Here is an 86,579-nt window from a genome sequence, read left to right as displayed (position 1 = left end):
TTTTCATATTCTTGTTCCTTGTGTGAAGGTGTTTTGATTAGTTAACAACCAATGTAGACAAAAAAGAAACCGGTTTCTGTAACCGGTTACATTGCTGCGCATGAGTTCACAGAAATAGTGAGATGGGAATAGATTAGTGTTGTGTAGGTCAAGTTTTGCACAGTCTTTGTCCGTGCGACTCAGACGTATTATTTGTGTGCTGCAGGGGATGTCGTGTTTGAAGTACTATCAATGTCGTCAGTTACTGAGGTATCGAATGACTGGCGACATAGAGAAGGTGAGGAGGATTAAATACGTTGGGTAGATTGACGAATCAGTAATTCGCCTTGGACGACCTCGGGTTTCGGGGCAATACCGGTTTCAATCAAATGTTTCGCAACGTCCATTGCGCGTTTCGTAATCGCTTTAATCGGAATGTTAACAGTGGTCAATGGCGGTGAAACAAAGGCTGAACAAGGGTCGTTATCAATACTGACCACAGAGACCTCTTGCGGCACACGAATCCCTTGCTCATTGAGTGCTTTAATGCAACCAATGGCGATATCATCGGCCGCGGCAACGATGGCACTGCCAAAAGGTTGTTGACGCAGAAACTGCTTGGTGGCTTGGTAGCCTTCTTCAAAGCCAAAGTCTGATTCACAATAGTCGCCAATGATGCCCTTCATTTGATTGGCGGCGATCAGGTCATCGAAGCCCTGACGACGAAGACGAGACGTGGGAGTAGTGGCTTTTGGACCGATATAGGTTAGGTGTTGATGACCCAATTCAATTAAATGCTGGGCAGCAAGTTCGACAGCGTTACCTTGGTCGAAGGTAATGGAAAATCCGGCTTCTGCAGGCAGAGACCGACCAACATTAATAATTGGTATCGAGATTAATTGGCTTAGCTCAATCACCTGTTCACATGAGAGTTTGCGGCTATAAAGAATGATGAGTGAGCACTTTTTTTCAACCAGAGAGTAAACCGCTTTAAGTTCATCTTCGGCATTGTTGTGGCCATCAGCAAATAAGAGCTGTTTACCCATTTGCTCTGCGCTGACCGATGCTTGCTTCAAAAGGCTACCAAAATAGCCACCGGTAAAGTCAGAAATAACCAAACCAATACTATTGCTGCTTTGGCTTGCCAGTGCTTGAGCGACAGAGCTTGGTCGATAATTAAGCTCTTTCATGACCGCTTTAACTTTATCTTGGGTGCTTTGTCGTACTTGACCGGTGCCATTAATCACTCGTGATACCGTCGCTTTTGAAACCCCAGCGATTCGGCACACATCGTTTATTGTTGCCATTGATACCTCTAAAATGACGTTTATTGTCGATTAATACCATAAAAATACGATTTTTGAATAGTGATATACCCAAGCGCCTTGGGTTTAGCGAACGTTCAGAGAGTCAGGTCACACAAATGTAAGCTATGTAAGTATGGCTGAGGTGTGACTTAGAAAAGGATAGAATAAGCGCATCAATTACAGCAGCAGAAAAATTATGACCTTTCCCATTAATCAGCATCAAAACTATCACGCGCATTTCTACTTTGATCAATCAAGCAGTGACTATGCGGCCAAAATCCGTGAAGAGATCCATCAAACGTTAGGTTTGTTTGTCGGTCGTTTCAACCAACGTTTAGTTGGCCCACATACTCAGTGGAGTTTTGAGATTGATTTCGACCGAGAGCAGTTTGATAAGGTGATTGATTGGCTGGATAACGCACGTCAAGGTCACTCAGTTTTGGTGCATGCCGTTACCGAAGATGATTATCGTGATCACACCGAATATGTCTATTGGCTTGGTGAACCGATAGCATTGGATTTAACGCTTTTTAGTGTTGATTAGAAGTACGGTCTACCCCATTTTGATAGGTGACATCGATTAAAATAATAGATTTAAGCAAATATCCTGATTGGCGTTAGAGGGGTAATCTAGCCATATCGAAACGAAACAATTGAAACGAAACAGCGCAATATCGCGATTTATGCGCACGATTCATTACTCAGTTTAATAGGAATTGCATTATGTCTAATCAAGTTAATCTTATCGGCTTAAATCACGAACAATCTGTACAGATCTCTCAGCAACTCAATCAATTGTTGGCTCATTATCAAGTGTTGTATATGAACACCCGTGGCTATCACTGGAATATCAAAGGGCAGCAGTTCTTTGAACTGCATGTGAAATTCGAAGAAATTTACACTGATCTGCAAACAAAGATCGATGAACTTGCCGAGCGCATTCTAACTTTGGGTGAAACACCAAATCATAGCTTTACGCGTTACCTTGAATTAAGTGAGCTAAAAGAGCATGTGAATGCCAGTAATGGTCAGGAGTGTGTTCAAGGTCTGGTTAACGGTTTTAGTTTATTACTCCTTAAACAGCGTGAAATTCTTACCTTTGCTGGTGAAGCACAAGATGAAGGTACTGCGGCCTTGATGGGGGATTATATTCGTGAGCAAGAAAAGCTAATGTGGATGCTCAATGCTTACTTACAATAATGGATGGTGGTTAAACGATTGAACACCAAATCACTAGTAATAAAGGGAGCTTTAGCTCCCTTTATGTTTTTAATCCGATGAAGGATACGTCACTAAATGTTAGGCAGGGCAACGCTGCTCGACAAAACGGTGAGTAAATTCATTGGCCGAAATCGGTTTAGAAAACAGATAGCCTTGAAAATCATCACACTCTTCTTTATGCAATAATACTCGTTGCTCTTCATACTCAACGCCTTCGGCAATCACTTTTTTACCCATGTTATGACCAAGCTGGATAATGGTTCTGACTAACATGTGGTCGTTATGCTCGTTAACACAGTCATCAACAAACGATTTATCGATTTTCAATACATCAATCGGCAAGTGTTTCAGATAATTGAGCGATGAATAGGCGACACCAAAATCATCAATCGCGATAGTCACCCCTTCATTTTGCAAACGACGGCAGATCTTAGTCACGCGCTCAGTATCTTTCATTAAGGTGGTTTCGGTAATTTCGATTTGCAATAAGTTCGGAGCTAAGCCTGTTTGACGCAGTATATGGCGGATATAAGGGAAAAGGTCGTCATGGGCAAACTGAACCGTTGAAACGTTGACGGAAACGGTAATTGGTGTGCCGGCATCTGCCCATTGTTTTGCTTGCTGACAAGCGGTTCGAATCACCCAGCGGCCAATCGCAATAATTTGCTTGGTTTGTTCGGCAATGGAAATGAATTCAAATGGGCTTATTGTGCCTAAGTTAGGGTGCTCCCAACGAATCAGCGCTTCTGCGCCAGTCACGCACTGTGTTTCGACACACACCTTAGGTTGATAGACCAAAGCAAATTGAGCCAATTTGATAGCTTGTTCTAGCTCCGCTTCAATTTGATGGCTACGAATGGTCTCGTCTAATAACGACTCATCATACCAACGTACGCGGTTTTTACCGGTTGTTTTCGCTTTGAGTGTTGCGACATCGACATTTTTCAGCCAAATATCATGGTTGTTCGCCGCTTTTTTCAGTGAGGATACCCCAACAGAAAAGGTCACTTGATATGAGCCACGATCGAGCTCAAATTGAAACTGCTCGGAACGCATCAACTCGCGAACCATACCGCTGACTTGATGTTCGATATCGGCTCGTTCGCAGAGAAGAATGACAAATTCATCGCCTTCTAAACGGAACAATTGTGCCCGATCTATTACGATATATTTGAGTTTTTCAGCGATGGATTTTAAAAGATTATCTGCCTGATGTTGGCCAAAAGAGTCGTTAACATCTTTAAAGTTGTCGACATCGATCTTTAATAATACAAAATCACGATTATGGATACTGGTATCAGCGTAAGCGTTTACATATTCATAAAATGCTCGCCTATTGGGTAATTGGGTTAAAAAGTCACTTAAGCTTTCTTTGCGATAGACTTTGAGTTGTTCATCAAATTTGCGCTTGTAATAGGTCATTATGGTGGCAAAGACGGTGATCAGTAACAGTTCGATAGCGTCTTCTATTAGCTCAGGCAGTAATTCGGCTGGGGTAGTAAAAAAATAGTGGGCGACAAGCGATACTACGATTAATACGGGCCAAATGGTGGCAGGAAAGAGCACCAAATAACACAAAGGTAATAATAGGAAAGCTTCTTCAATAGCGTCGAGTTCAAGAGGTTCAATTAAGCCTCCGACAAGAATATGAATGAAGGAGAGAAAAGCTAATAACTTTCGGCGTCTTAGAGATTTTGTCACTAAGGCGGAGATCATGCCGATCGGAAATAACACATATGACCAACCGACGGTGCCATGCTCCATGATCAATGTGTATGAAATCAGGCTGATCGCAATAATATAACCAATACGAATCAGAATCTTGATGTCTACTCTTTCGACTATTCGTTGCGCGATGTTATTCATTTAGCATCTCGGTAACTTGTTAACTTAACAAGCTATCCTTTGGGCTCTCAAACTACTTATAAATGTGTCAGAAGACACTATCATGGCTTGATTAAGAATTTATCGCTTTATGCAATTTTAAAAATGTTATTCGAGCTGATTCACATCCGATTATTGACCTCGCGCACGGAATTTTGTGCTTAGGCTAATTACTCTAGGGGTGACACTTAACGCAAACATTAGAGGCTGGTAAACCACAGTGAGTTAATTGACCCTAAAAAGAACTGTGTGTTTATACAGTAATTTTGTTGACATTCTCGTTACGAAAGCTATGCTGTATATAAATACAGTAACTGGAGGTGAGGTATGTTGTGGGAAACTCTCGAACGCGTAAACCGTGCACGCCAACAGGCGATGACCGACTCTGCGTATTTACAATCCGCTAAAGCACATCAAAAGGCGCTACAAGCGCAATCCTATTCTAGTCCTAATTCAACACCTAAGAGCGGCGTGAAATCGCCGAAGAAATTAGCTGACATTTATCAACAAGTCGATTTTGGTTCTAATCCATCAGGGCGTGAGCACTGAGCTGTTCTATTCACTAGAGCTCAATGAGTCCCGCTCTATTTACCATTCATCTAGGTTGAACCCTTTGTTACGAAAAGCCCCAGCACGATGGCTGGGGCTTTTGTTAGTTTGCTTTTAGACGTTGGTTAGACTACCGAATCAGGGTTTCGCAAGTGGCCTGCGTTTTACTAATGTCTCGATAATGATGAACAATAATCCCGCCCAGATAAGGCTAAAGCTTACCAATTTCACTTCATCGAATACTTCACCGAAGAGGAATACGGCCAAAACAAATTGTAAACTCGGTTCAATATATTGCATCAAAGCCACGTTAGACATCGATGTTAATCGAATCGCCATGGAATAGAAAATCAAAGGCAGTAATGTTATTGGTGCCGAGCCGATATAAAGCAGTAGTGTTTGCCATCCTGACTCTAACGAGACCGTTCCTACGGTGGCTTGTTTGATGATCAAATAGCCCAGCGCAAAGGGGGTAAGCAGCAGCACTTCAACAAAAAGACAGGTTGCCCAGTCGTAATTGATTTTCTTTTTAAACCAACCATAAAGAGTAAAAAAGATGGCCATGGTTAGTGCGATATAAGGGACTTGTCCATATTGCATTACTTGATAACTGAGGCCAGCAGTCGCAAGAACTAGAGCGACTTTTTTACCGGCACTAATTTGTTCTTTGAGAACAAATACGCCTAAAGCTGCCATAGTGAGCGGGCTAATAAAAAAGCCTAAACTGGCGTCGATGACGCGATCGTTGGTCATTGCCCATGTAAAAGCAGTCCAAGAGATACACATCAGCGCACTAGCGATAAATGCGCGAGATAGTGAGGCTCTATCAGCGAAAATCGCTTTCAAGTCAATCCGTTTACGCTGGGTAAAGATGATCATCAGTGCGGCAAAAGGCACTGATGCCATTAAGCGAAAGGCGAGTAGTTCATCCATCGCGGCATTAGGTAGGAACTGATAGTAAAGCGGTAGTAAACCCCATAGCGCAAATGAGAGTGCAGCCATGCCATTACCGAAGCGAGAATCGTTCATATTGGTTGATGAGTGTGTAGAACAGGCGGCAATTTTATGCCTAATTAATCCGAAGTAAAGCAATAGATTTTTCTACCGACAGAAGAAACCTTTTATGAATAAAAACAGTTGGATAGAAAATAAATGTAGCTCAAATAATTACTAGGTGTAGAATGATTTATTCAAAAATGAACGCTAAAGTTTTGTTTTCTATAGCCGATGGTTATAATTAGGCAACCCATAAGTAGCAAAGTCGCTCTCGCGATGAATAAACGCAAAGGATCGATGTTATGAACGATGAAGTGCAAAAGCGCAGGTACTATCGATTACGATACCCTAGCCGAGCTATGCCGGTTGTTCGTATACAAGATGAATTATTTCATGTTAGTGAAGTGTCGGAAAAGGGGATTCGTGTGATCATGAATAACCTCACCACTTTATACAAAGGGCTTTCTCTAACGGGAACGCTGAGTTTGAGTGTGGATTGCAAAGTGCCGATAGAAGGCGCAATTTTGCGTTTCGATAAAAACGAAGTGATTATTCAGCTTTATAAAGGTCCATCGTTTAAACATATGGTTGAGCAGCAGCGTCATATTCGCAATAAGTACCCAGCTTATTTTGCTCGTCTACGGGCTAATGCCGCATAGTATACTAATCATTATCCTCTAACATTTTCATTTCACCACATTACACATTACGACTGAGCAGTAGTGTGCCTCCGGGCATTGACAACACGCACTCATCGAGCCAAACTTTTCTCGCTTCTCGCTTCTCGCTTCTCGCTTCTCGCTTCTCGCTTCTCGCTTCTCGCTTCTCGCTTCTCGCTTCTCGCTTCTCGCTTCTCGCTTCTCGCTTCTTTTTTGTCTCCAGAAACGGTGAAACCCCAGAGGTGGTAAGTCTCTGGGGTTTCGAATTTTTAGAATTGTCGGATGGTAAGGCCGATATTCTTATATGCAAAAGGTTGGCTTTTAATCCAACTAATTCCTCGGTAAAGGAAATTAGATACGGATGAAGTCCATGTGCTCAACTTTTGGCTTGAAAGCGTGACGTTGAACGTCTTGAGGCTTAACTTTAACTTCAGCGCCATCGATCACTAGAACGATACCTTCGTAGAACTCAGGCTTGTCCATTTGGTTAACGATGTCGTTGTGGTTAAGAACGATTGATACTGGAGCTTCAGAACCACCGTAAACGATAGCAGGGAATTTACCAGCGTGACGTAGGCGGCGGCTCGCACCTTTACCTAGTTCAGTACGTACTACTGCTTCAAATTTCATAGTATTACTCTCGTAAAATTAATATAGATTTCACAACACGATGCGACCTCGTGTCGTGGTATACGCTGCGGGAAACCAAATGGTAACTCTAACAGCGAGCGCGGATACTAGCACTCTATCCTAATTTGAGCAATACCTTTGGCGTCTGTGTGGTGAGATTCTAAGCGTTAAAAAAGGCTTTTGGGTGAATTGGTTAGTTAACCGACAATCAACGGTGTTGCTTCATTTGTTGTTGATTTTAAATAGCCGAACAACATCAGGTTTATATGAACGCTATCTGAACGAATATGTCACGATAGGTTAAGCATGACAATTGTAATCTAGCTCCAAACTACGTGACTGATTTAGGAGCAAGTTATGAGCCCAGTAAGCATTGTTGTAATTACATTGAATGAAGAAAAACGCATTGGCCGTTTATTAGAAGATCTTAGTCAACAAACACACCAACAGTTTGAAGTTATCGTCGTCGATTCAAACAGTGATGATAATACGATTGAGGTCGCGCAAGCATACCAAAGTGCGTTGCCAGCTTTAACAGTCCATAAAATGGAACAACGAGGCGTGAGTTTAGGCCGCAATACCGGAGCCAGTTTAGCTCAACATGAGCGTTTGCTGTTTCTCGATGCCGATGTTCGTCTTAGCCCTACCTTTTTAACTTGCGCGCTTGAGCAGTTAGAGCATAAACAGCTCGAAGTTGCCGGCGTTTATATGGGCGCTCAATCATTACCTCTGATCCATAAACTTGGTTATGGCCTGTTTAACCTAGGCTTATTTGTGACTCAATTTACTTTTCCGACTGCAGTGGGGGCGTGTATTTTTTCCACCAAACTGGTACACCAGCGTATTGGTGGTTTTGATGAACACATTACTCTTTGCGAAGATTGTGACTATGTGAAACGTGCGAGTAAAACTTGGCGCTTTCGTTTTTTAAATCTGACGTTTGGTTTTGATCCGCGTCGCCTTGATCAAGATGGCATCTTTAAAATGGGGGCCACTTACCTAAAAGCGAATGTACGCCGCTTCTTTTTTGGTGAGATGCGTAACAACGAGATGGAATATAAATTCGGCCACTATAACCAATCGCATCAATAAGAAGGCGGTACGTTAGAGGATGTTGTTGACAGGAGAGACTCTATTTATCGGCGCATTGCTTGATGCGCTGATTGGCCCCAATTTGTTTGTTCCCGGCGAGCCATTTTTGCTCGCTGCAGGGTATCAATTGCAGCAAGGTGTGTGGAGCGGGCTTATTGCGGTATTCGTAGGCGCAATACTAGGCGATCATATTAGCTATTTTATTGGTCGTTATTTAGGGGGGGGCGCTCAAAGAAAGCTGATTACGTGGCAGCCAAAAACGCGTCGACCTATCGCCCGTTGCCGCCGGTTAATGCATCAGAAAGGCAATTATGTATTAATGTTCGCTCGTTTACTTGGTCCAATTGCTTGGGTCGTCCCTTTTATGGCCGGTAGTAACAAAATTTCATGGCGACGTTTTGCCGCGTTTGATCTCGTTGGTGTTCTTTTGGGGATAGGGCAGTTTGTCATGTGGGGTTATCTTTTGGCCATTGGCGTTGATCAATTCCCTCTTTTAACCCAAGCTCAGGCCGTATTGATTGAACATCAATATTTGCTCCTCATCTTGATTTGTTGCATTGTTTTTGTCTATTTTGGGCGTAAGTTACGGTGGCGATTTCTCTTCGCTAAATCAACGCTATTTGTCTGTTTACTGATGTTATTGGCAAATTACAGCCACTTTTTCTGGTTTGCTGATGATTTTCAAAAGCAGTCGAGAGATGAAAGCTATAAGCAGGTTGTGGTGGATGCCAATCAATTGCTGTTCAAAGCCTACCCGGGTAAATCCGGCGTATTTGATGCTCAGGCGATCAACGTTGTCTATATTGGTGAAACCCCCCGTAGCTTGATGAAGACGTTGGGTTGGATAGAAAATCAAACTTTTTCACGTAATGACATCGAATTTAAAGACTACTTACGTTTGCTACGTGCCAAAACACCACCTGTATCTGATTTGTTTTGGCACGGGTCACCGCAAGAAATGGCTTTTCAATTGCCGGGGGACTTGATGCATCGTAGTCATATTCGTTGGTGGCAAGTAGGGATTGATGGCTCCACGGAAAAACCGATGTGGGCTGGAGCATTAAGTTATGATAATGGATTACAATTCACACCGTATTCAGGCATTTTTACGGTCTTGCACAGTATTGATCCCAATGTGGATATCGAGCGTGATCGTTTAGCGGCACAAATAGCTCGATTATTGCCTCACCATCTCACCTTATTACAACCGCTATCAAAGCCGCGTCGACAAGATGATGAGCATGATTATTCTACTGACGGTCGAATTTTGATGATTCAAGAACAGAGCTTGCTTGCCATCCAATCTCATCGCTCTTGAAATCAAGTGAGTTGATGTTAGTTTATGTCGGCTATACGTGGGTTGCTATGGTCTAATTGTATTGGGACCTAAAATCGGAAGGGGTCATGTTTTTCACGGTTTTAAACTGACGATTAAAATTAGACAGATTATTAAAGCCGCTCAGTTCCGCAATAACAGCCACTGAGAGTTCTGAGTTGAGCAGCATTTCACATGCCTTACCTATGCGAAATCGTTTGAGATGATCAGAAAAACTCTCGACAAAATGTCGCTCAAACAGTCGATAGGCTGAGCTCTCACTTATGTGCAGGGAACGGCACAAATCACTGATCTTAATGGGATCTGCGTAGCGCTGTTCAATGAAGTTTTTTGCCGCTTCAACTCGCTTACTTGATTCTTCATCGCTATTTCTAACGTGTAAACCATAGGGATTAACAGAGAGTTGACTGGCGTTGACATCATCAGCAAGCAAACTGAGCGATTGCAATACGCGCAGCAGCTGATGATGTGGTTCATAGCTTTCAAGATCATTGAGGGTATGAAAAATTTTCTCGGTGGTCTCGTCACTAAATATCACCCCATGATCTGCTCTATGGAGAAATTTCTTAATGGATTTAAGTTCAGGCATGCTTTCAACCAACGACTCAATCCATTGATGACGAAACCACAAAATCATCGAATAGTGGCCTTGGCCTTTATCATCATGAATGGTGCCAGAGACCATATGCGGCAAGCCCGGACCAAACAAAAATAAGCTATTACGTCGGATGGTCGTCACGCTGTCACCAGCAAAGCAAGTGCCTTGAAAGACATGGTTAGGATCGCGATAAAGCACCAACTCATACTCAGAATGGTAGTGCCAGGGGCAAGAGAACTGCTCAGTCTTTTTCTTACAATGATATTCTTTGAATTGCCAGTTGAACTGATTGTTATTTAATACATTTTCTATTGTTGGTTTCATCGCATGATTCCTTTCTGTGCTGATGACTAGATTACTTGGCTAGGTAAAATCAGTCAAAAAAAAACCTATAAATGAAGGAAAAGTATTATTAGTCGGCGGCAAGTTATTAATTGATTTGTTCTATTTTGAGTAGACTGAGGGCATTGAGTTAGGTCTGGCCAGACAACAATTAAAACAGGTTAGGAGTGGTGTATGTTCAAGGAAAAAACAGCCTTGATTTTTTTGATTATGACTTTTGTTTCGGGACTATGTGGTTCATTTTTTTACCCGTTATCGAGTTTATTTATTATAGAAGCATTGGGCGCGAGTCCTGCGATGCTAAGCGCGTATATGATTTTGTCGATATGCTCCGCTGTTGTGGTGTCTCAGTTTATGGCGGTCAAGTCAGATAAAGGTTGGAATCGTAAAACCGTATTGTTGGTGGCATTGAGCTGTTACTTAATCACGGTATTAGCGTTCAGTGTTATCCGCAATTACTACTTAGCTGTCGGTATTGCAGTGATATTTGGTAGTTTAAGTGGTTCGATTTTTGGCCAATTATTTGCCCTTGGGCGTGAATATGCCGACGAACATATTGAAGACAGTACGACGTTTTTGGCGGTGATGCGTGCGGGTATTGCCATTGCCTGGGTGGTTGGGCCGCCCATTGCCTTTATCTTAAAAGCCGCTTTTGGTTTTAGTGCTTCATTTGCTGCGGCTGCTGTCGCGACACTATTGAGCATTATTCTGGCATTTATGTATTTGCCAAGCAGCGTCATGAAAGTAAAGAAAGTCGTCGAAGAGAGCAAAGGGCCCTTTAGCCGTACCGTAATTTTATTCTCGATAGCCTTAGTTTTTATGTTTAGTGCCAATAACTTATATGTCACCACTATGCCGCTTTATTTGACGCAAGAGCTAAAGGTAAATGCCAGTTGGGTGGGTTATATGTTTGGCTTTGCTGCGCTGTGTGAAATTCCAATCATGCTTAAAGTCGGAAGAATGGCCGCCAAGTTTGGCACAATGAAACTATTGGCATTGTCTTTAGTCAGCGGTTGCTTGTTCTTTGTTGCGATGTTGAATGTGACCGAGTTTTGGCAATTACTTTCGATTCAGTTATTGAACGGTGTCTTTATCGGTGTCACGGCAACTCTGGGCATGGTCGCTATTCAAGATATGATGCACGATCGACTAGGGACGGCGTCTACCTTGTTCTCTAACCTAATGCAAGTGAGCATGTTGTTTGCTAGTTTATCTGTCGGTTTTGTCGGTGAACTGTACAGCTACTACTGGGCGTTTTATATCTGTCTTACTTCCGCTCTGTGTTCGTTGCTACTGCTGAGTTATTTCGTCTTAAACGAAGCGCGAGCAGATAAGTTGAAGCTAGCGCAACAAGCTAGCTAATCCTGGCATGACTTGAATCGGTAAAGGATGAAAAACAAAGGCTTGCCATTATTGTGGCAAGCCTTTTTTTGTTATTGGCGTTGTGTGATTAGACACACCCTCAATGGGCGCGAGACCAGAGTCTAATGGCTCAGCTTCATGGTTAACATCGCTTTTACACCACCCATAGCACTATGAGTGAGTGAGAGGTTACCCCGATAGCTGTGAACCATTTCACTGACGATATTCAGCCCCAGCCCTGTTCCTGGTGTGGTTTCATCTAAGCGAACTCCCCGTTTTACGACATGTTCGAGTTGATCGTCAGGAATACCCGGGCCATCATCTTCCACAATGATGCAGACATTTTCTTTGTCGATCATACTGGCGTGAACACGAATAATTGAATTTGCCCACTTATAACCATTTTCGAGCAAATTACCCACCATTTCATCCAGATCCGTCGGATCAACGGAGACCTCGAGTGCGTCATCAATCTCATTGATCAGCGTGATCTCACGGGCGGCATAGACTTTATCAAAGGCCATTGAAATCGCATCGATTCGCTCGGCCGGTGAGGCTTTAACTGACAAGATGTTTTTTGCGCCCGCCATGCGAGCGCGGCCAAGATGGTAATCAATCTGGGTTTGTATTTGATCAACAGGTGGTTGCAACTTGGCTTTTAACTCTGGTTCACAGTGCTGCACTTCGTTTTTGAGTATTGATAGAGGCGTTTTTAGTGCGTGAGAAAGATTGCCGGCATGGTGGCGAGCACGTTCTAACAATTCTTGATAGTGGAATAACAAGGCATTCAAATCGTACACCAATGGCGAGATATCTTTGGGATAATCACCACTTAGGCTGGTTTTGTAACCACTGCGCAATTCGCTGAGTTCTTTATGCATTTTGGTCAATGGGCTTAAAGACCAAGCGATCTGAATTAAGATCACCGCTAACACGCCAAGATAGAGGAGGGCGAGAATCACCCAAAGCTCACCCATCAACTTTTGTACCGTATCTTCGATTGGCTGTTCATCGACACCGACTAAAATGGTAATTGGGCCATCGTATTCAGGGAAATAGAGATTAGAGTGAACAAAAATGAGTTTTTCACCGCGAGCACCGAGCGCTTCGGTTTGTTTATCCTTTAACTCGATATTTCGATCCCACAGCGAGCGCGAACGCAGTTCATTGTCTGCAGTAGACGCGTACCAATAGAGACCACTATAAGGTTGAGAGAAGCGCGGATCGGAGAGTTGTGCTGAGAGGGTTAGTTTACCCGCTTTGTCGACCTCTAAATTGCCCGAGATCTCATCCATATACAGAGAAAGCTGAGATTTGGTGTCGGTAACCATGTAGTTGAACACTTGCGAAGGAACCGTCACACCAGCGGCAATGATCATCGCGGTAAGCCAAACAACCGCCGCCAATACAAGGCGGCTTTTGAGACTAAGGCGTTTAATAAACGGTAGCTTATTAATCCGCATTCAACTGGTACCCTAAACCGCGCACGGTTTTGATGACATTCGGAGCGATTTTTTTGCGGATACGACCAATGAATACTTCGATGGTGTTGGAGTCGCGGTCGAAATCTTGCTTGTAAATATGCTCAACTAATTCGGTTCGTGAAATGACTTTTTCAGCGTTATGCATAAAGTAGGCAACCACTTTATATTCCAACGCAGTTAAGCTTACTGCTGAGCCTTGCCACATCACTTTTGATGTTCGGGTATCAAGGCTTAGGTTACCCACTTGCATAACTGGTGATGCGTTACCTGAAGCTCGGCGCAGTTGAGCACGAATACGTGCGGTTAACTCAACCATTTCAAATGGCTTGGTTAGGTAGTCATCAGCACCAGCATTTAAGCCTTCTACACGTTGTGTCAGGGTATCACGCGCACTCAAAATGACCACTGGCGTATTGATATTCTCGTCGCGAATACCTTTTAATACCGTTAAACCATCAATTTTTGGTAAACCTAAATCAAGCACTATCACATCCCACTGTTCAGAAGTGGCACGGTAGAGTGCATCGATGCCATCGGTCGACAGCTCTGGCACCCAGCCCGTTTGTTCTAATGCTTCAATAATCTGTTCGCCAAGACGAGGTTCATCTTCCACTACTAATATTTTCATTATTTTATTCTTCTGTATTTTTGAGGGCTTTCTTCAAATGTCGACCACTGATTTCGATCATGTCTAACGTTTGCGCGTTGTACTCAACCTTGATGATATTATTGTTGTAATTGATCTTGAGTTCATAAATCCAAATATCATCATCTTCCTCTAACTCAACCTTAATAATGCGGCCACGCAGGTCTCGTTCGACCGCAGCATACATTTCAGAGAAAGGGCGGATATAGCCTTTTTGCACCGCTTCGTAGACTTCGTCTTGGTCTTCTTCAAATTCAATCTTTGCGCCTGGCTTTTCGACGTCACGTACCAGTGCATGGCCATCATTATGTTTGTCGCCGTGATTACTGTCACCACTGTGCCAAGCGGCATAGCTGGGGAGCGAGAGCAGGCTACATCCTGTCACAGTGATTAAGCCGACAATGAGCTTTTTAAACATAGCGTTACCTTTGCGCAAATTCTTGTGGGTATGATAAATAATGCAACATGAACACAAAGTGAATCACCAAGATCCACCGCGTGCAGCCTTTCCACTGTCAGTATTAACCGTCAGTGAGTTCATCGGCAAAGATTTTATCGCGCATTTTCCAAAAACGTCCCACTTTACGTGCGATCACGAACTGTGGCGGGCGGAAACGGTGCTGATTGGCGATGACTTTGCTCGGTGATGATTCGGTAAAGGGGCGATGTTTATCCGCGAGGTGAGGGCGAACAAACTGCGCTAAAAATGTCTGTTTCTGCTTCGGCGTATTAAGCGACCAAAATTCGTGTACCGCAGCTTGGTTTTCACCACGGTATGTCACTTTGAGTTGGTTCCTACCTTTGTCATCTTTAAATAGATTAAAGTCCATTTCCAGGCATTCGTATACTAAGGCATCTTTTAGGTTCAGCGCCTCTTTAAGCTTTTTATCTGGGTCAACTAAGGTGGCATCACACTCGTGGCAAATGCGTGCAGCGATATCATTGTCTGCGCCACATTCGCCGCAATATTTGGCGCGGAAGCGGTACCCGCAATGCTCACGCTCTCCAGTGTCGTCGTCTTCAAAATAGCCTTGGCAACGGCGGCCAAAATGCTCAATTAAAAAGCCGTTGTTATCCAACTTGCCCCAAAAGTTGTTATTAAAACCACAGGCAGGGCAGGGAATGGTGATGATTTCACTGTCGGAATCTGGTTTAGGATTGCCCACCTCAGGCTGATACAAATCGTAGCTGTTACCGGCGTAGTCAAGCACCAAGCATTCCGTTTTTCCCGGTGACAAACGCAAACCTCGGCCAACAATTTGTTGATACAAACTAACAGATTCGGTCGGGCGTAAGATAGCAATCAGATCAACATGCGGCGCATCAAAGCCAGTGGTTAATACCGACACGTTGACTAAGAATTTTATCTCACGCTGCTTAAAGCGTTGAATAATCGCATCGCGCTCTGGCGTGGGGGTGTCACCAATCACAATCGCGGTTTGTTCTTGTGGCAATAAACCGAAGATTTCTTGTGCGTGACGCACCGTTGCAGCGAAGATCATGATGCCTTGTTTATCTGCGGAGAACTGTATGATTTGTTGGACGATCTGCGGTGTGGCACGCTTAGCTTGGTCAATAACCATGTCCATTTCCGCTTCTTTATAGCGCCCTGTGCTAGCGGGTTTTAACTGCGAAAAGTCATAACTTAAAACGGGCGCATCCATCATTTTCGCGGGCGTGAGGAATTCTTCATCCAGCAAGTAACGAATGGGCAACTCGAAAATGCAATCACGGAAGAAGCGGGGTTCTTCACTGCGTACTTGACCACGAGTGTGATATTGATAGATCCAGCCGACGCCTAAGCGGTACGGTGTCGCCGTTAAACCAAGCACTTTCATCCCGGGATTTAGCTCTTGCAGATGAGAGATCACTTTTTGGTAACTGGAGGTTTTTTCTTCCGGTACTCGGTGACATTCATCAATCACCAACAGTGAAAACTGGTCTTTAAATTCATCCAGATTACGCACCACGGATTGTACCGATGCAAAAACCACTTGTTGATCGGTCTCTTTACGGCCTAAACCGGCGGAGAACACTGCGCCTTTGAGATCGTAACCTTCGTATTTGGCATGGTTTTGTTCAACCAGTTCTTTTACATGTGCCATCACCAATACGCGGCCTTTGGCAAGGCGCGCCAGCTCGGCAATGACTAAGCTTTTACCCGCTCCGGTTGGCAGCACAATGACGGCTGGAGTGGTGTGTTTACGAAAGTAATGGATGACCGCTTTTACTGAGTCGGCTTGATAGGGGCGCAGGGTGTACATAAATTATGTGAAATAGCTCAACTATTTGTCTTAGGCGCACTATAATAGCGCAGCTAACAGAGATGAGGTATCTATGGCTCAAAATAAAGTGCAGCAAGAAAAAGCACGTTTAGACAAATTTTTATGCGACACGTTGGACGTGACTCGCCGTGAAGCGACGATTCTAGTGAAACGTGGCGAAGTAACGATTGATGGTGAGATTTGTAAGATCACATCAGTAAAAGTGACCAATGAGAACGTGGTTATGTGGCAAGATCGCGAGCTTAAAATGCGCGGTCCTCGCTATATCATGCTATTCAAGCCGGATGGCTTTGTATGTTCACATGACGAAGGCGCTCATCCAACGGCACTGGCTTTGATCGACGACATTAAAAAAGAAGATTTGCATTTTGCTGGTCGTTTGGATGTGGATACCACAGGTTTAGTTTTGGTGACGGATGATGGCCAATGGTCTCACCGCATTACCGCACCGAAGCACAAATGTGAAAAAACCTACCGTGTCCTACTTGCTGACGCGATTGGCGATGATTATGCAGAAAAACTGGCGCAAGGCATTGAGCTTCGTAATGAGAAAGGCCTAACGGCACCAGCGAAACTTGAGATTGTTGACGCGGCAAACAATGAAGTGTTGCTGACCATCACTGAAGGTAAATACCACCAAGTGAAGCGTATGTTTGCAGCATTAGGTAACAAGGTTGATGAACTGCACCGCGAACGTATTGGCAGCATCGTACTAGATGAGAATCTAGAACCGGGTGAATACCGCGATTTAACCCAACAAGAAATTGATTCTATTTGGAAATAATTCGCCGTTTAGCAGTCGAAAAAAAATGGATTGCGCTTCCTAGTGAGAAATAATACTCATATTAGGAAATTATTTATTTCCTATTGAGAAGTAGTCTTTTGCGCTATTTTCAACGACGATAGACCAGATACCCTAAGGATAGGTTTGTCTCAAACTCTGTTTGGTTGCAGCAAGGAGCGCTGCAGCGCAATCGCAACCGACTAGGAGACGTATGTCTGCCACTGCTTCACAATCCAATGCCCCACAAATCAATTTTCTTCTCTTTCTTGTCTTGGGTGCCATTGGCGCGTTAACACCGCTCGCTATTGATATGTATTTGCCAGCAATGCCGACTATTGCCCGCGATTTGGGCGTTGGGGCTGGCGAAGTCCAGATTACTCTAACAGCCTATACTGCAGGATTTGCAATAGGACAATTGTTCCATGGTCCGCTCGCCGACAGCTTTGGTCGTCGACCAGTTTTGATCCTTGGGGTGTTATTGTTTGGTATCGCTTCTGTGGTCAGTGCGACCACCAATGGTATTGATGCCTTAACTTGGGTACGTACCGCGCAAGGTTTTGCGGGCGCAGCGGCAGCGGTAGTCATTCAAGCCGTTGTACGGGACATGTTCGATCGCGAAGATTTCGCCCGTGCGATGTCTTTTGTGACCTTGGTGATCACCATTGCGCCACTCATTGCACCAATGATTGGTGGTTATTTAGCGATCTGGTTTGGCTGGCGTTCAATTTTTTGGGTATTAGCAGCCTTTGCGGCCATCGTAATCGTGTTAGTGCTGTGGAAAATTCCTGAAACATTACCTACTGAGAATCGTCAGCCTTTACGAATTGCGACCACGCTACGTAACTACGTGCGGTTGTGCCGCAACCCTGTTGCAATGGGTTTAGTGCTCTCGGGGGCTTTTTCCTTTGCTGGCATGTTCGCCTTTTTAACGGGTGGCGCGTTCGTCTATATTGATATTTATGGTGTGAGGCCCGATCAGTTCGGTTACCTATTTGGCTTAAACATTGTTGCTATGATTATTATGACCAGCATCAATGGCCGTTTAGTGAAAAAAGTGGGTTCTCATGCGATGTTGCGCTTTGGTCTTTGGGTTCAATTGTTTGCCGGTATTGGTTTGTTTGCCGCGTGGATGATGGATCTTGGCTTATGGGGCATTGTGGTGTTTGTTGTGCTTTTTATTGGCACAATATCGACCATCGGTAGTAATGCGATGGGCTTGCTATTGAGTGGTTACCCAACGATGGCAGGTACTGCTTCTTCATTAGCGGGTACGCTGCGTTTTGGTATTGGTTCTATCATTGGTGGTATTGTTGCGGCATTACCGAATGGCGTAGCTTGGCCGATGATAGTCGTAATGACGGCATGTTCACTGTTATCTGCCGCATTTTATTGGTTATACGGAAGAAAGGCTTAATGGCTGAATATACAGTTGAAATTCAAAAGTTGGTTAATGCAGCGTTGGAAGAAATCCATGCTGAGCATCAAGCAAAGAGATTGGTAAATGCACCGGTAGCAAATAACAATTTCTTAATTCGCTGGGTGACAAAATCATTAAAAGCCCAACGATTTCATCGCTGCGTAGTGAGTGATCTGACTCGCTGGCAAAAAGAAGGTCGCACGAAAGGTAATGCTTCAAATCTGATGGCTACCTTTGAGCGTATCTCAGGCTTTTATGCAGAGTTCTTTCCTGAAGGCGAAGAGCCAAAAGCGGTCAAAGATAGCCAAATTAATGAGTTTCTCGACTTTATGGAAGAGAATGACTGGGAAGTATCCACTTCTGAGCCGCTAGTTGGCGTGGGAAAAGTACAGATCTTTATCGAAGGTCAAAACTCATTCGCTCTTTGTACCGAGCAATGCGATAGCTGTTTCGATGGGGAATTGATGGTAAAACCAATGAACTGGTTTGTTCGTGGCAATCATGCAAAATTCATCGAATTAGCGGCGAATGCCGGCTTTATGCTGCACAAAGTGACCGATTATAAATCGAACGTGAAGTATCACGGCGAGTACATTGTTTTCCCAAATAACTTGGGCACTCAATTGGCTGAAATTCCAAACAGCTTTGTTGTCAGCAAATAAGCTTACTCAAGTAAGTTTAAGTGTGTTCAAGGGCTTCCCAAGGGAAGCTCTTTTTGTATCCTTTTTGGGTAAAAACGCGACAAATTGCCATTAGGTGTTGTCATGACCAAAGTAGATCTGTTCATAGTTGTCGAGCCAGAGTTCATGCTTTACCATCACTTTTGAAAACATCCTGCTTTGTAAGTAGTGATTTAACCATGTTCGTAATTTTGGGTAGGGGCTTTGTCTAAACCATTGCTTATCTATGCGGGCAAATTTGCGTAAAAAGGGGAGTAATGCAAGATCCATTAAGCTTTCTTGTTCTGCATACATGAATGTATGCCGAGTCAATCTTTCTTCGAGTACTTGTAAATACACTTCACACGCCTGACGGCATTCAATAACGTTCTCTTCATGGTAGCGTTTCGCGCAACTATAAGCATTAAAAGCAGGGATAAAGTCGTGCTCGAAATGGGTAATCAAACTCAACATTATGGGCAGGGCATCGGCCTCATCAGTGCGCAGTAAATTATCTTCATCGCGTTGAGACAACGCCCACAGCATCACTTCTAAGCTCTCTTCAATCACCATCACGGAACGATGTTTATTTTCAGTTGCAACCACTAAAACTGGCACGCTGCCTTTGGCTGAGGCCATTAACATCGCTTGCGGTTTGTTGTCGAGCTTGATGGCTCGAATCAATACCGACTGATTCGCTCTGAAAATAGCCATACGTGCCCGCATCGCGTAGGGACAGTTTTGCAGAGAGTAGAGAATAGGTATTGTCATTTTTGGGACCGTTCCATCGAGACTATTCAATTTTTAGCTTAACGTTTTTATCAGTGTTTAACAGCTATTTGAATTAATTGCTCGACACCTGTTGTTAATAAAAAGATGAAATCGATTTGATTTTTTCTAGAAAACTAGATGCGTATTAAACGCCTATGAAAAATTAGACTTTCTCACTAAGTGATAAAAGGGGTTTACGTCATTTTTATCCATCTATCGTCGTTAACGCTATATATCACGTGGATGTGTAATTTAATTTACCAAATGTTACATATTTCAAGCTAAATCAAATTCTTGAATTATGCTAATTTCGCCGCGATCGAAGTGAGGGGAGTCAAATGACTGATAAACCTAGTCTATAGAGACTCTTCATCGCAGTAGAGATATGACTACATAAATATAATAAATATAACGAGTTTACATGAGTGCCTAGTAAGGGCATTTCCATTTGTTCTTTTACCAAGCGTATTAGAACCTCATATACAGGACAAAATATGAACGTTACCAATGAATCGTGGTTAGCTGCGTTAAATACAGGATTGAATACCGCAGTAGGGGCCATAAACGGTGTGCTTTGGGGCCAAGTATTGGTTTATTTGCTGGTGGCTGTCGGTGTTTATTTCACCGTTCGTCTGGGTTTTATTCAAATTCGTCAATTTAAACACGCGACTCAAATCTTAAAAAGCGGGCGTGAAGTCGATAATGGGCTTAGCTCTTACCAAGTGTTTTGTACCTCGATGGCGGCACGTGTCGGTACCGGGAATATGGCGGGTGTTGCCGTTGCACTAACCGTTGGTGGCCCGGGTGCGATTTTCTGGATGTGGTTGATTGCTTTATTCGGTATGGCAACCGCTTTTATTGAGTCAACCTTGGCTCAGATTTACAAAGTAAAAGATGTCGATGGCCAATACCGTGGTGGCCCTGCGTACTATATGGAAAAAGGCTTGGGCCAACGTTGGATGGGCTCGTTGTTTTCCATTTTCCTCATCATCGCTTTTGGTTTGGTGTTTAACGCAGTACAGGCGAACACGATTACCGATGCATTGAGCCACTCTTTTGGATTCAATGAGGTGATTACGGGCGTTGTGATTGTGACTTGTTCAGCGTTTGTCATTATGGGCGGCTTGCAGAAAGTCGCTAAAGTATCGACGAGCATCGTGCCGATTATGGCAATCGGCTATCTCGCGATTGCGTTAATTATCGTTGTAATGAACGTAACAGAAGTGCCAGCGGTGCTGATGTTGATTGTCAAAAGTGCTTTTGGTTGGCAAGAAGCAGCAGCCGGTGGTGTGGCCTATACGATTGCACAGGCGATGCAAAGTGGTATCGCTCGAGGCTTGTTCTCTAACGAAGCAGGCATGGGTTCGGCTGCAAACGTCGCGGCGAGTGCGACACCAAACCCGAATCACCCTGCATCACAAGGTTTTGTGCAAATGCTGGGTGTATTTGTTGATACCTTAGTGATCTGTACGGCTTCTGCTGCAATGATTATGCTCAGTGGGGTAATGGATCAACCAGAGGCGGCGACGGGTATCAGTCTGCTACAACAAGCATTAACTAACGAGTTAGGTTCTTGGACCAGCTACTTTATGGCCGCCGCTATCATTTTATTCTGCTTCACTTCGATCATTGCTAATTACAGTTATGCTGAAACCAACGTGATGTTCCTTAATGGCAACAGTAAAAGAGGCCTATTTGTTTTCCGCCTTAGCGTGCTAGGTATGGTGATGTTTGGCTCTGTTGCTTCTCTACCGGTGGTATGGAACCTAGCCGATGCATCTATGGGTGCGATGGCCCTGATTAACATTATTGCCCTTGTTCTGTTGTCAAAATTAGCGATCAAAGTGATCAAGGATTATGAAGAGCAGTTAAAGCAAGGTAAAACTCCATCATTTGATCGCACGAAGTTTCCTGAGTTGGACGCGCTAGAGGATGCGTGGCAATCGAAAGAAACAGACACGGTCACAAAATAATTGTTGATATGTAGATCCCCACTTAGCGTGGGGATTTTTTTATTTCAATTTCAATCTCAATCTAAACTGAGACTTGGCCTTTGATTTTGCTTCCGTTTTTAATGCAAGTAATTTTCCATATGTCGACTTATATTTGTGAGGTTCGTTGCATAGCGTGGTATAATTCTGCCCTCAAGTAACCTAGAGAACCGTTATGAACATCACTTTCCCAAAAGACCCTTTATTTAAAAATATTCAATTGTCTTCAGGGATAGCCTTTTTTGTACTGGTTGGGTTCTTTCTATCCTCGTTTTTTGTCATTATTCGCGACTCATACCAAGCCATTTCTTTTGTTAGTGCGGTCATGGTTGTTAGTTTCATTCGTTATGAATGGCGAGCATTACCTGGCGTTATTCTGGCATGCATTGTTTATTACTCTACCACTGGACGTAATTGGGAGAGTGTTGTGCTCCTCTCGTTGGTTACACCGATAATGCCGTTCTTAGCTTCAAAACTGTTCAATCACCTCGTCGGTGATATGATCGAAAAATCAGTATTTTACGTTTTGAAAATGTACTTTATTTTGATTGGTATTGGATTGCCGCTGTTAAGCACAGTTACCTTGCTAGGCCTTACGTATTTGATCAAAATCCCACCCGTCAGCTCGGGGTTTCTCATCTACTCGATACTGGGTACTTATCTGACGCATTTACTTGTTACCCCTTTGCTTTACATTGCTCTAAATGCTTGTGTCAGCGACGGAAATACCGCTCTTGCAAAACTCGATGCCAATCTGCGTACTTCGACGAATCGTGATATCGGTTACTTATCTTGGTTATTAGCCTGTTTAGCGATTATCGCGACAGCATTGACACATCAGGATTCGTTTATTCTTAATGCCCTGTGTTTTTTTCTGTTGGTTGTCGTGGTGTCAGGATTTGGTCGACATGGCTTAGTGCGTCCACTGATTATTGGGGCTATCGCTATATTGACGATTACCCATGATGAGATTTATCGAGTCAATTATCTCTACGAGTCATCAATTAATCTATCTGAGCTGCTGATTATTGTTTCGGTCATCACGACACTGGCTTATTTGCTGGGGAGTCAATCGATTAAGCACTATGAAATGGCGCAAAAGCAAATTGCTTTTGAGCGTATTGACCCTTACACCGGACTGTACAACATTGCTCAATTGAAAGAAGACCTTGATGATAAAAAAGCGCTGGTTCTGATTTATCTCGACATTACCCCAACGATCAGTCACGTTTCAGATTTAGATCAAGAGGGAAAATCGCAGCTTATTCGTCAGCTACATGAGTTTCTTTGCTATAAAATTAGAGACTTGGAACATTGTTATCGTCCGCCTTTCACTACTGGCATTTTGGGTTATGCTGAGCTCAATGACGCACTGGATAAGAATTTAAATCGTGTTAGCAATTACCTGAAAAAGTTTCAGTTTTATTGGCAAGGGACATCAATATCTTTAATGGGGCCAACTTTGTATTGCACACATATCCATCCGGATAAAGATGTCGAAAGAACGGTTTCAGCGCTGTGTGAACAAAGACCTAGCTATGGACGCTCTGTGCATTGGGTAGATGTGTATTCTTCACCGGTTGCAGGTCTTGATAAGCTGAGTTATGTCCAGCAATTATTTAAAAATGATAGGTTTGAGCTTAATTGTCAGCCTTACGCAAATTTGGCCGATCCAAACAGTAACGCGCATAGCTTTGAAGTGCTACTTCGCATTAGAAACCTCGATGGTACGATTGTCTCGCCTGCCGACTTTTTCCCACTAATCAACCTATTCGGATTTGAGGTAGAGTTGGATCGTTGGGTCGTTGAACACACTTTTCAATTGCTCAACGAAAACGTCGAAGACTGGCAGCGTATAGATAAGTGCTCTATTAATCTGACGGCGAAAACACTTGGGGTAGACTCTTTAGCGGATGAAATTTTGAGCAAAGCTCGACGTTATCATATTCCTTTGTCGCGCATTTGTTTTGAAATCACAGAGTCCTCGGCACTGCAAAATGAGCAGCAAGCCATAGAGACGCTTACTCAGTTACGGCAAGCGGGCTGTAAGATTGCGCTTGATGACTTTGGTACCGGCTACGCCAGTTTTGCTTACTTAAGAACGTTACCTCTTGATGTTCTGAAAATTGATGGTGCTTTCATTAAGGACCTTCCGCACAATGAGACTGACTGCTTGATCGTAAGCTCCATTTGCAGCGTCACAAATGATATGCAATTAGAGACGGTGGCTGAGTTTGCCGAAAGTGAAGCGCATATCGAAATATTGAAAGGGCTCGGTATTACCTACGCACAAGGCTACGCGGTGGCGAAACCACGTTCACTTAAATCATTTCTCAATGCAATCAGCGATGTTAAAGAGAGCAGCCTCAGTATTTAATGATGTTACGATATGGCTCTATTAGCCACGCTACAGTGTTTGCATATCGAGATTGACCATTAGCGCGCTCTGCGCACAATGGCTTTGACCATCCCTTTAAAGATAAATAAGTGGGCGGGCATCATCGCGAACCAGTAGAGTAGCCCTTTGAAGCCCTGTGGGTGCCACCATGCAGTGATGTTGAGAAGACGAGTCTCACCTTGATCGGTGATAGTAAACTCGAGCCTGCCAAGTCCTGGCCCTTGCATGCCAAAGAGCAGCGATAGAAACTGATTTTGTTCACAGCGAATCACTTTCCATGAATCAATGTAGTCGCCGACTTTTAGCGCAGGCCCTTCCGGCGAACGGCGAATAGGCTTCCCTCCGCCAAAAAATATATCCAGCCATTCACGAGTGCGCCACAGCAAATTGGCAAAAAAGTAGGGGTCGTGTTTACTACCTAAGGTTTTGACCACATTCCATAATTGTTCACTAGTTAAGGTGGTTTCAATACTTGCCCCTGTCTGTTTTGGGTAGTAGCCATAACCGGCTTGCCAGCGGTTTAACGCCGCAGGGTCAAAGCCCCAAACGTTGCTTCGGACAAATTTGCCTTCTTGCTCAATGCTGGTTTTAACCATCTCTTCAAACGAGGTCATGTTTTGTGGAAAACGCGCCTCAAGCGTTGAAGCATCAGCGATAAAATCATGCTCTAACCCGGCGAGCAACGCAGAGCCAATACTTGCAGGAACGGAAGTGACCATGCCAAGCCAATAGGACGCGATCTTCGGCGTGAGTAGTGATGTGGCATAAAGGCGATATGGTTGGTGGCTGGCATCGCAAATGACTCTAAATTGCTCACGATAAGAAAGTAAATCTGGCCCGCCGGCTTCATACAATTGATTCTCACCACTAGGTTGGTCGGCCAGTTGTAATAAGTAGTAATTGAGGTTTTCTAAGGCAATTGGATTGGTTTGAGAATCGACCCATTTTGGGGTGATTAACACCGGTAAGTTATAGACAAAATCACGCATGATCTCAAAGGCTGCTGATCCTGGGCCGATAATCACACCTGCGCGGATTTCGGTAATAGGTATGCCACTTTGACGCAGGATGTCACCGGTTTTCTTGCGTGCGAGCAGGTGCTCAGAGTTTCCTGTTTGTGGTTGAATGGCACTGAGGTAGATCACTTGCTCAACGTGACTTTTTTCCAGTGCTGCTTTGAAATTTTCCGCTAGTGAGACTTCGTAATCGACGAAATCATGTCCTTGTGCCATGCCGTGCACTAAAAAGTAAACAAGATCAAACTGAGGTACTAAGGCGAGAGTGGCGTCCGCATCGGCGAGGTCGAGATAGCAAAGCTCAAGGTTAGGGCGTTCGGGGGTTCGTGCACGCAGATAGTCGATTTGTCGCGAGGCAGCGGTGACGGTGTAACCTTTGTCGCACAACTTGCCGAGCAGTTGAGAACCAATATAACCAGAGGCGCCAAGTACCAGTACTTTCTTCATATTTCTCCCAACTTTCTCAATCTAGGCGAGCAAGGTATGTGTTTGTTTTTAATTGAGTATATAATGAGCAGCTCAATTGGCAATCATGCCGTATCAAATAGTCGAGATTATTCTTGGCGGTGCTTTTAATAAGGGCTTATCCGATGTTTTCTCAAGTTCTACTTCACACACGTGGGGATTTTTTGCGCCGCTTAATTGCGATAGCTCTGCCAATTACCTTGCAAAGCATCATGTTCTCTAGTCGCAGCCTAGTTGATGTTTTAATGCTTGGTCAATTGGGTGAAGCGGAGATTGCGGCGGTGGGGGTTGCTGCAAGAGCGACCTTTGTCACCACAATTATGCTGGTAGGGGTGACCACTGGTGGCGCGATGCTCACTGCGCAATATTGGGGCGCAAGTGACAAGCAAGGCGTACGGGAAAGCACCGCGTTAACCTGGTTTATCGCGATGATTTTTGCCTGTTTCGCTGTGGCGCTATTTGTGGTTTTTCCCCAGCAAATTATGGGACTCACGACGGATTCCGTGCTTATCAATCAGCTTGGTAGTGAGTATTTAGTGATTTCGTCAGTGACGATGCTGGCGGTCGGATGTGTCGCGAGCATGGCCGTTGGTTTGCGCGCGATTCATCAACCTGGGTTAAGTACCACCTTTAGTGGCATTGGTATTGTTTCAAACATCTTTTTAAACTGGGTGCTGATTTTTGGTCACTTTGGCATGCCTGCAATGGGAATCAAAGGGGCTGCGATTGCGACGGTAATGAGCGGTGCGATTGAGGTCATCACTTTGTTTGGTTATCTGCATTTTAAGCATCATTTACTGGCATTTAAAATCATGGATATTCGAGCAACGTTACGTTTAGATAAAATCCGCCGTTTCTTGAAGCTTTCCATGCCTACGACACTCAATTTTCTTGCTTGGGCGGGCGGCTTATTTGCTTACCATGCCATTATGGGACAATCGGGCGTGCAAGGCTTAGCTGCCTTGTCGGTGATGACACCGATAGAATCAATCTCGTTAGCACTACTTATAGGTATGTCTAATGCCGCTGCAGTTTTGATCGGTAACCAGATTGGTGCCAAAAAGTATCATGAGGCCTATTATCAAGCGATAGGCATTACGATGTTGAGTGTTCTCATCGCGATTTGTCTCTCTATCGTGTTGTTTTTAAGCCGTGATTTGGTTCTGAACTCCTTTAGTGCCCTGAGCCCTGAAACTCGCGCTTTGGCCGATAAATTTATCATCATTTTAAGCGTTGGCTTAATTGTACGCTGCGTACCAATGATGACCATTGTCGGCGTGCTCAGAGCGGGAGGTGATGTGAAATTTTGCCTCTATCAAGACCTTATCGCACAATGGCTGATCAGCATCCCATTAGCCGCGTTGGCTGCAATCTATTGGGGTTGGCCACCAGAGGCCGTTTACCTCTTGTTTTTAACTGAGGAAGTGATCAAGTGGGGTGGGTCGCTTTATCGGGTGAAAAGTAAGAAATGGTTACGAAATTTGATTGAAAATTAGAGATATAACTCGTGAGGGTTGTGTTTTGATGCATATGTTGTGATCCACCATGCAAAACGCTTCCTACTGAACGCTTATTAGTGTAGATTCACACTCCTGTTTTTTTCTTCTTCGAGCGACAAATGTTACGACTATCAGACCTGTGTAAAGGCTATGTAGATGGGGGGGAATTCCACCCTGTTTTGCAAGGCGCTGAATTGTCGTTACACCAAGGCCAACAAGTGGCACTGATGGGTGAAAGTGGTTCTGGTAAAAGCACTCTTTTGAACCTCATTGCAGGTCTTGATACTGTCGATTCAGGCGAAATCGAGTTTCCGAATTTCGTGATGCAAAACGAATCGGAAAGTAAGCGAACGGCTTATCGTCGTAGTAATATCGGCCTCATCTTTCAGCAGTTCAACCTGCTGCCAACCTTGAATATCGCCGATAACATCCGTTTTTGCCGTCAGCTTAAAGGCTTACCTGAAGATCAAGGATTATGGCGTCAAATTCTCTCTGCCCTTGATTTAATGCCATTACTTGGTCGATACCCTGAAGAAGTCTCCGGTGGTCAACAACAACGTGCTGCGATCGCGCGCGCTTTGTATATGGAACCGAAGTTGCTGCTTGCCGACGAACCTACCGGGAGTTTGGACGAGCGTAATGCTGAAGCGGTAATGCGTTTGTTGACCTCTTTGACTCGCCAACTTGAATGTACTTTATTGCTTGTTACGCATAGTGAAAAAGTCGCCCTGCACATGGAAGGACGTATTCGTCTTCAAGGAGGACAGCTTCATGTTATGGCCCGTAGTTAAAGCACTGCTTGGCCACTACAGACGTTATCCTTTTCAAATCCTTCTTGTCTGGCTCGGTTTAACTTTAGGCGTTTCTCTACTGGTTGGAGTCACCGCAATCAATGAACATGCGCGTGAAAGTTATGCGCATGGCGAACAGCTATTTTCAAACCCTTTACCTTATCGAATCCGCCCTAAGCACGCGACTAACCAAATTCCACAAGGTTACTATATCCAAATGCGTCGCGAAGGCTTCAATCAATGCGCGCCGTTTACCAACCTGCGTGTGAATACTGCGGATAATACCGATCTCATGCTGATTGGGATTGACCCGATTGCGATGTTGCAGTTGCAACCAGGGGTGAATTTAAAAGACCTCACTACGCTAGGTTTGATGAACCCTCCTTATCCAGTATTGGTGAGCGCGGATCTTGCGAGCCACATGAGCTGGACGGATGGAGATTTTATTCACTTAGATGATGGCAGTGATCTTGGGCCGCTGATTGTCGATCGTGAAAACCGCCTTAACGGCACGCGTATTATTGCTGACATGTCACTGATTCGTATGTTGGAACGCAGTTCCGGGATTTCGACTATCGCGTGTGCGGATATGCCGGCTGAAAAGCTTGAAAGGCTAAAAGCGAATCTACCTAACGGATTGGCTTTGGTGCGCAATTCGCGTGCCGAACTGGAATCGCTTACTCAAGCCTTTCACATGAACCTTAGTGCGATGGGAATGTTGGCGTTTCTGGTGGGTCTGTTTATTTTCTATCAAGCAATGTCTCTATCACTCACTCAGCGTCAGCCGTTGGTGGGGATATTACGCCAAACAGGTGTTTCGGGTTGGCAATTAACGCAGGCGATGTTGTTAGAGCTATTGGCGTTGGTGCTGATTAGTTGGCTTTGCGGTAATCTGCTTGGCATGATCTTAGCCAATCAATTGATCCCTGCAGTGTCAGCAAGTTTAGGTGACCTTTATGATGCCAATGTCGGTTTAGCGATTAATTGGAATTGGAAGTCGAGCTACGTCAGCTTAGGGATGACTATGCTAGGCGCGCTTGCTTCGTGTGCCTGGCCGTTAGTACGTTTGCTCCGTGCTCAGCCAATTCGTTTGACGACGCGTTTATCGTTGATGCGTTTTACAGGCACTGAGTTTTCTATTCAAGCACTGATCTCGTGTGCGTTATGTGTTGCTGCTGTCGCGATTTATCAGGCTCCACAAACTCAAGAAAGTGGCTTTGCCATTATTGCGCTGATGCTATTGAGTGTCGCGTTATTTACGCCGTTTTTAGTATGGCGTGTATTCATGAGTTTTAGTTATTCAATGCGTTGGGTAAAAGTGCGTTGGTTCTTCTCTGATGCGGCAGCGAGTATGAGTTATCGCGGCGTTGCAACCATGGCCTTTATGTTGGCAATGGCTGCGAATATCGGTGTAGAAACCATGGTGGGTAGCTTCCGTGATACCACCGATAAATGGTTAAGCCAACGCTTGGCGGCAGATATCTATATTTACCCTAGCAGCAGTTCAGCGGCTCGTTTGAGCACATGGTTAGATAGACAACCAGAAGTGAAATCGGTTTGGTGGCGCTGGGAAAAAGAGACCGTGACACCAAACGGTGCATTGCAAGTGGTGAGTACCGGTGCTTCTGAAGGCGAACTTGCGGCATTAACCGTGAAGCTGGGTGTGCCGAACTATTGGTACCACTTACATCATTCGAAAGGGGTGATGATCAGTGAATCAATGGCGCTCAAGCTGAATATACGACCGGGTGATTACATTAACTTGTATGGCAAACTCGGTCAGGGCTGGCAAGTGGTTGGGGTCTATTACGATTACGGTAACCCTTACAATCAGGTATTGCTTTCACATCGAAACTGGCTCTACTCCTATGCAGGCAGTGGTACGGTCGCTCTCGGTGCGGTGTTAAATGAAGATGTGAGTTCGGTTGGATTAAAGCGTCGCATGGAGTCAGTATTTAGACTTAATGCTGAACGGATTTTTGATAATGGCAGCATTCATAAACAAGCCATGCGTGTCTTTGACCGTACTTTCTCGATTGCAGATACCTTAGGTAACATCACTTTGGTTATCGCGGTATTTGGTATTTTCTTCTCCACGGTTGCTGGTGAGGTTGCACGTCAACGGCATATTTCGTTGCTGCGTTGTTTAGGTATGTCGGGCAAAGAACTGGTCTTAATGGGCAGCTTGCAGCTATTTGTGTTTGGCGCTATCTCCATAATTATCGCCATGCCTTTGGGCTTAATGTTGGCGCATTTGGTGGTGGACATCATTATTAAACAGTCGTTTGGCTGGACGCTTGAGCTGCAATTTATCCCGTATGAGTACATCAATACGGTTGCTTTAGCGATGTTGTCATTGGTGCTTGCCGGGGCGATGCCTGTGTTGCGTTTAGTGCGAAATACACCCATGAAATCGTTAAGGGATGCGTTATAGATGAATACGTCGACTTCTCGCAAATCTTTGTGTGCCTCTTTGTTGTTGCTGCTCGGAGGTATCGTGATTTGGTGGCTTTACCAGCAGTATTATGCAGACAGCACATCGGTTAAGAACCAAGAAGTGACGATCTTACAAAATCAAGGCCCACAAGTATTTGAGCCTGTTCTACCTAGCGATCCTGTTGTGTTGCCGCGTGACTTCGACTTTCATAATGAATATCAACATGGCTGGTGGCACTTCTTCGCTAATGTACAAGATCGTTCGGGTAATCGTTATGGCATTCAGTGGAGTTATCTGCGCGTTAGTAGTAACGAACATGAGCGAGCTGGCTGGCAAAGCCCGCAGTTGTATATTTCCCATATTGTTATCTCAGATGGTAATAAAGTATGGAAAGAGCAACGTTTGTCTCGCGGTGGTATCGGCCAAGCAGGGATGAATGCAGCGCCGTTTAAATTGTGGATCGATAACTGGGTGTGGGATGCCATGGGCAGTACGCCTTTCCCTGGCGAACTAAATGCGGGCTCTGATTCGTTTGATTTGACGCTGCGTACCAGTGCTTCTGGGCCTTTTGTTTTGCCCGGTGACCGTGGTTATGTCACTAAACATGATTTGCAGCCTTTGGCTTCGCTTAATTTATCTGCTCCTTTCTTAGATGTCGCCGGGAAAATTAGTCTCGATGGCAATCGTAGTTTCCGAGTCTTTGGTGAAGCTTGGATGAGTAAAGAGTGGGGGAGTGGCTTACTCGCAGAAGGACAACAAGGCTGGGACTGGTTTGTTTTTCATCTCGATGATGAAACCACATTATCAATTAACCGTTATCGTCATCGTAAGCAGACTCCTTTTATTTTTGGTACATTGGCGACCAATGATGGCAAAGTGATTAACCTTGATGCTTCACAGATCTCGGTGGTCCCTTTGCAACCCACTATTTTTACCAATCAGAAACGCATTCCACTGCAGTGGGTAATTAATGTTGCTGACTATGATATTAACCTGACCACACAAGTGTTGAACGAGAACATGTGGCTGCCATTTGTGCTGCCTTATTGGGAAGGGCCAATCACAACCACGGGTAGTCATGAAAGTGTTGGTTTTATGCAGTTGGCAGGTTATTGATTATTATCTAAATTTTTGAATATAATGCGATGAAGCGCGTTGTTTCACATTTGTGAAAACATCGCGCTTTTTCTATATTCAATGCAAGTAATATAGTCACGCAGGCGGCAGGAACGTTGTTTTGTGGCACGCAATATCGGTTTAATGACTAAGCCGATAAGGAATATGCGCAAAATAGAAACACTTACTTCGGAATTTCCGAAGTTAATACTCTAAACAAGCGATTTTTCCTTACCTAAGGATAGCTATACACTCTGGGTTATTCTTTGTTAATCACTTATTAACATAATAAATATAAGGACGATATCATGAGTGATATTATTCGCGACTTCTTCAAAATGGAGTCGGCAGGGGGCGTTTTACTAGTGATCGCAGCTGCAATTGCGATGACCATTGCCAACACACCATTAAATGAAATGTACCAATCCTTTTTGCATACCTATGTATTCGGTATGTCGGTTTCTCATTGGATAAATGATGGCCTGATGGCAATCTTTTTCATGTTGATTGGTCTAGAAGCTAAGCGTGAATTATTGGAAGGTGCGCTGAAATCGAAAGAAACAGCCATTTTCCCAGCTATTGCCGCTGTTGGCGGTATGTTAGCTCCGGCGCTGATTTATGTGCTATTCAACATTAATGATCCCGCGGCGATTCAAGGCTGGGCGATTCCAGCGGCAACTGACATTGCTTTTGCATTGGGTATCATGGCTCTGCTAGGCAGCCGTGTTCCAGTTAGTCTAAAAGTGTTCTTATTGGCGCTTGCGATCATCGACGACCTTGGTGTTGTTGTTATCATCGCGCTGTTCTACACCGGTGACTTATCTACGACGGCTTTAGCGGTTGGCTTCGCAATGACAGCAGCGCTGTTTGTGATGAACTCTCGTCGTGTGACGAAACTGCTGCCATACATGATAGTGGGCGCGATCTTATGGTTTGCGGTACTTAAGTCTGGCGTACACGCCACGCTAGCGGGTGTTGTGATTGGTTTTGCTATCCCACTGAAAGGCAATAAAGGTGAACGTTCACCATTGAAACATATGGAGCATGCACTGCATCCTTACGTTGCTTTCTTTATTCTGCCACTGTTCGCTTTCGCTAACGCGGGTATTTCATTGGAAGGCGTATCAATCGATGGCCTAACATCAATGTTGCCATTGGGTATCGCAGCGGGTCTATTGATTGGTAAGCCACTTGGTATCTTTGCCTTTAGCTGGGCAGCGGTGAAAACGGGTGTAGCTAAGCTACCAGAAGGGATTAACTTTAAGCATATTTTTGCAGTTTCGGTTCTTTGTGGTATCGGCTTTACCATGTCGATTTTTATCTCATCACTAGCGTTTGGTCCTGTGAACGCAGAGTTTGATACCTATGCTCGTCTCGGTATTTTGATGGGTTCAACCACAGCCGCTGTACTGGGTTATATTCTGCTAAGACTTTCGCTACCGAAAGAAAAAAGCAAAGCTTAATAAGCTATAACGCATGATACAAAAAAGCCTCGGACACAATTACCGAGGCTTTTTTAATGGCGGGAATTTATTTTTCTATGACGGAGAAGATATTCCACTCTTGTTCGACTTCTTGTTCAAAACCAACCACGGTGGCCGTCACTTTACGATTTTTTGCATGAGATAAATCATCATCTCCTAATGCTTCTAAGTTAGACTCCCCATAGCCAACGATTGATAGGCGATTTGCCGATATCCCATTGGCAAGCAGTTCATCTTCCACAGCAATCGCGCGTCGTTTTGAGAGCGCCAGATTATATTCTGGTGTACCGACCTGACTGGCAAAGCCTTGGATCTCGATGGATGTTTCTGGATAACGCTTGAGGAAATCAGCCATAGAGCGGATTTGGTTCTCAAAGATGGGCTCAATTTTTGACGAGTCATTAGCGAACAAAATACGTAACTTAAGACTTTCTTCGGTTGCGATGACAAATCCGCAACCATCATTGTCGATCAGCGCCCCTTCACTGGTATTAACACATAAGTCTCGTGCGTTAATAACGCCATCGCGATCATCGTCGGTTTGGTCGGCAATCTGAATAACCACAGGAGTGGCGATATATTCGTATTCATCTTGCTCTTCTTCCGCCGTCACAAAAGGACTAATGAGTAGGCAAGGTAATAAGGTAAACAGAAATTGTGCTTTCATCATTAATACTCCACTTTCTCAGTCCACTCTTCTGGTATCTCGACAAGAAGCGCATCCAACAAGTTACCAGTGGCATTCATCACGCGGTATTTTGCATATTGTTCCGAGTAGTGTGCATCAAGGTAATCTTTACGTGCTTGGAATAGTTCATTTTCAGTGTTCAGTAAGTCGAGTAAGGTACGTTTACCGATTCGGTATTGTTTTTCATAAGCAATCACCGTTTCAGATGCGGAATCGACGTGATCTGCAAGGAACTCTTTTTGTTGCAGGGTTAAGTCGAGAGCACTCCATGACAGTTTTAGACCTTCTTCCACTTGTCTGTAAGCGCTATCACGCAAATCTTTTGCTTTGTTTAATTGGAAAGCGGCTCGTTCTGAAAGGTCACTATCACTGCCCCCGTTGTAGAGGTTGTATCGCATTCTTAGCATGGCAAGTGTTTCTTCACTGCGTCCCACATCACCACCAGCATCATCTCGCCATGATTGACTCGCCTCAATGGAAAAGGTTGGGTAATAGTTGCCTTTCGATTGTTTGTATTGGTAGCGAGCGGCATCCACATCGATCTTGGAAATCATAATGACTGGGTGACGTTCATAGGCGGTATCGATGGCCTCAGGTAACGACAAAGGCAATTTACTCTCATCTGCGCGTGGGTAAATAAGCCCTAAAGGCTGCTGTCCAACCACACGAAGAAATTGAGTATGTGTATCGATGAGGTTATTTTGTGCAGCCAGCAAGTTGCCGTGAGCTTTTGCTATACGAGCTTCAACCTGAGAAACATCGGCGGTTGAACCAATACCGGAGTCGGCCCGTTTTTTAATATCGCGATATATCTCTTTATGCACTGCCAGATTACTTTCTGATAAGGCCAGTACTTCCGTAGCTTTCACGGCATCTAAGTAGATTTCAGTGACTTTTAATGCTAAATCAGACGCGTTCGACATCAGTTGCAATCGAACCGACTCAGCATCGGCTCCAGTACGGCTAATATCATTGATGGTTGCATTGCCATCCCACAAAAGTTGAGTAAGGCTCAAAGTGGCTTCTTTACGAGTAAGGTCGGTGTCTTCTCGACCTGTTGAACTTGCGGGGTCTAAGCCTTCATAGCCAATACCTGCATCAAGATCAATACTCGGCAAGTAAGCTCCACCGGAAGCGTCGTGCTCTTTTACCGCACTTTGGTACTCATTGAACGCTTGCTTGATCTCAGGGTTTGTCTTCATCGTAATCGCAACTGCCTGCTCAAGAGTTTGAGCATTCAGCTGGCTACTACTAACGAGTATGGCCGTTAAAATTAGCGCATTTTTAGTTTTCACAGTTCTCTCCCTAATCCATGGACTCAATACCACTATGGAGCTTTCAAACGAATAATGTGGTTTAAAAGATTAACTAAATGTTAGTTTAGCTTTTGATAAAAGTAGAACTTTTGTTTGTAAAAATAGTTCGTTAGATCAAAAGTCTAATACTTATTTGTCATGTTCTGTTATTTGTAATCGACATTTACATTTTTAATGTAGATGCAAATACACTAGATTGTGAAAAAACATTGCCAGATAATATGGAGTTATGTTAATTTCGCGCGCAATCTCGGTAGTTATTTATTTTGATACTCTGGGGGAGACGCGTAGCTCGCATTCAAGTTGAGTGCTGATACGTAGGGTAGGTATCGATAATCCGATTATCGATAGACGGGATACTAATGTCGTAAGTGCGGCATGTTAATGGGAAACCCAACATTGAAATTATTTAACCAACAAGTATTGATCCAAGTTTCAATAGTCCAAGCACCAATCAGCTTTATTCTGCCAAAATGTCCTGTTTTACAAAACAGCTGCATCACTGAACCTTGAACCTCCTTTCTAAATTGTAATCCGTCACTTTGACGGGTTGGTCTTTGCACGCCTATAGGCTGCGAAGGGAATTGTTGTACCTAATGTTTGGCGTCGACCTCGCCAAAATAGGATGATTACATTTCAAGGGAATTTCTATGAGTACAGCCTTTGAAGTCGATACCCGAGATATCGCGACTTATTTTTCAAAACAGGTGCCATTTGTTGATGGCATTTACGATCTTACACCAGACCAAGCATTGCTTGATCAGGCCGCTCACGAATCCGCCGTTCGCTCTTATCCAAGACGTCTACCGATAGCTATCAAGCAGGCTTACGGTGTGTTAGTTGAAGACACTCGTGGACAAATCTTTCTCGATTGTCTTGCTGGAGCCGGCACACTCGCGCTGGGATATAACCATCCCGAGATCAATCAAGCGTTGAAAGCTCAGTTAGATTCAGGGCTTCCGTATCAAACGCTTGATATCACAACCGAGGCTAAGAACGGCTTTATTCAAGCTGTGAAGCGTTTTTTACCTCCCGAGTTGGCGCAGAATTCAGTATTGCAATTTTGTGGCCCATCAGGCGCTGATGCGGTTGAAGCGGCAATTAAACTGGCGAAACAAGTTACGGGCAGGAATACCATGTTTGCCTTTCGTGGCGCCTATCATGGTATGACCAATGGCACGATGGGGATGATGGGCAACTTGAACACTAAAGCCCGTCGTACAGGATTAATGTCTGATGTGCACTTTATGCCGTTTCCTTATCATCTGCGCTGTCCATTTGGTCTTGGCGGCGAGGAGGGGGCAAAAGCGAGTATTGGTTATATTGAACGCTTACTAGCCGACGATGAAGCGGGCATCATGAAGCCAGCAGCGATGGTGGTTGAGCCAGTGCAAGGCGAAGGTGGTGTGATCCCTGCTCCTGCATTCTGGTTAAAAGAGCTACGTCGTATTTGTGATGAGCATGGGATTTTATTGATTTTCGATGAAATTCAATGTGGTGTGGGTAAAACCGGATACCACTTTGCTTATGAAGAATCAGGTATTCAGCCTGATATTCTATGTCTTTCTAAAGCGATTGGCGGCGGGTTGCCGATGTCATTGCTGGTTATTAATAAGCAATATGATACCTGGCTGCCCGGAGAGCATACGGGGACATTTCGCGGTAACCAATTGGCGATGGTATCGGGCGCAAAAGCGTTAGAGATCATCGAGCGAGACGGCTTAGTTGAGCATGCCAATATTGCTGGGCAATATTTACGTCACGGCTTGGAAGCGCTGCAAAAGCGCATCAACTGTATCGCGGAAGTGCGTGGCAAGGGATTAATGCTTGGGGTTGAAATTTGTAAGCCTGGTAGCGAGCTTAATCGATTTGGTGAGCCAGTTGCTGATGGTGAACTCACGTTACGAATCCAAAGAGCGGCGCTTGAGCGCGGTTTAATGATTGAAAAGGGCGGTCGTGATGGTTCGGTAATCCGTTTTTTACCTCCGCTAATCATTTCTTTAGAGCAAATCGATTTTGCATTACGTGTGCTTGAGCAAGCAATGCTCGTTGCTGGTGGTGAGTATGTCACTGAGCTTGAGAACGATTCACCCAATCACTTTCAACAGCAGTGGCGACAACACTTTATTCAAGTCGGTGAACAGGGAAGTGATGTCTTCGCCGCCGCGATGAATCACACGACGGCGCAAATGAAGGCGGTGTTTGAGCAGGTTAATGCGCCGTATTCTGGTTTGCATCCTAAGCAATTGGAGCAAGCGATCAATGCTGTCGATCTTGATAATGCCCATGGCTCATTGCAGCAAATCATCAGTGAAACCGCTGAACTGGTGGGTAAAAACTCAATCATGTTGCAGCATCCCAACTGCATTGCACATCTGCATACGCCCCCATTAATGCCATCAGTGATTGCAGAAGCGATGATCGCCGCGCTCAATCAATCAATGGATTCATGGGATCAAGCCTCTGCTGCAACTTATGTTGAGCAGAAAGTCGTAGACTGGATGTGTGGCAAGTTCCAACTTGGCGCTCAAGCGGATGGCATTTTTACCAGTGGTGGTACGCAGAGCAACTTAATGGGGTTACTGCTTGCTCGCGATCGCATTGCCGATAAGCTCGCAGAGCATTCTATTCAGAAGCAAGGTTTACCTTCATTTGCCAACAAACTTCGCATTCTGTGCTCAAAAAAGTCTCATTTCACGGTGCAAAAATCTGCTTCGTTACTGGGGTTAGGAGAGCAGAGTGTTTGCTGTGTTGATGCCCATCCTGATGGCACCATGAAAATCGATTCATTGGCAGCCGAGCTTGAGCAATTGAACCAACAAGGTTTGATGCCATTCTGCATAGTGGGCACTGCCGGTACAACCGATCACGGCGCGATTGATGATCTTACCGCCATTGCTCAACTCGCCGCACAACATCAACTTTGGTTCCATGTTGATAGTGCTTATGGTGGGGCGCTTATTTTAAGCAGTCATAAAGCGCGCTTAGCGGGTATCGAATTAGCCGATTCTGTCAGCGTCGATTTCCACAAATTGTTCTATCAAACCATCAGTTGTGGCGCGGTGTTACTTAAAGATAAAGCCAACTTTAAGTACCTGCTACACCACGCCGATTATCTCAATCGTGAACATGATGAGTTACCTAATTTGGTCGATAAATCGATCGCAACCACCAAGCGATTTGATGCGCTGAAAGTGTTCATGACCATGCAAAGTGTCGGGCCTACGGCGCTGGGGCAAATGGTCGATCATTTGATTGTACAAACTCAACAGGTGGCGGATCGAATTAGACATGATGCGAGTTTAGAGCTTTTGGCTGAGCCATCACTATCAACGGTGTTGTTCCGAGTGGTGAGTGACGATGTCACCGATCTTGATCAGCTCAACCAAACCCTGCGATTAGAAGCCCTCACACGAGGTATTGCCGTGCTTGGTGAAACCGTGGTGGAGGGGAAATCCGCATTAAAATTCACGTTATTAAATCCGTGCTTAACCATGGCGGACTTTGAAGCTTTACTTGGAAGAATCAACACACTAGCAAGCGAGCTAGTCAACAAGAGGTAATGGAAAACGATGGCTATTCTACAAATTGGAGCTGGTGGCGTTGGTTGGGTAATGGCACATAAAGCGGCGCAAAATAACGATGTATTAGGTGATATTACGATTGCTTCTCGCACCGTAGCGAAATGTGAAAAAATCATTGAGTCAATTAAAGCTAAAAACAATGCCAAAGACTCAAGCAAGTTGCTGCAAGCACGCGCGGTGAACGCGGATGATGTTGATGCATTGGTTGCATTGATTAAAGAGGTTGAGCCTGACTTGGTAATCAATGCCGGCCCTCCTTGGGTCAACATGGCAATCATGGAAGCGTGTTATCGGGCGAAAGTATCGTATCTTGATACTTCTGTTGCGGTGGATCTATGCAGTGAAGGGCAGCAAGTACCAGAAGCCTATGATTGGCAATGGGACTACCGCGAAAAGTTCGCTCAAGCGGGTATTACCGGTATTTTGGGTGCAGGTTTCGATCCTGGCGTGGTTTCCGTTTTTGCGGCTTACGCTGTGAAGCACTTGTTTGATGAAATTGACACCATCGATGTAATGGATGTGAATGCTGGTGACCATGGTAAAAAATTTGCGACTAACTTTGATCCTGAAACCAACATGTTAGAAATTCAGGGGGACTCCTTTTACTGGGAGAATGAAGAATGGAAGCAAGTTCCCTGTCATTCGCGCATGTTGGAGTTTGATTTCCCTAACTGTGGAACGCATAAAGTTTACTCAATGGCGCACGATGAAGTTCGCTCCATGAAGGAGTTTATCCCGGCTAAACGTATTGAGTTTTGGATGGGTTTTGGCGACAGATACCTCAACTACTTTAACTGTATGCGTGATATTGGCCTGTTAAGCCCAGAACCGCTCACTCTGCATGATGGTACGGTTGTTCAACCTTTGCATGTTCTTAAGGCGCTATTGCCGGATCCAACCTCGCTGGCTCCGGGATACACAGGACTAACGTGCATTGGCACATGGGTTCAAGGGCGTAAAGACGGTAAACCTCGTAGTGTGTTCATTTACAACAATGCCGATCATGAAGTGGCGTATGACGACGTAGAGCATCAAGCGATCGCTTACACAACGGGCGTACCTGCCATCACTGCTGCGCTGCAATACTTCCGTGGTGAGTGGGCAGACGCAGGGGTGTTTAATATGGAACAGCTTGATCCGGATCCGTTTCTTGAAACCATGCCATCAATTGGTTTGACGTGGGGTGTGGAAGAGTTAGAGCCAGGTCAGCCTGAGATTCATACGCTGAAATAAGCGTTGATATTGCTCTTGTGAGTGTTAGGTACTCAACATGATTCGGGATCTTGCCTTTAGCGGCTCAGATTCCGGACTTGTGCTTGGGGCACAATCCGGAATGACGACGGTGGTTAGATTGAATATTTCTCGGGCATTGGTCATCCCGTGCAGCGAGGCACGAGCGTGATACAGGATCTTGCCTTAGAGGGCGAGGTTCCGGACTTGTACTTAGAGCACAATCTGAAATGACGACGGTGGTTAGATTGAATATTTCTCTGTCATTGGTCTTCGTGTGCAGCGAGGCGCGAGCGTGATACGGGATCTTGCTCTTAGGGGGAAGATTCGCACTTATGTTTGAGAGATGATCTGGAATAACAACAAACACATATAGCTCCTTCATACAAACAGAAGGCGAGAAAGGTTTATATGCAGCAGAACGAATTTAAAACCCCTTACTTCATGATTAACGAAGATAAGTTAATAGAAAACCTAGAAAAAGCGAAGCGCCTAAAAGAAGCGTCCGGCGTAAAGTTAGTCTTGGCGTTGAAGTGTTTTTCAACGTGGGGCGTATTTGACATTATCAAACCTTATCTTGATGGCACGACAAGCTCCGGGCCCTACGAAGTGAAGTTAGGTTATGAAACTTTTGGGGGGGAAACGCACGCCTATAGTGTTGGTTACAGTGAAGATGATGTGCGTGATGTGGCAGATATCTGCGATAAGATGATTTTTAACTCACAGTCTCAACTTGCCGCCTATCGCCATATTGTCGAAGGTAAAGCGTCACTGGGTTTACGTTTGAATCCCGGTGTTAGCTATGCAGGCCAAGATCTCGCGAATCCGGCTCGTCAGTATTCTCGCTTAGGTGTACAAACTGATCATATCGACCCTGCGGTGTTTGATTCAATTAATGGCGTGATGTTCCACATGAACTGTGAGAACAAAGATGTTGATGCGTTTATCGCTCTTTTAGACGCAATATCACTTAATTTCGGTGCGTATTTAGATAAGTTGGACTGGGTTAGCTTAGGCGGTGGGGTCTTCTTCACATGGCCGGGCTATGATATCGATAAGTTAGCCTTGGCATTGAAATCGTTCTCAACCAAACATGGGGTGCAACTTTATTTGGAGCCGGGTGAGGCAATCATTACCCAAACAACAGACTTAGTTGTCACGGTGGTGGATATTGTCGATAACGGCAAGAAAACCGCGATTGTCGATTCGGCAACCGAAGCGCACCGCTTAGATACGTTGATCTACAATGAACCAGCCTCGCTACTTGAAGCCGATGAATCTGGGGCGCATGAGTACATTATTGGCTCTTGTTCTTGTTTGGCGGGCGATCAGTTTTGTGTGGCACGTTTTGCCGCTCCACTTGAGATCGGCCAACGGCTTCACATCTTAGACAGCGCGGGTTACACCATGGTTAAGCTCAATTGGTTTAATGGCTTACGTATGCCTAGTGTTTATTGCCAACGCAGTAATGGCGAAGTAGAGAAAATCAATCAATTCGATTATTCAGATTTTAAACGCACACTGAGCCAGTGGAGTATTCGCTAATCTAAAGCCCGCATTTGCGGGCTTTTAAATACAGGTATAGAGTACAATCGTTGCAGTTACTGCTCAACGATGACCCGAGTATCCTCACTTAGAGATTCGAGCTCTTTGGCTACATCGGCTATTTCGACATCACTTGGCAAACGCAATGCGATGGTTGAGGTGAATAGGCTGGAGCTAATACCGCCACCACCGGCGATGAATACGCGTTGGCAATCCATATCGAGAATGTTGATCCCTTGGCCATCTAGCACTTGGGTTATCTCATTGACAATACCTGCACGGTCATTGGCATCGAGTCTTAATTGGAAAATACGTTCAGCACTGTGTTTAAGGTTATCGGCCTCAACAATTTGCACGATTAAATCAGGTTGTTGCTTAAACGCATCTTGAACGATCTGTGCATTTTCAGTAGGGAGCTCAACTTTAATCACAGCGGCGACTTGCTCTTCAATAAAGTTTACTTTGCTTATTAACCACTTGCCGCCATTTTCATGCGTAACAGCTGCGAGCTGTTTAATCGTTGCAGGCGTCGCTTTACCGACGAAGTTAGCAATGAAAGTTGTCGTCATAATTTGCCTCCTAAATGCTTTTGCGGAGTGGGGCGCAATCGCTCTAAATTGTGCTTACAAAGCGTATTGCCGATATATTCAGTGTAGAAGCCAACACGCTCTAGCGTTTGATTTAGGTCAATTTTTTGCCCTAATTTGAGATCTGGCTTATCAATATCAAATATCAAGCACAAAAAAGCGGTTCGTAGAACCGCTTGATATGAAAGCTATTGTCTCGAGTGACGAGTTAGAAAGTCACCTTGAGTTCCATGCCATAGAACTGGCTGTCGTAGTTGGCTCCGGCATCTAGGGCAAACTTGGCCGCGTCTTGATTACCAAACCAAGGTTTGCTGCTAAATTGAAAGTCAGCACTGCCACCCCATGCGCCAGAAACCCAACCATGAATATGGCCGACAGGATTAAGGAAAAATAGGGTGACATCACCCATGGTTTCGGAACCAAGCACTTCGCCACCGGATGCGACAATGTCTTGCTCAGTTTCAAACATCAATTCGCCGACTACAGCACCAAAAAATGGTGTGATAAAGAGATCTTGCCACGATGGGACTTCAGCAAATGCTTCGACACCGTATTCCCAGAAAAAAGTCGATAAAACGGCAGAATAGAGGAATGAATCAAACTCATTAAAACCGGCATGTCGCGCAGCTGTGTAGTAGACGCCACCAAAATACGGATGCATCACATAATTCAGGACGTGTTCATCACGATCCCAAACTGGACCGGCACTGACGTTATCAGCCCATTTTTTACCGAGATTGGCGATGTCGCGATCTTCTTCATCCCATTTGGTGATCGATTCAGGTAGCATGGTCATCAAACCGACGGTAACAACGCTTAAACCTAATACGGTATAAGTCTGTTCTTTAAGGTATTGCCAGTCACGACCATCAGAAACTTGCAGGTATCTTGGTAATTCTGGGTCACTGAGATCTAATTGTGAGTCGTCATAACTTAATGAAAATGCATCTGTAGGTTGTGAATAACCATAGCTATTGCTATAAAGATGCTCATTAAGTTGAGAGTCAACGGTATATGAAAACTCATAGTGTCCATTTATGTCATTAGCATTGGCACAAGCTGAAAGCGATAACATCAAAGCACCGAGGTTTTTATTAAGCACGTAACGACTCCACGTCTATTATATTTAGTGATTATCATCACAATTATCTAATAATTTCGCCTACTTAGAAACAATAATTTAGCGAAATTTTACTGAACGATACCGTTATAGAAAATAGTGGTTTTTTGTCAAAATATAAATAGATAGTCGTTAAATTTTCTTATTTTAAGGAAAGTTATGTTAAAAATAGCAATGCTAAGCACTGGCGAAGAGGTATTACACGGCGATATTGTCGATACCAACGCAGCTTGGCTGTCTGAGCAGTTTTTTCAAAAAGGTTTCGCATTAACAAAGCGCTCTACAGTGGGAGACTCGCTTGGATCACTTGCGGAAGAACTGTTAATGCTGAGTTTTAACAGCGATATTGTCGTGGTCAATGGTGGTTTAGGACCAACTTGTGATGATGTCAGCACGGAAGCCGCTGCGGTTGCCGCTGAGGTGGATCTTGAACTCTATCCGCAATGGTTAGAGCGTCTAGAAGCTTTTTTCGCTTCTCGTGGTATGAGCATGCCAGAAAGCAATCGCAAACAAGCTATGCTGCCAGTCGGCTCGACGCTTCTCGACAACCCGATAGGAACGGCATGTGGTTTTAAAATGCGCATCAACGAGTGCGACTTTTATTTTACTCCGGGTGTGCCAAGCGAATTTAAGCGCATGACTCTTGAGCAAATCATCCCAGATATGAAGTTACAACATCGTGATGTACTTGGCCTTGATTGCAGTCGTTTGTATACCTTAGGCACGTCGGAATCTGCTTTATCTGACAAGCTGGATAAAGTGCAATTACCATCCGGTTATAGTCTTGGTTATCGCTCATATTTACCGTTTATCGAAGTCAAATTATTTGGCCCTAAAGGGGAGTTAGATACGCGTCTAAAATTGATGCAGCTGATTTTCAAATTGATTGATGGCTGTGTGGTGAGTGTAGATGAACCCATGCATGCTCACGTAGGCAATTTGATCAGCGATAAGAAGTTTTCTATTTCAGTTGCTGAGCGTTCAACACAGGGCCGCTTAGCAACCTGGTTACACTCTAATGAAAAAGCCGCTGAGTATTGTGGTCATGGTTGGGTGCTGGGTGGTCAGGTTTCCGTGGGCGGTAATGAAAGTGATGTTTTAGCGGAAACACTCGCTCTGGCAGGAGCAACCAAAGATAAATGCGCCACTGACATTGCGATTGTAACGGGGCAGTTGATAGAAAAAACCTTTACTTTGGCCTTAGCAACCCCAGAAGGCGAGTGGGGACAAACTTTGTCGTTTAACCGCGTTTATAATCGTGATGATCAAGCATTACTGATCACGACGATTGCCGCTGATATGTTGCGTCGCTATTTATCGAGTAAAACCATGTTTGCCCAATACAGTTCTTTGACGCGTGAAAAAGAAATGTATATCCCTCAGAGCGTTTTAAACTCACGTTTCTAACGTGATCCAATGTTGAATCCAGTCTAAAACTGCCTCAATTGTGTAGAGCTTAGAAGAAAATCATCTAAGCTCTATTTGTCTGAATTTAAAAGATAATTTAATAATTCTTCTTTTTGTGACAGGCAAAATTTTCATTTGATCTTAAACTGAATGTTCTTCTGCCAAAATGCACAAGGAGGGTGGCATGTATCAACAGTCGAAGATCTTAGTGTGGTACCAAGTGGCAAGTCAAAAAGTTATCTTAGGGGAGGCATCGAGCCGCAAATATCATGATGTTCATTCGATTTGGCGTCGTGCTCCTGAGGAAGACGAGAATCAGCAAGAGATGGGTTTTCGTTTGTCGTTATTTGATGATGGCGGTCGAGAAGTGGCCGGAAAAGCAATCTCAATGGGAACGGCAGATCAGCTTCTATTAGGTGTCGATATCGATTAATTGGTGTAGTGGTGGGAACTATTGGCAATACGCTGTATACAGCGATTATAGATTGTTAATAAATTTGATTAATAACAAGGCCAGCAGTCGCTGGCCTTGTTATTGATAATATCGAACAGAAACAACGTTAAGCACGTTTCTCTTTGAGCTTGTAAGCAACCCCTTCTAAGGCCACATCACTTTTGGCTCTTGTCACACAAGGTAAGATTTCATCTTCTTGCGTATATGCCATAGCAAAACCAACATATTCAACTTCACCTGAGCTTAGCTTGCAGCGGCAAGCTCCGCAATGGCCATCTCGGCAGTTGTATTCGACTTCCATGCCAGCCGCTTCCATTGTTTCTAATAAAGTATTAGATGCGTTGGTCGTGATGGTATGCAGTCCGTTGATTTTGACTTTAGCCATTACAGTTCGAAATCCTTAAAGTCGTCAGCTTTCGCATCGCTTTCAATTTGGCCAACAAGGTAAGATGAAATCTCAGCTTCTTGTGGTGCAACCTGTACGTTATCTGAAGACAACCAAGCATTAATCCATGGAATTGGGTTAGAGGTTGCTTCTGGGTAAGCCGTTGGTAGACCAACAGCATTCATGCGTACGTTAGTGATGTACTCAACGTATTGACATAGAATGTCTTTGTTCAAACCAATCATTGAACCGTCTTTGAATAGGTATTCAGCCCACTCTTTTTCTTGCTCAGCCGCTTCTTTAAACAAGTCAAAACATTCTTGTTTACACTCTTCAGCCACTTGCATGAATGAGAAGTCATCTTGGCCATTACGCAAGATGTTAATCATGTGCTGTGTGCCAGTCAGGTGCAGTGCTTCATCACGAGCAATGAGCTTGATGATTTTTGCGTTACCTTCCATCAGTTCACGTTCTGCAAAGGCAAACGAACAAGCAAAGCTAACGTAGAAACGAATCGCTTCTAGTGCGTTCACGGACATCAAACAAACGTAAAGTTTCTTCTTCAGCTCGTACTTGCTGATTTTTACTTCTTCGCCGTTGATTTGATGAGTCCCTTCGCCGTAACGGTGATAATCATTGGTCATTTCGATCAAGTCATCGTAGTAACGAGCGATGTCTTTTGCGCGTTTCAGAATGTGCTCATTCTCAACGATGTCATCGAAGATAAGACCTGGATCGTTAACGATGTTACGAATGATATGCGTGTATGAACGCGAGTGGATCGTTTCAGAGAACGACCATGTTTCAATCCAAGTTTCTAGCTCTGGTAAAGATACCAGCGGGAGTAGGGCAACGTTTGGACTACGGCCTTGAATTGAATCCAACAGTGTTTGGTACTTCAAGTTAGAGATGAAAATGTGTTTTTCATGATCGGGTAACTTGTTGTAGTCAATACGGTCGCTCGATACATCAACTTCTTCTGGACGCCAGAAGAAAGAAAGTTGTTTTTCGATCAGTTTTTCGAAAATTTCAAATTTTTGTTGGTCGTAGCGTGCAACGTTAACCGATTGACCAAGAAACATAGGTTCTTTTAGTTGGTCGTTTTTTGTATGGTTAAAAGTACTGTAAGCCATGATGCCTCAATTCCTTTTAAGCCCCTCGAATCTCAAGGGGCGTATGTTCGTTATTAATAAATGTTCTATAGAGTTACTGAGCTGAGATTAGATCTTACAGCCGCCGCCTTCACAATCTTCTTCTACAGGTTGAACTGCATCTTTCTGATCGTCTTTAGCGCCATCGCGAGTGTTATGGTAGTAAAGTGTCTTCACACCATATTTGTATGCGGTCAGCAAATCTTGTAGCAACTTAGTCATCGGCACTTTACCGCTTTCAAAACGGCTTGGGTCGTAGTTGGTATTGGCAGAAATCGCTTGGTCTACGAATTTTTGCATGATACCGACTAGGTGTAAGTAACCATCGTTTGAACCGATGTTCCAAAGTAGCTCGTAATTGTCTTTTAGGTTAACGAAGTCAGGTACAACCTGCTTCAAGATACCGTCTTTAGAAGCTTTAACCGAAACATAACCACGTGGTGGCTCGATACCGTTGGTCGCGTTAGAGATCTGAGAAGAGGTCTCAGATGGCATTAGCGCGGTTAGGGTAGAGTTACGTAGACCGTGAGTCATAATTTCTTGGCGAAGTTCATCCCAATCGTAATGCAGTGCTTCATCACAAATAAGGTCGATATCTTTCTTGTAAGTGTCGATAGGCAATAGGCCTTTCGCATAGTTTGTTTCATCAAACAGTGGGCACTTGCCTTGCTCTTTAGCCAGCTCAACAGACGCTTTCAATAGGTAGTATTGAATTGCTTCAAACGTACGGTGAGTGAGACCGTTCGCGCTGCCGTCTGAGTATTTCACGCCATTTTTCGCTAGGTAGTATGCGTAGTTGATAACACCCACACCTAAGGTACGACGGTTCATGGTTGACTTGTACGCCGCTGGTAGCGGGTAGTCTTGGTAATCCAGCAGAGCATCTAGGGCACGAACTACAAGCTCAGACAATTCTTTCAGATCATCCAGTTCGTTTATTTTACCAAGGTTGAAGGCTGAAAGGGTACAAAGCGCGATTTCGCCAGAGTCATCTTCAACGTTAACCAAAGGTTTGGTTGGTAGTGCAATCTCCAAACATAGGTTTGATTGGCGAATAGGTGCGACTTCTGAATCAAACGGGCTGTGAGTATTACAGTGGTCTACGTTTTGAATGTAGATACGACCCGTTGATGCACGCTCTTGCATTAGCAAAGAGAACATTTCGATCGCTTTTACGCTCTCTTTTTTGATCGCTGGATCATTTTCGTACTGTACGTATAGACGCTCGAATTCCGCTTGGTTTTCGAAGAACGCATCATATAGGCCCGGAACGTCAGATGGTGAGAATAGGGTAATGTTGCCGCCTTGAACTAAACGTTGGTACATCAGCTTGTTCAGCTGTACACCGTAGTCCATATGACGAACACGGTTCTCTTCAACGCCACGGTTGTTCTTTAGAATCATCAAAGAACGAGCTTCGCCGTGCCACATTGGGTAGAACACAGTCGCAGCACCACCACGAACACCACCTTGAGAACAGCATTTAACTGCCGTTTGGAAGTATTTGTAGAACGGAATACAACCGGTGTGGAATGCTTCACCGCCACGGATTTCAGAACCGAGCGCACGAATACGACCCGCGTTGATACCAATACCAGCACGTTGAGAAACGTAACGAACAATTGAGCTTGCCGTTGCGTTGATTGAATCTAAGCTATCACCACACTCGATAAGAACACATGAGCTGAACTGACGAGTAGGGGTACGTACACCGGACATGATCGGTGTAGGTAAAGAAATTTTGAATGTTGAAGTCGCATCGTAGAAACGCTTAACGTAGTCAAGACGAGTTTCTTTTGGATAATTCGCGAATAGACATGCCGATACAAGAATGTATAGGAACTGTGCACTTTCGTAGATCTCACCAGAAACACGGTTTTGCACGAAGTATTTACCTTCGAGCTGTTTTACCGCCGCGTATGAAAAATCAAGATCGCGTGTATGCTGCAGGTAAGCACCAAGCTCATTAAGTTCTGCTTTGGTGTAATCTTCTAGAATGTGGCTATCGTACTTGCCCATTTCTACCAGACGAGAAACGTGATCGAATAACGCTGGTGGCTCATATTGACCATACGCTTTTTTACGTAGGTGGAATACGGCAAGACGAGCGGCTAGGTATTGATAGTCTGGCGTTTCTTCAGAGATTAAGTCGGCTGCAGACTTAATGATGGTCTCGTGAATGTCAGAGGTCGTGATGCCGTCGTAGAACTGAATGTGAGCTTTTAGTTCTACCTGTGAAACTGAAACGTTATCTAGACCTTCGGCTGCCCATGTAATCACACGGTGAAGTTTTTCTAGATCAATATTTTCTTTGCGGCCATCGCGCTTGGTGACGGTGAGTTGTTGGTTCATTCTGATTCTTTTCCCTAACAAAACTGATTAAAGCCGAATTTTCGTGTAATTGTTGTAAAATCGTGTTCGGCTTTGCGAGCAAAATCTATCTATATATTGTAGTGCAAACACAAGATATAGGGGTAATCTTGGCTGCGGGTTACAAGATAGTGCTATCGGGGACGATTTTCAAGTTGAAGATCTTGGATGACTTGTGGATAACTGACAAAAACAAAAAAAACAGTAAGTGGATACTAACTCACGAAATAAGGCCGGATTTGAAGGTATAAAAATACCGTTTTTGAATCGGTTTAAACTTAACCGTAAACAAAAATAAATATCTTGATCTTCGAGAAAAATTGAGTGTGATTTAGTTGCTGTACAAAGTGGAATCAATCGCACGAAAAACATGCAAAAAAGATTAAAAAAGGCGGACATTTTGTGCGGCCGCCTCAAATTGGTTAAACGTTCATCAAGCGTCTGTTTTGCAGGTGTGGACGATATAATTAACGTCGACGTTCTTGCCTAACTTATAACGGCCAGTGATTGGGTTATAATGTAAGCCAGTAATGCCTAATTCAATAAGATCCGTTTGATCGATCATTTTGATCATCTCTGATGGACGAATGAATTTTTCGTGGTCATGGGTGCCATCAGGCACGATTTTCAATAATTTTTCTGCACCAACGATCGCGAATAGGTATGATTTGATATTGCGGTTCAGTGTGGAGAAAAAAACGTGACCGTTAGGCTTAACCAATGCAGCACAAGATCGAATCACTGAAAGTGGGTCTGGTACGTGCTCAAGCATTTCCATACAGGTCACTACATCGTATGTACCGGCATGGTCAACCGCGTGGTCTTCAATAGTGCTACGGATGTAATCTAATTTAGTGCCGGTTTCAAGAGCGTGAAGACGAGCGACTTCGAGTGGCTCTTTACCCATATCTAAACCGGTGACGATAGCACCTTCACGCGCCATGCTTTCAGCGAGGATGCCGCCGCCACAACCAACATCAAGCACTTTCTTACCAAATAGACCATCCGCACATTCCATTACGTAGTTCAAACGCAAAGGGTTGATTTGGTGCAGAGGTTTGAATTCACCCTCTAAATCCCACCAGCGTGACGCCATCTCTTCAAACTTTTTGATCTCGCTCGGATCTACGTTTTGTGTTTTTGTCATAATCCATCTATCTATTTGGCAAACTTCGTTTGGCATTATAGCGACAAAATGTTTCCTCTCCATAGTCAAAGCAAGTTTTCTCCAAAATTGCTGAAAATGTAACCACTAATCAGCGGCATATATGCACTGTGTGCAAATTCTCAGCAGTTGAATCACAACAAAGCTCACAACCTGATAAAAGGAGAGGGAAAGTGATGCCGAAGTGACGATTTATATGTTATATTTTTGCACCTTACACGAATCGTATTTACGATCTGAAAATAGAGGGATAATGGCTCTATGAGCGATTTAGCTAAAGAGATCACGCCCGTAAACATTGAAGATGAGCTTAGAGGTTCATACCTCGACTACGCGATGTCAGTCATCGTGGGTCGTGCTCTTCCTGATGTGCGTGATGGCCTAAAACCAGTACACCGCCGCGTTCTATTCGCGATGAATGTACTAGGCAACGATTGGAATAAACCATATAAAAAATCTGCCCGTGTTGTTGGCGACGTAATCGGTAAATATCACCCACACGGTGATAGTGCAGTATACGAATCGATTGTTCGTATGGCGCAGCCGTTCTCACTACGCTATATGCTAGTTGACGGTCAAGGCAACTTTGGTTCAGTCGATGGCGATTCAGCAGCGGCAATGCGTTACACCGAAGTTCGTATGTCAAAAATCGCCGGTGAGTTGTTGACGGATCTTGAGAAAGAAACTGTCGATTTCGTACCGAACTATGACGGCACGGAACAGATCCCAGCGGTTCTACCGACAAAAATTCCTAACCTATTGGTAAACGGTTCTTCCGGTATCGCAGTAGGTATGGCAACAAACATTCCTCCGCATAACCTGACGGAAGTGATTGACGGCTGTTTGGCATACATCAATAACGAAGAAATTACGATTGATGAGCTGATGGATTACATCCCAGGCCCAGACTTCCCAACAGCAGCTTTGATCAGCGGCCGTAAAGGCATCGTCGATGCATACAAAACGGGTCGCGGTAAGATCTACATGCGCTCAAAAGCGGAGATCGAAACTGAGAAAAATGGTCGCGAAACCATTATTGTTAGTGAAATCCCGTACCAAGTGAACAAAGCTCGCTTGATTGAAAAAATCGCGGAGCTGGTTAAAGACAAGAAAGTAGAAGGCATCAGTGCACTACGTGACGAATCTGATAAAGATGGTATGCGTATTGTTATTGAATGTAAGCGTGATGCAGTCGGTGAAGTGGTTCTAAACAACCTTTACGCTCAAACTCAGCTGCAAACGACTTTCGGTATCAACATGGTTGCGCTAGACCATGGTCAGCCTAAGCTATTCAACCTAAAAGAGATGTTGAAGTGCTTCGTTGACCACCGCCGTGAAGTGGTGACTCGCCGTACTATCTTTGAATTGAAGAAAGCACGCGAACGCGCACATATCCTTGAAGCGCTTGCGCTTGCTCTGGCGAACATCGATGAAATCATCGAGCTGATTCGTAACGCAGCAACACCAGCGGAAGCAAAAGCAGGGCTAATTGCTCGTGGTTGGGACCTTGGCAACGTAGCAGCGATGCTTGAAAGTGCTGGCAACGACGCAGCGCGTCCAGATTGGTTAGAGCCAGAGTTCGGTATTCGTGATGGCCAATACTTCCTAACTGAGACTCAAGCACAAGCCATTCTAGAACTTCGTCTACACCGTCTAACCGGTCTAGAGCACGAGAAGATTCTAGATGAATACAAAGCACTACTAGAAGAAATTGCTGAGCTAATGCATATCCTTGCAAGCACTGAGCGTTTGATGGAAGTGATTCGTGAAGAGCTTGAGTTGGTACGTGAAGCTTACGGCGATGCTCGTCGTACAGAAATCACCGCCGCAAGTCATGACATCGACATGGAAGAGCTGATTGCACGTGAAGACGTTGTGGTTACGCTATCTCATGAAGGTTACGTTAAGTACCAAATCCTAAGTGACTACGAAGCTCAACGTCGTGGTGGTAAAGGTAAGAGTGCAACGAAGATGAAGGAAGAGGATTACATCGAGCGTCTGCTTGTTGCCAATACTCACGATAACATCTTATGTTTCTCTACTCGTGGTAAAACGTACCGTCTGAAAGTATACCAATTGCCTCTAGCGAGTCGTACTGCTCGTGGTAAGCCTATCGTTAACATTCTTCCTCTAGAAGAAGGTGAACGTATTACGGCAATTCTACCTGTGTCTGAATTCAGTGCTGATAAGTTTATCTTCATGGCTACTGGTGACGGTACGGTTAAGAAGACACCTCTGAACCAGTTCGCTAACGTACGTTCAAACGGTTTGATCGCAGTGAACCTACGTGATGACGACTCTTTGATTGGTGTTGACATTACTGATGGTCAAAGCGACATCATGCTGTTCTCTAAAGCAGGTAAAGTTGTTCGCTTTAGCGAAGATAAAGTACGTGCTATGGGTCGTACTGCGGCGGGTGTTCGCGGTATGAGACTGGCTGACGAAGACCAAGTAGTATCGTTGATTGTTCCTTCAAATGAAGGTGACATTCTAACAGTAACGCAAAATGGTTACGGTAAACGTACGGAACTTTCTGAGTACCCAACTAAAGGTCGTGCAACACAAGGTGTTGTTTCTATCAAAGTTTCTGAACGTAATGGCCCTGTAGTTGGTGCTGTTCAAGTTGAGGAAGGCGATGAGATGATGATGATCACTGACGCAGGTACGCTTGTTCGTACACGCGTGGCGGAAGTAAGCCAAGTAGGCCGAAATACCCAAGGTGTGACTCTGATCCGTACTGCAGCTGATGAAAACGTAGTTGGTCTGCAACGCATTGATGAAATTGACGAAGTTGAATTGCTTGAGGGCGAAGAAGGTGAAGTTGTAGAAGCAACAGCATCGGAAGAAGCACCGCAAGTGACGAACACTGAATTAAACGATTCAGCTGAAGATGACACTGCAGAAGATGATTCTGAAGCGTAATTGAAAAGCATAAATAAGAACCGAGCTCAAGGGCTCGGTTTTTTTATGTCTGGAATATTTTAGTGTGCGTTTATGAAAGAAACGCTATGACAGAAGCATTATGAAAGAGCCCCGATAAAGCCATTTTATGGCGGGTGTTTATAGACCTACGTCTTATAGACAAGCGCCGTAAAATTTGTTGAATTTAGGGATTATCAGTATTACAGGAAGTAATGCGGAAACTCACAGGGAGAGAGTTATGTCATCATTTACATTATCGAACAGTTTTATGCAACTCAGTTCGTCGATGAGCTTGGAGACTTGGACACTATATCTGGTCGCTATTCTTATTTTGACGGCTTCTCCGGGCCCAAGTTCACTACTTTGCATGACTAAAGGTGTCACGCAAGGTTTTCGCATCGGTGTTTATACCGCGCTTGGCAGCTTAACGGCCATTACGATTATCTTAACCTTATCATTTACTGGGCTTGGCTTAGTTATCGCCTCATCAGAGTTGACGTTTAATATCATTAAATACACCGGAGCTGCGTATTTGATATATCTAGGTATTAAAGCGATTTTGTCCAAAGAGCAAGAGTACCAATTGGGCGAAGAGCAAGAGACGTCAGAGCTAGCGCCAGTTAAACACTATATTTCCGGTTTTATAGTGGGCAGCAGTAATCCTAAAGCGATTCTATTTTTTACTGCTTTGTTTCCCCAGTTTATCGACCCAAACGCACCACTTTTGGCTCAATACATAATTTTTACCGCCACCTTTATGATCATGGAATTTTCCTGGCTTGCTATCTATGCCTTGTTGGGGGCTAAATCCTCAAATTGGCTTTTTGCAAAGGGTAGGGCAAAACTGTTTAATCGCGTGACCGGTGGTGTTTTTATCGGCGCGGGTACCTTGCTATCGACAGCGTCAAAAGCGTAAGTGACTCGCAACGCGAGTGGAGTGCATTTGTTACGCTGTCGTGAGCGATTTTTTAGCAGGAAAGCATAATGCCTAATGGACAGCTAACTGAAATGGCCATGTCGATCTATTTGGGATGGCTGCTTATTCTCGTTATTGCCTACCCATTTGTACTGGTGGTGGTACAGATTGTTGCTTATGGGGAATACAATAAAAAACGCTACACTAAGCGAGTTAATGTTTTGTGTGCGGCTGCTTTTGCGATTCTCTTAGTACTCCATCTACAAACAGAAGTGATTTATGGTAAAGAGATGTTAGATTGGTTAAAAAACAAGGCTAACTGAGCTCTCTTTACGCATAGTGCGCTAGTTATTCGTTGGCATAGACATTTTGCTATTGTCTGCCAATATTCTTTCTGGCTGTTATTCTTAGTCTTCCTCCTTCGCTTTTCACGATCTTCTTGGTTGTGCACCTCTCTAGCCATACTGATGTAGTTGCGTATCAAGTCACATTATTAATGATAGAAACTATTTGTTGTAATAGCCCGTGCAACTACCTGTTTTTGCGTCTAAAATTCCAAACATCGACTTTCTGTTACCTTCATCACGAAAATCACCATAGCGATAAGAAAACAAAATGAACCTGTCACTAAAACAAAAATTGATTGGTGCAAGCCTATTAGCGGTCATGCTAATGGCGAGTGCACTGACTTGGCTTTCTGCTGACCAACTTTATCAACAAACGCGCAATGGCATGTATTCTCGAGCTGAGAGCCTCGCAAATACCGCGGCAGTTGGTATTTCCGATTGGATCAGTGTTCGTCGCGATATTACATCTGCGTTTAATGCTTATAGTACCGAAGCGGATGTGGTTCCCTTTTTGCAACAAGCACGTATCGCAGGCGGTTTTGATGACATTTTCTTAGGTACGCCTGCCGGAGATATGTATCGCTCGCATCCTGAACGCAATCGCGCTGATTACGATCCACGTACTCGTCCTTGGTATATTGACGCTAATAATGCAGGACGCCAGATTATCACCACGGCATACCAAGATGCCATTACTGGTGCATTGTTGGTGTCTATCGCAGAGCCCGTGCGTATTAATGGTAAACAGATTGGTGTTGTCGCTTCAGATGTGTTGCTCGATCAACTTATCAACGATGTGATTAGTCTAGATGCGGGTAAAAATGCCCATGCGATGCTGATTGATAAACAAGATGGCACCTTCTTGGCCCACCCAAACAAGAACTTACTACTTAAACCGGTTACTTCTTTAGATCCTCAGTTGACGTTGTCAGCGATCGAAGCCTTAGCGAATGCAGGCGATATTGAGATCGTCGAACAAAATGGTGTAGAGAAACTCTATTACTTTAAAAATGTTCCAGACACCGATTGGATGTTCGCGATTGAAATGGATCGTGAGACGGAACAAGCGGGGCACAGTGAATTGCTGCAAGAGCTTATCTTGACGGCGCTAGTGATCACTGCGTTTGTCGCTTTTGCCGTATCATGGTTAGTTAGCTTCCTATTCCGTGATCTTCTGCGTGTATCCAAAGCCTTAGATGAAATTGCCTCTGGTGATGCGGATCTCACTCAGCGTCTTGTACCACATAGCCAAGATGAAGTGGGTCGTTTGGCGATAAGCTTCAATACTTTCGTCGGCAATATGCACCAAATGGTGACAACATTGAGCAGTGTTTCTACGGCGCTAAATGGTCAAGCGAGCGATACGGCAAAGCAAGCTGAAGATCGCCGTATTCGCATTCGTACCCAACAAGATGAGATCAATATGGTCGCGACGGCAATTAACGAAATGGCTGCCGCGACACAAGAAATTGCCGGTAATGCAGAAAACACTGCGCAAAATGCTACGCAAGCTGTGGGCGCATGTACGCATGGCTCAACACAAGTAACGCAAACGCAAAGCTCGATTCAAAATCTCGCACAAGAAGTGGTGGTGGCGACACAAGTTATTCAAGAACTTGAAAGCCACGGCAACAGCATTAATTCTATTCTTGCGACGATTCAAGGTATTGCAGAACAAACTAATCTGTTGGCATTAAATGCCGCCATTGAAGCGGCGCGAGCGGGTGAGCAAGGTCGCGGCTTTGCAGTGGTTGCAGATGAAGTGCGAGTGTTGAGTCAGCGCACTCACTCTTCAACGCAAGAGATCCAACAAATGATTGAAACACTGCAAGCCACCACAGCGCGCGCGGTGAATATCATGGGTGATAGCCGTATGCTGGCTGATACCAGCGTGACAGATGCAGATGCAGCGGCAGTGAGTTTGGCGCAAATTCACACTACTGTGGAATCTATCAGTGATATGGCAACGCAAATTGCGTCAGCGGCTGAAGAGCAAGCATCAGTGACCTCTGAAATTACTCGTAATACGGTTGGTATTCGTGACGTCTCGTTTGAGTTGGCGGAAGAGGCCAATGTCGCAGCAGAGCAAGCCGTGAAATTGTCTGAACTGTCTCATGAGCTAGAAAGTGAGATTCGCCGCTTTAAGTTGTGATGAATTGTTCTACCTTGCCTATCCTGAAGCCCGGTTTAATCACCGGGCTTTTTATTGATTGGTTAAAGACATAAAGCAACAGGCATTTTTCCAAAATGGAAAAGTGTCTTTCTTTTAATTTCAATTGTGGACATTGTCTGCGCGACTTAAAATCCATGAAAATTATAAGGAATACACCATGTCCAACTCTCTTAACGCTTTTCAACAACGTATTCACGCAATCGTGACCGATGCGTACCTTAACCCTAAGCAAAAGAATCAGTTCTTAGCTTTAGAAGCAGAAGCAAACTTGCCTTATATGCCAATTTCAAATGAAATTGCTAAAGCAATGGAAGAGGGTGTTTTATGTGACATGTTTGAAGGTCATGCGCCATTTAAGCCTCGTTATGTACTGCCTGATTATGCGAAATTCTTACAAAATGGTTCTGAATACCTTGAACTATCGGCGGCAGAAGATTTTGATGACGCACTGAACCTGCTGACGATTATCTATCACCACGTACCGTCAGTGACTAACATTCCTGTATATCTTGGTCAACTTGATGATGTACTGATGCCATTTGTGGGCGATCTAACTGACGAGCAAATTTACACCAAGCTTAAGCGCTTCTGGATCATGCTGGATCGCACTTTGCCAGATGCGTTTATGCACGTGAATATTGGTCCTGCGGACAATATTATTTGCCGTACCATTCTTAAAGTAGACGCAGAGCTAAAGCAAATCGCACCAAACCTGACTTTTATGTACGATCCTGCGATTACTCCTGATGATTTGTTACGCCAAGCCGCAGCAAATATCTGTGAGTGCAGCAAACCGCACATCGCAAACTACCCGATGCACGCTCAAGCGTATGGCGACAAGAAATTCGGCATTGTAAGCTGTTATAACTCGCTACCACTTGCTGGTGGTTCAAACACGCTAGTGCGTATGAACTTAAAACAAGCTGCAGCGAAAGCAAGTGACAGTGATGATTTTATTGAGAACGTATTACCAAGCTATTGTGCTTTGATGATTGAACTGATGGATGCACGTAGTAGCTACCTGCACGAGCAATCTAACTTCTTCGAAGGTTTCCTAACCAAAGAAGGTTTGATTGAAGAGTCACGCTTTGCGCCAATGTTTGGTATTTACGGCATGGCAGAAGCGGTGGATACACTGCTGACGAAAGAAGAGACCGCAGCGCGTTATGGTCAAGATGAGATCGCAAACCAACTGGGTCACCGCATTTCGGCTAAGCTAGCACAGATTGTTGAAAACTCACCGGTGAAATTTGGTCTAGAAGGTCGTGCATTATTACATGCACAAGGTGGCATTAGCCTAGATGAAGGTGTGACTCCGGGCGTACGTATTCCATACGGTACTGAGCCAGATCCAGTGAGCTACGTACAAGCAACGGTTGGTCATCACCAATACTACACTTCTGGTATCAGCGATATTTTAACCATCGATGAAACGGTTAAATCAAACCCAGAAGCGATGTTTAATCTATGTAAAGGTGCGCTAGCACTTGGCTACCGCGAGTTCACTGCTAACGTAGCATCAAATGATTTGATTCGTGTTACGGGTTATATGGTGAAGCTGTCTGACATCGCAAAATTTTCTGAATGTGGTTCACGTACCAATACCACTTGGTTGGGCGCAGAAGCGTCAGAAAGAACCGGTATCTTAGACCGTGCACCACGTGTGGTAAGCATGGAAATGTCACCAACTTACCGTTAATTACTATGAGTCACACGTTCAACAAGCCGGCAATCGTTAGTCGTATTTTGAACTTTTCCTGTGTGGATGGACCAGGCAATCGCCTGGTCATTTTCCTTCAAGGTTGCAATTTCAATTGCCTCAATTGTCATAACCCTCATACGATCAATTACTGCAATCATTGCGGTGACTGCGTTGATGGTTGCCCTACAGGGGCGCTGACGTTTAGCACAAGTGAACTGCACGGCTTAAAACCTAAAGTGGTTTGGGATGAAGCTAAGTGTACTCACTGCGATCAATGCGTCGATGTCTGCGGCAATAAGTCGAATCCGAAGGTTAAGCATTACACCGTTGAGCAGATGCTCGCGATCATTCGCAAGCAGCAATTTTTTATCAGTGGTATTACGATTTCGGGTGGAGAGGCAACGGTACAATTACCGTTTATCATTGAACTTTTTAAAGCGATAAAAGCTGACGTGACGTTACAGCATCTTAGTTGTTTTATCGATAGTAATGGTCATTTGAGTGCGACGGGTTGGCAACGGGTCATGCCTTATTTAGATGGCGCGATGATCGATCTTAAAGCGTGGCAGAATGACACGCATTTGTGGTTGATAGGACGTGATAATCACAAGGTCATTGCTTCGATTCAGTTACTCGCAGAAGCTGGAAAGTTGCACGAACTTCGTTTACTGCATATTCCGGGTAAAAGCGATTTAGATAGCGAAGTTAATGCGGTGTCTGAGTTGATTAATCGCTTGCCGCTGGAAGTGACTATTCGTCTCAATGCTTTTCAACATCATGGCGTGATAGGTGAAGCATTGACGTGGGATAAGTGCAGTAAGCAGCAGATGGAGTGTTTCCATCATGCGTTACAATCTCGCGTACCGCATACCTTACAACTGCCAAGTGTCTATATGTAGAAGCGGCATCTAGTTGAACAGATGTCCTTCGACAACCAGATTGAATAAATGCGGTATGGTGCTGACCATGCCGTATTTTTATTCCCGCTATTCCCGCTATTCCGGCACCTTCCCGACTAATCCACTAATATTGCGTGCAACCATTGTAGTGCGGGATCGTTCAAACTGACCTCATTCCACACTAAACTATAAGCAACTTTACCATATTCAAAAGGAAGTGGTTTTTGTACCAACCCCTTTGCTTGAAACGCATGTTGCGCCCACATTTTAGAGCACGTCAATAGATACATGGAGTGATGACACATAACAGCGGCAGCGCCAAAGTCTGCCACCGACATCGCGACTCTTCGTGTGCCGTGTTGCTGCTTGAGGTTTTGCTCAAAGTAAGGCTCAGACAAATCGCGATCTTGAATGCCAATATGTTGGTAGGCAAGATAGTCTTCGGTGGTTAATGTTTTTTCGACCAGCGGGTGAGCGGGGTTCATTAAGCAGACCATTTCATCACTGAGTAATTGTTGCCATACCAATTCACGGCTTGTCGTCGGTGGTTGACTGATATCATGAGGCAAGATCATAAAGTCTACTTGACCGCGAATCAGCGAATCGAAGCTCATTTGTTCTTTAGCATAAACATTGATTTGATTCGCCTGCGGCAGCTGCTCACGTATCAGGCTGATTTTACCCGCAAAGAGTTCAAAGGTGCTTTCACGCATCGAAAGCGCTATTGAGCCATTGAACTGTGCAGGATTAAATTCGCCTTGATGCAGTATGCCATTCATACTGGCCAAAATTTTATGAATTTGTGCGGCAATACCTAGCGCAAATGGCGTTGGGACGAGTTGCGAACCATCGCGATAAAACAGTTCGTCATTCAACTGCTCTCGCAATTGCGCCATGGTTTTACTTACACTTGATGGTGTGACGCATAACGTATTAGCGGTGCTAGTGACACTGTGAGTGGTTAGCATGACATGCAACACGGTTAAGTGCTTAAGGCTAATACGAGAAAGGGCAATGAAATCCATAAGGGGCAGTAAATAGGCGGTACAAGTGGCTATTATAGACTGAACTTAAGCGAAGGCAGAAGGTTTAACGCAATCGCTTAACGCGTGGTGTGTTCAAATGCTTTCGCGTGGGAAGTGCTAAACGGTGAGCAATAAAAAACGCGCTTAAGTGTCAGCGCGTTTATGATTCAGTTGTGGTTCGACTTAGTGAACTTGATGATGAAGAGTCATCAGTACAGAACTAATCGATTAAACCGTACTGAGAGCCAAGAATATCGATAATTTCTTGCTTCGGATTATCACTTAACGTGATGGCTTTGCCGGTAATCTTTTCAGCAATCGCAGTGTAGGTCGTTGAGATATCCATTAAAGCCTCAAGTGGCAGTACATTGTTACGAGCCAATGCTTCACGTTCCGGCATACGATCTTTATTCAACAAGATGTCTGGGTCAGGGAAGTGGTTCAATAGGAATTGACGGAAACCTTCTTTCGAGTTCTCGACAATGTTGCCTTGTTGATACGCTTGTTTATCCCAAATGCGCGAGGAATCGGGCGTACCGACTTCATCCATATAGATCAGTTTTTCATTGCCTTCGGCATCGTGCACATAGCCAAACTCGAACTTTGTATCGACAAAGATTTGTTCCACTTCAGCCAGAGCGTTGCTAATCACCCCAAAGCCTTCGCTTAACAGCTTCTCATACAAAGCAATGTCATCAGCTTTGCTAAAGTTAAATGCTGCAAAGTTTTCTTCGATGTTTTTGCGAGTAATGTTTACGTCATCGGCTTCAGGTACACCAGGAATACCTTTAAGAATACCTTTGGTTGAAGGGGTCATCAGTAATTCTGGCAGGGCTTTGTCTTTTTCTAACCCATCAGGAAGCTCAATACCACAGAACTCACGTTCACCTTTGCTATATGCACGCCACATGGAGCCAGTAATGTATTGACGACAAATCGCTTCGATCATGATCGGCTTGGCTTTTTGCACAATCCAAACCAATGGATGTGGAATATCAAGAATATGACTGTCTGCCAAACCATTGTCTTTAAACAGCTTAAACCAATGGTTAGAAATGGCGTTTAGCGCTGCGCCTTTACCCGGCACACCTTTTAGGCCACCTTCACCATGCCAAATGCAATCGAACGCTGAGATGCGATCGCTGATCACCATAATGGCAAGAGGGGCATCTGGGGCAACATCATAGCCTTTTTCTTTAATAAGACGTTGGCTGTCTGCTTCGGTTAACCAATATACCGAGCGAACTTTACCACTGTGAACAGGCTTGTGAGTGCGAATAGGGAGATCGTCGTTTACGGCGAGGACTTGATCTGCGAGGCTCATGAGACATTCCTATCGTTTACATGAAAGAGAGTTTATCCGATTGATTGGCATCATACCCACATTTAACATAGGCCGCCAGATAAAAAGCAATCGTTTGCGTAAAAAGTTTGCACCGGGTAAATTCTGTCTCTACCAGAGCTAAATGATCGCTAAATTTGTCTGTGCATTATTGTGCGGTTTGAATGTCAGTACCGTGGGTGTGATTGCGGAAAAGAAAAAGCCTCTCATGGAGAGGCGAAAGGCAATGCTGCAAATCGTCAAGCTTATTAGTGATACTGGTTTACTCTGCCCTCGACGAAAAAGACTTCACAGCCATGGGATAGTGCTAAATCTTTAAGTAGTGATTTATTTACGCTGTCGATTTGATTTGAAGCAACCACAGCGCTGGCATTACCCGATTGAATGGCTTTAATCACAATCTCTAGCTCAGACTGAGTATTAGAGGACTTCAACTGAATGATCTTTTGACAGACCACATTCGATGCCGCGAACTGTGCGTGATCTGGGCGAGGGCATTCAGCGGTGAAAAATATCCATTGCTGCTGCATAGAAAGACCCGCTAAACGATTCAAGACAGAGTCAGCGATGTTCATTGGCTGTGTTGGTTGCGCCAATACATTGTACTTCGAGTAAGAGTGACTGTGAGCTTGTGTATGAATCATATTAACTGTCCTTATATACATGCTGTATGCCTATACAGTAGTAATTTTGCATGTATTGGTCAAGCGTTATGTTTGATTTATATACAGAGAAATTGTTCTGTTTAGAGGCGGTTTGATTTTAACTGTTTGAATATATGTGGTTTATTTTGTTTTTGCCTGAGGGGCTGTTCCCATCAAAATGTGATGAAAAACACATTTTGATGGGAAGTGGGGACTGGTGTTTATACAGTGGTTTGAATCGGTTTACTGTATAGGAGTGAGAAAGCGCTGCGGAAAATCGCTAAAAATGGCATTCACGTTTTGTAGATGTTTAAGCTGATTTGGGTTGTTTACCGTGAAACACCATACTTGGTACCCAGCTTGCTGTAATGTCGCAATTTGCTGTTTATTAGTGGTTTTAGCATTGAGGTTACACGCGACAGCATCGACTTCTTCGAGTAGTGCCCAATCACGCTGTGATAGTTTTTCACTTAACACCGCTATTGGGTAACCGAGTTGGGCTTTATGTACTTCTCTTAGCGTTTGATGATCAAAGCTAGAGATTAATACTCGTTCGGTAGGTAAAGAAAAATGCTCTAGTTGGCGTTTTAATTCTTGTACAACGGGGGCGTAATTTTGCGTGTCGACTTTAATCTCGATATTCAAACCAATGTTGAGAGGCTGAATCAAACGCAATAATTGCTCAAGAGTGAGGATCGGTTGAAAGTTAAACTGAGGTGAGAACCAAGCGCCAAAATCAAACTGCTGGATCTGCTCTAGTGAATAACTGTCTACACGCCCATGGCCGTTACTGCAACGGTCAATAGTATGATCGTGGCAAACCACTAATTGATGGTCCTTAGTCGGTTGAATGTCCACTTCAATCCATTCTAGGCCCATGTCTATCGCTGCTTGAATACTCACAAGCGTATTTTCTGGGTATTGACCGGCGACGCCTCGGTGGCCAACGATGGTAAGCGTCATAGAATAGCCTTACTGTCTGTTTTTATTCTGGTTCTATTTTAGATCGAATGTATTAGCGTCGATATGGTTTTCCTTAGAAAAAATCGTCTATAACAGAGATGGGATTATATTCGTTCTATTTCACATCTAGATGAAGTGAAGAATGGCACTAGGTTGACTCTCGATGCTGATTGAGCGTCAAGATAGGCCGTAATGGTGTAAAAAAGTATGATCCAGTTCAAAGTTCACTTTCTCTACCAATGAGAGTGCGACATCCACTGCTCAGTTATTAATTCTTCCTTTAAAACAGTTATTTAACCTTCCTATTCCTTTAAGTTAGCTCTATTTGCTATCAGTTAAATTCCCCAAATTATCGCCTGTTGAGAATTGGTGTTTTTTTGAGTGATCAACTTCGGGTTGGTGTGTGTTAATTTTTTGTTGGCAAGGTGATGTGCAATGGTTTCAAACTTACTTGGTAAGTTAGGGTTAAATTTTATTTATATGACCATATTGCATAATTTAAGTCTGCCTTGCTCGGTTAATTGAGTTGTTTAACCTTGATTTTATAGGGTGGTTAGATGATTCGGAGTCGTCATTGATAAGACTACTGGAATGTGTGCAGATGCATAATTTTTCAGTAGGACTTTAGAAGGAATTTTCGAATGAAAGGATTAACTCTTGTCTCTACATGTGCGCTGGCAATAAGTGGTTTCTCATTTATTGGGAATGCTCAAGCGGCAGAACAATATATCACCATAGGTACTGGTGGTCAGACAGGTGTTTATTACGTAGCTGGGCAATCTATTTGTCGCTTCGTAAACAGAGGTGGTGACGATCACAACATTAAGTGTAATGCGCCAGCAAGTGGCGGCGGTGTTGCGAACGTTAATGGCTTGCGTAGTGGTGAGTATAACTTCGGTATTATGCAGTCGGACCATCAATACAAAGCGCTAGAAGGTGTCGCTCCATTCCAAAACAGTCAACCGATGGAAGATATTCGCGCAGTCTTTTCTCTTCAAAGTGAAGTGTTTACCATTTTAGCGCGCAAAGATGCTGACATCGTCAAACTAGATGACCTTAAAGGTAAGCGCGTCAATATTGGTAACCCTGGTTCTGGCCAGCGCGATACTTTTGAACAAGTAATGGAAGTGAAAGATTGGCAGCCGTCGGTGTTTAGTTTGGTTGCGGACCTAAAACCTGCTGAGCAAGCTTCCGCGATGAGCGATAACAACATTGATGCAATGAGCTACTTTGTTGGGCATCCAAATGGCGCAATTCAAGAAGCCTCAACCACCACTGATGCTGTATTAGTCGCGGTGACTGGGCCTGAAATTGATAAACTGCTTGCAGAAAAAGCGTACTTTACAAAAGCGGTGATCCCAGGTGGCATGTACCGTGGTAATCCAGACGATACCCCTTCTATCGGTGGTAAAGCAGTGCTTTCAACCACTGCCGAAATCGATCCTGAACTCGTTTACCAACTGGTTAAATCAGTTTTCTCTAATATCGACCGTTTCAAACGTCTTCATCCAGCATTTAAAGATCTGCAAGAGAGTGAAATGATTGAAGTTGGTCTCTCTGCGCCACTTCATGAAGGTGCAGTGCGTTACTACAAAGAACGCGGCTGGCTGTAAATATTACTACAACAATAAATTTCATCATGGTGCTGATGAGCAAGCATCATGATGGAAAAGCGTTTCCCCTTTTTAACTAAGCCTTACTTCGGTGATTTTCGTAGGGCTTAGTCTTTTTACTTTGTACTGAAAATAACTAGAGAATAACTATGGATAAACCGATGTCTACCGCAGCACATGATGCGACGTCGGCTGAAGAGTTGATCGCCCAAGATGTAGGGGCGCGACTGCCAGGCGGCATAATGGAAAAATCCATTGCTTCATTGGCACTGCTTTGGTCACTATTTCAACTTTGGATTGCGTCTCCGTTACCTTTCATTGTCGGCTTTGGTGTGATGAATGACACCGAAACCCGCGCGATCCATTTGGGTTTTGCTTTACTGCTTGCCTTCCTTGTTTTCCCCGCGTTTAAACGCTCCCCGCGCGATCGTGTTCCAGTTACCGACATCATGTTCGGACTCATTGCCTGCGCTTCGTCACTCTATTTATTTGTGATGTATGAAGCCTTAGCGCAACGCCCAGGGACATTAACCACGGGTGATTTTGTCACCGCATTGATTGGTTTACCGTTATTGTTAGAAGCGGCGCGTCGTGTTCTTGGCCCAGCACTGCCTATTATTGCGATCGTGTTTATCATCTATAGCCTTGCTGGACCTTGGATGCCGGGCATCTTATCCCACCGTGGTGTTCAACTTGATGCGTTGGCGAACCACCAATGGATTACCACCGAAGGTGTATTTGGTATTGCGCTTGGCGTTTCAACCAGCTTCGTCTTCTTGTTTGTACTCTTTGGTGCACTGCTTGAGCGGGCTGGGGCGGGGCATTACTTTATTCAACTGGCCTTTAGTATGCTGGGGCATTTGCGCGGTGGGCCAGCCAAGGCCGCCGTTGTGGCATCAGGTCTTACGGGACTTATCTCAGGTTCATCAATTGCCAACGTAGTAACAACTGGCACCTTTACTATTCCGATGATGCGAAAAGTCGGATTTAGCGCAGAAAAAGCCGGCGCGGTGGAAGTGGCTTCGTCGGTCAATGGGCAGATCATGCCACCAGTGATGGGGGCTGCCGCATTTTTGATGGTGGAATACGTTGGTATTCCTTATGTTGAAATCATCAAACATGCATTTCTTCCGGCGGCGATTTCTTATATCGCACTGCTCTATATCGTTCATCTAGAAGCATTAAAATTGGGCATGCAGCCGCTTGAAACGGCACAATCCAAACCTTGGCTGACTCGTTTGACGGGCTTTGCGTTCGGCGTAACGTTAGTGAGCGGTTTATCGATGGCGGTCTACTATGGCCTTGGCTGGCTAAAACCCGCGATGGGTGAGTATGCATTGCAAGGTGTCGCGCTGTTGCTTGCTATTGCCTATTTAGGACTCTTGCGTATTGCGGCCAATAATGAGCCATTACCGCCAGAAGATCCAAACCAGCCGCTGGACCAATTACCCAATACTCGTCAAGTACTATTGTCGGGGCTGCATTATTTGTTACCTGTAGTGGTGCTTGTTTGGTGTTTGATGGTGGAACGTTTATCACCGGGCTTATCGGCATTTTGGGGATCGGTAATTCTCGTGGTTATCGTTTTGACTCAACGTCCACTGCTTAACTGGATGCGCAAAGACGGCAAACACAACTACGGCTCTTTCAAAGAGGGTTGTATTGATTTACGTGAAGGCTTGGTAGCGGGTGCGCGCAATATGATTGGTATCGGTATCGCCACGGCGACCGCCGGTATTATTGTTGGTGCAGTCTCTCAAACCGGTGTTGGGTTAGTTCTGGCTGACTTGGTTGAAATGCTGTCGATGGGCAATCTGCTGTTAATGCTGTTGCTGACCGCCGTTTTAAGCTTAATTCTTGGTATGGGTCTACCAACTACGGCTAACTATATTGTCGTTTCTAGCCTATTAGCGCCGGTGATTGTCACTCTAGGTGAACAACATGGCCTGATTGTTCCGTTAATTGCGGTGCACTTATTTGTGTTTTATTTCGGCATTATGGCTGATGTGACGCCTCCGGTTGGCTTAGCTTCCTTTGCGGCGGCTGCGGTTTCGAAAGGCGATCCGATCAAAACGGGTTTAACCGCGTTTTATTACAGTTTACGTACTGCTGCGCTACCATTCCTATTTATCTTTAATACCGATTTGTTATTGATTGATGTGGATTGGGCCCATGGTATCGCCATCTTTATTGTCTCGACGGTGGCGATGTTAATTTTCGCTGCCGCCACACAGGGATGGTTCTTAACTCGTAACAAATGGTATGAGGGCGTGTTATTGCTGTTGGTGGCCTTTACTTTATTCAGGCCGGGATATTGGGTTGATTTAGTCGTCGATCCTTATCAATCAACCAACCCGAAAGTGATGACACAAACGTTAGAGTCTTTAGAGCCTGGTGATGTGCTGAGAATGCGCATTAGTGGAGAAGATAGCGTAGGTAAAATGCGTGAATTCTCGGTGCTGCTCGAAGTGCCAGAAGGGGAGAGTGGTCAAGACCGCTTGGATGCCTTAGGTCTTGAAACATACCAACAAGACGAGAAGACATTCATCGATATTGTGGCCTTTGCTAGTCCTGCTGAAGCGGCCGGTTTGCAGTTTGACCAGCAAATCGTCGATGTTCGAATTACCGTTGAACGTGTACGCAAAGAGTGGATGTGGATTCCTGCCTTGCTATTATTTGGCTTGGTCGTGGTAATGCAACGACGAAGAGTAGCGAAAGAGTTGAAGCTCGCGAGCGCATAACCGCTCATTTTACTTCTCAAAATATTCATTTTAGAACAATGAGTTAAAACCCAGCGATGCTGGGTTTTCTTTTCTCTGCAATATCAATACGGAGTATTTAAAGACTATCGCTTGTACTGATAATAGTTGCGATTTAGAATCGCATCCTTCAGTGCTGCGAAAGAAGAAAAATGTCGAAAATTTTGGTCGTTGATGATGATATTGAACTGTGTCAGTTGATATCAGAAGTACTCACGTTAGAAGGCTATCAGGTAGAGTGTGTTCACTGTGGTGAAAGCGCGTTGCAATATATTGAAAAGCATCCGGTCGATCTGGTATTGCTGGATGTCATGCTGCCTAAATTAAGTGGTTTACAAGTAGCGCGCCGAATTTGCCAGCGCTTTGCGACGCCTATCTTGATGCTTACAGCGCTTAATGATGAATCTTCAATGTTAGACGGGTACCAAGCGGGGGCAGATCAATATGTCGCCAAGCCGTTTAAAGTGCCTGAATTACTGACGCGAATTAAGGCAATTTTCCGTCGCGTCGGGCTCGAAAAACAACGTCAGAGCTACTGTACTGATCAGAATGAGTTTGCCGAATCGGTTTCTGGTTTACCTTTTACTGGGACAGAGGCTGATTTACTCAATTATTTGATGCGTAATGAAGGTGTTGTGATTTCCAAGGCGCAATTACAAATCGAAGTGCTAAAAAAAGAACTCAGTCCATTTGACCGCAATCTCGATATGCACATTAGTAATGTTCGCCGTAAATTGGTCGAAGCAGGTATGTCAAAACAGCATATTAAAACCGTGCGTGGGCGAGGCTATAGCTTTGTAGCTAGCGTTCGTGAGTAAATCATCGGGAGTCCATGGTGAATTCAACCCTATCCGCCTTTTTTAGTCGGCTATCTGCACGCCTGATTGGCAAACGTAAAGGCAGTTTGGCGTTCCAGCTATTTAGTTATATGTCAGTGGTGGTGCTAAGCATCTTATTGTTGCAAGGGATCACCGAGCAGGCTTTGATTCGTACCGTATTGGTTTTACCTGATTCGGTCAAAAATGAATTACGCGATCTTGCCGCTCAAGCCAATGTGATGATTGAAGATGGTGATATGGACGAACTGGCCGATTGGGCCAACGCTCAGCCTTACTATCTGTTTGTGTTGGATAAAAATAACCAGCCGATCACGCATCGGAAAATGCATCCGCATTTTGCCTTTAAACTGAAGTTTTTGCGTCAGTTAGATCAAATGATGGGTGATAGAGTCGCCAAGCCTTTGATTGGACAGCCATTGATTGATGATCATACCCTAGTCGTTCAGTTACCAAGTCATCTGCACCCCGCACATCGTTTTCTCAGCTATTTAGCGATCAGTAAATTTGTCATCGCTTTCTTTATTTTGGCGCTCTTTTCTTTGATCTTGGCTCGTAAGTTACAGCAGCCACTTGATCGATTAAGAGAGGCAAGTCATCGTCTTGCTCGAGGGGATTTTAACGTCAATGTGGTGGCGGAGTTAAAATCGAATACGCGTGAGTTCAACGAACTGGCGGAAGATTTCGATCAGATGAGTATTCAAATTCACTCTTTAGCGGAAAAGCAAAAGCGCTTGATCCGTGATGTATCCCACGAGCTGCGCACGCCATTGGCGCGACAAAACCTAGCCTTGCACCTGTTAAAACACAAAGTGTCAGAGAAAGATCGCAGTTTGGTCGAACGAGTGGAAAGGGAAGTGGAAGAGATGGATTCTCTAGTCGCTGAGATCCTCACGTTTAGTCAACTTGAAAACTCACGCTATGAAGTGAAACTAAAGTCGGTTGATTTAGAAAGCTATGTGGCATCACAAGTAAATCAAAGCCAGTTTGATATTGGTGCGCAACAACGCTTGAGTTTTGTCCCGAGCCAGATACTCAATCAAGTGTTGGCTGACGAACGCTTGGTTGTACGTTGTGTGTGTAATTTGATCACCAATGCCGGAAAATATGCGGGCGATCAAGCCAATATCGAAGTATTGCTTTACAGCCTTACTCAAGACGGGCAAGAGTACAGTGTGGTTGCGGTTCAGGATGACGGTAAAGGTATCTCGTCAACTCGGCTGGATGAGATATTCCAACCTTTTACACGGCTAGAATCGGCACGTGATAAGAAGTCGGGGGGCTATGGGCTTGGCCTTGCCATTGTCAAAGAAGCGATGCATTTAATGCATGGCCAAGTACAAGCATCCAATCGTAGCGATGGTGGCTTACGCATCGAGCTTCTCTTCCCTAATTAGTTCATTTCTACACAAAAGGGCACGCCAATCGGCGTGTTTTTTTTGCCTTAAAGTTCGTTTCTTAAAGAAAAGTACCAACTAACAGTATCTTGGGAGACATGTAATATTTCCCTGACAAATGCAAAGAATGTAAATTTCAATGCAAATGATAGTGATTATCAATTATATTCCTTTTCGTTCAATAGGGCAGCCGCAGTGGGCTGTAAATAAACCGATCGACTTACTAAGAGTTAGAACGATTTGGAATGAATGACATCTTGAAACTAGGGTGCCCAGTAGAGGAAACCGTGTTTCAAGCCGGGCTTTGAGAGCACAAGTTTAACTTGCGCGAAGCGCATAGTTTCAGTGCTCAGTTGTAGGTATAGACCTATGACGATCGCCAATCATTACCAGTACATTTCGACTCGTAAAATCATTGTTATTTACGGTGATTAATTCATGTCACGGTAAATATAAAAATGAGTAGGGAAATAAAAATGAATTTCAAAGTAACATCCATTTGTAGCGCTGTATTATTCGCGCTAAATACCCCCGTTGTTTTAGCACAAGAGAGCAACACACCCGTTGACGAAACGATTGTCGTTCATGCTCAAAGCTTTAACGATTACAAAGTGGATAGTGCAACGGGAGCAATGCGTACGGATACCAGCATGCTTGATACTGCGCAATCCATTAATGTTATCCCTGAGATTGTTCTTGATGAGCAATTGGCGACAACCTTAGGTGAAGCGCTACAAAACGATGCGAGTGTGAGTGCGGGTACACAAAAATGGAACCGTGAAGTGTTTTATCTTCGTGGCTTTGAACTTTCTTCAAGCAATGGCTATTTAAGAAATGGTCATTCTCTGTTTACTCATTACATGTTGCCGATAGAAACACTTGAAAGTATTGAAGTGATCAAAGGCCCATCAAGTTTGCTTTATGGCCGTGCAGCTCCAGGCGGTTTGATCAATATGGTCTCGAAGAAACCGACGGAAGCTCCACGAGTTAATATTGGTACAAATTTTGACGACTTAGGCAGTACTCACCATCATATTGATGCGTCAGGCAAGCTCAACGAGTCAGGCTCACTTCGCGGTCGCACAGTGTTAGTAAAACAAGACTCTGTTGAAAGCCGTAAATACGCAACGGGTGATGAACGCGAACGTGATCGCTTCCTCGGCTACGGTGTGATTGAAGCCGATCTTTCAGACTGGGGTTTACTGTCGTTTAACTACGAAAAAACCAGTGACAGAGCGCCTCTGGATACCGGCACTTGGTTAGACCTAAATGGTAACGTTATTGGTAGTCGTGACATGATTCGTGATGCGAACTGGTCATTTATTGATAACGATGTTGAAAACTGGGGCGCAGATTTAGATGTCTACCTAAGCAGTCAATGGCGTGCAAACTTTAGCTTCAACTCGCAAGAAATGAAGCGTCACCGTTACGATTCTTCTCCGAAGCCGACAGATCAGACTCTGGTTGATGGTAGCTACACGTTGAGCCCATTTGACCGTCATGACACATGGAAAACCAAAGCGTTCCACGCTGATCTACACGGTGAATTTACTGCATTAGATGTGGACCACCAAGTATTGATGGGCATGAATGGTCAGTTCTATGATTATGCTCAGCTTCGAGTGAAAGGCAGCACTGTGGGTGTGAATGCTGGTGACAATCCAGCCAACCCAGGTCTTGATTACCATAACGATAACTCGACATATAAGAGTGATAACAACTATTACGGCTTCTATGTACAAGATTTGATCACTTTCAATGATCAATGGCAAGCGTTGATTGGTGGTCGTTACGACATGTACTTTGCCGATGGCACAACGAGTTCAGATCAAGTAGTGAAAGGGGCTAATGATAGTGAGTCATTCTCGCCAAAAGCGGGCATCATTTATCACCCAACATACAATGGTAGCATTTACGCGAACTACTCTGAGAGCTTTAACCCAGTAAGTAATGTGGTTAACGACGACAGAAGTATCACAGAGCGCAAGCCAGAAGAAAGCCGCCAATACGAAATGGGCACTAAATGGGAGTTGATGGACAGCCGTCTATTACTGACTGGTGCGGTGTTTGATATTGAAAAACGCAACATCAGTATTACTGAAGGCGGCATTACTACCCAAGATGGTATTCAACGCCATATCGGTGCAGAAATTGGCTCACAAGGTCAAATCTCGGATAACTGGTTTGTGATGGTTTCTGGTATGTATTTAGATGCGAACTACGATAAGCATGATAAGTACCAAGACAAAGCACCAGCGAACGTACCAGAATGGTCTGGTTCAGTATGGACTCGTTATTCAATGACAGAAGCGACCGCATTTAACTTCGGTTTGTTCTATCAAGGTGAACGTTGGGCTGATAATGCAAACACCGTTAAGCTAGACGGGTACACTCGTGTAGATACAGGTGCTTCGCACTCAATCAATAGTGATTACGTCAATTGGGATTTCAGATTCAATATCGAAAACCTATTTGATACCGATTACGTCGCTGGCACGGGTGGCAGTACAAGTGAGGGTGTTGTGACTGACGTCCATTATGGTAACGAACGTCGCTTTAAGTTCTCAGTAAATGCGACATTCTAAACCTCGTGTATTAAACGAAATGTAAATAAACACCGCTCGAGCTAGAGCGGTGTTTTCCGTTGTCTATCGTAAGCCTCAAATCAGAACGTGTTTAATGCTTACAACAGATTATGGCTACCCGTTGGCAAATATTAATGATAATATTTATCAAATAGAATTTGAAAATTTAAGCGTCAAGCCAATTTGCTTGATTGTTGATTTCTCGAACATTTTAAGACTATGAACTTATTTAAAACCAGTTTAGCGATTGTAATTTCTGCGGCAATTAGCCCAGTCTCAGCCTCAAGCCTCGATAGCGCGCAAGCGATCCAAAATAAAACTAACTCTGCCTCTGTTGCAAGCCAAAAGCGCATTGATAACAGCGCTGATACCACGCTTAGATTGCAAGCTGAGATTGAACAGCTTGAAGAAGAAGTCAAAAACTTAGAAGTGTATCAAAAGCACCTTTCAGCTTTGATTGTTAATCAAGAGCAAGAGATGGCGAACATCGATGCCCAAGTACAAGAAATTAAAGTGACGCGCCAAGGTGTTGTGCCTTTGATGTACCAAATGATAGAGGCATTACAACAACGTATTGAAGCCGATGCGCCAATCAAAAAACAACAACGTTTTGAGCGAATTGAGAAGCTACAAACTTTAATGACACGTGCTGATATTAGTGATGCAGAAAAATATCGTCGTATTTTGGAAGCGTACCAAATTGAAATGGATTACGGCACTAAGCTGGGTTTATACCAAGGGCAAATTACGTTAGCGGGTGAACAGCGTGAAGCGGATATTTTACACCTTGGTCGTATCGCTCTTATCGGCAGAAGCTTAAACGGTAATACATTCTGGGCGTGGGATAAGCAGGCTAATGATTGGGTGATCGTTGATAGTTCGGCAAAAGCTGATCTTGATAAAGCGTATGCAATGGCGGCGAAACAAACCGCGCCAAGCCTTATTACCATTCCAGTTTCACTGCTAGCGGAGACGAAATAATGAAACTTAAATTACTCGTTTCAGCTTGTGCATTGAGCGTGCTTTCTTTTACTACTTCTGCGAGTAGTGATTTTACCACCCAAGCGAAAGTGGAAAACAGCCAACAAGCTAAACATAACCAAAGCCGCGAATCAGGTTTTAAAGCGACAGAGAAAGAGCTGGCAGAGCTTAAAGCGAAGTTGGATGCTAAGCGCGATCAACTACAAACACAAAATGACAAATTAGCGGAAACGTTTGGCAAAAACGAGGATGCGTTAGCACGCCTTGAAGAACAGTTACGCCTTGAAACAGGCAGCCTTGGTGAAGTCTTTGGTGTCGTTCGCCAAAATGCAAAAGAGCTACAAACCGAGTTAAATCAATCAGTAACTGGTGTTGATGCACAATCTTATAATGCCCAAATTGAACAAATTATTGCGGCGACAAGCCTACCTTCGATGCCTCAATTGACGGCTTTGTGGAAAGCGTTAGATGAACAAGTCCAAGCGGGTGGCACGATTAGCTTTAGCCAAGTGAACTTTGTTGACGGTGAAGGTAAAACGAATCAAATCGATGTTGCTCGTCTAGGAGCGATTGGTTTGGTTGGTAACAACGGCTACTTGGCATGGAATGGTCAAAAAGCAGAAGCTAAAGCGTACTTAAAACAACCCGAAAAGGGCCCGACACTATCGTTGGTGAGTGATCTGCAAAACGGCGCGTTACAAAATGTCGTGGTTGACCCGTCGCGTGGCATTATGCTTGAGCAATTGGCTTTGGAACCAAGCCTGAAAGATCGTCTGCAAGCGGGTGGTGTGGTAGGTCAAATCATCCTTGGTCTGTTGGCTATTGGTGTGATCATTGCGGTATTCCGTGGTGTGAGTTTGGCTATGGCTCGTCAAAAAATTCGTGCGCAACTGAAAACGCCAAATGTACCGGGCAACAACCCATTAGGCCGAATTTTAGCGGTCTACAACAAAGAACAAAATCGTAGTGTTGAAGCACTTGAATTGCGTTTGCTTGAGGCTGTCGTTGATGAACAAGCGCAACTTGAAAAGGGCCTTTCAATGTTGAAACTGTTGGCTGCTTTGGCGCCAATGTTGGGCTTGTTAGGTACGGTAACGGGGATGATTGAGACTTTCCAAGTCATTACCCAGTTTGGTAACGGTGATCCTAAAGTCATGGCGGGTGGTATTTCAATGGCGCTTGTGACGACAGTGCTTGGCCTGATTGCCGCAATGCCTCTGTTACTGGCACACAATGTGTTGAGCTCACAAGCGGAAAGCATTCGTAATATTCTTGAAAAGCAAGGTATTGGTATTGTGGCTGAACAAGCAGAAAAAGCGTTGCCAAGCGCACCAGTACACACTGTAGAGAATGCTGCGTAATGGAACTGTTTTCAATCTCATGGTTGCCCAGTGGTATTCAAACCAGTGATTGGGTTATGTCGTTGCAAAGCTTTATGGAGCAGGGCGGTCAGGTTCTGTGGTGGTTAGGGCTGGTCGTATTGATATGCTGGGTTTTGATTGTAGAGCGAGTGATCTTTTTGCTTGTCCATTACCCCAAATTACGTCAAGACTGGCTCAATCAATGGCATCAACGCCAAGAGCAGAGTTCTTGGTATGCACATGCAATACGCGACAGTTGGATTGCACAAGCACATATGGCTTTGCATCAAAACCTTAATATGATCAAAGTGCTGGTGGCGATTTGCCCAATGTTAGGTTTGCTTGGCACTGTGACGGGTATGATTTCAGTGTTTGATGTCATGGCGACGCAAGGCAGCAGCAATCCAAAATTGATGGCGTCAGGTATTTCATTAGCAACGTTACCTACCATGGCGGGTATGGTTGCAGCGCTAGCGGGCATGTTTGTTCATGCTCGTTTGGCGAAAGCTTGTCAGCTTCGAAAAATTAAATTAGAAAAATCATTAAGGAGTCAGCGATGAGACTCGGTAGACGCCAACATAAACAAGAAGAGGCGCAAATCGACCTTACTTCGATGCTCGATATTGTCTTTATCATGTTGATCTTCTTTATTGTCACCAGCTCGTTTGTACGAGAGTCTGGTGTGGAAGTGAATCGACCTCAGGCTTCAAATGTAGTGAGCCAAAAAGACGCGGGCATTTTTGTCGCGATTACTTCAGCGAACGATATCTATATTGATAAACGAGTGGTGGATGTAGAGCGTGTGCAAGCAACGTTAGAGCATCTTTTACTCGATAAGCCTGACGCATCATTGGTGATCCAAGCCGATGAGCATGCTTATAGCGGTACGGTTGTTAAAGTGATGGATGCAGCGAAAGGCGCGGGCGTGAAAAATATCGCGCTAGCGGCGGAGAAAAAGTAGTGTTGCGTGTTCTTTTTGCTTTACCCATTGCAGGTGTGATTGCATTAGCGCTGTTTAGTTTTATGGCATGGATGGTCGATGGTGGTCATCGCCGTGCGCCTGAGCCTAGTGAAGCGCTGAGTTTTAATATGGTGATGGTTGAAAACGAACAAGACGTACAGCGCCGTCAGCGCAGTGTTCCTGAGCAGCCTAAAGCCCCGGAAGTTCCAGATCAGGCGCCTGTTTCACAGGCCAAGAATCAAGTGACCAATGTGTCACCAATGGCGATGCAACCGATGTTAGGGTTGAGCACCACTATAGATGGTTTAGCGATTAATGCGCCTACCTTTGGTGATTTTGGTGTCAATCAGCAAGCGATGCCGCTCTATCGTGTTGAGCCTCGTTATCCAGCGCGCGCGCTTAAACGCGGGGCTCAAGGTTATGTAGTGCTTAAATTCACCATTGATCCAACAGGGCGCCCACAGGATATCGAAGTGTTAGAAGCCAATCCTAAGCGTATGTTTGAGAAAGAAGCCATTCGTGCGCTGAAAAAATGGAAGTATCAGCCTAAGGTTGAAGACGGTAATGCGTTGGCACAACTAGGCCAAACTGTTCGATTGGAGTTTAAGTTAGCCAAATGATAGTACGTAAATTATTCTCGGCTGTGTTGGGCCTTATCGCGATTTCGACTGGTAGTAGTGTTGTCGGCGTGTCTATTGTCAATGCCGCTGAACTTAGCCAGTACACGGCCATTCGAGTGCAAAAAGCGAATCAGTTGGCGCAAGACGAGAAATTTGCTGAAGCGATTCAAGCTTTGCGAAAGATTGAAACGTCAAAAAGCTATGATCAAGCGTTCGTCGCTCGTATGCTCGGTGTGTTTTACTGGCAAGATGGTCAGACGCAACCAGCCATTAAGCAGCTCAAGCTGGCCGTCGAGAGCAAAAAACTTGAAGACGAGCAGGCTTGGGTAACTGAAAAAATGTTGGCGGATTTACTGCTCAGTGATCAACAGTTTAGTGCTTCATTACCTCATTACTATCAGTTAGCAAAGCAGGTTCCTGAGAGTCAGACAGAAGACCAAATTTGGTTGCGTATTGCGCAAGCTCATTACCAGATTGAACAGTGGAAAGCGGTTATCCCTGCGATTGACAAATATCGTCGTTTCCAAGTCAAAGATGAGCTGCAACCCCTGTCATTAAAGCTGGGGGCACAACTGCAACTGAAGCGCTGGAATGATGCGATCCCGACACTTGAAAAACTGGTTTCATTGCAACCGGACAAAGTGAATTGGTGGCGCCAACTCGTGAGTTTGCAGTTGCAGCAAGGCCAGAACAAACAAGCATTAAGTACGTTAGCGTTGGCGAAAGGTCAAGGCGTCGCATTGTCGCAACAAGACCGTGTTTTGCTTGCCCAACTGTACGCGCAAAGAGGTATTCCTGAGAGAGCGGCGATTGAATTGTCCCAGCTAGAAGAGGCGGCGACGGATCTTGACCTGATTGTTTCGCAAGCGAGTTACTGGCAACAAGCAAGAGAATGGCAGAAAGCGACCAAGCAATGGCAATTGGCAGCTAAACAAGCCGCGAAATACCATTGGAATGTTGCTCAGTTATTGGTGCAAGAAGGGCAATATCAGCAAGCATTAACGGTACTTGACCGTGTTCAGGGGCGTAAGGCGGATGTCGCTTTGGCTAAAACACGTGCTTACTACAAGTTAAATCAATTAGAGCAAGCTCTGATTCATGCTAAGCAAGCCGATAATATTGATCCGAGCAGTCAGTCAAAAAGTTGGATAAAATATCTTTCGCAATTACGCCGTGCGAATCAAACGGTATCGTAATTCGAATTAGAAAAGTGAAAGGGAGCTTCGGCTCCCTTTTTGTCATATCGAACTCGTCAATCTGTTGCTTTACGCTTGTCTGTAGGGCTTATTCGCCCGCGCGACTGCGATGCTCAACAAAGCGGAAAAACATCGATAAGCCAAAACAAATAAGAAAATAGACCAATCCGACAATCAGCCAGATCTCAAAAATATAGCCCGAAGAATTAGCTATTTCGGTGCCAACAAAGGTCATTTCTTGAATCGAAATGAGTGACACGATAGAAGTATCCTTGACTAAAGAAATGGTTTGTCCAGCCAGCGCAGGTGTAATCGATTTGAGCACTTGGGGTGCGATAACATATCGATATTTGGCCCAACGAGACATGCCAAGAGAATCGGCGGCTTCCCATTGGCCCTGATCAACGCCTTGCAAACCGGCACGTACTATCTCGCCAATATAAGCGGAAGAGAGTAAGCCAATACATAACACACCAGAGGCGAGGTTTTCCCATAGATTGGCAGGGCCAAAGAAAAACTGCTGTAAAGGATTAAGTTCATCTGAATAGTTACGTAGTAGGTTTTCCAACCCCAATAATGGGATAAGTTGATTAGAGATAAAAAAGTAGAATATGAAGACAAAAACCAGCGGTGGGATATTACGTACCAGCTGGATAAAAGCATTCGCTGGCACATTAAGCCATGTGGATGGTGAAAACTTAGCTAAACCTAACCCAACGCCGACCACGACCGCCAAAACAATCCCCCATAAACTCAGGCGCAACGTCGCGAATAAACCCTGAAAGAAATAGGGTAAGCTGCCGTCTGCTCGCGGAGTAAACAGTAAATCCAGTGCTTCATGCCAGTGCCAAATGTAATTAACCCCAACGGTAGAGCGATGATATAACCAAGCAAACAGTGCAAAGCAGAGTGCCAGCAATACCCAATCCAATGGCTTAAAGTGCCAAGGCGATATGGCGTTAGGGATTTTGGTGGATAAGGTTTTGGATGGAAGGGGTTTGCTCACTCATATACTCCAAGCTGAGATTGCCAATTGAACGCGATGTTCAATTGGCGTTGTTTTCCCGTGTTCGTTGCCTTTAACGGCAATGATTTATTGTCCTTGGGCAATTTGATCTTGCCAATCTAAGGTTGAGAACCAATATTCATAACGCTCTTTTAACCAACCATCTTGCGTACGTTGCTCAATCCATTGGTCGAAAAAGGCTTGTTTGTCATCTTCGCCTAAACGTACTGCAAAGGCTTCATTGCCTTGAGATAAGCGTTCGCTAAACGGTAAGAACAGTTTGTCAGCATGCTTAATTGTTTCATGTTCTGGTTTTGGGCTCGAAGCAATCACTGCATGCGCATTACCATTAAGCACTTCTTGGAAGGCTTGAGAGTCGTCATCAAACTGAAGGATTTTCGCTTTAGGAAACGTTTCGCGAGCCACTTGTACCGTGTAAGCACCGCGACGGGCGGCAATTTTTACTCGACGAGAGTCAAAATCTTCAAGTTTAGTAAAGCCTTCCGCGAGTTCTTTATTGGCCGCAACTTGTACCCCTGAGTGCGAATAAGGCGTTGTGAACAAGACACTTTTAGATCGTTCAGGTGTCACAGACATGCCACCAATGATGACATCAAATTTTTTGGCTAACAAAGCGGGAATAATACCGTCCCAAGCGGTAGGTACAAACTCGACCTTCCAGCCAGAATCTGCCGCAAGTCGTTTAGCAACATCAATCTCGAAACCGATCAGTTCACCTTGCTTATTGCGCATAGCCCAAGGGACAAAGGTCGACATACCGACGCGTAGTGTACCGCGATCATTGATGGCTTCCAGGTTAGAGGCCGCATTCGCTTGCTCTTGTGCGTTCACTAGCGAAGGGATCGCGATGGCTACCCCTAATAACGCTGTGATGGTTGCTTTGAATAACTTCATGTTATCTCCTTATATTTTACGCCAACTGGCTCCTAGTCTGCTTTCTAGCCATGCGGATAAGCCAGAAAGTGACAATGTTAAAGCAAGATAGATGGCCGCGACTGAAAACCAAATTTCAAATGGCATCGCGGTTTCAGAAACGATATTTCTCGCTTCGGTAGTCAAATCGAAAATCGCCATCACACTGACAATGGAAGAGTTTTTAATCAGTGAAACGACTTCATTGGTTAGTGGAGGTAAGGTTCTTTGTAGTACCTGCGGTAATATCACATCTTTGTAGCTATTTAGAGGCGAGAGACCGAGGGTTTTTGCTGCTTCAAATTGTCCTCGAGGGATACCATTGAGTCCTGCTCGGAGGATCTCTGCCGTATAAGCCCCTTGAAATAGTGATAACGCTAAGACAGCGGTACTGAAACGGTCTAAGCCGATGACAGGGCCGAAAACAAAGTAAAGTAGGTAAATTTGTACTAGCAGTGGTGTGTTGCGAATCAGCTCAACATAAGTGGTGGCGATCGCCCGGCCAATAATGGAATCACTCAGGCGCAATAAGGCAGTCGCCAGTCCAATCAATAGAGTAAAGCATAAGCTTATCGCTGATATTTTCATGGTGACGACTAAACCGTCAATTAATTCTGCCGGCCACCATTCACCATCTTCATAGAAGATGATGTAGTCAGGCACTCGATGCCATTGCCATTGATAGCCCATCGCCTGTGCGCCTGAATCAAGCAACCAGACAAGAGCCAAAACAATCAATACCATTTGCACCATGGCTTGTAAGACGGGTTTAACGATTCGTCCGATCATTTAGTAGCTTAAAATTTGGTTTAAGAAGGCTTTGGTACGTGGGTGCTGTGGGTTTTCAAACAGAGCAACGGGTGAATTCATTTCAACGATTTCCCCTTCATCCATGAAGACCACTCGATTGGCCACTTTCTTAGCGAAGCCCATTTCATGGGTCACACAGATCATCGTCATACCACTTTGTGCCAGTTCCACCATCACATCCAGCACCTCGTTAATCATCTCTGGATCGAGTGCAGAAGTGGGTTCGTCAAACAACAATAAATCGGGCTCCATACATAATGAACGAGCAATCGCGACACGTTGCTGTTGTCCCCCAGACAGTTGAACGGGGTATTTGTTAGCTTGTTCCTCGATGTTGACTCGTTTGAGATATTTTAGCGCGCGCTGCTCGGCTTCTTGTTTTGATAGCTTCAGGGTTCGGATGGGCGCAAGGGTTAAATTTTCTAACACAGTAAGGTGGGGAAATAGGTGGAAATGTTGGAAAACCATCCCGATTTTACCGGGTTTAATGGCCTTACTTGCGGTTTGCTCGCCAAATACTTGGATTTTGCCTTGCTGAAACTGCTCTAAGTTATTGATACAGCGAATTAGGGTAGACTTTCCAGAGCCAGAAGGGCCACAAATGACGACAATTTCTCCAGGTGCAACCGTGAAATTAATATCTTTTAGTGCTTGGAACTCGCCGAACCACTTATTAACGTTGCTAAATTCAATGATGGGTGTCTGGGTCATCAAGGTCACATATTTTACTTGTTATTGTTTTTAAACAATAACAAGTAATTAACGAATTTGCACTGGATAATCGAGAGAAAACGTCCGTGTCAGGCGATTTGTTGTCAGGTTGTACATTTCCTATCCAATGAGTGTGATCGTCGCCACACCATTAATTTTCTCGTGGTGATTAAACCATTTTGGCTGAGCTGAATTAAGGTTAGAATTAAATATCAAATCAATTTATTTGGAGCTTGGCTCGCGCAATGGAATATGTTGCTGTTATTGTCCTAAGTTTTGTCGCTTTCTATCTTCTCGTCCAGAAACGTTATTTGAACACCAATGAGTTAAAAGACAGTACGTATAAAAAAAATGGACCACTACTCAACGGCAAAGAGTCTGCATTTTATACTGCTCTTATTTCTGCCGTTGGTCAGCATGGTGTCGTGATGTCTAAAGTCGCGATGTCGAAAGTGGTTGCGCCCAAAGCTACCGACAAGAAGAGTTGGTTTATTGCTAACAACCGTATTGCCAAGAGCTATTTTGATTATGTCGTCTGTGATCCTCGTAGTTTAGAGGTGCGTGTAGCGATTGAACTTGATGATGGCAGTGCCTTGAGTAAGGGTAAGGCAGAGCGTCAAAAACTCTTAATGCATGTGTGTAAATCAGCGGGCATTCCGTTGATTGGTACCAGCGTCAAACACAGTTATCAAGTGGGCAGGTTACGTCGCTTGTTGGCGGCGCATATTGATTTAATTGAACCCGATAAAGAAGTGCGTTTTTGTAAACGTTGCGGCAGTCCAATGGTTATCAAAACGGCCGCGCAAGGTGATTTTAAAGGCCGTCGCTTTTTTACCTGCAGTCGCCAGCCTCATTGTACCTATACCGAAAACTACAATGTGGTGTTTGAAGACCTAGATTAAATTGAACACGGTTCTGGCTTGGTGTTGGAACGGGAAGAGTAAGCCATTATGACTCAGCAATGGCTTGCTCATTGTTTTGGTATGCCATCACCTGATTGCGTCCATTTTTCTTCGCTTTATATAGTTCCATATCTGCAATATGTAGCACTTTTTCCAGGCTATTAAACGGATCGCATTGATAAACGCCAATACTGGCGGTCAAAGTAATCGGCTTCTCTGCAGAGAAGAAATGATAGTCTTCAATTGCCTTTCTGATTCGCTCTGCCTTGTATAGCGCTTCTTTGTTCGACGTATTACGCAGAGCGACACAAAACTCTTCACCACCAATACGATAGACGGGATTTTCGTCACTGTGTTTATCAATTAATGCCGCGGCTTGTATCAACACTTTGTCGCCAACATCATGGCCATATTGGTCATTAACTTGTTTAAAAAAATCCAGGTCGAGGATCAGTAATGCCATTGGTTGTTGGATGTTGTTATGGCGGTAGCGTTCAAAGTTATGCACTAAAGCGTGACGATTATAAACTCCCGTTAATGAATCACGTGAGGCGAGTTGCTGTAATGAACTATCAGAGCGAGCGCGTTTTACTTCAAGAATGTGTGAAACTACCCAAATACACAGATAGCACAGTATGAAATTGACCAAAATGTATGGATGAAAAACACCATGATATTGGAGCATCTTGAATACCGCTGCAGACAAAACAAGTACGATGCCAATAGTCGTGGCTATCACGCCTTTCTTTGTACCCAACAGTAGATAGAACATCAAGGGAAAGAGTGACGCCCAAATTAACATGCCGTGATGGATAGAGTGGAGAGCAACGCCAAGTGCTATCGCACCAATCAGGGCATAGGCGTATATCTCAACCACTAATTGGCGACAATGGTTGTAATAGGTTTGGAAACAAACGTAGCCAGAGAACAACGCAAATATAATGTCATAGCCCCACATGAGTTGGAGTGAGCCTAAGGTGATGTTAAGATAGGCGATAACAATCGCAGCGAACGATAAGAGTAAGCTCAGCCAGAAAAGAACTGCACGGCGGATCTGCTGCGAAGGATTAAATATATCCGCTTCCATTGTCTGCTTCCTTAGCCAACATATGCGGCTGATTTAATTGCAACGACAATGGTATTCATTTACTGATTTGAAGCAAGCTAAGTTTTGAACCAAGATCACACTTTTGATGTTGCGTATGCAACTGACAACGTAGAGCGATCTTTCAATCCAATCTAGTGAGTGATTTAGCGAGCAAAATCGTCGTCATAATCAAAAGGTATTCGGAGCTAATCCATGGATAAGTGAGTTTCACGAGTGGGTGTCGACCGCTAATTTTTTAGTATGAGAAAAACTGATCCAAGTTTTTAGTCTGGTTAAGGTCCAAACTTCATGGGTCATCAATAGATTGCAAATTATCAGACTTGCGGCAATCGCGATGGCAGCACCGATCTCTTGGTAGAGAGGGACAAGGCTAAAGAGCAGTACAAGGTTGATGATTAATGTAATGATTAGTGAACGAACGGTTTTGCCTTCGTTATGAGTCATATTTAAGACTAAACCAACTGGGCCAAGCTGCATGCTGATGAAATGGCCAACGCAAAGAATAATCAACGCAGGGTAGGCATCGAGGTATTCTGACCCAAATAACCACTCTATGAGTACATCACCAGCAAAAACTAAGACTAAGAAAATAGGCAGTGAGACAAGAACCGTTAGTCTTACTGCACGGCTAAGCAGCGCCTGTGCGTTTTCCATATCGCCACTTTTGTATAAGCGAGCGATGTTAGGCATCAACACGGTACTAATCGATGAGAGCACGATGGTGATTAATGTGACGGCTTGCATCCCAACACGAAAATAGGCGACGGATTCTAAATCGCCCAGCCACCCAAGTAAGACAATAGCCAGTTCAGCGTTTAGGGTAACGACAAAAGTAATCAATGCAAAGGGAACTAAAGAGCGCAACCAAGATTTGGTTAGGTAGTCAGGGCGTGCAGGTTCACTGTATTTTTTAATTACGTAGCGGACCAACAGATAGCTCAATGTGCAAGTGAGTAGCGAGGCGAAGATGGTTATCGTGACCAATGTCATCGAGGACAAAGGTTTGTTGAAGAAAACGTAGTACAGAAGGACAGCAAGAGTAAAAAAGGGCGCGAGCAACTTGGAGGGCAGTTGTGCCAAAATGGGTTTTTGAAAACCATTGAGAACCGCATCTTGTTGGCTAGCAATACCGCGTAGAGGAATCGCCCACATGGCAATTACAATGAGTGCTGCAACGTGTGGCTGAAAATAATCGAAATAAACTAAGCTCGACATGACCGCTAAAATAACCGCGGAGATTGATAAAACATATCCACGCGACCACCAAAAAATGCCATTCAGTTGCGGCCAATTTTTCTCTAAATGAAAATTGGCGACTTCGCGAACCATTAAGTTGGGTATACCAGCTAAAACAGGCAAGGCGGCAACGGTAATAATAGAGAATACGTAGGTGTATAATCCGTATTGTTCAGCACCAAGAAAACGGGCAAAAATAACCCCGGAAATGACAGATAAACCACGACTGAGCAATTGAAGGCTTGCGGTTCCAAAAAACAATTTAGCGAAAGAACTCATAATATAAAACTTAACATCCTTGTTTCACGTCTGTAGTGTCTATCTATTTTGCTCATGTGGCTTATTGTGGTGAGCACGAGTGTTACGCGTACAAGGACTATAATTTTTCATCTGTACGGCTATTTCAAATGACATAAATTCATTGAGAGCCAATTCTACACTGTTCGCTTGTCTGATAAATGAGACGAAATTTAATTGTTTTATATTGGTAGCTTGAGCTTCATACCGGCGAATGTTCAATGCATGTCGTGTTTCTATTCGGTATACAAGGTGGCTTGAGTCATGGTTACTAATTGCTCCAGAGGCAACGGCTTAGAATAGAAGTACCCTTGAATTGTGGTGCAGCCAAGTTGTTGTAACAGTGTTTGTTGCGCGAGGGTTTCTACCCCTTCAGCTACAATGTTGATTTCATTTGATCGAGCTATTGCGATGATGGTTTTGACGATGTTGAGGCTAGATTGATCGTCGATCATTTTAATGATGAATGAACGGTCGATCTTAATCTCGGTGATTGACAGGGCATTGAGATAACTGAGAGAAGAAAAGCCTGTGCCAAAGTCATCAAGTGCAATGCTAAATCCTTTTTGTTGCAAAGCACTTAGGGTCGGTTGAACGGCTTGCAGATCTTCGATAAAGACATTTTCCGTCAACTCTAACACCATCAGATGATTGCTAACCTGGTAGCGTTCAGTCGTCGCTAAAACCAAATCAACAAATCCCGGATGAAGAAGCTGCTTAGGTGAAACATTCACAGAGACAGTAATAGGTCTTTCTGCGTGCAGATTAAGTTGTTTCGCATCACGACACGCTCTATCAAGTACAAATGCGCCCAGTTCAATAATGGCGTCATTCTTTTCTGCAATATCAATGAAAACCAGAGGTGAGATAGGGCCAAGAGTAGGGCTGTACCAACGACATAGTGCTTCAGCACCGATAATCTTTCCACTACGAGAGTCAACTTGAGGTTGGTAATGAACGTCTAACTCCCCACGTTTTAGCGCCGAGTGAAATTCATCTTCAAGCAAGAAGTGATTTTGCAGTTCAGCCCTTATTTTCTCATCAAAGAAGGTGATTTTGCCTTTGCCTTGTTTTTTAGAACGAGTCAGAACAATATCGGCTTTGGATAAAAGATCTCGTGGCTGATCACCATCATTTGGGTATAGAGAAACACCAATGGACGCACTTAACTCGAGTGCGATGCCGTGTATAACAAATGGTGAGATTAACGTTTGTTGAATGTCTTGGGCGAAAGCTAGGGCTTGCGCTTGGTCATTGAGCGTTGGAATGCTGAATACAAACTCATCGCCACCAAATCGGGCGACGGTACCATTATTACCGGCGAGTTGAGCGAAACGCTTTGCTGTTTGAACAAGCAGTTCATCACCCACTTCATGACCATATTTATCATTGACGCGTTTGAAGTTGTCGAGGTCGACAAACATCACCGCTAACATTTTGCCTTGCAAACGACTAAAGGCGATGCCTCGCTGAGTGTTCCGTTCTAGTAATACTCGATTAGGAAGGTGTGTGAGCACATCGTGTTGGGCTTGATGGCGCAACTGCTCTTTACCCTGCGCGAGCTTGGCAAAATCTTTTTCAATTCTGCGCTGAAATTGGTTGAAACGTCGGCCTAAATAATTACTTAACAACATCGACATTAAAATGAGAACAAGGGCGAGGGTTAAGCAAAGTAGTAGTACTTTGATCTGTTCGTTTTCATTTTGTTCGCGCATTTGGCTGAGTTGGTCTGCAATGCTGAGATGAATGTCTTCAATATAAACGCCAGTACCAATCAACCATTGCCATTCGTGGTCATATTGTACATAGCTTACTTTTTCCATCTCCAATTGGCCGCTAGGGTGGTAAGGCGCTTTATACTCAAGATAACCTTGATTTGTATTGCTTGATTGCAAAAGGCTGTGCGCTTGTTCAGCGACGCTTTTGAGATGAGTTCCGATCAAATTATCGTTCTTGTGTGCGAGCACTTTTCCTTGTTTATTAAGCACAAACAAATAACCGTCGCTATCGAACCGGTAATTGGAAATAGAATCCAATAGTTTCTCTTTTACTTGAGATTCAGCATCTTGCAAATATTCCCCTGAAGCAATCACCCAGCCGTAGGGTTCAAATAGGCGTCCATAACCAATTTTTT

General features: G+C 44.4%; 70 protein-coding genes. 40 read left to right on the top strand and 30 right to left on the bottom strand.

Annotation, left to right across the window (positions count from 1 at the left end; translation table 11 throughout):
- Positions 1-287: 287 nt before the first annotated feature.
- Positions 288-1,286, bottom strand: a complete 999-nt coding sequence (locus RH86_RS09830; RefSeq protein ID WP_009386052.1) for a LacI family DNA-binding transcriptional regulator — start codon at positions 1,284-1,286, stop codon at positions 288-290.
- A 196-nt stretch (positions 1,287-1,482) separates the two neighbouring features.
- Between RH86_RS09830 and RH86_RS09825 the strand changes: the two genes are divergently transcribed.
- Together RH86_RS09825 and RH86_RS09820 are read left to right on the top strand one after the other, a co-directional pair.
- Positions 1,483-1,830 (top strand): DOPA 4,5-dioxygenase family protein, encoded by a 348-nt coding sequence (locus RH86_RS09825; protein ID WP_009386051.1) that lies wholly within the window; start codon positions 1,483-1,485, stop codon positions 1,828-1,830.
- A 179-nt stretch (positions 1,831-2,009) separates the two neighbouring features.
- Entirely contained in the window at positions 2,010-2,486 is a 477-nt protein-coding gene (locus tag RH86_RS09820) for a Dps family protein (protein ID WP_005598821.1), read from the top strand.
- Between the two features lie 99 nt (positions 2,487-2,585).
- On the opposite strand, the gene RH86_RS09815 is transcribed toward RH86_RS09820, so the two are convergent.
- The gene (locus tag RH86_RS09815) at positions 2,586-4,373 is read right to left on the bottom strand and encodes a putative bifunctional diguanylate cyclase/phosphodiesterase (protein WP_009386050.1); all 1,788 of its coding nucleotides are present in this window, start codon (positions 4,371-4,373) and stop codon (positions 2,586-2,588) included.
- 345 nt (positions 4,374-4,718) lie between these two features.
- Between RH86_RS09815 and RH86_RS09810 the strand changes: the two genes are divergently transcribed.
- Positions 4,719-4,940, top strand: a complete 222-nt coding sequence (locus tag RH86_RS09810) for a hypothetical protein (RefSeq protein WP_009386049.1) — start codon at positions 4,719-4,721, stop codon at positions 4,938-4,940.
- Between the two features lie 138 nt (positions 4,941-5,078).
- Here the strand turns inward: RH86_RS09810 and rarD are convergent, their stop codons facing one another.
- Entirely contained in the window at positions 5,079-5,969 is an 891-nt protein-coding gene (gene rarD, locus RH86_RS09805; protein WP_038219521.1) for an EamA family transporter RarD, read from the bottom strand.
- 269 nt (positions 5,970-6,238) lie between these two features.
- Between rarD and RH86_RS09800 the strand changes: the two genes are divergently transcribed.
- Positions 6,239-6,595: a PilZ domain-containing protein gene (locus RH86_RS09800; RefSeq protein ID WP_009386047.1), complete on the top strand. Its 357-nt coding sequence runs from the start codon at positions 6,239-6,241 to the stop codon at positions 6,593-6,595.
- A 351-nt stretch (positions 6,596-6,946) separates the two neighbouring features.
- Here the strand turns inward: RH86_RS09800 and rplY are convergent, their stop codons facing one another.
- On the bottom strand, positions 6,947-7,225 hold the full coding sequence (gene rplY, locus RH86_RS09795) for a 50S ribosomal protein L25 (RefSeq protein WP_005598831.1): 279 nt from the start codon (positions 7,223-7,225) through the stop codon (positions 6,947-6,949).
- A 357-nt stretch (positions 7,226-7,582) separates the two neighbouring features.
- Here rplY and RH86_RS09790 point away from each other — a divergent pair, with 357 nt between their 5' ends.
- Both RH86_RS09790 and RH86_RS09785 read left to right on the top strand, forming a co-directional pair.
- Positions 7,583-8,317: a glycosyltransferase family 2 protein gene (locus RH86_RS09790; protein WP_009386046.1), complete on the top strand. Its 735-nt coding sequence runs from the start codon at positions 7,583-7,585 to the stop codon at positions 8,315-8,317.
- 19 nt (positions 8,318-8,336) lie between these two features.
- Positions 8,337-9,635, top strand: a complete 1,299-nt coding sequence (locus RH86_RS09785) for an LssY C-terminal domain-containing protein (RefSeq protein ID WP_009386045.1) — start codon at positions 8,337-8,339, stop codon at positions 9,633-9,635.
- A gap of 52 nt (positions 9,636-9,687) precedes the next feature.
- Here RH86_RS09785 and RH86_RS09780 read toward each other — a convergent pair whose 3' ends face one another.
- On the bottom strand, positions 9,688-10,575 hold the full coding sequence (locus RH86_RS09780; RefSeq protein ID WP_009386044.1) for an AraC family transcriptional regulator: 888 nt from the start codon (positions 10,573-10,575) through the stop codon (positions 9,688-9,690).
- A 192-nt stretch (positions 10,576-10,767) separates the two neighbouring features.
- On the opposite strand from RH86_RS09780, the gene RH86_RS09775 reads away from it, so the two are divergent.
- The gene (locus tag RH86_RS09775; RefSeq protein WP_009386043.1) at positions 10,768-11,955 is read left to right on the top strand and encodes a sugar efflux transporter; all 1,188 of its coding nucleotides are present in this window, start codon (positions 10,768-10,770) and stop codon (positions 11,953-11,955) included.
- 122 nt (positions 11,956-12,077) lie between these two features.
- Here RH86_RS09775 and RH86_RS09770 read toward each other — a convergent pair whose 3' ends face one another.
- The 4 genes from RH86_RS09770 to RH86_RS09755 form a co-directional block, all read right to left on the bottom strand.
- Positions 12,078-13,418 (bottom strand): ATP-binding protein, encoded by a 1,341-nt coding sequence (locus RH86_RS09770; protein ID WP_009386042.1) that lies wholly within the window; start codon positions 13,416-13,418, stop codon positions 12,078-12,080.
- A complete protein-coding gene (locus tag RH86_RS09765; RefSeq protein WP_005598845.1) occupies positions 13,408-14,067 on the bottom strand; it encodes a response regulator transcription factor in 660 nt (219 codons plus the stop codon). The genes RH86_RS09770 and RH86_RS09765 overlap by 11 nt, the downstream gene beginning before the upstream one ends.
- Before the next feature lie 4 nt (positions 14,068-14,071).
- Positions 14,072-14,503, bottom strand: a complete 432-nt coding sequence (locus RH86_RS09760) for a PepSY domain-containing protein (RefSeq protein ID WP_009386041.1) — start codon at positions 14,501-14,503, stop codon at positions 14,072-14,074.
- A 103-nt stretch (positions 14,504-14,606) separates the two neighbouring features.
- Positions 14,607-16,349 carry a DEAD/DEAH box helicase gene (locus RH86_RS09755; protein WP_009386040.1) on the bottom strand — a complete coding sequence of 581 codons (1,743 nt, stop codon included), beginning with the start codon at positions 16,347-16,349 and terminating at the stop codon, positions 14,607-14,609.
- Between the two features lie 73 nt (positions 16,350-16,422).
- On the opposite strand from RH86_RS09755, the gene rsuA reads away from it, so the two are divergent.
- The 3 genes from rsuA (at position 16,423) to RH86_RS09740 (ending at position 19,233) form a co-directional block, all read left to right on the top strand.
- Positions 16,423-17,154, top strand: a complete 732-nt coding sequence (gene rsuA, locus RH86_RS09750; protein ID WP_009386039.1) for a 16S rRNA pseudouridine(516) synthase RsuA — start codon at positions 16,423-16,425, stop codon at positions 17,152-17,154.
- 211 nt (positions 17,155-17,365) lie between these two features.
- Positions 17,366-18,568: a Bcr/CflA family multidrug efflux MFS transporter gene (locus RH86_RS09745; RefSeq protein WP_005598852.1), complete on the top strand. Its 1,203-nt coding sequence runs from the start codon at positions 17,366-17,368 to the stop codon at positions 18,566-18,568.
- Positions 18,568-19,233: a DUF2913 family protein gene (locus RH86_RS09740; RefSeq protein WP_005598853.1), complete on the top strand. Its 666-nt coding sequence runs from the start codon at positions 18,568-18,570 to the stop codon at positions 19,231-19,233. The genes RH86_RS09745 and RH86_RS09740 overlap by 1 nt, the downstream gene beginning before the upstream one ends.
- Before the next feature lie 90 nt (positions 19,234-19,323).
- Here RH86_RS09740 and RH86_RS09735 read toward each other — a convergent pair whose 3' ends face one another.
- Complete coding sequence (locus tag RH86_RS09735) at positions 19,324-20,001, bottom strand: glutathione S-transferase (RefSeq protein ID WP_083823368.1); 678 nt, start codon at positions 19,999-20,001, stop codon at positions 19,324-19,326.
- A 494-nt stretch (positions 20,002-20,495) separates the two neighbouring features.
- Between RH86_RS09735 and RH86_RS09730 the strand changes: the two genes are divergently transcribed.
- Positions 20,496-21,974, top strand: a complete 1,479-nt coding sequence (locus RH86_RS09730; RefSeq protein WP_009386037.1) for an alanine/glycine:cation symporter family protein — start codon at positions 20,496-20,498, stop codon at positions 21,972-21,974.
- A gap of 193 nt (positions 21,975-22,167) precedes the next feature.
- On the top strand, positions 22,168-24,369 hold the full coding sequence (locus tag RH86_RS09725) for an EAL domain-containing protein (protein ID WP_009386036.1): 2,202 nt from the start codon (positions 22,168-22,170) through the stop codon (positions 24,367-24,369).
- Between the two features lie 59 nt (positions 24,370-24,428).
- On the opposite strand, the gene RH86_RS09720 is transcribed toward RH86_RS09725, so the two are convergent.
- Positions 24,429-25,853, bottom strand: coding sequence for a DUF2867 domain-containing protein (locus RH86_RS09720; protein WP_009386035.1), 1,425 nt, complete (start codon positions 25,851-25,853; stop codon positions 24,429-24,431).
- 143 nt (positions 25,854-25,996) lie between these two features.
- Here RH86_RS09720 and RH86_RS09715 point away from each other — a divergent pair, with 143 nt between their 5' ends.
- The 5 genes from RH86_RS09715 to nhaA all read left to right on the top strand — a co-directional run bounded on the left by RH86_RS09715 (position 25,997) and on the right by nhaA (position 33,177).
- Complete coding sequence (locus RH86_RS09715) at positions 25,997-27,367, top strand: MATE family efflux transporter (RefSeq protein ID WP_009386034.1); 1,371 nt, start codon at positions 25,997-25,999, stop codon at positions 27,365-27,367.
- Between the two features lie 122 nt (positions 27,368-27,489).
- A complete protein-coding gene (locus RH86_RS09710) occupies positions 27,490-28,161 on the top strand; it encodes an ABC transporter ATP-binding protein (protein ID WP_009386033.1) in 672 nt (223 codons plus the stop codon).
- Positions 28,142-30,595 carry an ABC transporter permease gene (locus RH86_RS09705; RefSeq protein ID WP_009386032.1) on the top strand — a complete coding sequence of 818 codons (2,454 nt, stop codon included), beginning with the start codon at positions 28,142-28,144 and terminating at the stop codon, positions 30,593-30,595. The genes RH86_RS09710 and RH86_RS09705 overlap by 20 nt, the downstream gene beginning before the upstream one ends.
- Positions 30,596-31,714 (top strand): lipocalin-like domain-containing protein, encoded by a 1,119-nt coding sequence (locus RH86_RS09700; protein ID WP_009386031.1) that lies wholly within the window; start codon positions 30,596-30,598, stop codon positions 31,712-31,714.
- Positions 31,715-32,022: 308 nt separating this feature from the next.
- On the top strand, positions 32,023-33,177 hold the full coding sequence (gene nhaA, locus RH86_RS09695) for a Na+/H+ antiporter NhaA (protein ID WP_009386030.1): 1,155 nt from the start codon (positions 32,023-32,025) through the stop codon (positions 33,175-33,177).
- A gap of 67 nt (positions 33,178-33,244) precedes the next feature.
- Here the strand turns inward: nhaA and RH86_RS09690 are convergent, their stop codons facing one another.
- Positions 33,245-33,868, bottom strand: a complete 624-nt coding sequence (locus tag RH86_RS09690; RefSeq protein WP_009386029.1) for an OmpA family protein — start codon at positions 33,866-33,868, stop codon at positions 33,245-33,247.
- Positions 33,868-35,181: a TolC family outer membrane protein gene (locus RH86_RS09685; RefSeq protein WP_009386028.1), complete on the bottom strand. Its 1,314-nt coding sequence runs from the start codon at positions 35,179-35,181 to the stop codon at positions 33,868-33,870. Before RH86_RS09685 ends, RH86_RS09690 begins: the two co-directional genes overlap by 1 nt.
- A 671-nt stretch (positions 35,182-35,852) precedes the next feature.
- On the opposite strand from RH86_RS09685, the gene RH86_RS09680 reads away from it, so the two are divergent.
- The 3 genes from RH86_RS09680 (at position 35,853) to nspC (ending at position 41,561) form a co-directional block, all read left to right on the top strand.
- Complete coding sequence (locus RH86_RS09680) at positions 35,853-38,765, top strand: pyridoxal phosphate-dependent class III aminotransferase (RefSeq protein ID WP_009386027.1); 2,913 nt, start codon at positions 35,853-35,855, stop codon at positions 38,763-38,765.
- Between the two features lie 9 nt (positions 38,766-38,774).
- Positions 38,775-40,019 carry a carboxynorspermidine synthase gene (locus tag RH86_RS09675; protein WP_009386026.1) on the top strand — a complete coding sequence of 415 codons (1,245 nt, stop codon included), beginning with the start codon at positions 38,775-38,777 and terminating at the stop codon, positions 40,017-40,019.
- A 408-nt stretch (positions 40,020-40,427) separates the two neighbouring features.
- The gene (gene nspC, locus RH86_RS09670; protein ID WP_009386025.1) at positions 40,428-41,561 is read left to right on the top strand and encodes a carboxynorspermidine decarboxylase; all 1,134 of its coding nucleotides are present in this window, start codon (positions 40,428-40,430) and stop codon (positions 41,559-41,561) included.
- Between the two features lie 56 nt (positions 41,562-41,617).
- On the opposite strand, the gene RH86_RS09665 is transcribed toward nspC, so the two are convergent.
- Both RH86_RS09665 and RH86_RS09660 read right to left on the bottom strand, forming a co-directional pair.
- Positions 41,618-42,130: a glycine cleavage system protein R gene (locus tag RH86_RS09665; protein WP_009386024.1), complete on the bottom strand. Its 513-nt coding sequence runs from the start codon at positions 42,128-42,130 to the stop codon at positions 41,618-41,620.
- A 226-nt stretch (positions 42,131-42,356) separates the two neighbouring features.
- Positions 42,357-43,250: a DUF3943 domain-containing protein gene (locus tag RH86_RS09660; protein ID WP_005598605.1), complete on the bottom strand. Its 894-nt coding sequence runs from the start codon at positions 43,248-43,250 to the stop codon at positions 42,357-42,359.
- Positions 43,251-43,427: 177 nt separating this feature from the next.
- On the opposite strand from RH86_RS09660, the gene RH86_RS09655 reads away from it, so the two are divergent.
- Positions 43,428-44,675: a CinA family nicotinamide mononucleotide deamidase-related protein gene (locus RH86_RS09655; protein WP_009386022.1), complete on the top strand. Its 1,248-nt coding sequence runs from the start codon at positions 43,428-43,430 to the stop codon at positions 44,673-44,675.
- A gap of 184 nt (positions 44,676-44,859) precedes the next feature.
- A complete protein-coding gene (locus tag RH86_RS09650; RefSeq protein ID WP_009386021.1) occupies positions 44,860-45,108 on the top strand; it encodes a hypothetical protein in 249 nt (82 codons plus the stop codon).
- Between the two features lie 127 nt (positions 45,109-45,235).
- On the opposite strand, the gene yfaE is transcribed toward RH86_RS09650, so the two are convergent.
- The 4 genes from yfaE to ubiG form a co-directional block, all read right to left on the bottom strand.
- The gene (yfaE, locus tag RH86_RS09645) at positions 45,236-45,514 is read right to left on the bottom strand and encodes a class I ribonucleotide reductase maintenance protein YfaE (RefSeq protein ID WP_009386020.1); all 279 of its coding nucleotides are present in this window, start codon (positions 45,512-45,514) and stop codon (positions 45,236-45,238) included.
- The gene (gene nrdB, locus RH86_RS09640) at positions 45,514-46,647 is read right to left on the bottom strand and encodes a class Ia ribonucleoside-diphosphate reductase subunit beta (RefSeq protein ID WP_005598612.1); all 1,134 of its coding nucleotides are present in this window, start codon (positions 46,645-46,647) and stop codon (positions 45,514-45,516) included. Before nrdB ends, yfaE begins: the two co-directional genes overlap by 1 nt.
- A gap of 87 nt (positions 46,648-46,734) precedes the next feature.
- A complete protein-coding gene (gene nrdA / locus RH86_RS09635) occupies positions 46,735-49,017 on the bottom strand; it encodes a class 1a ribonucleoside-diphosphate reductase subunit alpha (protein WP_009386019.1) in 2,283 nt (760 codons plus the stop codon).
- Positions 49,018-49,468: 451 nt separating this feature from the next.
- Positions 49,469-50,182, bottom strand: a complete 714-nt coding sequence (ubiG, locus tag RH86_RS09625) for a bifunctional 2-polyprenyl-6-hydroxyphenol methylase/3-demethylubiquinol 3-O-methyltransferase UbiG (RefSeq protein ID WP_009386017.1) — start codon at positions 50,180-50,182, stop codon at positions 49,469-49,471.
- 279 nt (positions 50,183-50,461) lie between these two features.
- Here ubiG and gyrA point away from each other — a divergent pair, with 279 nt between their 5' ends.
- The 6 genes from gyrA (at position 50,462) to RH86_RS09595 (ending at position 59,159) form a co-directional block, all read left to right on the top strand.
- A complete protein-coding gene (gyrA, locus tag RH86_RS09620) occupies positions 50,462-53,122 on the top strand; it encodes a DNA topoisomerase (ATP-hydrolyzing) subunit A (protein WP_009386016.1) in 2,661 nt (886 codons plus the stop codon).
- A gap of 286 nt (positions 53,123-53,408) precedes the next feature.
- Positions 53,409-54,038, top strand: a complete 630-nt coding sequence (locus RH86_RS09615) for a LysE family translocator (RefSeq protein ID WP_038219529.1) — start codon at positions 53,409-53,411, stop codon at positions 54,036-54,038.
- 68 nt (positions 54,039-54,106) lie between these two features.
- Positions 54,107-54,361, top strand: coding sequence for a hypothetical protein (locus tag RH86_RS09610; RefSeq protein ID WP_009386014.1), 255 nt, complete (start codon positions 54,107-54,109; stop codon positions 54,359-54,361).
- A gap of 292 nt (positions 54,362-54,653) precedes the next feature.
- Positions 54,654-56,537, top strand: a complete 1,884-nt coding sequence (locus tag RH86_RS09605) for a methyl-accepting chemotaxis protein (protein WP_009386013.1) — start codon at positions 54,654-54,656, stop codon at positions 56,535-56,537.
- Between the two features lie 178 nt (positions 56,538-56,715).
- Positions 56,716-58,257 carry a YjjI family glycine radical enzyme gene (locus RH86_RS09600; RefSeq protein WP_009386012.1) on the top strand — a complete coding sequence of 514 codons (1,542 nt, stop codon included), beginning with the start codon at positions 56,716-56,718 and terminating at the stop codon, positions 58,255-58,257.
- Positions 58,258-58,262: 5 nt separating this feature from the next.
- A complete protein-coding gene (locus RH86_RS09595; RefSeq protein ID WP_086026440.1) occupies positions 58,263-59,159 on the top strand; it encodes a YjjW family glycine radical enzyme activase in 897 nt (298 codons plus the stop codon).
- A 116-nt stretch (positions 59,160-59,275) separates the two neighbouring features.
- Here the strand turns inward: RH86_RS09595 and RH86_RS09590 are convergent, their stop codons facing one another.
- From RH86_RS09590 to RH86_RS09575, 4 genes are all read right to left on the bottom strand, one after another.
- A complete protein-coding gene (locus RH86_RS09590) occupies positions 59,276-60,184 on the bottom strand; it encodes a LysR family transcriptional regulator (protein WP_083163375.1) in 909 nt (302 codons plus the stop codon).
- 220 nt (positions 60,185-60,404) lie between these two features.
- The gene (locus RH86_RS09585) at positions 60,405-61,508 is read right to left on the bottom strand and encodes a phosphoribosylaminoimidazolesuccinocarboxamide synthase (RefSeq protein ID WP_009386008.1); all 1,104 of its coding nucleotides are present in this window, start codon (positions 61,506-61,508) and stop codon (positions 60,405-60,407) included.
- 266 nt (positions 61,509-61,774) lie between these two features.
- Positions 61,775-62,170, bottom strand: coding sequence for a SulA-like leucine-rich domain-containing protein (locus RH86_RS09580; protein WP_005598635.1), 396 nt, complete (start codon positions 62,168-62,170; stop codon positions 61,775-61,777).
- Positions 62,171-62,413: 243 nt separating this feature from the next.
- A complete protein-coding gene (locus tag RH86_RS09575; protein WP_009386007.1) occupies positions 62,414-63,133 on the bottom strand; it encodes a glycerophosphodiester phosphodiesterase family protein in 720 nt (239 codons plus the stop codon).
- Positions 63,134-63,774: 641 nt separating this feature from the next.
- Here RH86_RS09575 and RH86_RS09570 point away from each other — a divergent pair.
- From RH86_RS09570 to RH86_RS09520, 11 genes are all read left to right on the top strand, one after another.
- On the top strand, positions 63,775-64,746 hold the full coding sequence (locus tag RH86_RS09570) for a TAXI family TRAP transporter solute-binding subunit (protein ID WP_009386006.1): 972 nt from the start codon (positions 63,775-63,777) through the stop codon (positions 64,744-64,746).
- 149 nt (positions 64,747-64,895) lie between these two features.
- Complete coding sequence (locus RH86_RS09565) at positions 64,896-67,487, top strand: TRAP transporter permease (RefSeq protein ID WP_050798540.1); 2,592 nt, start codon at positions 64,896-64,898, stop codon at positions 67,485-67,487.
- A gap of 170 nt (positions 67,488-67,657) precedes the next feature.
- Complete coding sequence (locus RH86_RS09560; protein ID WP_009386004.1) at positions 67,658-68,323, top strand: response regulator transcription factor; 666 nt, start codon at positions 67,658-67,660, stop codon at positions 68,321-68,323.
- A gap of 14 nt (positions 68,324-68,337) precedes the next feature.
- Complete coding sequence (locus RH86_RS09555; protein ID WP_009386003.1) at positions 68,338-69,738, top strand: sensor histidine kinase; 1,401 nt, start codon at positions 68,338-68,340, stop codon at positions 69,736-69,738.
- Between the two features lie 476 nt (positions 69,739-70,214).
- Positions 70,215-72,323 carry a TonB-dependent siderophore receptor gene (locus RH86_RS09550; protein ID WP_009386002.1) on the top strand — a complete coding sequence of 703 codons (2,109 nt, stop codon included), beginning with the start codon at positions 70,215-70,217 and terminating at the stop codon, positions 72,321-72,323.
- A 219-nt stretch (positions 72,324-72,542) separates the two neighbouring features.
- The gene (locus RH86_RS09545) at positions 72,543-73,304 is read left to right on the top strand and encodes a DUF3450 domain-containing protein (protein ID WP_009386001.1); all 762 of its coding nucleotides are present in this window, start codon (positions 72,543-72,545) and stop codon (positions 73,302-73,304) included.
- Complete coding sequence (locus RH86_RS09540) at positions 73,304-74,665, top strand: MotA/TolQ/ExbB proton channel family protein (protein ID WP_009386000.1); 1,362 nt, start codon at positions 73,304-73,306, stop codon at positions 74,663-74,665. The genes RH86_RS09545 and RH86_RS09540 overlap by 1 nt, the downstream gene beginning before the upstream one ends.
- Positions 74,665-75,225, top strand: coding sequence for a MotA/TolQ/ExbB proton channel family protein (locus RH86_RS09535; protein WP_009385999.1), 561 nt, complete (start codon positions 74,665-74,667; stop codon positions 75,223-75,225). The genes RH86_RS09540 and RH86_RS09535 overlap by 1 nt, the downstream gene beginning before the upstream one ends.
- Entirely contained in the window at positions 75,222-75,626 is a 405-nt protein-coding gene (locus RH86_RS09530; RefSeq protein WP_005599193.1) for an ExbD/TolR family protein, read from the top strand. Before RH86_RS09535 ends, RH86_RS09530 begins: the two co-directional genes overlap by 4 nt.
- Positions 75,626-76,246 (top strand): energy transducer TonB, encoded by a 621-nt coding sequence (locus RH86_RS09525; RefSeq protein ID WP_005599191.1) that lies wholly within the window; start codon positions 75,626-75,628, stop codon positions 76,244-76,246. The genes RH86_RS09530 and RH86_RS09525 overlap by 1 nt, the downstream gene beginning before the upstream one ends.
- Positions 76,243-77,442 (top strand): tetratricopeptide repeat protein, encoded by a 1,200-nt coding sequence (locus RH86_RS09520; RefSeq protein ID WP_009385998.1) that lies wholly within the window; start codon positions 76,243-76,245, stop codon positions 77,440-77,442. The genes RH86_RS09525 and RH86_RS09520 overlap by 4 nt, the downstream gene beginning before the upstream one ends.
- 88 nt (positions 77,443-77,530) lie before the next feature.
- Here RH86_RS09520 and RH86_RS09515 read toward each other — a convergent pair whose 3' ends face one another.
- The 4 genes from RH86_RS09515 to RH86_RS09500 form a co-directional block, all read right to left on the bottom strand.
- Entirely contained in the window at positions 77,531-78,409 is an 879-nt protein-coding gene (locus RH86_RS09515) for an amino acid ABC transporter permease (RefSeq protein ID WP_086026442.1), read from the bottom strand.
- A 126-nt stretch (positions 78,410-78,535) separates the two neighbouring features.
- A complete protein-coding gene (locus tag RH86_RS09510; RefSeq protein WP_009385996.1) occupies positions 78,536-79,363 on the bottom strand; it encodes a transporter substrate-binding domain-containing protein in 828 nt (275 codons plus the stop codon).
- Between the two features lie 9 nt (positions 79,364-79,372).
- Positions 79,373-80,170 carry an amino acid ABC transporter permease gene (locus tag RH86_RS09505; protein WP_009385995.1) on the bottom strand — a complete coding sequence of 266 codons (798 nt, stop codon included), beginning with the start codon at positions 80,168-80,170 and terminating at the stop codon, positions 79,373-79,375.
- Positions 80,171-80,902 (bottom strand): amino acid ABC transporter ATP-binding protein, encoded by a 732-nt coding sequence (locus RH86_RS09500; protein WP_009385994.1) that lies wholly within the window; start codon positions 80,900-80,902, stop codon positions 80,171-80,173. It abuts the gene before it with no gap.
- 245 nt (positions 80,903-81,147) lie between these two features.
- On the opposite strand from RH86_RS09500, the gene RH86_RS09495 reads away from it, so the two are divergent.
- Positions 81,148-81,804, top strand: a complete 657-nt coding sequence (locus tag RH86_RS09495; RefSeq protein ID WP_009385993.1) for a DUF2726 domain-containing protein — start codon at positions 81,148-81,150, stop codon at positions 81,802-81,804.
- A gap of 46 nt (positions 81,805-81,850) precedes the next feature.
- Here RH86_RS09495 and RH86_RS09490 read toward each other — a convergent pair whose 3' ends face one another.
- From RH86_RS09490 to RH86_RS09480, 3 genes are all read right to left on the bottom strand, one after another.
- On the bottom strand, positions 81,851-82,891 hold the full coding sequence (locus tag RH86_RS09490; protein ID WP_009385992.1) for a GGDEF domain-containing protein: 1,041 nt from the start codon (positions 82,889-82,891) through the stop codon (positions 81,851-81,853).
- 228 nt (positions 82,892-83,119) lie between these two features.
- A complete protein-coding gene (locus tag RH86_RS09485; RefSeq protein ID WP_009385991.1) occupies positions 83,120-84,427 on the bottom strand; it encodes a flippase in 1,308 nt (435 codons plus the stop codon).
- Between the two features lie 254 nt (positions 84,428-84,681).
- Positions 84,682-86,579, bottom strand: a 1,898-nt coding sequence (locus tag RH86_RS09480) for an EAL domain-containing protein (RefSeq protein WP_009385990.1), incomplete at its 5' end; no start/stop codon positions are given.

The organism is Vibrio sp. N418, assembly GCF_000222565.1.
In the GTDB taxonomy this organism is placed as follows: Bacteria; Pseudomonadota; Gammaproteobacteria; order Enterobacterales; family Vibrionaceae; genus Vibrio; species Vibrio scophthalmi.
The sequence above is the reverse complement of the archived record's forward strand: the minus strand, read 5'-3'. Positions and strand labels throughout refer to the sequence as shown.

Bases quoted from the DNA above. Each gene is read 5' to 3' on its own strand.
- RH86_RS09830 (WP_009386052.1), bottom strand. From the start codon at position 1,286: ATGGCAACAATAAACGATGTGTGCCGAATCGCTGGGGTTTCAAAAGCG.
- RH86_RS09825 (WP_009386051.1), top strand. From the start codon at position 1,483: ATGACCTTTCCCATTAATCAGCATCAAAACTATCACGCGCATTTCTAC.
- RH86_RS09820 (WP_005598821.1), top strand. From the start codon at position 2,010: ATGTCTAATCAAGTTAATCTTATCGGCTTAAATCACGAACAATCTGTA.
- RH86_RS09815 (WP_009386050.1), bottom strand. From the start codon at position 4,373: ATGAATAACATCGCGCAACGAATAGTCGAAAGAGTAGACATCAAGATT.
- RH86_RS09810 (WP_009386049.1), top strand. From the start codon at position 4,719: ATGTTGTGGGAAACTCTCGAACGCGTAAACCGTGCACGCCAACAGGCG.
- rarD (WP_038219521.1), bottom strand. From the start codon at position 5,969: ATGAACGATTCTCGCTTCGGTAATGGCATGGCTGCACTCTCATTTGCG.
- RH86_RS09800 (WP_009386047.1), top strand. From the start codon at position 6,239: ATGAACGATGAAGTGCAAAAGCGCAGGTACTATCGATTACGATACCCT.
- rplY (WP_005598831.1), bottom strand. From the start codon at position 7,225: ATGAAATTTGAAGCAGTAGTACGTACTGAACTAGGTAAAGGTGCGAGC.
- RH86_RS09790 (WP_009386046.1), top strand. From the start codon at position 7,583: ATGAGCCCAGTAAGCATTGTTGTAATTACATTGAATGAAGAAAAACGC.
- RH86_RS09785 (WP_009386045.1), top strand. From the start codon at position 8,337: ATGTTGTTGACAGGAGAGACTCTATTTATCGGCGCATTGCTTGATGCG.
- RH86_RS09780 (WP_009386044.1), bottom strand. From the start codon at position 10,575: ATGAAACCAACAATAGAAAATGTATTAAATAACAATCAGTTCAACTGG.
- RH86_RS09775 (WP_009386043.1), top strand. From the start codon at position 10,768: ATGTTCAAGGAAAAAACAGCCTTGATTTTTTTGATTATGACTTTTGTT.
- RH86_RS09770 (WP_009386042.1), bottom strand. From the start codon at position 13,418: ATGCGGATTAATAAGCTACCGTTTATTAAACGCCTTAGTCTCAAAAGC.
- RH86_RS09765 (WP_005598845.1), bottom strand. From the start codon at position 14,067: ATGAAAATATTAGTAGTGGAAGATGAACCTCGTCTTGGCGAACAGATT.
- RH86_RS09760 (WP_009386041.1), bottom strand. From the start codon at position 14,503: ATGTTTAAAAAGCTCATTGTCGGCTTAATCACTGTGACAGGATGTAGC.
- RH86_RS09755 (WP_009386040.1), bottom strand. From the start codon at position 16,349: ATGTACACCCTGCGCCCCTATCAAGCCGACTCAGTAAAAGCGGTCATC.
- rsuA (WP_009386039.1), top strand. From the start codon at position 16,423: ATGGCTCAAAATAAAGTGCAGCAAGAAAAAGCACGTTTAGACAAATTT.
- RH86_RS09745 (WP_005598852.1), top strand. From the start codon at position 17,366: ATGTCTGCCACTGCTTCACAATCCAATGCCCCACAAATCAATTTTCTT.
- RH86_RS09740 (WP_005598853.1), top strand. From the start codon at position 18,568: ATGGCTGAATATACAGTTGAAATTCAAAAGTTGGTTAATGCAGCGTTG.
- RH86_RS09735 (WP_083823368.1), bottom strand. From the start codon at position 20,001: ATGACAATACCTATTCTCTACTCTCTGCAAAACTGTCCCTACGCGATG.
- RH86_RS09730 (WP_009386037.1), top strand. From the start codon at position 20,496: ATGAACGTTACCAATGAATCGTGGTTAGCTGCGTTAAATACAGGATTG.
- RH86_RS09725 (WP_009386036.1), top strand. From the start codon at position 22,168: ATGAACATCACTTTCCCAAAAGACCCTTTATTTAAAAATATTCAATTG.
- RH86_RS09720 (WP_009386035.1), bottom strand. From the start codon at position 25,853: ATGAAGAAAGTACTGGTACTTGGCGCCTCTGGTTATATTGGTTCTCAA.
- RH86_RS09715 (WP_009386034.1), top strand. From the start codon at position 25,997: ATGTTTTCTCAAGTTCTACTTCACACACGTGGGGATTTTTTGCGCCGC.
- RH86_RS09710 (WP_009386033.1), top strand. From the start codon at position 27,490: ATGTTACGACTATCAGACCTGTGTAAAGGCTATGTAGATGGGGGGGAA.
- RH86_RS09705 (WP_009386032.1), top strand. From the start codon at position 28,142: ATGTTATGGCCCGTAGTTAAAGCACTGCTTGGCCACTACAGACGTTAT.
- RH86_RS09700 (WP_009386031.1), top strand. From the start codon at position 30,596: ATGAATACGTCGACTTCTCGCAAATCTTTGTGTGCCTCTTTGTTGTTG.
- nhaA (WP_009386030.1), top strand. From the start codon at position 32,023: ATGAGTGATATTATTCGCGACTTCTTCAAAATGGAGTCGGCAGGGGGC.
- RH86_RS09690 (WP_009386029.1), bottom strand. From the start codon at position 33,868: ATGATGAAAGCACAATTTCTGTTTACCTTATTACCTTGCCTACTCATT.
- RH86_RS09680 (WP_009386027.1), top strand. From the start codon at position 35,853: ATGAGTACAGCCTTTGAAGTCGATACCCGAGATATCGCGACTTATTTT.
- RH86_RS09675 (WP_009386026.1), top strand. From the start codon at position 38,775: ATGGCTATTCTACAAATTGGAGCTGGTGGCGTTGGTTGGGTAATGGCA.
- nspC (WP_009386025.1), top strand. From the start codon at position 40,428: ATGCAGCAGAACGAATTTAAAACCCCTTACTTCATGATTAACGAAGAT.
- RH86_RS09665 (WP_009386024.1), bottom strand. From the start codon at position 42,130: ATGACGACAACTTTCATTGCTAACTTCGTCGGTAAAGCGACGCCTGCA.
- RH86_RS09655 (WP_009386022.1), top strand. From the start codon at position 43,428: ATGTTAAAAATAGCAATGCTAAGCACTGGCGAAGAGGTATTACACGGC.
- RH86_RS09650 (WP_009386021.1), top strand. From the start codon at position 44,860: ATGTATCAACAGTCGAAGATCTTAGTGTGGTACCAAGTGGCAAGTCAA.
- yfaE (WP_009386020.1), bottom strand. From the start codon at position 45,514: ATGGCTAAAGTCAAAATCAACGGACTGCATACCATCACGACCAACGCA.
- nrdB (WP_005598612.1), bottom strand. From the start codon at position 46,647: ATGGCTTACAGTACTTTTAACCATACAAAAAACGACCAACTAAAAGAA.
- nrdA (WP_009386019.1), bottom strand. From the start codon at position 49,017: ATGAACCAACAACTCACCGTCACCAAGCGCGATGGCCGCAAAGAAAAT.
- ubiG (WP_009386017.1), bottom strand. From the start codon at position 50,182: ATGACAAAAACACAAAACGTAGATCCGAGCGAGATCAAAAAGTTTGAA.
- gyrA (WP_009386016.1), top strand. From the start codon at position 50,462: ATGAGCGATTTAGCTAAAGAGATCACGCCCGTAAACATTGAAGATGAG.
- RH86_RS09615 (WP_038219529.1), top strand. From the start codon at position 53,409: ATGAGCTTGGAGACTTGGACACTATATCTGGTCGCTATTCTTATTTTG.
- RH86_RS09610 (WP_009386014.1), top strand. From the start codon at position 54,107: ATGCCTAATGGACAGCTAACTGAAATGGCCATGTCGATCTATTTGGGA.
- RH86_RS09605 (WP_009386013.1), top strand. From the start codon at position 54,654: ATGAACCTGTCACTAAAACAAAAATTGATTGGTGCAAGCCTATTAGCG.
- RH86_RS09600 (WP_009386012.1), top strand. From the start codon at position 56,716: ATGTCCAACTCTCTTAACGCTTTTCAACAACGTATTCACGCAATCGTG.
- RH86_RS09595 (WP_086026440.1), top strand. From the start codon at position 58,263: ATGAGTCACACGTTCAACAAGCCGGCAATCGTTAGTCGTATTTTGAAC.
- RH86_RS09590 (WP_083163375.1), bottom strand. From the start codon at position 60,184: ATGGATTTCATTGCCCTTTCTCGTATTAGCCTTAAGCACTTAACCGTG.
- RH86_RS09585 (WP_009386008.1), bottom strand. From the start codon at position 61,508: ATGAGCCTCGCAGATCAAGTCCTCGCCGTAAACGACGATCTCCCTATT.
- RH86_RS09580 (WP_005598635.1), bottom strand. From the start codon at position 62,170: ATGATTCATACACAAGCTCACAGTCACTCTTACTCGAAGTACAATGTA.
- RH86_RS09575 (WP_009386007.1), bottom strand. From the start codon at position 63,133: ATGACGCTTACCATCGTTGGCCACCGAGGCGTCGCCGGTCAATACCCA.
- RH86_RS09570 (WP_009386006.1), top strand. From the start codon at position 63,775: ATGAAAGGATTAACTCTTGTCTCTACATGTGCGCTGGCAATAAGTGGT.
- RH86_RS09565 (WP_050798540.1), top strand. From the start codon at position 64,896: ATGGATAAACCGATGTCTACCGCAGCACATGATGCGACGTCGGCTGAA.
- RH86_RS09560 (WP_009386004.1), top strand. From the start codon at position 67,658: ATGTCGAAAATTTTGGTCGTTGATGATGATATTGAACTGTGTCAGTTG.
- RH86_RS09555 (WP_009386003.1), top strand. From the start codon at position 68,338: ATGGTGAATTCAACCCTATCCGCCTTTTTTAGTCGGCTATCTGCACGC.
- RH86_RS09550 (WP_009386002.1), top strand. From the start codon at position 70,215: ATGAATTTCAAAGTAACATCCATTTGTAGCGCTGTATTATTCGCGCTA.
- RH86_RS09545 (WP_009386001.1), top strand. From the start codon at position 72,543: ATGAACTTATTTAAAACCAGTTTAGCGATTGTAATTTCTGCGGCAATT.
- RH86_RS09540 (WP_009386000.1), top strand. From the start codon at position 73,304: ATGAAACTTAAATTACTCGTTTCAGCTTGTGCATTGAGCGTGCTTTCT.
- RH86_RS09535 (WP_009385999.1), top strand. From the start codon at position 74,665: ATGGAACTGTTTTCAATCTCATGGTTGCCCAGTGGTATTCAAACCAGT.
- RH86_RS09530 (WP_005599193.1), top strand. From the start codon at position 75,222: ATGAGACTCGGTAGACGCCAACATAAACAAGAAGAGGCGCAAATCGAC.
- RH86_RS09520 (WP_009385998.1), top strand. From the start codon at position 76,243: ATGATAGTACGTAAATTATTCTCGGCTGTGTTGGGCCTTATCGCGATT.
- RH86_RS09510 (WP_009385996.1), bottom strand. From the start codon at position 79,363: ATGAAGTTATTCAAAGCAACCATCACAGCGTTATTAGGGGTAGCCATC.
- RH86_RS09505 (WP_009385995.1), bottom strand. From the start codon at position 80,170: ATGATCGGACGAATCGTTAAACCCGTCTTACAAGCCATGGTGCAAATG.
- RH86_RS09500 (WP_009385994.1), bottom strand. From the start codon at position 80,902: ATGACCCAGACACCCATCATTGAATTTAGCAACGTTAATAAGTGGTTC.
- RH86_RS09495 (WP_009385993.1), top strand. From the start codon at position 81,148: ATGGAATATGTTGCTGTTATTGTCCTAAGTTTTGTCGCTTTCTATCTT.
- RH86_RS09490 (WP_009385992.1), bottom strand. From the start codon at position 82,891: ATGGAAGCGGATATATTTAATCCTTCGCAGCAGATCCGCCGTGCAGTT.
- RH86_RS09485 (WP_009385991.1), bottom strand. From the start codon at position 84,427: ATGAGTTCTTTCGCTAAATTGTTTTTTGGAACCGCAAGCCTTCAATTG.